Genomic DNA, 115343 nt, shown 5'->3' on the forward strand with positions numbered 1-115343 from the left:
GCGCAGGCGTTCGCGGGCGGCGGTGCCCAGGGTGTGGACGGGGACGCTGTTGAACCACACCTCGCCCTGCTCGGGCAGCAGCTGCCCGGCCAGACAGCGCAGCAGGGTGCTCTTCCCGCAGCCGCGCGGGCCGGTCACGGCGAGGATCTCGCCCTGGCGGACTCCGGCGCAGACCCCGATCAGGCCGGGGGTACCTCCGTGGGAGTAGTGCAGGGACCGGGCCCAGAGCAGGTCGTCCTGCGGTGGGGCCTGGTCGGGCCGGGCCGTGTCCGGGGGAGCCACCATGACGTACACCTCCGTCCGGGGGAACGAAGCGGAGCCCTTTCGGTCACTGGCACCGCAAGGAGATGTAAGGAGATGAACGTCGTGAAAGCGGACAGCACACGGCCCGGACCCCCGCGTTCTACTCGAACGGAGGATCCGGGCCGTGTGTTCGGGCTAGTGCGTCCCCGGGCCGGTTACAGCTTGGTCCACGCCTCGGTGAGCACCGAGCGCAGGATGCCTTCGATCTCGTCGAAGGTGCCCTGGTCGGCGATCAGCGGCGGGGCCAGCTGGATGACCGGGTCGCCACGGTCGTCGGCGCGGCAGTACAGGCCGTTGTCGAAGAGCGCCTTGGAGAGGAAGCCGTAGAGCACGCGCTCGGTCTCCTCGTCCGTGAAGGACTCCTTGGTGACCTTGTCCTTGACGAGCTCGATGCCGTAGAAGAAGCCGTTGCCGCGGACGTCGCCGACGATCGGGAGGTCGTGCAGCTTCTTCAGGGTGTTGAAGAAGTTGCCCTCCTGGTCCAGCACGTGCTGGTTCAGGCCTTCCTTGTCGAAGATGTCGAGGTTGGCGATGGCCACGGCGGAGGACACCGGGTGTCCGCCGAAGGTGTAGCCGTGCAGGAAGGTGTTGTCGCCCTTGTAGAAGGGCTCCGCGATGCGGTCCGAGACGATGCAGGCACCGATCGGGGAGTAGCCCGAGGTCATGCCCTTGGCGCAGGTGATCATGTCCGGCACGTAGCCGAACTTGTCACAGGCGAACATCGTGCCGAGGCGGCCGAACGCGCAGATGGTCTCGTCGGAGACGAGCAGCACGTCGTAGGTGTCGCAGATCTCGCGGACCCGCTGGAAGTACCCGGGCGGGGGCGGGAAGCAGCCGCCGGCGTTCTGCACGGGCTCCAGGAAGACGGCCGCGACGGTGTCGGGGCCCTCGAAGAGGATCTGCTGCTCGATCTGGTCGGCGGCCCAGCGGCCGAAGGCCTCGGGGTCGTCGCCGTGGATCGGGGCGCGGTAGATGTTGGTGTTGGGCACCTTGTGCGCGCCGGGGACCAGCGGCTCGAAGGGGGCCTTCAGGGCCGGCAGACCGGTGATGGACAGGGCGCCCTGCGGGGTGCCGTGGTAGGCGACCGCACGCGAGATGACCTTGTACTTGGTGTGCTTGCCCTGCAGCTTGAAGTACTGCTTGGCGAGCTTCCAGGCGGTCTCGACGGCCTCGCCGCCACCGGTGGTGAAGAAGACCTTGTTCAGGTCGCCCGGGGCGTAGTCGGCGAGGCGCTCGGCGAGCTCGACCGCCTTGGGGTGCGCGTACGACCACACGGGGAAGAACGCGAGCTCCTGGGCCTGCTTGTAGGCGACCTCGGCCAGCTCCTTGCGGCCGTGACCGGCGTTGACCACGAACAGTCCGGCGAGACCGTCCAGGTAGCGCTTGCCCTTGTCGTCGAAGATGTAGGTGCCCTCACCCCGCACGATGGTGGGGACGGGCGCGTTCTCGTACGACGACATGCGGGTGAAGTGCATCCACAGGTGGTCGTACGCGGTTTTGGAGAGGTCCTGGCTCACGGGCTATCGAGTTCCCCACATGTAGGTCTGCTTCTTCAGCTTCAGGTAAACGAAGCTTTCGGTTGATCGCACGCCGGGGAGCGTGCGGATCTTCTTGTTGATCGTTTCGAGCAGGTGGTCGTCGTCCTCGCAGACGATCTCCACCATCAGGTCGAACGACCCCGCGGTCATCACGACGTATTCGCACTCGGCCATGGCGGTCAGTGCGTCCGCCACCGGGTCGAGGTCTCCCTCGACGTTGATGCCGACCATCGCCTGGCGCCGCAGCCCCACGGTGAGCGGGTCGGTGACGGCGACGATCTGCATGACGCCCTGGTCGAGCAGCTTCTGCACGCGCTGGCGCACCGCCGCTTCGGACAGGCCCACGGCCTTGCCGATCGATGCATACGGACGGCGACCGTCCTCTTGCAGTTGCTCGATGATCGCCAGGGACACAGCATCGACCGAAGGGGACGGTTGTCTGTTCCTGGAATCTGCGCTTCGACTGACCACGACCTCACTGTGCACGAGGAGTCGTCCGTTCCGCAACCCGTAATCGATGAAATCCGTTGTGAGGGGTCTCTGATTTCACGGATTTCGTAGTTGGTCAGGTCCGGCTCTGTCGAAAGCGTCACCGGAGGAGCTAGGCTTGGCAGGTCGTCTCAATCATTGGACATGTGATCAGGAGAGTGGCTGTAGTGACCACCGAACTGCGTCGTCTGCGCAACTACATCGGCGGGGAGTTCAAGGACGCCGCCGACGGGCGGACCACCGACGTGGTCAACCCCGCGACCGGCGAGGTGTACGCCACCGCCCCGCTCTCGGGCCAGGCCGACGTCGACGCCGCCATGGCCGCCGCCGCGGCGGCCTTCCCGGGCTGGCGTGACACCACGCCCTCGGAGCGCCAGAAGGCCCTGCTGAAGATCGCGGACGCCTTCGAGGCGCGCGCCGACGAGCTCGTCGCCGCCGAGTCGGAGAACACCGGCAAGCCGCTGGGCCTGACGGCCAGCGAGGAGCTCCCGCCGATGGTGGACCAGATCCGCTTCTTCGCGGGCGCCGCGCGCCTGCTGGAGGGTCGCTCGGCCGGCGAGTACATGGACGGGATGACCTCGATCATCCGCCGCGAGCCGGTCGGCGTCTGCGCCCAGGTGGCGCCGTGGAACTACCCGATGATGATGGCCGTGTGGAAGTTCGCCCCGGCGATCGCCGCGGGCAACACCGTCGTCCTCAAGCCCTCGGACACCACCCCGGCCTCCACCGTCCTGATGGCGGAGATCATCGACTCGATCCTGCCCAAGGGCGTCTTCAACGTCGTCTGCGGCGACCGCGAGACCGGCAAGGCCATGGTCGAGCACTCCACCCCGGCGATGGCCTCCATCACCGGCTCGGTGCGCGCGGGCATGCAGGTCGCCGAGAGCGCCTCCAAGGACGTCAAGCGCGTCCACCTGGAGCTCGGCGGCAAGGCCCCCGTCGTGGTCTTCCAGGACGCCGACCTGGCCAAGGCCGTCGAGGACATCGCGGTCGCCGGCTACTTCAACGCCGGCCAGGACTGTACGGCCGCCACCCGGGTGCTCGTGCACGAGTCGATCCACGACGAGTTCGTGGCCGCGCTGGCCAAGGCCGCCGCGGACACCAAGACCGGTCAGCCGGACGACGAGGACGTGCTCTACGGCCCGCTGAACAACCCGAACCAGCTGGCGCAGGTCGCGGGCTTCGTCGACCGCCTCCCGGCCCACGCCAAGGTCGAGGCCGGCGGCCACCGGGTCGGCGAGAAGGGCTACTTCTACGCCCCGACCGTCGTCTCCGGCCTGAAGCAGGACGACGAGATCATCCAGAACGAGGTCTTCGGCCCCGTCATCACCGTCCAGTCCTTCACCGACGAGGCCCAGGCCCTGGAGTTCGCGAACGGCGTCGAGTTCGCCCTCGCGTCCTCCGTGTGGACCAAGGACCACGCCCGCGCGATGCGCATGTCCAAGAACCTCGACTTCGGCTGCGTGTGGATCAACACCCACATCCCGCTCGTCGCCGAGATGCCGCACGGCGGCTTCAAGAAGTCCGGCTACGGCAAGGACCTCTCCGCCTACGGCTTCGAGGACTACACCCGCATCAAGCACGTGATGACCTCGCTCGACGCCTGATCCGCGGCCGCCGCCCGGGCGGCGGCGCACTGATCACCGAAGAGCCCTGACGGGGCGGGCAGTAGACATCTTGTCTATTGCCCGCCCCTTCGCGTTGTCCGAGGCTTTGGCCATGCCTGAACTCCCCTCCCGTCGCGCGGCGCTGCGCGGCCTCGGTGCCGCGGGCCTGCTCGCCGCCCTCGCCGGCTGCGGCGTGCCCGCCGCGTACGTCCCGGAGGACCGGCGGCGGGCCCCGGACCTCTCGGACCGCGACCGTGCTCTCGCCTTCTCCAACTGGCCGCTCTACATCGACACCGACGACGAGGACGAGGAGAGCCGTCCGACCCTGGAGGCCTTCACCCGCAAGACCGGCATCCAGGTCCGCTACACCGAGGAGATCAACGACAACGACGAGTTCTTCGGCAAGGTCAGCCCGGCCCTGATGAACCACCAGGCGACCGGCCACGACCTCGTCGTGGTCAGCGACTGGATGGCCGCCCGCTTCGTCCACCTGGGATGGGCCCAGAAGATGGACCGCTCGGCGCAGTCCAACGTCGCCAGGCACCTCGACCCGCAGCTGCGCTCGCCCGCCTTCGACGAGGGCCGGCTGCACACCGTCCCCTGGCAGTCGGGGATCACCGGCATCGCCTACAACCGCAGGGCCCTGGGCCGGGAGATCAAGTCCGTCAAGGACCTCTGGCACCCCGACCTGGCGGGCAAGGTGACCCTCTTCTCGGGCCTGGACGAGTCCTTCTCCCTGCTGATGCAGGGCAACGGCACCGACGTCACCCGCTGGACCGCATCCGACTTCCACCGGATGTGCGACCAGGTCGAGGACATGGTCCGCAGGAAGCACATCCGCCGCTTCACCGGCAACGACTACACCTCCGACCTCGGCAAGGGCGACGTCCTCGCCTGCCAGGCCTACTCGGGTGACGCCATCCAGCTCCGGGCCGACAACCCCGACATCGAGTTCGTGGTCCCCGAGGAGGGCGGCGAACTGTGGGCCGAAAGCCTGCTCGTCCCCAACCTCGCCCGGCACAAGGCCAACGCGGAGGCCCTCGTCGACCACTACTACGACCCGGTGGTGGCAGCGGAGCTCGCGGCCGCGGTCAACTACGTCTGCCCGGTGCCCGCCGCCCGCGAGGTACTGGCCGCCTCGCCGGACCGGGAGACGGCCCGACTGGCGGAGAACCCGCTGATCTTCCCCGACGACGCCATGCGCCGCCGCCTCGCCGTGGCCCGGGACATCTCCTCCGCCGAACGCCCCGCCCTCGCCAAGCGCTGGAACGCCATCGTCGGACTGTGATCATGGCCTTCGGGGTCTTCGGCATCCTCCCGCTGATCGCGCTGCGCCGCCTGATCAAGCGGCTGGAGGCGCTCGAGGCGGCGGAGGGCGCCGGCTACCTGGCGAAGGCCGCGCCGATGATGCCGTAGGCCACCGGGTTCATGTCCCGCCCCTTGGCGTCGGTGGAGTTGACCGAGTAGACCAGGGTGCGGGACAGGTCGCGGGTGCCGCCGATGACCGTGCTGTAGCCGTGCCGCGAGCCCGTCTTGCCGTACAGCTTCGTGCCGTCCGGCAGCACGAACTCCTTCAGGCCCGCCGTCTGTACCGCGTGCGCGCCGGTCTCGCTCGCGGCGTCCGGGACGTCGGGCACCGTGAACATCTCCTCCAGCTGCGCCCTCGGGACGACCCTGCCGGCGAACAGCGCCACCGTGAAGCGCTCCAGGTCCGCCGTGGTCGACATCAAGTCCCCCGCGGCCCAGTTGGACGAGGAGTTCCACTCCGACACGTCCACCAGCGAGCGGCTCCCGTCGGCCGCCGCCACCGCCTGGTAGCCGTGGTTGTACGGGCCCGGTATGCGGTTCTGGGTGCGCGACGGGAACGAGGTGTGGCGCAGGCCGAGCGGCTTGAGGACCCGGTCCCCGACGGCCCTCTCGTACGCCGTCCCCGTCACCTTCTCGATCAGCACGCCCAGCACGGTGTAGTGGATGTTGCTGTAACGCTGCTTCTCGCCCGGCCTGAACTCCGGACCCTTCGCGACCGCGTCGGCGATCAGCGCGTGCGGATCGACCACGTCGAAGCGGTGGGCGTACTCGTCCGCGAAGGTGTCCCCCGGACCGTCGGCGGACCGCAGACCGCTCGTGTAGTTCAGCAGCTGCCGCACCTTCACCGGCTCGAAGCCCGGCAGCAGCCCCGGCAGGTAGTCCTGCACCGGCCGGTCCAGGTCCACCTTCCCCTCGGCCGCCAGCTGGAGCACCACCGCCGCGGTGAAGGCCTTCGTCACCGAACCGGCCCGGAAGCGGGCCTCCTCCAGCGCCGCGCGCCCGCTGCGGACGTCCGCGACACCCGCGCTGCCGCGCCAGGCGCCGCTCGTACCGCCCACCCGGACCAGCGCGGCGGTCGCGTCCTTGTTCCCCGCACCGACGCCCGCGATCGCCTTCGCCAGCGCCGCCGCGTTCGGCGGCGTGGAGAAGACGGGCGCGGAGACCCCCGCCGAGACGGGCGCCGGCACCGGAGCGGCCTCGGCGGCCGCCACCGGACCGGCGGCCACCCCCAGGACCAGGGCGGCGGCGATGAGCGTGCGCGTACGTGCCTTCATGACGGTTCCCCCGTGTGTGAGCCGGCGGGCCCGCTGCCCCCCGATGACCTCAATGCTCCAGGTCACAGGGGTGGTTGCGGATCACCAACAAGAGGGGTCTTCAGCGGTACGACAACTCACCGGCGCGGGGGAGCCGGCACGCCGCCCCTCACCCTCCAGAGGGAGAAACCCCAGATGGACCCGCCGAGCCCGTCACCGCCGAGCCCGCCGCGATCAGGCCCGTCTCGTACGCACAGATCACCGCCTGGATCCGGTCCCGCAGCCCCAGCTTCGACAGCACGTTCCCCACGTGCGACTTCACCGTGTGCTCGCTCACCACCAGCGCCGCCGCGATCTCCGCGTTCGACAACCCCCGCCCCAGGTGCAGCAGCGTCTCCCGCTCCCGGGCCGTCAGCACCCCCAGCCGCTGCGCCGCCGACGGGTCCGGCACGGCCGGCCGGGCCGCCGTCGCCGCCGTGTACTCCTCGATCAGCCGCCGCGCCACCGAGGGCGCCAGCAGCGACTCGCCCGCCGCCACCACCCGCACCGCGTGCACCAGGTCGTCCCGCCGCACGTCCTTCAGCAGGAACCCGCTCGCTCCCGCGTGCAGCGCCTCGTACACGTACTCGTCCGAGTCGAAGGTCGTCAGCATCACCGTCCGGCACGCGCTCCGCGCCGAGATCGCCCGACAGGCCTCGATCCCGTCCAGCACGGGCATCCGGATGTCCAGCAGCGCCACGTCCGGGGCCAGCCGCCCGACCGCCTCGACGGCCGCCGCCCCGTCCCCGACCTCCGCCACGACCTCGATGTCCTCCTGCGCGTCCAGGATCATCGCGAAGCCGCTGCGCACGAGCTCCTGGTCGTCGGCCACCACCACACGGATCGTCAATTCCCCACCTCCAGCGGCGAGGTTACAAGCACCGTGAACCCGCGGCCGTCCGCACCCGGCCCGGTCCACGCCGTCCCGCCGTGCGCCGCCGCCCGCTCCCGGATCCCGATCAGCCCGTGCCCGCCCGGAACGCGGCCGGCCGCTGCCCGCCCGGGTCCGCGCCCGTCGTCCGTGACCCGCACCGCGAGCTCCCGGGGCCCGTACTCCAGGCGCACGTCCACCGCCGAGGCCCCCGCGTGCTTCACCACGTTGGTCAGCGCCTCCTGCACCACCCGGTGCACCGTCGCCTCCAGCGCCGCCGGCAGCTCGCGCACCTCGCCCGTCCGCTCGTACGACACCGCGAGCCCGCTCGCCCGCACCCGCTCCACCAGCGCCGGCAGCGCCCCGATCCCCGGCTGCGGGGCACGCGGCGCCGCCGCCTCCTCCGCCCGCAGCACCCCCAGCATCGTCCGCAGCTGCGCCATCGCGTCGCGGCCCGTCTCGGCGATCGCCTCGAAGGCCGCCTCCGCACGCTCCGGAGCCCGGCGCACCGCCACCGGACCGGCCTCCGCCTGCACGATCATGATGCTGACGGCGTGCGAGAGGATGTCGTGCATCTCCCGCGCGATGCGGGCCCGTTCACGCGCCGCCGCCTGCTCCGCCTCGATCCGGTTCGCGCGCTCCAGCTGCTCCGCCCGGTCCTCCACGGCCGCCGTGTACGCCTGCCGCGTGGCCTGCAGCCGGCCGAGGGCGAACGCCGCCCCGAACACGAACAGCGCGAACAACAGCTCCCTGGCCGTGCCGCTGTTGAGCGCCACGGACACGGGGATCAACACGGCCAGGGCCGTTCCGACGGCCAGCCGCACCCGCGACGCCCCCAGGAGCGCGATCGAGTAGACGCAGATCAGCGCGGCGTACGGCAGCGGCTGCCCCGGCCCGTCCAGGGCCAGCTGGTAGGCCGAACCGGCCGCCACCACCCCGAGCAGCGCCGCCACCGGCGCCCGGCGCCGCCACACCAGCGGCGCGTTGCCCAGGGTCGTCACCAGGTACGCCGTCCAGGTGGCCGGCGGGTACGCCGGGTCGCGGGGCACCACGAAGGGGATGGTCGTCGCCACCTGCACCAGCAGCGTCAGCCCCACGTCCCGCCAGCGCGGATCGGCCCGCAGGACCAGCGCGCGCAGGCGTTCGGCCGGCCCCCGCGTCACCGCCCCAGCCCGGCCCGCACGGCGGCCAGCGCGTCCAGCCTGTTGGTGGTGACGGAGTCCACCCCGGCCCGGACGACGGCGCGCATCGACCGCCTGGTGTCCGGCGTCCAGGCCGACACCAGCAGCCCGTCCCGGTGCAGGGCGTCCGTCAGCTCCCGGCTGACCAGCCCGAAGCGGTAGTTGAGCCAGCGCGGCCTGACCGCGTCGATCAGCACCCGGCGCGGCGGCGAGAGGGTGGTCCAGGTCAGGGAGATCTCCGCGCCCGGGTCGGCGGCGCGGACCGCGAGCATGGTGTTCGGCCCGGCGCAGTAGTAGGCGCGGTCGCGCGCCCCGCACTCGCGCACCAGGTCGACGACGGTCTTCACGGCCTCGTAGGAGGCGCCGGGCAGGTCGATCATCAGCCGGCCGGCCCCGGCCTCCATCAGGGCTTCGCGCAGGCTCGGGACCCGGCCCTCGGTCAGCTCCTTCAACTGCGGGGCGGTGACGGCGTCGAGCCGTACGTCGTACCCCCACAGCCGCTCCAGCGTCTCGTCGTGGAGCAGGACCGGCACCCCGTCGCGGGTCAGCCGTACGTCGATCTCCACCGCGTCCGCTCCGCGCGCGAAGGCGGAGCGGACGGAGGCGAGGGTGTTCTCACGGAACCGGTAGGGATCGCCGCGGTGGCCGACGGCAGTCAGATCGCTCATGCACCCATTCTCGGGGGCGCCGGCGATCAAGGGGAGTCAGCGCGCGAGCCATTCGGCGGTGTACGCGTCGATCTCGGCCGTGAGCCGCGCCTTGCCGGCCTCGTCCAGGAAGGAGGCCTCGACGGCGTTCTTGGCGAGCTGGGCCAGGCCCCGCTCGTCGAGGTCGAGGAGCCGGGCGGCGACCGCGTATTCGTTGTTGAGGTCGGTGCCGAACATCGGCGGGTCGTCGCTGTTGATGGTGACGAGCACGCCCGCCGCGACCATCTCCTTGACGGGGTGCCGGTCGAGGTCGGTCACCGCGCGGGTGGCGATGTTGGAGGTCGGGCAGACCTCCAGCGCGATCCGGTGCTCCGCGAGGTACTTCAGCAGTTCCGGGTCCTGGGTGGAGCTGGTGCCGTGGCCGATGCGTTCGGCGCCCAGCTCGCGGACGGCGTCCCAGACGGTCTCCGGGCCGGTGGTCTCGCCGGCGTGCGGGACGCTGTGCAGGCCGGCGGCGCGGGCGGCGTCGAAGTACGGCTTGAACTGCGGGCGCGGCACGCCGATCTCGGGACCGCCGAGGCCGAAGGAGACCAGGCCCTCGGGGCGCAGGTCGACGGCGAGCCGCGCGGTCTCGGCGGCGGCCTCCAGGCCGGCCTCGCCGGGGATGTCGAAGCACCAGCGCAGGATGACGCCCAGCTCGGTCTCGGCGTCCTTGCGGGCGTCCTCGATGGCCTCCATGAAGGCGTTCTCGTCGATGCCGCGGCGGGTGGAGGAGTAGGGGGTGATGGTCAGTTCGGCGTAGCGGATGTTCTGCCGGGCCATGTCGCGGGCGACTTCGAAGGTGAGGGTGCGCACGTCGTCCGGGGTGCGCACCAGGTCGACGACCGACAGGTAGACCTCGATGAAGTGGGCGAAGTCGGTGAAGGTGAAGTAGTCGGCCAGCGCGTCGGGGTCGGTGGGGACCTTCGAGTCGGGGTGGCGGGAGGCCAGTTCGGCCACGATGCGGGGGGACGCCGAGCCGACGTGGTGGACGTGCAGTTCGGCCTTGGGCAGCCCCGCGATGAAGGGGTGCAGGTCGGGCATGGGGGCCTCCGGGAGGACACGGGTGCGGGCGGGTCGGCCTCATCGTAGGCAGGCCCCGGCCGTGTCGGTGGCAGCGCTTAGCATGGCCGTACGAGAGAAGGGGGGCGCCGCATGACCGACCACAGCCCTGAGCCGAGGGATCCGTGGGCGCCGCCCGAGCGGCAGGCGCCGGACCAGGCGAAGCCGCAGGGCGCCCAGCCGGCCCCGCCGGTGCACGAGCAGCCGACGATGGTGGGCCTGCCCGGCGTGCCCCCCGCGCCCGCGCCGTCCGGTTACCCGCCGCCGCAGCAGCCGGGCCCGCCGGCCGCCGCGCCGTACCCGCAGCCCCCGGCCCCCGGGTCCGCGTACGGGTACCCCGCGCAGCCCGCTCCCGGCGCGTACGCCTATCCCGGCCCGCCCGGAGCCCCGGGGCAGCCCGGGTACCCCGGCCAGCCCGGCCCTGCCGGTTACCCGGGCCAGGCCGGCTATCCCGGCTACCCCGGCTATCCCGGCTACCCCGGCCAGCCGGGGTACCCGTACCCGTACGCGACGCCGCCCGCGAGCAACGGCTTCGGGGTCACCGCCCTCGTGCTCGGCATCCTGTCGGTGTTGGCCTGCGCCACCCTGTTCGGGGCCATCGCCCTCGGCATCGCCGCCGTCGTCTTCGGGGCGCTGGGCCGGGGCAAGGCCGCCCGGGGCGAGGCCACCAACGGCGGGGTGGCCCTGGCCGGCATCATCCTCGGCGCGGTCGGCCTGGTGCTGGGCATAGGCATGACCCTGCTCATCTTCCTCGCCCCCGACTTCGCCGACCCGGACGGCGGCTCGGACTCCCCGTCCTCCGTGTCCCAGGTCGACGGCCCGCGCGAGCGGGCCTGAGCGACCCCCCGCCCCCGTCGGGGTGCTCAGAGCGGGGCGGCCGACAGGAGGGTGGGGACCATCCAGGGCCCGTCCGGTTCCGTGCGGGGGACCGGGACCCAGGTCAGCCCCACCCTCCGGGGGCACGCGCAGTCCAGGTCCCCGTCCACCCCCAGCACCGGCTCGCCGGGCGCGACCTCCACCCGGAAGCAGGTGGTCCACCCGGAGGGGTACGGCGCCTCGTACGCGTACCGCACCTCCAGGGGGGTCAGCCCCGTCTCCTCGGCCACCTCCCGACGGACCGCCGCCTCCAGGTCCTCCCCGGGCTCCACCCCGTCGCCCGGCAGCGTCCAGTACTCCGCCCCGTCGTGGCGGCCGGACGGCCCCCGGTGCCGCTCGCCCACCATCAGGACGCCGCCGCCGCGCACGATGACGGCCGCCACCCGGCGCCGCTCCGTCACTCGGCCTCCCCGCGCAGCCGCTCCCGGGCCTCCATCAGGGCGAAGCCCAGCAGGTTCAGGCCGCGCCACCGGTCCGGCCGCAGCGCGCGCTCGTCGTCCGCGGCCAGCCCGATGCCCCAGATCCGGTCCACGGGGCTCGCCTCGACCAGCACCCGCGACCCCGTGCCCAGCAGGTAGGAGCGCAGCGCCGGATCGGAGCCGAACTTGTGCACGCTGCCCTCGACGACCAGCGCGAACCGCTCCCGCCGCCAGACCTCCTCGTCGAACCGGCGCACCAGCCGCCCGGCCTTCTTGGCCGCCGCCGGACTCCCGGGCTCCAGGGCGGCGCGCTCGGCCTCGGCGTCCCCGAACAGGCGTGCTTTTCCGGCCATCATCCAGTGCTCCGCGGTGGCGTAGCGGACGTCACCCACAGTGAAGGGGGAGGGCCACCACTGGCTGAGGCAGCTCGGTCCGAGTCTTCCGTCGGGCAGCGGCCGGTGTCCCCAGAAGGGCAGGTACTTCACCCGCTCACCCCGGCTGACCTGCTCGATCAACGTGTCGATCATCTCCATGCACGCGAGTGTCGCAGTCACCACGGACACTTCGTACGGGATTTCGGGGTTGCCTCGACATATGGTCGACCGATTCCGTCGCGTAATCAAAAGGCAACAACGGAATCCCTTGGCGGGGGAGAACGCCTCTGCCAGGATCGGCACTCAATTCGAGCTGTAGCTACGGAGAGCGTGAGAGCGATGGGTAACCGCTTCCAGGTCAAGGACCGCTTCGCAGACGGCGCGCAGTACATCGACGGCCGGCTCCGGCCGGGCACCTCGGGCCGGTCGCACACCGTCGTCGACCCCGCCACCGGCGAGGAGGTGCTCACCTACGAGCTGGCCGGAACGGCGGACGTGGACGAGGCCGTGGCCGCCGCCAAGCGGGCCTTCCCCGGCTGGTCGGCCGCCACTCCGGGTGAGCGTTCGGACGCCCTGCACCGGCTGGCCGCCGTACTGGCCGAGCAGGCCGCGGACTTCGCGTACGCCGAGTCCCTCCAGTGCGGCAAGCCCCTCAAGCTGTCGACCGAGTTCGACGTGCCGGGGACCATCGACAACACCGCGTTCTTCGCCGGCGCGGCCCGCCACCTCCAGGGCCAGGCGGCCGGCGAGTACTCGGGGGACCACACCTCCTACGTGCGCCGCGAGGCGATCGGCGTCGTCGGCTCCATCGCACCCTGGAACTACCCCCTCCAGATGGCCGCCTGGAAGATCCTCCCGGCCATCGCCGCGGGCAACACGATCGTCCTCAAGCCCGCCGAGCTCACCCCGCTGACCTCCCTGATGTTCGCCCAGGCGGCCAAGGAGGCGGGCATCCCGGACGGCGTGGTCAACATCGTCACGGGCGCCGGACGGGACGCCGGGGAGCACCTCGTCGGTCACCCCGACGTGGTCATGACCTCCTTCACCGGCTCCACCGCCGTCGGCAAGCGGGTCGCCGAGATCGCGACCGCCACCGTCAAGCGGCTCCACCTGGAGCTCGGCGGCAAGGCGCCCTTCGTCGTCTTCGACGACGCCGACGTCGAGGCCGCCGCCCACGGCGCGGTCGCCGCCTCGCTCATCAACACCGGCCAGGACTGCACCGCCGCCACCCGCGCCTACGTGCAGCGCCCGCTGCACGACGCGTTCACCGCCCGGGTCGCGGAGCTGATGGAGACCGTCCGCCTGGGCGACCCCTTCGCGCCCGCCACCGACCTCGGCCCGCTCGTCTCGCACGCCCAGCGCGACCGGGTCGCCGCGTTCGTCGAGCGCGCCCGCTCGTACGCCACCGTCGTCACCGGCGGCGAGATCCCCGGCGCCCGGGAGGAGGAGAGCGGTCTCGCCGAGGGCGCCTACTACCGGCCCACCCTGATCTCCGGCGCCGCGCAGGACAGCGAGATCGTCCAGTCCGAGATCTTCGGCCCGGTCCTGGTCGTGCTGCCCTTCGACACCGACGACGAGGGCCTGGCCCTGGCCAACGACACCCCGTACGGGCTCGCGGCCTCCGCCTGGACCCGCGACCTCTACCGGGCGAACCGCGCCACCCGCGAACTCAAGGCGGGCTGCGTCTGGGTCAACGACCACATCCCGATCATCAGCGAGATGCCGCACGGCGGATACAAGGCGAGCGGCTTCGGCAAGGACATGAGCGCCTACTCGTTCGAGGAGTACACACAGGTCAAGCACGTGATGTTCGACAATACTGCGGTGGCCGCGAAGGACTGGCACCGCACGATCTTCGGGGACCGATAAGAACCGGCCGCCTGACCAGCGGCCATCCCTCCCGAAAGGGCAACGCGCATGGAGCAGTTCGAGCCCGACCGCCTCTCGGCGGCGCAGACCGCAGCGATGCGGCGCAGCCTCACCAGCGGGCGCGGCGCCCTCACCCGCCGCTCGCTGCTGCGCGCCTCCGGAGTCGGGGCGCTCACCCTGGGCGGTCTCTCCGCCCTCACCGCCTGCGGCATCCCGCCCGCCAAGCGCGAGGGCGGGGCCGTGGCCTCCGACGACCACTCGGACCAGGAGAAGGAGATCGACTTCTCCAACTGGACCGAGTACATGGACACCGGCGACGACGAGAAGAGCCGTCCCACGCTGGAGGAGTTCACCAAGCGGACCGGGATCCAGGTCAAGTACACCGAGGACATCAACGACAACGTCGAGTTCTTCGGCAAGATACGCCCGCAGCTCGCCGCCGGCCAGGAGACCGGCCGCGACCTGATCGTCGTCACCGACTGGCTCGCCGCCCGCATCATCCGCCTCGGGTGGGCGCAGAAGCTCGACCCCTCCCACCTCCCGCACGCCTACGCCAACCTGATCCCGCAGTTCCGCAACCCCGACTGGGACCCGGGCCGCGCCCACAGCTACCCGTGGACCGGCATCGACACCGTCATCGCCTACAACTCCAAGGCCACCGGCGGCAAGAAGGTCGACTCCGTCACGCAGCTCCTCGACGACCCCTCCCTCAAGGGCCGCGTCGGCTTCCTCACCGAGATGCGCGACTCCGTCGGCATGACCCTCCTCGACCAGGGCAAGAACCCGGCGGCCTTCACCACCGCGGACTACGACGCGGCGATCGGCCGGCTCCAGAAGGGCGTGGACACCAAGCAGATCCGCCGCTTCACCGGCAACGACTACACCGCCGACCTCGACAAGGGCGACCTGGCGGCCTGTCTCGCCTGGGCGGGCGACGTCATCCAGCTCCAGGCCGGCAACCCGGACATCAAGTACGCGATCCCGGCCGCCGGATACATCACCTCCAGCGACAACCTGCTCGTCCCCGCCAGGGCCCGGCACAAGGCCAACGCCGAGAAGCTCATCGACTACTACTACGAGCCCGAGGTCGCGGCCCGGCTCGCCGCGTTCATCAGCTACGTCTGCCCCGTCGACGGCGTGAAGGAAGAGCTCGCCAAGATCGACCCGGCCCTCGCGGACAACCCGCTGATCGTGCCGGACAAGGAGATGGCCGCCAAGGCCCACGCCTTCCGCTCCCTCACCAGCGAGGAAGAGACGGCGTACGAGGAGAAGTTCGCCAAGCTCATCGGCGCCTGACCGGACCGCACCCGCCGGCATCCCCCACCCGCGCCCCGTCCCCTTCCACGACACACCACCGAAGGCCCAGGCCCATGACCGACAAGACCGCGAGCGGCGACGTCCGCCTCGCCGGGATCAGCAAGCACTACGGCTCCTTCACCGCCGTGCAGCCGCTGGACCTCACCATCCCCCAGGGCTCCTTCTTCGCCCTGCTCGGCGCCTCGGGCTGCGGGAAGACCACCACCCTGCGCATGATCGCCGGCCTGGAGGAGCCCTCCACCGGCAGGGTCAGCCTCGGCGACCGCGAGGTCACCCACCTCCCGCCGTACAAGCGCCCGGTGAACACCGTCTTCCAGAGCTACGCGCTGTTCCCGCACATGGACATCTTCGAGAACATAGCCTTCGGCCTGCGCCGCCGCGGCATCAAGTCCGTCAAGAAGCAGGTCGACGAGATGATCGACCTGGTGCAGCTCGGCGAGCACGCCCGCAAGAAGCCCCACCAGCTCTCCGGCGGCCAGCAGCAGCGCGTGGCCGTCGCCCGCGCCCTCATCAACCACCCCCAGGTACTGCTGCTCGACGAGCCGCTCGGCGCCCTCGACCTCAAGCTGCGCCGCCAGATGCAGCTGGAGCTCAAGCGCATCCAGACCGAGGTGGGCATCACCTTCGTGCACGTCACGCACGACCAGGAGGAGGCCATGACCATGGCCGACACGGTCGCGGTGATGAACGGCGGCCGCGTCGAGCAGCTGGGTGCCCCCGCCGAGCTGTACGAGAACCCGCGCACCACCTTCGTCGCCAACTTCCTCGGCACCTCGAACCTCATCGAGGCCTCCGTCGAGTCCACCGGCTCCGACGTGATCGTCTCCGCCTCCGGCACCACCCTGCGGCTGCCCACCGCCCGATGTTCGACCACGCCCCGCGCGGGCGGAAAGCTCCTCGTCGGCGTGCGGCCGGAGAAGATCTCCCTGGTCCCGGCGGCCGACGAGGACACCGTCGCGGCCGGCCGCAACAAGATCACCGGGAAGATCGCCGACTCCTCCTTCATCGGCGTCTCCACGCAGTTCGTCATCGACAGCCCGGTCTGCCCTGAGCTGGAGGTGTACGTCCAGAACATCGAGCGCGACGCCCGCCTCGTCCCCGGCGCCGACGTGGTCCTGCACTGGAACCCGGAACACACCTTCGGCCTGGACGCCGCCCAGTCCGTGCTCGCGGGGACGACGGGCTCGGCCGGCGTCGAGACGGCCGAGGAGAGCGCGTGACCGCCACCGCCGCGCCCCCCGAGGCCACCGCCCCCGCCGAGCCCCCGGTGCACAAGGCGTCCCTGAAGAAGCGCCTGGTCCCGTACTGGCTGCTGCTCCCCGGGATCGTCTGGCTGCTCGTCTTCTTCGTGCTGCCGATGGTCTACCAGGCCTCCACCTCGGTGCAGACCGGATCGCTCGAAGAGGGCTTCGAGGTCACCTGGCACTTCCAGACCTACTGGGACGCCCTGACCGAGTACTTCCCGCAGTTCCTGCGCTCCCTGCTCTACGCGGGCACCGCGACCGCGCTGTGCCTGCTGCTCGGCTACCCGCTGGCCTACCTGATCGCCTTCAAGGCGGGCCGCTGGCGCAACCTGCTGCTGGTCCTCGTCATCGCCCCCTTCTTCACCAGCTTCCTCATCCGCACGCTGGCCTGGAAGACGATCCTGGCCGACGGCGGCCCGGTGGTCGGCGCCCTCGACGCCGTCGGCTTCCTCGACGTCACCAGCTGGCTCGGGATGACCGAGGGGGACCGCGTCCTGGCCACGCCGCTCGCCGTGGTCTGCGGCCTGACGTACAACTTCCTCCCCTTCATGATCCTGCCGCTCTACACCTCGCTGGAGCGCATCGACACCCGCCTCCACGAGGCCGCCGGCGACCTCTACGCCACCCCCGCCACCGTGTTCCGCAAGGTGACCTTCCCGCTCTCGATGCCGGGCGTGGTCTCCGGGACCCTGCTCACCTTCATCCCGGCGAGCGGCGACTACGTCAACGCCGAACTGCTCGGCTCCACGGACACCCGGATGATCGGCAACGTCATCCAGTCGCAGTACCTGCGGATCCTCGACTACCCGACAGCGGCCGCGCTGTCCTTCATCCTCATGGCCATCGTGCTGATCATGGTCACCATCTACATCCGCCGAGCGGGGACGGAGGACCTGGTCTGATGCGTTGGCTCCGCCGCAATCTCGTGGTCATCGCGGGCCTCACCACGCTCGCGTACCTGATGCTGCCGAACGTCGTCGTGACGGTGTTCTCGTTCAACAACCCCACCGGGCGGTTCAACTACGCCTGGCAGGAGTTCTCCCTCGACGCCTGGAAGGACCCCTGTGGGGTCGCCGACCTGTGCGGCTCCCTCGCCCTGTCCCTCCAGATCGCCCTGTGGGCCACCATCGGCGCCACGGTCCTCGGCACCGCCATCGCCTTCGCGCTGGTCCGGTACCGGTTCCGGGCGCGCGGCGCGGTGAACTCGCTGATCTTCCTGCCGATGGCCATGCCCGAGATCGTGATGGCGGCCTCGCTGCTCGCCCTCTTCCTCAACATGGGCATCCAGCTGGGCTTCTGGACGATCCTCATCGCCCACGTGATGTTCTGCCTCAGCTTCGTCGTCGCCGCCGTCAAGGCACGCGTCCTGTCCATGGACCCGCGCCTGGAGGAGGCCGCCCGCGACCTCTACGCCGGACCGGTGCAGACCTTCCTCAGGGTCACCCTGCCGATCGCGGCCCCCGGTATCGCGGCGGGCGCGCTGCTGTCCTTCGCGCTCTCCTTCGACGACTTCATCATCACCAACTTCAACTCGGGCAACACCGTCACCTTCCCCATGTTCGTGTGGGGATCGGCCCAGCGCGGTACGCCCGTCCAGATCAACGTCATCGGCACGGCGATGTTCGCCATCGCGGTGCTGGTGGTCCTCGCCGGCCAGTGGGCCGGCAACCGCCGCAAGAAGGCACAACCGCAGTAGAAACCCCGTAGGGAGTTGGAAGCCATGGCCCCAGTCGCCATGCGTAGTGTTGCGAAATCCCTTTCCGAGGCCAAGCCGGTCTCGTACTGGCTGGACGACCCCGGCCGCCCGGCGCCACAGCCGGCCCTCACCTCCGACGAGCGCTGCGACCTGCTGGTCGTGGGCGGCGGTTACAGCGGCCTGTGGACCGCGCTGATCGCCAAGGAGCGCGACCCCGGCCGGGACGTCGTACTGATCGAGAGCAAGGAGGCGGGCTGGGCCGCCTCCGGGCGCAACGGCGGGTTCTGCGCGGCCTCCCTCACCCACGGCCTGGCCAACGGCATGGCCCGCTGGCCGGGCGAGCTGGCCAAGCTGGAGGAGCTGGGCGCGCGCAACCTCGACGCCATCGAGGAGGCCGTCGCCCGCTACGGCATCGACTGCGACTTCGAGCGCACCGGCGAGATCGACGTGGCCACCGAGCCGCACCAGGTCGAGGAACTGCGGGAGCTGCACGAGGAGGCCGTCAAGCTCGGCCTCGGGGCGGGCTCCGAGTGGCTGGAGGGCGAGGCCCTGCGCGCGGAGGTCGACTCGCCGACCTTCCTCGCGGGCCTGTGGGACCGCGACGGCGTCGCCATGCTCAACCCCGCCAGGCTGGCCTGGGGGCTCAAGCGGGCCTGCCTGGAGCAGGGCGTGCGGATCTACGAGAACACCCGCGGCCTGAAGATGGCGCAGGCCGGCGCCGGGATGACCGTGGAGACCCCCTACGGGACGATCCTCGCCCGCCGGGTCGCCCTGGGCACCAACATCTTCCCCTCGCTGGTCCGCCGGATCCGGCCCTTCACCGTCCCCGTCTACGACTACGCCCTGATGACGGAGCCGCTGGACGAGGAGCAGCTCGCCTCGATCGGCTGGAAGAACCGCCAGGGGCTCGGCGACAGCGCCAACCAGTTCCACTACTTCCGGATCACCAGGGACAACCGGATCCTCTGGGGCGGCTACGACGCGATCTACCCCTACCGGGGGAAGCTCGACTCGGAGTACGACCACCGCCCCGAGACCTACCTCAAGCTCGCCGAGCACTTCTTCACCGCCTTCCCGCAGCTGGAGGGGGTGCGCTTCAGCCACGCCTGGGGCGGGGCCATCGACACCTGCTCCCGCTTCTCCGCCTTCTTCGGCACCGCGCACCGGGGCAGGGTGGCCTACGCCGCCGGGTACACCGGGCTCGGCGTGGGCGCCACCCGCTTCGGTGCCGAGGTGATGCTGGACCTGCTCGACGGCCTGTCCACCGAGCGCACCCGGCTGGAGATGGTGAAGTCCAAGCCCATGCCGTTCCCGCCCGAGCCGTTCGCCTGGACCGGGATCGCGCTGACCAAGTGGTCGCTGGCCCGCGCCGACGCCCGGGGCGGCCACCGCAACCTGTGGCTCAAGACGCTGGACCGCCTCGGACTCGGCTTCGACAGCTGAGGCCCGTACGCCCGTACGCCCGTACGCCCCGGCGCACGCCCGCGGTTCGCCCCGTGACCCGCTTCACCCCCACGGAGCAGCGCAACCCGCGTCATAGCCCGGCCCGGCCCCGCTCTCTCCCGGTGAGGACCCCTCACCGCGACGAGACGAACGGAGGCCGGGCGATGACGCTCCCGGGAGCGAGGACCGCAGTGGAATGGCTGGCGGCGGCGGCGCCGGATCCGGACGCCTGCCGGTGGGAGTGGGAGCGCAGCCCCCTCGGGGTGGCCCTGCTGCCCGCCGGCCGGCACTGGGACGTGCTGGTCGTGCCCGGGGAGCTGGGACGGGCCGCCCACGGCGTGCTGCGGCTGCTGCCCGCCCCGCCCGGCCCCGTGCTGGCGGACTCCGGCGGCGTACGGGTGGGCTTCTTCGTGCCCCCGGGCACGGCCTCCCGCTGGATCGGCACGGGCGTACGGGGAGCGGGGCGCGGGAGCTGGATCGCGGTCCCGTACCCCGGCCGGGCCGAGGGCGGCCCGCACTGGCTCGAACTCCCGGACGGCCGGGGCACCCTCACCGACCCGGCGCTGCTGGAGCTCGCACTGCACGAGGCCGCGGCGAGGGCCCTGACGGGAGAGGGGCGGGGGACCCGCGCGAAGCCTTGACCCGGGGACCGGTCTCCGGCTCCGGTTACGGCCGCCGACGACCGCCGGCCACCCGGCGCACCCCCAGCAGCAGCGGTACGCACAGCAGGACGCTGGCCAGCACGTCGAGCGGCCAGTGGAAGCCGCGCAGCACCAGGCCCGTGGCCGTCGCCGCCGACAGCACCAGGGCGGCGGCCATCGGCCAGCGGCGGCGGGTGTGCGGGGCGAGCAGCAGGGCCGCGCCCACGTACGCGGTCAGGGCCGTCGCCGTGTGGCCCGAGGGGAAGTAGCCGGCCGCCCAGGGCTCCAGCGGGCCGGGGCGGGCGGTCCACGCCTTCAGCGGCACGATCAGCGCCGGCACCAGGGCCATCGCCAGGCCGGCCGCGAGCGCCGCGAGGCGCCGCCCGCGCCAGGCGGCGTACGCCATGGCCAGCGCGAGGACGGGTACGGCGACCGGGATGTCGCCCAGGTCCGCCAGGCGCTCGGTGACGGCGTCGGGAACGGTGCGCACCGCGGCGCGGCTGAGGGCGTGGTCCGGGACCAGGAGCGGCCCCGACACCAGGACCTGCCAGGTGATCAGGGCGAAGAGGCCGAGGCACAGGGCCGTCGGGAGGATGGCCGGCCGTCCCGGAACAGGGGGGATGGTTCCGGGGCGGCCGCCCGGACCGGGTTGCCGTGCGCCCCGGGGGGTTTGGGGCGGACGGCCGTCCGATCTGAGAGGAGTGTGCGCGAACGCATGACCAGTACGGCGCTGGGGAAGCCCGGTACCGGTGTCGCCCCCGGTGGCCCGGGAGCGGTCTGTCTCACTCATCTGCAGAAACCGTACGCCAGCGAAAGGGGGACCGACAGCGGGAACGTGCTCCCGCCATCGGCCCCCCACAGCTTCTTCACAGCGCCCGACCGTTACCGGTGGTAGAGGGCGGCCGCCGCGAGCAAGCGTTCCAGTCCTTCGAACTGGACGTTCGGTCAGATGCCCGCGAACGCGGCCTCGATGACGTCCAGACCCTCGTTCAGCAGGTCCTCGCCGATGACGATCGGCGGGAGGAAACGGAGCACGTTGCCGTAGGTGCCACAGGTGAGGACGATGACGCCCTCGGCGTGGCAGGCCTTGGCCAGGGCGCCGGCCGCCTCCGGGTTCGGGGTCTTCGACTCCGGGTCCTTGACCAGCTCGATGGCGATCATGGCGCCGCGGCCGCGGATGTCGCCGATGATCTCGTACTTCTCCTGCATCGCGGACAGGCGCGACTTCATGAGGGACTCGATCTTCTTCGCCTTGGCGTTGAGGTCGAGCTCCTTCATCGTCTCGATGGAGCCCAGCGCACCGGCGCAGGCCACCGGGTTGCCGCCGTAGGTGCCGCCCAGGCCGCCCGCGTGCGGGGCGTCCATGATCTCGGCGCGGCCGGTCACGGCGGCCAGCGGCAGACCGCCGGCGATGCCCTTGGCGGTGGTGATCAGGTCCGGGACGATGCCCTCGTCCTCGCACGCGAACCACTGGCCGGTGCGGCAGAAGCCGGACTGGATCTCGTCCGCGACGAAGACGATGCCGTTGTCGTTGGCGAACTTCACGATCGCGGGCAGGAAGCCCTTGGCCGGCTCGATGAAGCCGCCCTCGCCGAGGACCGGCTCGATGATGATCGCGGCGACGTTCTCGGCGCCGATCTGCTTGGTGATCTGGTCGATCGCCTGGGCGGCGGCCTCGGGGCCGCAGTTCTCGGCACCGGTGGGCCAGCGGTAGCCGTAGGCGACCGGGACGCGGTAGACCTCGGGGGCGAACGGGCCGAAGCCGTGCTTGTACGGCATGTTCTTCGCCGTCAGCGCCATCGTGAGGTTGGTGCGGCCGTGGTAGCCGTGGTCGAAGACCACGACGGCCTGGCGCTTGGTGTACGCACGGGCGATCTTGACGGCGTTCTCGACGGCCTCGGCGCCCGAGTTGAACAGGGCCGACTTCTTGGCGTGGTCACCCGGGGTCAGCTCGGCCAGCGCCTCGCAGACCTCGACGTAGCCCTCGTACGGCGTGACCATGAAACAGGTGTGGGTGAAGTCGGCCAGCTGCGCGGTGGCGCGGCGCACGACCGCCTCGGCGGAACCGCCGACCGAGGTCACGGCGATGCCGGAACCGAAGTCGATCAGGCGGTTGCCGTCGACGTCCTCCAGGATGCCGCCGTCCAGACGCTTGGTGAAGACGGGCAGCACGGAGCCCACGCCGCCGGCCACCGTGCCGAGACGGCGGGCCTGCAGCTCCTGCGACTTGGGGCCGGGGATCGCGGTGACGAGCTTGCGCTCCTGCGGGACAGCGGTCATGGAGGGCTCCTGGGGGGTGTTTTCGGACGCACTTGTGTCTTTGTCCGCAGGCTAGGCCCGGGGGAGGGGGTAAGGCATGCTCCGTTCGGGAGTGGTGCCCGCGTGTCCTTGTCCGCGACGGCCATAGGAAGGAACCGGCGCGTGTCCCGCGGATCGCCAGGCCGGGCACTAGATTGAGCGCCGCGGCGCGTTGGAACGGGCAGGGGGCAGGGGTTTCATGAACACCGAGGGCACGCACGACGGACAGTCGACCCGCGAGGGCCACGTCCCCCGGCCGGCGGGCCCGCCGCCACCGCTGGGCACCCCGCCGAAGCCGCGGCACGCACCGGCGGTCGGAACCCCGTTCACGGACTGGCTCCGCACCCCGCGGCCGACGGCCGACCCGGGCATCTGGCGGTTCGGGCACGTGCCGCGTGCCGGGAGCGAGGAGGACGCCGCCACCGACCGGTCGCTGCTCAGCGGGGTGGCCATCTCCTTCCTCGCCTGCGTCCTGCTGTGGTCCCTGATCACCGACAACTACATCCCGTACACCGACCTGCCGGCCAGGCTGCTCACCCCGTCCGACTGGTGGGAGAAGTACGGCGGGCCGCCCAGGACCGGGGCGGGTGTCGCCGCCCTCCAGACGTACATGCTGCTCGTCACCGGCGTACTGGTGTGGTGGTTCAGCCGTCTCGGATCGTGGGGCCTCGCCTTCGAGCGGCTGGTGGCCGCCCGGGGGCCCCGCGCCCGGGCGGCCGGCGCGGCGGTGCTGGCGCTCCTCACCGTGGTGATCATCTGGACGGGGACCGTCCCGCTCCTCCCGCTGCTCGGCGGTCACCTGCCCCTCGCTGAGATGACCGAGGGGCAGCAGCGACTGGTCACCTATCTCGTGGCCGCGGTGGCCCTGGCACCGTTCCTCGTCTTCTTCACCCGGCTCGCCCTCAAGCCGGCCCCCGGCCGGCGCGCCCAGGCGGCCCCCGCGGCGGCTCCCGGCGCCGATCCCGCCGACTGGTCCGAGGTGCGTGCGGCGGGGCTGGTCGGGGCGGCTGAGCGGCTTGGGGGGGAGGCTGGGGGTGGGCGGATGAATGATGTGGACTTCGCCCGGATCCGGCGGGCGTGGGAGTCCGTGCGCGCCGACCCGACTCGGCTGCGGGCCTTCGACGACGCCGTGAGGGACAAGGGCGCGGGCGCCTGCGTGCACCCCTCCGGCGACCGCGACCTGCCGGTCCGCGCGGCCCGGCACGACCTCCTCACCCGCCAGGTGCTCCTCGGCACCGTCGAGGACGGCGAACGCAACCCCTACGCCCGCCGCGGCACCGGCCTCGCCCTCGACCCCGGCGTGCTCGGGACCTCCCTGCTCGCCGTCGGCCCCTCCGGCACCGGCAAGACCGCCCGCCTCGTGCGGCCCGTCGTCGAGTCGCTCGCGCTCCAGGCACTGGCCGGGCAGGCCGCCGTCGTCGCCGTCGGCGCGGCCGGCTCCCGGCTCGGCCCCGACGAGGCCTACGACATCATCGTGCGCGTCGGCGACCCCGCCTCCGTCCACGACCTCGACCTCTACGGCGGCACCGCCGACCCCGACGAGGCCGCCGGCCTCCTCGCCGAGGCCTTCGTCGGAGACGTCCCCGGCATCGACGTACGCCGCGCCGCGACCACCCTCGCCCAGCTGATCGGCCCCTTCCGCGAGGCCTACGGCCGCTTCCCCGCCGTACCCGAACTGCGCGAGCTCCTCGACGGCGTGCCCTCCGCCCTCACCGCGCTCCGCCAGGCACTGGAGGGCACCGGACGGCAGGCCATGCTCCGCGAGCTCGACGCGCGCCTGCGCCAGCAGGGGGCCCCCGGCGACCCCGGCCCGGCCCTCGCCGACCGCGCCGCCCTGCTCGACCGGCCGGCGTTCAGCGGCTTCTTCGACGTCGGGGCCGTCGTCGGCGGCTCCGAGCGGCGCGGGCGCCCCTTCTCCCTGCGCGCCCTCGAACACCCCGTCCGGGTCCGCGTCGATCTCCCCGAACGCGCGCACGCCGACGCCTCCCGGATGCTGGCCCGGCTCCTGCTCGCCCAGTTCAACGCCGCCGCCGCGGCCCGCGCCGACCGCTCGCTGTTCGCCTTCCTCGCCCTGGACGACGCCTCGCACACCCTGACCCCGGAGACCGTCCGCGGCGTACAGCGGCTGCGTTCGGCCAACGCCGGCGTGCTGCTGACCCTGCGCACCCTGGACGACGTACCGGAACCCCTGCGCACGCCGCTGCTGGGCGCGGTCGGCTGCCGGATGGCCTTCTCCGGCGTCACCACCTGGGACGGGCAGCGCTTCGCCGAGGCCTGGGGCACCGAGTGGGTCGAGACCCGCGACGTCACCCACCGGACGGTCTTCGCCGACCAGCCGCTCACCCGGGCCATCCACGCCTTCCGCAAGCTGGTCACCGGCAAGGCCGTGACCACCGACGCCGTCACCGTGCGCCAGGTCGAGCGCGAGCGCTGGTCCGCCTCCGAGCTGGCGCACGCCGTTCCGCCGGGCTGCGCGGTGCTGTCCCTGACCTCCGTCCGGGGGGAACGGGCCGCTCCGCTGCTGCTCCGGCTGTCGGGAACCGGCTGAGGACCGGCCGAGGACGGGCTGAGGGGACCCGTACGGGGTGGCAGAATCGAAGGGGGCCGTTCATACGGCATGGCGAAAACCCGCGCCGGTCCCCCTCTCCCTCCCTCCCCGTCTGGAAACCGATGCCGCTCACCCTCGCCTCGCTCGTCCAGCACTCGGCCCTGAAACTCACCGTCCGGGCCGGGGAGGACCGCCTGGACACCCCCGTGCGGTGGGCGCACGTCAGCGAGCTCGCCGACCCCGTCCCGTACATGGAGGGCGGCGAGCTGCTGCTCGTCACCGCGATGAAGCTGGACGCGGACGACCGCGAGGAGATGCGCCGCTACGTACGCCGGCTGGCCGCGGCCGGGGTCGTCGGCATCGGCTTCGCCGTCGGGGTCAACTACGAGGCCATCCCCGAAGCGCTGCTCGAGGCCGCCCGCGAGGAGGACCTGCCGCTGCTGGAGGTGCCCCGGCGGACCCCGTTCCTCGCCATCAGCAAGGCCGTGTCCGCCGCCCTGGCCGCCGACCAGTACCGGGCCGTCACCGCCGGTTTCGAGGCGCAGCGGGAGCTGACCCGGGCCGCGCTCTCCGCCGACGGTCCGGCGGACCTGCTGGCGAAGCTGGCGGCCCACGTGCACGGCTGGGCCGCGCTGTACGACACCTCCGGCGCCGTCGTCGCCGCCGCCCCCGACTGGGCGGCGCGCCGGGCGGCCCGGCTCACCCCCGACGTGGAGCGGCTGCGGGAGCGGCCCGCGCCGGCGAGCGCGGTGGTGGGCGGCGCGGAGGACCGGGTCGAGCTCCAGTCCCTCGGCACCGGCCGGCGGGCCCGGGGCGCCCTCGCGGTCGGCACGGCGGCCCCGCTGGGCACCGCCGAGCGGTACGCGGTGCACTCCGCCGTCGCCCTGCTGACCCTGACCACCGAGCGCTCCCGGTCGCTGCACGACGCGGAGTCCCGGCTGGGCGCGGCGGTGCTGCGGATGCTGCTGGAGGGGGAGCCCGAGCACGCCCGGGCCGTGGCCGGGGACCTGTACGGGGCGCTGCTGGAGTCGCCGTTCCGGATCGTCGTCGCCGAGCCGGCGCTGCCGGGGACGGCCCAGCCGGAGGGGCTGGCGCTGCTGGCCGACGCGGTGGAGTCGGCGGCGGCGCGGACCGGGGAGCCACTGCTGGTGGTCCCGGAGCCGGGCCGGCTGGTGGTGCTGGCCGCCGACGGGGGCTCGGCGGTGCAGGCGTGCGCGGACCACGCGGAGGCCCTGGAGTCCCGGCGCGGCCGGGAGGCGGCCGGGCCGGAGCCCGACGAACTGGTGGTCGGCCTGTCGGCGGCGGCCGGCCCGGCGGGGGTGGCGGCCGCCCTGAAGCAGGCCGACCAGGCCCTGGCCGTGGCCCGGCGGCGGGGGCGGCCCCTGGTCGAGCACGAGGACCTCGCGGCGGGGTCGGTCCTGCCGCTGCTCGCCGACGACGCCGTACGCGCCTTCGCGGACGGCACCCTGCGGGCCCTGCGGGAGCACGACGCGACCGGCCGGGGCGACCTGGTGGCCTCCCTCCAGGCGTGGCTCTCCCGCCACGGGCAGTGGGACGCCGCCGCCGCCGACCTCGGCGTGCACCGGCACACCCTCCGGTACCGGATGAAGCGCGTCGAGGAGATCCTCGGCCGCTCCCTGGACGACCCGGACGTCCGCATGGAGCTCTGGCTCGCCCTCAAGGCCAGCCCGGCCGTTTCCTGAGGCGCCGCACCGGACTCCGTCCGGCGGCTGCCGGGGCCGGGCCGGTCCCGGTGGGCCGGCTGCGGCTGGTGCGTGCCGCTGCGTGCCGCTGCGCGGAGCAGGGTCCCCTACCCTCCCCCAGACTCCGTCCGGCGGGACCCTCACTTCGCCCGTTCCCCGGGGCTTCGGCCCGGACCCCCTGGGGCTCCGCCCCCAGACCCCCCCCGGCGCGGACGCGCGAGTGCCGCGGCACGGGCGGGACAGTGACAAAGCGGCGCAGCCCCGGGCGGAGGTTCTCCAACGCGGCTAAACGACGACGGCCCGGCGGCCGCCTACCTTGGTGGAGACAAGGACCACCGCACACACCGAAGGGCCGGGATTCGCATGACTTCCACCCACGCCTTCTGGCTCGCCGGCCGCCAGGCCACCGGCGAGGACAGCTTCGACGTCCACAACCCGTGGGACGGCCGGCTGGTCGCCGCCGTCAGCGTGCCCACCGACGCCCAGGTCGAAGAGGCCGTGGCCGCGGCGTACGCCGTGACGGCGGAGTTCTCCGCGACCCCCGCCCACGTACGTGCCGCCGCCCTGGACCACGTGTCCAAGCGGCTCGTCGAGCGCACCGAGGAGATCGCCCAGCTGATCTCCGCCGAGAACGGCAAGCCCATCAAGTGGGCGCGCGGTGAGGTCGGCCGTGCGGTGTCCGTGTTCCGTTTCGCCGCCGAAGAGGCCCGCCGCTTCAACGGCGGAGAGGCCCAGCGCCTGGACACCGACGCCGGTGGCGTCGGCCGCCTGGCCCTGACCCGCCGCTTCGTCAAGGGCCCGGTCCTCGGCATCGCGCCGTTCAACTTCCCGCTGAACCTGTGCGCCCACAAGGTGGCCCCGGCCATCGCCGTCGGCGCGCCGATCATCCTGAAGCCGGCCCCGGCCACCCCGCTCTCCGGCCTGATCCTCGGCGAGCTGCTCGCCGAGACCGACCTGCCGGCCGGTTCCTGGTCCGTGCTGCCCGTCGCCAACGACAAGATGCCGGCCCTGGTCAAGGACGACCGCCTGCCGGTCATCTCCTTCACCGGCTCCGACACCGTCGGCTACGCCATCCAGCAGTCGGTGCCCCACAAGCACTGCACCCTGGAGCTCGGCGGCAACGCCGCGGCCGTGGTCCTCGCCGACTGGTCCTCCGACGCCGACCTCGACTGGGCCGCGACCCGTATCGCGACCTTCTCGAACTACCAGGCCGGCCAGTCCTGCATCTCCGTGCAGCGCGTCATCGCCGACGCCTCCGTCTACGACCGCCTCGTCGAGAAGGTCGTCGCCAAGGTCCAGGCCCAGGTCACCGGCGACCCCGGCGACGACGCCACCGACGTCGGCCCGCTGGTCTCCGAGGACGCCGCCAAGCGCGTCGAGTCCTGGGTGGACGAGGCCGTCTCCGCCGGTGCCAAGCTGCTCACGGGCGGCAAGCGCGACGGCGCCACCGTCGAGCCGACCGTCCTCGCCGAGGTCCCGGCCGGCGTGAAGCTGGCCACCGAGGAGGTCTTCGGCCCGGTCCTGACGATCACCAAGGTCGAGAACACCGACGAGGCCTTCGCCGCCGTCAACGACTCGAAGTTCGGCCTGCAGACCGGCGTCTTCACCCGCGACGTCCAGGTCGCCTTCCGCGCCCACCGCGAGCTCGAGGTCGGCGGTGTGATCATCGGCGACGCGCCGTCCTACCGCGCCGACCAGATGCCGTACGGCGGCGTCAAGCAGTCCGGCGTGGGCCGCGAGGGCGTCCGCTACGCGATGGACGACTACACGTACGAGCGCGTCCTGGTCCTCACGGGCCTCGACATCTGACCGACTCGTACGGTCACAGACCGACGGCCGGAGCCTACTGTGCGGGGGCTCCGGCCGTCCCCCTTTTTCCGGACGCCTCCGCGGGCGTCCCCCTTTTGCAGGCGCCCGTATTTTCCCGGGCGCCCGCAGCGGGTACGACTGACAGGTAGCACCGATCGGTAGGTCCCCCGATGCGGCGAGGTGAGTACCCGGATGTCGGCAACACGGCCCGTACAGCCCAAGGTGACCGAGCGCGAGGCGCGGCAGGTCGCGGAAGCGGCCCGCGAGCAGGACTGGCGCAAACCCAGTTTCGCCAAGGAGCTCTTCCTCGGCCGCTTCCGGCTCGACCTGATCCACCCCCACCCGTCCCCCGCCGACGAGGACGTCCGGCGCGGCGAGGCCTTCCTGGCCCGCCTGCGGGACTTCTGCGAGCGCGAGATCGACGGGCAGCGCATCGAGCGCGAGGCCAGGATCCCCGACGAGACCGTGCGCGGGCTCAAGAAACTCGGCGCCCTCGGCATGAAGATCGGCACCGAGTACGGGGGCCTCGGCCTCACCCAGGTCTACTACAACAAGGCGCTGGCCCTCGTCGGCTCCGTCAGCCCCGCCATCGGCGCCCTGCTCTCCGCCCACCAGTCGATCGGCGTGCCGCAGCCGCTGAAGATGTTCGGCACCAAGGAGCAGAAGGACGCCTACCTGCCGCGCTGCGCCACCACCGCGATCAGCGCCTTCCTGCTCACCGAGCCGGACGTGGGCTCCGACCCGGCGCGGCTGGCCACCACCGCCGTCCCCGACCCGGAGGACGACGGCACGTACGTCCTCGACGGGGTCAAGCTGTGGACCACCAACGGGGTCGTCGCCGACCTGCTCGTGGTCATGGCCCGGGTACCGAAGTCCGAGGGCCACCGCGGCGGGATCACCGCCTTCGTCGTCGAGGCGGACTCACCCGGCATCACCGTCGAGCACCGCAACGCCTTCATGGGCCTGCGCGGCCTGGAGAACGGGGTCACCCGCTTCCACCGGGTGCGGGTGCCCGCCGCGCAGCGGATCGGCGCCGAGGGAGCCGGCCTCAAGATCGCGCTGACCACCCTGAACACCGGCCGGCTGTCCCTGCCCGCCATGTGCGTCGGCGCCGGCAAGTGGTGCCTGAAGATCGCCCGCGAATGGTCCGGGGTGCGCGAGCAGTGGGGCCGCCCCGTCGCCCGGCACGAGGCCGTCGGCGCGAAGATCTCCTTCATCGCCGCCACCACGTTCGCCCTGGAGGCCGTGGTCGACCTCGCCTCCCAGATGGCCGACGAGGACCGCAACGACATCCGCATCGAAGCCGCGCTCGCCAAGCTCTACGGCTCCGAGATGGCCTGCCTGATGGCCGACGAACTCGTCCAGATCCGCGGCGGACGCGGCTTCGAGACCGCCGAGTCCCTCGCCGCCCGCGGCGAACGCGCCGTTCCCGCCGAGCAGCTCCTGCGCGACCTGCGCATCAACCGCATCTTCGAGGGCTCCACCGAGATCATGCACCTGCTGATCGCCCGCGAGGCCGTCGACGCCCACCTCTCCGTCGCCGGCGACCTCATCGACCCCGAGAAGGCCCTCGGCGACAAGGCGAAGGCCGGAGCCCGCGCCGCCGGCTTCTACGCCCGCTGGCTGCCCAAGCTCGCCACCGGACCCGGCCAGCTCCCCGGCACCTACCGCGAGTTCCACCCGGCCGGCCACCCCGACCTCGCCACCCACCTGCGCTACGTCGAGCGCGGCGCCCGCAAACTCGCCCGCTCGACCTTCTACGCCATGTCCCGCTGGCAGGGCCGCATGGAGACCAAGCAGGGCTTCCTCGGCCGGATCGTGGACATCGGCGCCGAGCTCTTCGCGATGAGCGCGGCCTGCGTGCGCGCCGAGCACCTGCGCGAGAGCGGCGACCACGGCCGCGAGGCCTACCAGCTCGCCGACGCCTTCTGCCGGCAGTCCCGGCTGCGCGTCGAGGAGCTCTTCGGCCGCCTCTGGGCCAACACCGACGACCTCGACCGCACGGTCGTCCAAGGGGTCCTCGGCGGCACCTACACCTGGCTGGAGGAAGGCGTCCTCGACCCCTCCGGGGACGGTCCCTGGATCGCGGACGCCGCCCCCGGCCCCTCCACCCGCAAAAACGTTCACCGTCCCCTGCGCTGACCTGCCATCATCGGCAGCAGATCGGACGGATGTACGAGGACGGACGTACGGGCACCAGCCCCGGCGGTACCGGCACGAGCGCGAGGCGGGCGAGGACGATGGCGACGGCCGAGGAGGACCGGGCCTGCCGGCGGCTGGCCTGGTGCGTGGCGCACCTGCTGCGCCACGCACCGCACCACGTGGTGGCCGACCTGATCGACCGCCTCGACGGGCCCACCCGCAGGTACCTGTGCCGCGACCAGTGGCTGCCCGCCGCCGCCGTCACCCTCCTGCTGCGCCACGGCACCGACGCCGACCGCCACTACATCGCCCGCAACCCGCACGTGGTCGGCCGCCCGCTGCCCGGTCTGCCCGGCCCCGCCCGTTACGCCGCCCGGCCCGGGCCCTCCCCCGAACTGCTCGCCGAGACCGGCCCCGGCCCCCTCACCACCGACGAGCTGATCCGCCTGCTGCGCCGGCACGGCCGCCGCCCCCGCATCCCGCTCACCCTGCTCCGCATGCCGCACCTCCTCGACCTCCACGACCCCGAACCGCTGCTGCGCGCCCACGCCCGCGCCCCGCTGCCGGCCGGCGCCGTCGAGGCACTGCTGCTGGCGGGGGGACTGCCCCGGCACGCGTGCCGCGCGCTGCTCGACGCGCGCACGGGGGACACGTACGGCCGCCACTGGTACCGGCCCGCCGTCCGAGCCGTCCGGATGGGCCTGCTGACCTGCGACGAACTCGTCGCGTACGTGGCCCCCGCGGCCCGCACCCTGCTCCTGGGCCACCTCCCCGCCACCCGCGGGCTGCGCTGGACCCTGCCCGAACAGGCCGAGATGCAGTCGGCCGTGCACCGCGCCCTGCGCCCCGCGCTCGGCGACGACCCCCGGCTGTGGGCCGAACTGGGCCGCCGCGCCCCCGCCTTCCGCGGCACCCTGCCCGAACTGGCGGCCGCGCTGGCCGCGGGCACCCCGGCCGCGCCCGGCGAGGTGCGCCACGACCCGGCGCTCGCCCGCGCCGTCCGCCACCTCGCCCCGGACCCGGCCCCCGCCGACCCGGCCGGTGCGTGGGAGCGCGAGCTGGCCCTGGTGAGCCTGGCCGTGCCGATGGACACGGCGGCCGAGGACGTCCGCTGGGTCCGCGACTGCCTGGACCGGGGCCTGCTGACCGGCGCCGACGTCATCCGGCACAAGGTCCCCGCGTGCTGGGCGCTCGACGAGGACCAGTGGCTCGGCGACACCGGCCACCCCGACCGCCACGACCGCCCCGCCGCCGTGCTCGCCGCCCGCGCCGAGGCCGACCGGCTCTTCGACGAGGCCCTCGGCGACGACCCCCGGGCCTGGTGGCGCGCCGCCCGGGCGCTCCCCGACTTCGCCGGAACCCTGCCCGAACTCCTGGCCCGGGTCACGGACGGGGACTCCGTGTCCAAGCGCCCCTGAGTTGCGGCAACAATGGGGGGCATGAGCGACAGTCCAGCCCCCCTCGCCGACCCGCACCTCCTCTTCGACGCCGCGGCCGGCCGCCGGGACATCGTCATCCTCGGGTCGACCGGGTCCATCGGCACCCAGGCCATCGACCTCGCCCTGCGCAACCCGGACCGCTTCCGGGTCACCGCGCTGTCCGCGGCCGGCGGGCGCGTCGACCTGCTCGCCGAGCAGGCCCACAGGCTCCGGGTCCGGGCCGTGGCCGTCGCCCGCGAGGACGCCGTACCGGCCCTGAAGGAAGCGCTGGGCGAGCGGTACGGAGCCGGCGAGCCGCTGCCCGAGGTCCTGGCCGGGCCCGACGCGGCCGCCGAACTCGCCGCCTCCGACTGCCACACCGTCCTGAACGGCATCACCGGCTCCATCGGCCTCGCCCCCACCCTCGCGGCACTGCGTGCGGGCCGCACCCTGGCCCTGGCCAACAAGGAGTCGCTGATCGTCGGCGGCCCGCTGGTCAAGGCCCTCGCGCGGCCCGGCCAGATCATCCCGGTGGACTCCGAGCACGCGGCCCTGTTCCAGGCGCTCGCCGCCGGCACCCGCGCCGACGTCCGCAAGCTGGTGGTCACCGCGTCCGGCGGCCCCTTCCGCGGCCGCACCCGCGCCGAGCTGGCCTCCGTCACCGTCGAGGACGCCCTCGCGCACCCCACCTGGGCCATGGGCCCGGTCATCACCGTCAACTCGGCGACCCTGGTCAACAAGGGGCTGGAGGTCATCGAGGCGCACCTGCTCTACGACATCCCCTTCGACCGCATCGAGGTCGTCGTCCACCCGCAGTCCTACGTGCACTCCATGGTCGAGTTCACGGACGGCTCCACCCTCGCCCAGGCCACCCCTCCGGACATGCGCGGCCCCATCGCGATCGGCCTCGGCTGGCCCCAGCGGGTCCCGGACGCCTCCCGCTCCTTCGACTGGACCAAGGCCTCCACCTGGGAGTTCTTCCCGCTCGACACCGAGGCCTTCCCCTCGGTCGGCCTCGCCCGGCACGTCGGCACCCTGGGCGGCACCGCCCCCGCCGTCTTCAACGCGGCGAACGAGGAGTGCGTGGACGCCTTCCTGGCCGGCCGGATGCCGTTCACAGGAATCATGGATACGGTCTCCGCAGTGGTCGACGAGCACGGAACGCCCACGTCGGGAACCTCCCTGACGGTGGCGGACGTCCTCGAAGCGGAGACCTGGGCCAGGGCCCGGGCACGGGAGATGGCGGCGCGGGCCGCCGTGGAGGCGGGCGCATGACCTTGCTGCTGACCCTGACGGGCGTGCTCGTCTTCGTCGTCGGGCTGCTCTTCTCGATCGCCTGGCACGAGCTCGGCCACCTCTCCACGGCCAAGCTCTTCGGCATCCGCGTGCCCCAGTACATGGTCGGCTTCGGCAAGACCATCTGGTCCCGCAGGAAGGGCGAGACCGAGTACGGGATCAAGGCCATCCCGATGGGCGGCTACATCCGCATGATCGGGATGTTCCCGCCCGGCGAGGACGGCAAGGTCACCGCCCGCTCCACCTCGCCCTTCCGGTCGATGATCGAGGACGCCCGTTCGGCGGCCTACGAGGAGCTCCAGCCCGGCGACGAGACGCGGCTCTTCTACACGCGCAAGCCCTGGAAGCGCGTGATCGTGATGTTCGCGGGCCCCTTCATGAACCTGGTGCTCGCCCTCGCGATCTTCTTCGGCGTCTGGATGACCTTCGGCATCAACCGGACCACCACCCAGATCGCCAGCGTCTCGCCCTGCGTCATCCAGCAGAGCGAGAAGCGCGACGTCTGCAAGGACGGCGACCCGGTGGCCCCCGCGAAGAAGGCGGGCCTGCGGGCCGACGACCGGATCGTCGCCTTCAACGGCAAGAAGGTGGCCGACTGGTCCGCCCTCCAGAAGCGGATCCGCGACACCGTCGGCCCCGCCACCGTCACCGTCGTGCGCGACGGGCAGCAGCTCGCCGTCCCCGTCGACCTGATCGCGAACCAGGTCGCCAAGACCGACGGCCACGGCGGCTACGTCAAGGGCCAGTACGTCACCGCCGGCTGGCTCGGCTTCAGCCCCAAGAGCGAGATCGCCGCCCTGTCGTTCGGCGAGTCCGTCGACCACATGGCCGAGATCGTCGACAGCAGCGTCCAGGGCCTCCTCAAGCTCCCCGCCAAGATCCCCGCCCTGTGGAACGCGGCCTTCGGCGGCGCCGAGCGCGAGGCCGACTCCCCGATGGGCATCGTCGGAGCGGCCCGGATGAGCGGCGACATCGCCGCCCTGGACCTGCCCGGCGAGCAGAAGATGTCGATCCTGCTCAACGTGCTCGGCATGTTCAACCTGTCGCTGTTCCTGTTCAACATGCTGCCCCTGCTGCCCCTGGACGGCGGGCACATCGCCGGCGCCCTGTGGGAGTCCCTGCGCCGCACCGTGGCCAAGGTCTTCCGGCGCGCCGACCCCGGCCCCTTCGACGTGGCGAAGCTGATGCCCGCCGCGTACGTGGTCGCCGGCGTCTTCGTCTGCTTCACGCTGCTGGTGCTCGTCGCGGACGTGGTCAACCCGATCAAGATCACCTAGCCGTACGGGCAGCACCCCGACGGCGACCGGAGCCGGGCACGCACCGTGCCCGGCTCCCTACGTTCGGGTGGCGCGACCCCCTCGGATGCAAGGGGCGCGCGCTACTTGGCGTAACCTCGAAGGCTGGAGCCCGCCGATCTCGGGACCTCGATCCACACCTTGGGGTTGCACAGCAGATGACTGCCATCTCTCTCGGAATGCCGTCCGTGCCGACGAAGCTTGCCGACCGCCGGGTCAGCCGCAAGATCCAGGTCGGTTCCGTGGCCGTCGGCGGCGACGCGCCCGTCTCGGTGCAGTCGATGACCACGACCCGCACCTCCGACATCGGCGCCACCCTCCAGCAGATCGCCGAGCTGACGGCCTCCGGCTGCCAGATCGTCCGCGTCGCCTGCCCCACGCAGGACGACGCCGACGCGCTGGCCGTCATCGCGAAGAAGTCGCAGATCCCGGTCATCGCCGACATCCACTTCCAGCCCAAGTACGTGTTCGCCGCGATCGACGCCGGCTGCGCCGCCGTCCGCGTCAACCCGGGCAACATCAAGCAGTTCGACGACAAGGTCAAGGAGATCGCGCACGCCGCCAAGGACGCGGGCACGCCGATCCGCATCGGCGTCAACGCCGGCTCCCTCGACGCCCGCCTGCTGAAGAAGTACGGCAAGGCCACCCCCGAGGCGCTCGTCGAGTCCGCGCTGTGGGAGGCCTCCCTCTTCGAGGAGCACGGCTTCGGCGACATCAAGATCTCGGTCAAGCACAACGACCCGGTCGTCATGGTCAACGCCTACCGCCAGCTCGCCGCCCAGTGCGACTACCCGCTGCACCTCGGCGTCACCGAGGCCGGCCCCGCCTTCCAGGGCACCATCAAGTCCGCCGTCGCCTTCGGCGCGCTGCTCTCCGAGGGCATCGGCGACACCATCCGCGTGTCCCTCTCCGCCCCGCCGGTCGAGGAGGTCAAGGTCGGCAACCAGATCCTGGAGTCGCTGAACCTCAAGCCGCGCCGCCTGGAGATCGTCTCCTGCCCCTCCTGCGGCCGCGCCCAGGTCGACGTCTACAAGCTGGCCGAGGAGGTCACCGCCGGCCTCGACGGCATGACCGTCCCGCTGCGCGTCGCCGTCATGGGCTGCGTCGTCAACGGCCCGGGCGAGGCCCGCGAGGCCGACCTCGGCGTCGCCTCCGGCAACGGCAAGGGCCAGATCTTCGTCAAGGGCGAGGTCATCAAGACCGTCCCCGAGTCCAAGATCGTGGAGACCCTCATCGAAGAGGCGCTGAAGATCGCCGAGCAGATGGAGAAGGACGGCGTCGCCTCCGGCGAGCCCAGCGTCGCCATCGGGGTCTGAGTCCGGGGACCGGTCCCGGCCCGTCCCGCACGCAGAGCCCTCCAGGGGCTCCCCGAGGTGCCTCCCCGGCCCCGTCCGCGCAGCTCGCGGCCGGGGCCGGGCCCTTTTCGTGACCTGCGGGACCGGGCGTGCGCAGGTCGCGCCGGGTACAGTGCGGAGATCAGCAGACTTGCACGGTGAGGCCCCAGTGTTGACGCAGACCACGACCAGGGTCCTTGAACCCAGTGATCTCGACGCCGCGCTCGCCATCCTCGGACGCGAGCCCGTCGAGAACGCCTTCGTCACCTCCCGGGTCCAGGTCGCCGGACTCGATCCGTGGCGCCTGGGCGGAGAGATGTGGGGCTGGTACGCCGGCGGAGAGCTCCGCGCCCTCTGCTACGCCGGCGCCAACCTGGTCCCCGTCTGCGCCGGACCCGACGCCGTACGCGCCTTCGCCGACCGCGCCCGCCGCACCGGCCGCCGCTGCTCCTCCATCGTCGGCCCCGCCGAGGCCACCCGGCTGCTGTGGCAGCTCCTGGAGCCCAGCTGGGGCCCCGCCCGCGACGTCCGCGCCCACCAGCCGCTCATGGTCACCGAGCAGCCGTCCGCCGACATCGCCGCCGACCCCCTGGTCCGCCGGATCCGCAAGGACGAGATGGACCTGATCATGCCCGCCTGCGTGGCCATGTTCACCGAGGAGGTCGGCATCTCGCCGCTCGCCGGGGACGGCGGGCTGCTCTACCAGGCCCGCGTCGCCGAGCTCGTCGGCAGCGGCCGCTCCTTCGCCCGCGTCGAGAACGGCAAGGTCGTCTTCAAGGCCGAGATCGGCGCCGCCACCGCCGCCGCCTGCCAGATCCAGGGCGTCTGGGTGGCCCCCGAGTTCCGCGGCCGCGGGCACTCCGAGACCGGCATGGCCGCCGTCGTCGCGTACGCGCTGCGCGACGTGGCCCCCGTGGTCAGCCTCTACGTCAACGACTTCAACACCGCCGCCCGCGCCGCCTACACCCGGGTGGGCTTCCGCGAGGTGGGCGCGTTCATGAGCGTCCTGTTCTGACCCACGGAGAAGGGCGGCCGGTTTCGTGCGGGAAGCCGTACCGGAGCGGCCCTACCCCGAAGTAAGGTCGCCGCATGCTGCCTACCTCCCCGGGCGACGACGCCGTACGGCCCGCCGGACTCCGCATCGGGCGCCTCGACCTGGCCGGCCGGGTGGACGAAGCCCTGCGCGTCCAGGCCGTCGCCTTCGGGCTCAGCGAGGAGGAGGTCGGCATCCGGCGCTACATCGTCCAGCGCCACATGACGTGCCCCGGCGCCCGCGCGCTCGGCGCGTTCACCGACGACGGGGCGCTGGCCGGCTTCGTCTACGGCATGCCCAACGACCGCGGCCACTGGTGGTCCACCATCGTCGAGCCCTACCTGCGGGCCGGCGGCACCGAACACTGGCTCGACCACTCCTTCGTCATCACCGAGCTGCACGTCCACCCCGGCTTCCAGGGCCGCGGCGTCGGCCGCGCCCTCATCACCCGGATCACCGACGGCGCCGCCGAGCCCCGCTCGATCCTCTCCGCCATCGACACCGACAGCCCGGCCCGCGGGCTCTACGCCGCCCTCGGCTACCGGGACCTGGCCCGGAAGGTCCACTTCCCCAGCGCGAGCCTGCCGTACGCCGTCATGGGCGCCCCGCTTCCGCTGCTCAGGGCCCCGCGCGCCGACTGAAAACGGGTTTCCGGGGGCGGTGGGGTTGTCGGTAGCCTCCCGGCATGTCCACTCATCACGTGTCCGCTCCCCACGTACAGCGCATGTCCCGCCTGATGGCCAAGACCCTCCGTGAGGACCCCGCCGACGCCGAGACCCTCAGCCACCGCCTCCTGGTCCGGGCCGGCTACGTCCGGCGCAGCTCCGCGGGGGTGTGGACCTGGCTGCCGCTCGGCAAGAAGGTCCTGGACAACGTCTCGCGCATCGTCCGCGAGGAGATGGACGCCATCGGCGCGCAGGAGGTGCTGCTGCCGGCGCTGCTGCCCAAGGAGCCGTACGAGGTCAGCGGCCGCTGGTCGGAGTACGGGGACCTGCTGTTCCGGCTGAAGGACCGCAAGGGCGCCGACTACCTCCTCGGCCCCACCCACGAGGAGATCTTCACCCTCGTGGTGAAGGACCAGTGCACGTCCTACAAGGACCTGCCGGTCATGCTGTACCAGATCCAGACCAAGTACCGGGACGAGGCCCGGCCCCGGTCCGGGGTCCTGCGGGGGCGCGAGTTCCAGATGAAGGACTCGTACTCCTTCGACGTGTCGGACGAGGGGCTCGCCGAGTCCTACCGGCTGCACCGCGAGGCGTACGTGCGCATCTTCGAGCGCCTCGGCCTGGACCACCGCATCGTGTCGGCGGTGTCCGGCGCGATGGGCGGCTCGGCGTCGGAGGAGTTCCTCGCGCCGGCCGGCGCGGGCGAGGACACCTTCGCGGACTGCCCGAGCTGCGACTACGCGGCGAACACGGAGGCGGTCACGTTCGCGTTGGAGGCGGTGACCGGCGAGCACGGCCCGCTGGAGGAGATCCCCACCCCCGACACCCCGACCATCGAGACCCTGGCCGCGCACCTCGGCGTGCCGGCCTCCGCGACGCTGAAGAACCTGCTGGTCAAGGTGGACGGCGAGATCACGGCCGTCGGCGTGCCCGGAGACCGCGAGGTGGACCTCGGCAAGCTCGGGGAGCACCTGGCCCCGGCGGTGGTGGAGCTGGTCACGGCCGAGGACTTCGCGGACCGGCCCGACCTGGTACGCGGCTACGTGGGCCCGCAGGGGCTGGAGAAGGTCCGCTACCTCGCCGACCCGCGGGTCGCGCCGGGGACGGCGTGGGTGACCGGTGCCAACAAGGCCGACACGCACGCCCGGAACGTGGTCTGCGGCCGCGACTTCGAGGTGGACCGGTACCTGGACGTGGTCGTCGTCGAGCCGGGCGACCCCTGCCCGGCGTGTGGTGCGGGGCTGAGGCTGGACCGGGCCATCGAGATCGGGCACATCTTCCAGCTGGGCCGCAAGTACGCCGACGCCTTCGGGCTGGACGTCCTCGGCAAGGAGGGCAAGCCGGTCCGGGTCACCATGGGCTCCTACGGCATCGGCGTCTCCCGCGCGGTCGCCGCGCTGGCCGAGCAGACGGCCGACGAGCGGGGCCTGCGCTGGCCCGCGGCGGTGGCACCGGCCGACGTGCACGTGGTGGCGGCGGGCAAGGCGGTGCCGCTCGCGCTGGCGGAGGAAGCGGCGGCCGCCCTGGCCGCGGCGGGCCGGCGGGTCCTGCTGGACGACCGCCCGGGGCTGTCGCCGGGCGTCAAGCTGACGGACGCGGAGCTGATCGGCGTGCCGTGGATCCTGGTGGCGGGCCGCCGCTCCGCCGAGGGCGTCGTCGAACTCCAGGACCGCGCCGCGGGGACCCGCGAGGAACTCCCGCTGACGCAGGCGCTGGCCCGGCTGGGCTAAGGACCGTAGGGCTCAGCGGGCGGCGGCTCGGGCGCGGGTGTCGCGGGCGCGGGAGGGGCGGGCGCGGGAGGGGCGGGGGCGGCGCGTTCCAGGAAGCGGAGCAGCTCCACCGGGAAGGGGAGGACCAGGGTGGAGTTCTTCTCCGCCGCCACCGCGATCACCGTCTGGAGGAGGCGGAGCTGGAGGGCCGCCGGCTGGTCCGACATGACGGCGGCGGCCTCGGCCAGCTTGTGCGAGGCCTGGAGTTCGGCGTCCGCGTTGATGAGGCGGGCGCGGCGCTCGCGGTCGGCCTCCGCCTGGCGGGCCATCGAGCGCTTCATCGTCTCCGGGAGGGAGACGTCCTTGATCTCCACGCGGTCGATCTGGACGCCCCAGCCCATCGCCGGGCTGTCGATCATGAGCTCCAGGCCCTGGTTGAGCTTCTCCCGGTTGGAGAGCAGGTCGTCCAGGTCGCTCTTGCCGATGATCGAGCGCAGCGAGGTCTGCGCCATCTGGGAGACCGCGAAACGGTAGTCCTCCACCGCGATGATCGCGCTCGCAGGGTCGATCACCTTGAAGTAGACGACCGCGTCCACGCGGACCGTGACGTTGTCGCGGGTGATGCCCTCCTGCGCGGGGACGGGGAGGGTGACGATCTGGAGGTTGACCTTGCGGAGGCGGTCGGCCACCGGAAGGATCATCGTGAACCCGGGCGGGCGGACGCCCTGACGGAGGCGGCCGAAGCGGAAGACGATGCCCCGCTCGTACTGCTTCACCACCCGGGCGGCCGCACCCAGGTAGACCGCGACGCCCGTGGCGGCGGCGATTCCCGCTGTCAGCAGTTCCTCGACCATGACGGCCCCCTGCCGGACATGTGCCCTTTACAGGGTTATGCCCTTACAGCCAGGCCGCGAACTCCAGGAGCAGCTCCGCGTCGCGCCGCCGGCCGGCGGCCAGCGCGCGGACGCCGGACTCCACCGCCCGGAACACCGTCCAGGCCCGCAGCCGCTCCCGGTCCACCTCCAGCGAGTCGGCGAGCTTGTTCACCCGCCGCCGGGCCCCGGCCGCCCCCGCCGAGGCGGCCATCTGGTCCTCCAGCCGGTCCCGGACCAGCCGGGCCAGGTCGTAGGCCCGCTCACCGACCAGCGGGTCCGGGCCCACCGTCAGCCACGGGGCGCGTTCGGCCGCCAGCACCTTGCCCTGCCGGAAGTTCCCGTGCAGGAGGAGCGCTTCGGATGACGTGGAGGTCAGGTCGTCGCGGAGGGCGAGGGCCGTCTCCGCGAGGGAGCGCGCCTGCGGCGGGGCCGAGCGCAGGAGCTCGGACTGGGCCGCCGTGCGGGCGGCCACCGTCTCGAAGGGGTGGTCCAGCGGCGGGCCCACCCACAGCCGGCGCAGCGTGCCGCAGGCCTCCAGCAGGGCCTTGGCGTCCGGAAGCGAACGCAGCGACACGTCGGGGTGCAGCCGCTCCAGCAGCAGCGCCCCGTCCTCCTCGTGGTGCCGCGAGTCGAGGACCCGTACGGCACCGAAGCCGCCCCAGTGGGCGAGCGCGGCCAGCTCCAGGTCGGGAGCGGCCCCCGGCGGGGCCAGCTTCAGGGCGGCCGGGGTGCCGTCGGCGTAGCGGACCAGCAGCACCAGGCTGCTGCGGCCGCCCGGGGCCTGCGTCCGCTGGGCCGTGACGTCCCGTCGCTTCAGCGCCTCCTCGGCCAGCTCGGGCAGACGTCCCAGCCACTCCGTGTCCCGCTCGGTCGGCGGGAGCTCGCCGAGCGCCCGTACGAGCCGCTGCGGCGGTTCGAAAGCCATGCGTGCCTGGTCCCTTTCAGCTGGTACGGGCCGCCTGTGCGCGTTCCGTGAGCCCAGGGAAGGCTACGCCGACACCGCGCCAGCGCGCCGCCCGCACGGCCGCCGCGCTCAGCGCGTCAGCCGCCTCCCGGCGCAACTGGCCGTCCGCCGCCCGCACCAGGTCGGAGTACGCGCCCGCCACCCGGTCCTCGATCACCGCGGCCAGCCGCTCGGAGTCGGCCGGGGTGCGCACGTCGAAGGGCAGGGCGTACGCGGCCTCGGCGGGCTGCGGTGCGCCGCCCAGCTCCCGGACGGTCCGGGTCAGCCGGTCGCGGCGGGCCAGGTGGGCGCCGTACGCCTCCCGGGCCTCGTTCGCGCGGGCCTGCGCGACGCGCGCGCCGATCACCCCGTACGCGTACGTGGCGGCGTGCTCGGCGGCCAGCGCGGCCTGGGCGGCCGGGAGCGGACCGCGGGCGGGGGAGGGCGAGGGCTTCACGAGGCGGCTCCCGGGGTCGAGGTGAGCAGGAAGGCGTGGACGGCCCCGCAGGCCGCCACCGAGGCGAGCATCCGGGCCAGCTCGCCGGGGGCGCCCGCCAGGGTGATGGTCCGGGCCTCCGACAGGTCCCGCTCCGCGTCCGCGAGCGCGCTCAGGGCCTCGGCGGCCTGCGCCGGGACCGGCTCCCTGCGCGCCGCCGGAGCACCGGCGGCCGGCGCGGCGGCGCCGGACGCGGACGCGGAGGGCGCCCCCGGGCGGGGCGAGGGCCTGCCGTGCGCGGGCTCGGCGGGGGCCAGGGCCGTCGTGTGCGCCGCGACGGCCTCGCGCAGCGGGCCGAGGCGCTCGGCGAGCCCGGGATGCGCCTTCAGGGTGGCGTCGTAACGTTCCAGCAACTGCCGGCTGTCCCGGACGGCGCTCTCCCGCATCCGCCGGTCGAGCGCGGCCCCGCTGTCCGCACCCGGGGCGGCACCGCCGCCGGAGCAGCCGGTCAGCAGCACGGCACCGGTCGCGCCGGCGGCTCCGGCGAGCAGGCTCCTTCGGGAGGGCGAGCGCCTCGAAGGCGTGGTCAAGGGCACGGCGGCCTCCTCGGGGGTGGTTGCGGGACAGGGTGTGATCACGGTACCCGGGGGTCCCGTCCGCAGCGCGGACGGCAACACCCTCCGCGACCGGATACCCTTTGACCTGACACGACGGAAAACCACAACAGCACACGCGGCCGAGGAGTCACCCGGATGAGCACCACCCAGAGCGACAGGCTGCGCGGACTGCTGGAGCCGCTCGTCGCCGCCAAGGGCCTGGACCTCGAGGACATCGAGCTTTCCAAGGCGGGCAAGCGCCGGATGCTGCGCATCATCGTGGATTCCGATGAGGGTGTCGACCTGGACGAATGCGCCGAGCTGAGCCGTGAGATCTCCGACCGGCTCGACGAGTCCGACGTGATGGGCGAGGACGAGTACAACCTCGAAGTCAGCTCCCCGGGCGCGGACCGTCCGCTCAGCGAGCACCGTCACTACGTTCGGGCGACCGGCCGCCTCGTCAAGTTTCAGCTCTCCGCCGAAGGTGAAAAGGGTGCCGGTGAACTGATCGCCCGCATCCTCGGCGTCGACGACGAGGGCATGGACCTCGAAGTGCCGGGTGTGAAGGGCCGCAAGGCGACCACCCGTCGTATCGCATTCACGGACGTCGCCAAGGCGCGCGTCGAGATCGAGTTCAGCCGCAAGGACAAGAAGGAAGAGGAGGCGTAGCCGTGGACATCGACATGAGTGCCCTGCGGGGTCTGGTCCGGGAGAAGGAGATCTCCTTCGACCTGCTCGTCGAGGCGATCGAGTCGGCCCTCCTCATCGCGTACCACCGCACCGAGGGCAGCTTCCGGCGCGCCCGTGTCGTGCTCGACCGCACCAACGGTCACGTGGTCGTGTGGGCGACCGAGGACCCGAGGGACCTCGAAGAGGGACAGGAGCCCAAGGAGTTCGACGACACGCCGTCGGACTTCGGGCGCATCGCCGCGACGACCGCCAAGCAGGTGATCCTCCAGCGTCTGCGCGACGCCGAGGACGACCTGACCTTCGGTGAGTTCGCCGGCCGCGAGGGCGACGTCATCACCGGCGTCGTCCAGCAGGGCAAGGACCCCAAGAACGTCCTCGTCGACATCGGCAAGCTCGAGGCCATCCTGCCGGTGCAGGAGCAGGTCCCCGGCGAGGAGTACACGCACGGCCTCCGTCTGAAGACGTACGTCGTGCGGGTGGCGAAGGGTGTCCGCGGTCCGTCCGTGACCCTGTCGCGCACCCACCCCAACCTGGTGAAGAAGCTCTTCGCGCTGGAGGTCCCGGAGATCGCCGACGGCAGCGTCGAGATCTCCGCGATCGCCCGTGAGGCCGGTCACCGCACCAAGATCGCCGTCCGGTCCACCCGCTCGGGCCTCAACCCGAAGGGTGCCTGCATCGGCCCGATGGGCGCCCGCGTGCGCAACGTGATGGCGGAGTTGCACGGCGAGAAGATCGACATCGTCGACTGGTCGGACGACCCGGCGGAGATGGTGGCGAACGCGCTGTCCCCCGCCCGGGTGAGCAAGGTCGAGGTCGTGGACTGGGACACCCGCTCCGCACGGGTGACCGTGCCCGACTACCAGCTGTCGCTGGCCATCGGCAAGGAGGGGCAGAACGCCCGCCTCGCCGCCCGCCTCACCGGCTGGCGCATCGACATCCGGCCCGACACCGAGGTGCCCGCAGACGCGGACGCCGGTGCCTGACCGGGAATAAACCGCTACCGGACGGGGGTTCCCGGCCGGTAGACAGGTACTCCGGCACCGCCGGAGCACCGCGGAAGCAACGACGACATCCGTTCGATTTTTCACCTGAAGGGGTGAGGTCGGTACGGGGAGGTAGACTTAGGCGTGTCTGGCCGGACGCAAGCCCGCGCATGCCCCGAACGCACCTGTGTGGGGTGCCGGGAGCGAGCGGCCAAGAGCGATCTGTTGCGGATCGTGGCGATCGAGGACCAATGCGTCCCCGATCCTCGCGGTACGCTGCCCGGCCGGGGTGCCTACGTGCACCCCGCCGTGGTCTGCCTCGACCAGGCGGTCCGCCGCCGGGCGTTCCCCCGGGCCCTCAGGTCCGCCGGAGCGCTCGACACGGAGGGACTGCGCAAGACCCTGGCCGCACCGGCCGAGGCGACACCGTAAGAAGAAGTACGGCACGGACACCCCGTGCGGTCAGGTACCTCGCGAGTTGGAAGTAGGTCGAGATTGCGATGAGCACTCGATGAGTACGCGATGAGTACGCCCATGAAGTAGCGACGGTCCGGCGTAACCCGGACCTAAAAGGAGCGAAGTGGCTAAGGTCCGGGTATACGAACTCGCCAAGGAGTTCGGGGTTGAGAGCAAGGTCGTCATGGCCAAGCTCCAAGAACTCGGTGAATTCGTCCGTTCGGCGTCCTCGACGATCGAGGCGCCGGTTGTACGCAAGTTGACTGACGCACTGCAGGGGCCCGGCGGCAACGCCGGCAAGTCCGCTGCGAAGCCCGGCGCGCCCCGCAAGGCCGCGCCCGCCAAGCCCGCGGCGCCCTCCCCGGCGACCGCGGCACGTCCTGCCCCCAAGCCCGGCGCACCGGCCCCCAAGCCGGCCGCTGCCGAGGCTCCGGCGGCTCCCGCCCCGGTGACTCCGGCCGCTCCCGGCCCGCGTCCCGGCCCCAAGGCTCCGGCCGCCCCGAAGCCCGCTCCGGCGGCTCCCGTGGCGACCGAGTTCTCCGCGCCTCCGGCGGCCCCGGCCGCTCCGGCGCGTCCCGCCGCCTCCCCCGGCCCCCGTCCGGCGCAGCAGCGCCCGGCCGGCCCGGGTCAGGGTGCCCGTCCCGGCGCCCCGCGTCCGGCCGGCGCCACCCCCGGTGGCCAGGCCCCGCGTCCCGGTGGCCAGACCCCGCGTCCGCAGGGCGCCCGTCCGGCCGGTCCCCGTCCGGGCAACAACCCCTTCACGTCCGGCGGCTCGACCGGCATGGCGCGCCCGCAGGCGCCCCGTCCGGCCGGCGCCCCGCGTCCCGGTGCCCCCGGCGCCGGCGGCCAGGGTGCCCCGCGTCCGCAGGCCGGTCCCGGCGGCGCCCCGCGTCCGCAGGGTCCCGGCGGCGCCCGTCCCACCCCGGGCGGCATGCCCCGCCCGCAGGGCGGCGCTCCGCGTCCCGGCCCGGGCGGCAACCGTCCGAACCCGGGCATGATGCCGCAGCGTCCCGCTGCCGGCGGTCCCGGCCCGCGTCCCGGCGGCGGCCCCGGCCGTCCCGGTGCGGGTGGTCCGCGTCCCGGCGGCGGCGCCGGTCGTCCCGGCGGCGGCTTCGCCGGCCGTCCGGCCGGTCCGGGCTCCCGCCCGGCGGGCGGCGGCTTCGGCGGCCCGCGTCCGGGTGGCGGCGGCTTCGGCGGCGGCCCGGCCGGCGCCGGTGGCGGCGGTCGTCCCGGCTTCGGTGGCCGTCCCGGCGGTCCCGGTGCCCGTGGTGGCACGCAGGGTGCCTTCGGCCGTCCCGGCGGGCCCGCCCGTCGCGGTCGCAAGTCGAAGCGTCAGAGGCGCCAGGAGTACGAGGCCATGCAGGCCCCGTCCGTGGGCGGCGTGATGCTGCCCCGCGGCAACGGCGAGACCGTTCGCCTGTCGCGCGGTGCCTCCCTCACCGACTTCGCGGAGAAGATCAACGCCAACCCGGCGTCGCTGGTCGCGGTCATGATGAACCTCGGCGAGATGGTCACTGCCACGCAGTCCGTCTCCGACGAGACCCTCCAGCTCCTCGCGGGCGAGATGAACTACACCGTTCAGATCGTCAGCCCGGAGGAGGAGGACCGCGAGCTGCTCGAGGGCTTCGACATCGAGTTCGGCGAGGACGAGGGCGGCGAGGAGTTCCTGCTCCCGCGTCCGCCGGTCGTCACCGTCATGGGTCACGTCGACCACGGTAAGACCCGCCTGCTCGACGCGATCCGCAAGACGAACGTCGTCGCGGGCGAGGCCGGTGGCATCACCCAGGGCATCGGTGCCTACCAGGTGTCCACCGAGGTCAACGACGAGCAGCGTCGCATCACCTTCATCGACACCCCGGGTCACGAGGCGTTCACCGCCATGCGTGCCCGTGGTGCGAAGTCGACCGACATCGCGATCCTCGTGGTCGCGGCCAACGACGGCGTCATGCCGCAGACGATCGAGGCGCTCAACCACGCCAAGGCCGCCGGCGTCCCGATCGTCGTCGCGGTCAACAAGATCGACGTCGAGGGTGCCGACCCGGTCAAGGTGCGCGGTCAGCTCACCGAGTTCGGTCTGGTCGCCGAGGAGTACGGCGGCGACACGATGTTCGTCGACATCTCCGCCAAGCAGGGTCTGCACATCGACTCCCTGCTGGAGGCCGTCGTCCTCACCGCCGACGCCTCGCTCGACCTGCGTGCCAACCCCGAGCAGGACGCTCAGGGTATTGCGATCGAGTCCCACCTCGACCGCGGCCGCGGTGCCGTCGCCACCGTCCTCGTCCAGCGCGGTACCCTCCGCGTCGGCGACACGATGGTCGTGGGCGACGCCTACGGCCGCGTGCGCGCCATGCTCGACGACAAGGGCAACAACATCGAGGAAGCGGGTCCCGCGACCCCCGTCCTGGTCCTGGGTCTCACCAACGTCCCCGGCGCCGGCGACAACTTCCTCGTCGTCGACGAGGACCGCACCGCCCGTCAGATCGCCGAGAAGCGTGCTGCGCGCGAGCGCAACGCCAACTTCGCCAAGCGCGTCCGTCGCGTGTCCCTCGAGGACCTCGACTCCGTGCTCAAGGCCGGTCTGGTCCAGGAACTCAACCTCATCATCAAGGGCGACTCGTCCGGTGCGGTCGAGGCCCTGGAGTCCTCGCTGCTCCAGCTCGACGTCGGCGAAGAGGTCGACATCCGCGTCCTGCACCGCGGTGTGGGTGCGGTCACCGAGTCCGACATCTCGCTGGCGATGGGCTCCGACGCCATCGTCATCGGCTACAACGTCCGCGCTGTCGGCCGTGCCGCGCAGATGGCGGACCGCGAGGGCGTCGACGTCCGGTACTACTCGGTGATCTACCAGGCCATCGAGGAGATCGAGGCGGCCCTGAAGGGTCTGCTCAAGCCGGAGTACGAAGAGGTCGAGCTCGGCACGGCGGAGATCCGCGAGATCTTCCGCTCGTCCAAGCTGGGCAACATCGCCGGTGTCCTGGTCCGCTCGGGCGAGGTCAAGCGCAACACCAAGGCGCGGCTCCTGCGCGATGGCAAGGTCATCGCCGAGAACCTCACCATCTCCGGTCTGCGCCGCTTCAAGGACGACGTCACCGAGATCCGCGAGGGCTTCGAGGGTGGTATCAACCTCGGTTCCTTCAACGACATCAAGATCGACGACGTCATCGCGACGTACGAGATGCGCGAGAAGCCCCGCGCGTAAGCGCGAGGCGGTTCGCACCGTGTCGTAACCCCGGGGCCGGTCGGCGGAATATCCGTCGATCGGCCCCGGCCGTTGCGTGTACGGTTCTGGTGACCCTGCCGAGCGTCGGCCGGCAGGCCACCGAACCCGAACCGGCGGGACATCCGGAACTGCATGTACGTGGGGACTCTGTCCTTCGACCTGCTCCTCGGCGACGTCCACTCGCTGAAGGAGAAACGCTCCGTCGTCCGGCCCATCGTCGCCGAGCTCCAGCGCAAGTTCTCCGTGAGCGCGGCCGAGGTGGGAGACCAGGACCTGCACCGCAGGGCCCGCATAGGGGTCGCCCTGGTGAGCGGGGACGCGGGGTTCGTGTCGGACGTGCTCGACCGCTGTGAGCGGCTGGTCGCGGCGCGTCCGGAAGTGGAACTGCTGTCCGTGAGGCGGCGGTACCACGGTGATGAAGACTGATTGCTTGTCTGCAACAAAGAAGGAGACGGACCAGTGGCCGACAATGCGCGGGCGAAGAAGCTGGCGGACCTCATCCGGGAGGTGGTGGCCGAGAAGCTGCAGCGCGGAGTCAAGGACCCCCGCCTCGGTACGCACGTGACCATCACGGACACCCGGGTCACCGGCGACCTGCGGGAGGCCACGGTCTTCTACACGGTCTACGGCGACGACGAGGACCGGGCCAGCGCGGCAGCGGGTCTGGAGAGCGCCAAGGGCGTACTGCGCTCCGCGGTCGGCCGGGCGGCGGGAACCAAGTTCACGCCCACCCTGACCTTCGTCGCGGACGCCCTCCCGGAGAACGCCCGGACCATCGAGGACCTCCTCGACAAGGCGCGGGCCTCCGACGCCCACGTCCGCGAGGTGTCCTCCGGCGCCAAGTACGCCGGCGAGGCCGACCCGTACAAGAAGCCGGGCGACGAGGACGACGAGGACGCAGCCGCGGAATGAGCACCAACGCAGGGAAGACTCCGGACGGCTTGGTCATCGTCGACAAGCCGTCCGGCTTCACTTCGCACGACGTGGTCGCCAAGATGCGCGGGATCGCCAAGACCCGCCGCGTCGGCCACGCCGGCACCCTCGACCCGATGGCGACGGGCGTCCTCGTCCTCGGCGTGGAGAAGGCCACCAAGCTCCTCGGCCACCTCGCGCTGACCGAGAAGGAGTACCTCGGCACCATCCGGCTCGGGCAGAACACCCTCACGGACGACGCCGAGGGCGAGATCACCTCGTCCGCCGACGCCTCCGGGGTGACCCGCGAGGCCGTGGACGCGGGCATCGCCAAGCTGACCGGCGACATCATGCAGGTCCCGTCCAAGGTCAGCGCCATCAAGATCAAGGGCGTGCGCTCCTACAAGCGCGCCCGCGACGGCGAGGACTTCGAGATCCCGGCCCGCCCGGTCACCGTCTCGTCGTTCCAGGTGTACGACATGCGCGAGGCCGAGGCTGAGGACGGCACCAAGGTCGTCGACCTCGTCGTCTCCGTCGTCTGCTCCAGCGGTACGTACATCCGCGCCCTCGCCCGCGACCTGGGCGCCGGCCTGGGCGTCGGCGGCCACCTCACCGCGCTGCGGCGCACCCGGGTGGGCCCCTACAAGATCGACAAGGCGCGCACGCTCGACCAGCTCCAGGAGGAGCTGACCGTCATGCCGATCGGCGAGGCGGCCGCGGCCGCGTTCGCGCGCTGGGACCTGGACGCCCGCCGGGCCTCGCTGCTCGCCAACGGCGTGCGGATCGAGATGCCGGACGAGTACCGGGACGGCCGGACCGTCGCCGTCTACGGGCCCGAGGGCAGGCTGCTCGGCCTCGTGGAGAGCAAGGGCGGCAAGGCGAAGTCCCTCGCGGTCTTCGCCTGAGGACTCCCGCCGGGCGGCGCCGCCCGGTTGATGTGGAGCGGTGAGCGCACACGGACTGCTGCTCACCGCTCCACAACCCCCCTCGGGTAGGTCTCTATCCATCCGGAGCACCGTATTCACCCTTCCGAGCAGGCGCTCGGAGTGAATGCGGGGAGCGTAAGGGGGCGCTTTCGGGCCGCGTGCTTTTGCCGCTGATCTTCACTTGCCTACCGTCGTGAACACGGGTCCCGCGGCAGGGGAGTGGTGCGGCGATGACGGACGAGGTCACGGACGGTACGAGGGGCGCGGGCCGCGGCGCCTTCGCGGCTTCCGAGGAGCCGGCCGCGGGGCCGGTCGCGGGGTCTGCCGCGCGGCCGGTCGCCGGGGCTGCCACGGGGGCGGCCGCGGGACTGGTGGTGATCCGGGACCGGGACGGGATCCCGCGCGGGAGCGGCTTCGTCGCCGACGACCGCGGCACGGTGATCACCAGCCACGACGCCGTCGAGGGCCTGGCCGGAATGGTCCTGCTCGCGTCCGGCGACGGGGGCCCCGGCCGGCCGGTATCGGCCGATGACGTGACCGCGCTGCCGGAGCTCGGCCTGGCCCTCGTGCGCGGCGCCGGACTGGACGTGCCGCCGCTGCCCGTGGCGATGCGCGAGGTGATCCCTCCCGGGACGTACGTACGCCTGCCCGCGCGGGGCTGGCGCCAGGCGCGGGTCCTCGCGGCGGGAGCGGAGGTCACCCACACCGCGGCCGGCCGCCGCCACGTAATCCCCGCAGCCGTCGGGCTGGCCATCGGAACCGCCGGCCGGGACGCCCTGCGGCTCGGCGGCGAGGTCCGCGGGGGACCGGTCCTGGACGCGGCGACCGGAGCGGTGCTCGCGGTACTGGGCACCGCTCTCGAAGCGGAGCACCGGCCCGGGAGCTTCGCCGTACCCCTGCGCGCGGCGGCCGCCGCCGCACCGGGAAGCCCCCTGGCCGCGCTGCTGGAGCGGAACTCCGCCACCGTGCCGGCCTACGGCGCGGACCTCAACCTGGCCGGCGCCCTGGAGCTGACCGCCACCACCCTCGGCGCGGCCTTCCCCCCGGCCGGCGCCGCCGAGCCCGCCCCCGACCCCGTGCCACGGCCCGGGATCACCGCCGGGCTCACCGCCTTCACCGCCGGGCCGGACCTCGTGCTCGGCCTGGTCGGGGCCCCCGGCACCGGCCGCACCACCGCCCTGGCCGCCCTGGCCGCCGACCGGGCCCGCGGACCCCGGCCCGCACCGACGCTCTGGCTCCGCGGAGCCGACCTGCGCGGCCGGGACACCTCGCTCGCCGACGCCGTGGCCCGCGCCCTGACGGCGGCGGCCCGCATCCTCACCGCCGCCGCCCCCACCCCGCCCGCCCACACCGACCGGCCCGCCGCCGCCCCGGCGACGCCCACCGCCCCGGGCGGGCCCGGCCGCGCGGGGTCGGGCCCGGCGGGGTTCGGGTGGGGCGGGGCCGGGGGCGGGGTGGTCGCGGCGGGCGCGGGCTTCGCCGGAGAGGGCGTCGGGGAACGCGTGGCGCGGCTCGCGGCGGCCGCCGGGCGGCCGTTGCTGGTGGTGCTGGACGCCCCCGAGGAGATGCCGCCGCGGCTCGCGCACCACCTGGAGGCGTGGACCGGGGCCACCGCCGACTGGCTGCGCGGCACCGGGGCCCGGCTCGTGGTCGCGGCCCGGCCCGAGTACTGGGAGCGGGCCGGGGACCTCTACCCGCCGGAGCTGCTGCACACCCCGGCCCGCGCCGCCCGGCGGCTGCCGCCCGCGCTGCCCGTCGGCGACCTGACCCCGCAGGAGGCGCGCGAGGCCCGCGCCCGGCTGGGCATCCCGGACGACGCGGTGCGCGAGGCCGACGCCCGGCACCCGCTGACCCTGCGCCTGCTCTCCGGGATCCGCGCCGCCGGGGTCACCGCCGGCCGCCCGGGCCGTGACGAGGTCTTCGCCGCGCACCTGGACCTGCTGGCCCTGCGCGTCGCCGTCCGGATCGCGGCGGCGGCCGGCGCGGGGGCGGCCGGCCCGGGGGCGGGCCACGGGGCCGGGGTGCACGCTCCCGGGGTGCGGCGGCTGGCGGCCCGGGTGGCGGGGCGGGTGCACGAGGCCGCCCGGCGGTGCCTCGGACCCGGGCAGGGCCAGCTGGACCGGGCCGCCTTCGAGGAACTGTTCCCCTGGCGCACCGGCTGGGCCTCCGCCGTCCTCACCGAGGGCCTGCTGGTCCCCGCCGGACCCGGCTACCGCTTCGCCCACGAGGAACTGTCCGACTGGCTCCAGGCCGGGCACCTCGACGTCCCGGGCGCCCTGGACGGCCTCGTGCACCACGGCCCCGCCGACACAGGCCCGCCCGTACCCCGGCACCGCATCGGGCCCGTACTGGAGGCCCTGCGCAGGCTCCCGCCCGCCGAGGCGCGCCTGCGGCTCGACGCCCTGGTGGCCGCCCTGAACACCTTCGCCGAGCAGGCGACCGCCGCCGCATCCCCGGGACCCGTCCACCCCGACCGCGTCTGGTGGGCCTCCCGCCTGCTGCGCGGCACCCTGCTCGGCGCCGACGACGCCACCGGGCACCTGCCCGTCCTGCACGCCCTCGCCGAGCACGTGGCGCGGTCCGGCACCGGCGAGTTCGGCGGCTGGTTCTGGAACCGGCTCCGGCTGCCCGAATGCGACCGGATCGACCTGCTGCGCCGGCTGCTGCCCTGCGACCACCGCTACCTGGAGGCCGCAGCCCGCCGCCTGGCCCGCGCCCCGCACCTCGTCCTGCCCCTGGTCTGCGCCTGGTTCACGGACGAACGCCGGCTGCGCGGCCGCCCCGGAGCCACCGTCGCCACCGCGGCGCAGGCCCTGCTGCACACGCACCGCGGCCTCGCGGTGGACGACCTCACCGAAGCCCTGGTGCGCTCCGCGCACCCGCGCGCCGACGAACTCCTCGCCGTCCTCGCGGAGGACGAGCCGTCCGCCCTCTGCCGGGCCGTCGAGCGCTGGGCGCGCGACGAGCGGCCCGAACGCCGCGTGGCCGCCGCCGCGTACGGCCTCGCCACCGCCCCGCACGTCCGCACCCCCGCCGACCGGGAGCTGCTGCGCCACGCCGCCCGGGCGCTCCTGGACCGCCCCGGCGACACCGCCCTGCACGGCCCCGCCCTCGCCGTCCTGCTCCGCGACCCGCAGGCGCGGGCCCGCTACCTGCCCGACGCCCTCGACTGCTTCCGCGACCCCGCGGGCGGCTCCCGGCTCCCGGCCTCCGCGCTGGTCGCGGCGCTCCCCGTACTGCCCGACCCGGACGCGGTGTTCGCCGCGCTGCGGGCCCGGGCCGACGGGGAGGTGATCCGCGCCCTGGCCGCGCTCACCACGCCCGGCCTGGCCCGCCGCGCGGGCGACCTCGTACGCGACCACCTCGCCCGCCGCCCCGAGGACGCCCCGCACGCCGCCGCCTTCGTGGACCGGCGCCTGGACCAGGGGCCGGCGGCCGGGCCCGTACTGCGCCCGCTGGTCCTGGGCCTGCTGCGGGGCGCCCCGCGGCCGGTCCGGGCCGAGCTGGCCGGCGTACTGGCCGCGCCCGGGGCGGAGGCCTCGTACCCGCTGCGGGCCGAGCTGGCGGACGTACTGCTGCGCGAGGAGTCGGATCCGGCGGTGCTCGGCGCCTTCCTGGCGGGGCTCGCCGCGGGGAGCTGCCGGCGCCCCGAGGTCCGTACCCGCGAGCTGCTGCGGCGCACCGGACGGCAGCTGCTGAGGGTGCCCGGCGGGCCGGCGGTCTTCGAGCACCGCACGGTGGAGCTGGCCCGGGCCGATCCGGCGTTCGGGGCGCTGGTCTCCCGCTGGCTCACGGACGCCGCGACGGAGGCGGCGGCCCTGCTGGGGCCGGGCGCCCGGCGTACCGTGGAGACTCTTCGTAGGGCCGCCCCGGACATTACCTGAGGCGGGGAACGATTCCGGCCAGAGCCGATGCGGGGCCCCGGCCGAGGGCATGGCAGTCTTAGACCTGCAATCGGCAATCAGTACAGGGACTACACGGGTTCGGGCGAGGAGCGGTCACAGTGCAGCGCTGGCGTGGCTTGGAGGACATCCCCCAGGACTGGGGACGCAGCGTCGTCACCATCGGCTCCTACGACGGCGTGCACCGGGGACACCAGCTGATCATCGGACGGGCCGTGGCGAAGGCCCGCGAGCTGGGCGTCCCGGCGGTCGTCGTCACCTTCAGCCCGCACCCGAGCGAGGTCGTGCGGCCGGGCAGCCACCCGCCGATCCTGGCCCCGTACGACCGCCGTGCCGAGCTGATGGCCGGCCTCGGGGTGGACGCGCTGCTGATCCTGCCGTTCACGGCGGAGTTCTCGCAGCTGTCCCCGGCCGACTTCATCGTGAAGGTGCTGGTCGACAAGCTGCACGCGCGCGCCGTCATCGAGGGCCCGAACTTCCGTTTCGGCCACCGGGCCGCCGGGAACGTCGACTTCCTGCGCGAGCTGGGCTCCACCTACGACTACGAGGTCGACGTCGTGGACCTGGTCGAGCGCGGAGAGGCGGGCGGCGGCGTGCCGTTCTCCTCCACGCTGGCCCGCCGGCTGGTCGCCGAGGGGGACATGGACGGCGCCGCCGAGATCCTGGGCCGCCCGCACCGGGTCGAGGGCATCGTGGTGCGCGGTGCGCAGCGCGGGCGCGAGCTCGGCTACCCCACGGCCAACGTCGAGACGCAGCCGCACACCGCGATCCCGGCCGACGGGGTGTACGCGGGCTGGCTGACGGCCGACGGCGAGCGGATGCCGGCGGCGATCTCGGTGGGTACGAACGTGCAGTTCGACGCCACCGAACGGACCGTGGAGGCGTACGCGATCGACCGCGTCGGCCTGGACCTGTACGGCAAGCAGGTGTGCGTCGACTTCCTCGCGTACGTGCGGGGGATGGCGAGGTTCGAGTCGCTCGACGGGCTGCTGGAGGCCATCGCGGACGACGTGAAGCGGGCGCGGGTCCTGACGGACGCCTTCGACACCACGCGTCGCTGACCTGCGCGAAAGGGCCCGTACCGTCCCCGGGGACGGTACGGGCCCTTTCGCGTTCTCGCGGCCGGCCGGCCTGCCGTCAGCCGAGGCGCGGGTCGCGCGGCGGGGCCTGGTACGGGCCGGGCTGCTGCTGCGGCTGCCAGGGCTGTCCGGGCTGCGGGTACGGCTGCTGCCCGTACGGCGAGGGCCCCTGCGGGGTCTGAGCCGGCGGCTGCTGGTACGGGCCGGGCTGCTGCGGCTGTGCCTGCGGCGGCTGGTGGGCCTGGGGGGCGCCCCAGTGGGCCTGGGCGGCCTGCTGCTGGGCGCGCGTGAAGTCCTCGGCGACCAGGGCGGACAGGTTGAAGTACGCCTCGCGGGTCTTGGGCCGCATCAGGTCGAGGTCGACCTCCGCGCCGGCCGCGAGGTGCTCGTCGAACGGCACGACGACGACCCCGCGGCAGCGGGTCTCGAAGTGCTGCACGATGTCCTCGACCTTGATCATCTTGGCGGTCTCGCGGACCCCGGAGATGACGGTGATCGAGCGGGAGACGAGGTCGGCGTACCCGTGGGCGGAGAGCCAGTCGAGCGTGGTGCTCGCGCTGCTCGCGCCGTCCACGGACGGGGTGGAGATGATGATCAGCTGATCGGCCAGGTCCAGGACGCCGCGCATGGCGGAGTAGAGCAGTCCGGTGCCGGAGTCGGTCAGGATGATCGGGTACTGGCGGCCGAGCGTGTCTATGACGCGCCGGTAGTCCTCGTCGTTGAAGGTCGTCGAGACGGCCGGGTCCACGTCGTTGGCGATGATCTCCAGGCCGGAGGGGGCCTGGGAGGTGAACCGCCGGATGTCCATGTACGAGTTCAGGTACGGGATCGCCTGCACCAGGTCGCGGATCGTCGCACCGGTCTCGCGGCGGACGCGGCGGCCGAGGGTGCCGGCGTCGGGGTTGGCGTCGATGGCCAGGATCTTGTCCTGGCGCTCGGTGGCGAGGGTGGCGCCGAGGGCGGTGGTCGTCGTGGTCTTGCCGACGCCGCCCTTCAGGCTGATGACGGCGATGCGGTAGCAGGACATCACCGGCGTACGGATCAGCTCCAGCTTGCGCTGCCGGTCGGCCTCGGCGGCCTTGCCGCCGAAGCGGAAGCCGGAACGGGTGGGCTTGGGCTTCTGCTTGGCGCGGATCAGCCGCTCGGAGGACAGCTCCACGGCGGCGGTGTAGCCGAGCGGAGCGCCGGGGCCCTGGCCGGGCCCCGACTGCTGCCAGTGCGCCTGCGGCGGCTGGGGGGCCGGGTACCCCTGCTGCGCCGGCTGCTGCGGCTGGTGGGGCGGGAACCCGTACCCCTGCGGGTCCGGCTGCTGCGCCTGCTGGGGCGGCACGGGCGGGAACCCGTACCCGTGCGGCGGCTGCGGTTGTGCCCCGGGCGTCCCCTGGGGTGCCGGTGCCTCCGGCGTGCCGTAGCCCTGCGGGGGGCGCGGTGCCTCGGGTGCCGGTGCGTCCGGGGCGCCGGGCGGGAAGCCGTAGCCCTGCGGGGGCTGCGGGTGTGCCTCGGCGGTGCCGGGGGTGTGCTGGGGTGCCGGGGCTTCGGGGCCCTTGGGCGGGAACCCGTAGCCCTGCGGGGGCTGCGCCTGTGCCTCGGCGGTGCCGGGGGTGCCCTGGGGCGCCGGTGCGTCCGGGGCGCCGGGCGGGAACCCGTAGCCCTGCGGGGGCTGCGCCTGTGCCTCGGCGGTGCCGGGGGTGCCCTGGGGCGCCGGTGCCTCGGGGGTGCCGGGCGGGAAGCCGTAGCCGTGCGGGGGCTGCGGGTGTGCTTCGGGTGCGCCGGGGGTCTGCTGGGGTGCCGGTGCCTCGGGGGTGCTGGGCGGGAACCCGTACCCCTGCGGCTGGGCCTTGGCGGTGGCGGGCGTGTCCTGCGGTGCCGGTGCCTCGGGGCCCTGGGGCGGGGCGGGCGGGAAGCCGGGGCCCTGGGGTGCGCCCGTGGAGGCGAACGCGGGCGGGAGAGGCGGCAGTTCGGAGCCGGATCCCCCGAACGGAGTATCCGTGGGCCCCGCGACCGGAGTTCCCCCGGCCGGAGTGGGCGTCCGCCCGGGTGCGGCAGCCGCCGCCTCCTCGGGGGCCTGCGCGAACCCCGGAGGTACGGCGTCGGCGAAGGAGGGCACGGCGAGGGGCGCCACGGTGGGGACCGCGAACGGCGCCCCCGGCTCCGCCTGCGCGGACGCGGCGGCGAACCCCGCAGGGGTCCCGCTGGGCAGGGCCGGCAACGCCTCGGCCTCCCGGCCGGGTACGTCACCCCCCGCTGCGGAACCCTCAGTCCCGGGTGCCTCCGGGCCCGGGCTCCCGGCACTCGACGCCGTGGCCTCGAACCCCTGCGCGGCGGCGGGGCCTTCGCCCCGGGCCGCCGGGGCGCTGTCCTGCCCGCCCGGGCCCTCGGCCCCCGATACGGCGGCGCCGTCCCGGCCCTCGGCGCCCCCCACGGGCGCACCCGCGGCCGGCAGGGCCGGAGCGGAGGGGAACGAGGGCCCCTGGCCCGAGGCCTCGCCGTGAGCGGCGTGACCGCCCGGGCCGTCGGCCCCCGACGCGGAGAACGCGGCGGCGGCCGGAGCTTCGCCCTGGGCCGGGAGGGCCGGAGCGCCGGGGAACCCGGGCCCCTGGCCCGAAACTTCGTCCTGGGTGGGGAACGCGTGCCTCTGACCCGCGGCTTCGCCCTGGGCGGGGAACGCGTGCCCCTGACCCGGGGTCGCGGCCGGAGCCGGAGCGGGGACCGCGGCCGGGACCGCAGCCGGAGCCGGGACCGCTGCCGGCGGAGTGGCCGGAGCCGGGACCGCTGCCGGCGGAGTGGCAGGGGCTTCGGACGGGCGGGCCTGCGCCGGGGCGATCCGCATCGTCGGCGGCGAGACCACGTCCGCCGGGCGATGGGGCTCGAAACCGCTGCCCTCGGGCAGCCCGGGCAGCCCCGGTACCGGCGCGGCCTGCGCGGGCGCGCCCTGGGTGTACCAGGCCGGCGGGGTGTAGTCGATGGTGAACTCGCCCGTCACATCGGGCTCCGCGTCGGACTGATCGTCCGTCGGGACGTCCCACGTCCCGCCGCGCCTCTCGTTCCGATCGCCGCTCACTGGTCCTCCTGGTCTGTCGAACACCGGTCGGCGCCCACCTCGACGCCGCGCCCGCGCTCAGCCTAATCGCGCCCCGCGCCCGAAAGCCCCCGAGGTCGCGCCCCCGTACTCCTGCCTACAGGCCGCCCCGGCCCTGAGCAACCGTCATCCCGCACGTCCCGCGGACCGGCCGTCAGTCGATGCGCCGGGCCGCCCCCAGCAGCGCGGTCTCCGCTTCCGTCCCCTGCGTCATCACGAACTTCCGGTCCCGCGGCGTGCACCACAGCGTCACCCCGTCCCCCAGGGTCGGCAGCGACTCGACCGCCGCCCGCGGCAGCCGCATCAGCGCGCCCACCTGTTCCGCCTCGTCCGGGGACACCCGCTGCACCCCGGCCAGCGCCGAGTTCCGCAGCAGCCGGGGCGCGGACGGGCTCAGGTACGGCAGCAGGGTCAGCACCGACTGCCACGGCCCCGCCACCACCCGCCCGCGCGGCGGCCGCATCCCGCAGTCCCGGATCACCAGCACCGGGCTGCCGGCCGAGGCGCCCTGCGGCGGGACCCGGCCCACGTCGTGCAGGGTCACGCACTGCTGCCCGCCGCCGGCCGCCTGGGCCAGCCCGGACCACACCGGCGCGCGCCCGGTCTCCACCGCGACCCGGGCCCCGGTCGCGGCCGTGCGCAGGGCCAGTACCTGGGCCGTCCACAGGCCGCCGATCAGGGTGACCTCGTACGGCGTGGGACGGTTCACGCCGAGCACCGCCGGCCGCCCCTCGGCGTCCACGCCGATGACGACCCCGTCGTCCCCGACGGGCAGCGCCAGCGCGTCCAGGTCAGCCGCCTGCACCACGTGCCGCTCCCGGCGGGGCCCGATCAGCCCGAAACCGCCCCGGACCGGAGCCGGACCCCTCATCGCGCCCCTCCCAGCGGCAGCGAGGCCAGCAGCCCCGGCACCTGTTCCCGGTCGAGCCGTACCAGCCCGGCCCCTACGCCCCGCGCGGTCCGCTCCAGCTCCCGCCGGGCCGCCACGAGCTCCTCGTCGCTGCGCCCGGTGACCCGCACGTACCCGGTCAGGGTCACGCCCTGCCGCTCCGCAGGGGCCACCGTCAGGCTGAAGTTGGTCGCCAGGGCCGGCAACGACGTGAGCAGCGCCACGAACTGCGGCAGCCCGGCCCCCGCCCCGCCCAGCCGGGGCCAGCGGCCTATCCAGTAGGTGGTGTGGCGCCGGTCGTCGCAGCGCCAGGTGCGGGCGGTCTCCTCCGTGCGCCGGCCGGTGCTCGCCGACCGCCCGGCCTGGGTGATCGCCATCGGGTTGGCGCAGGAGGAGGTGGCCAGCGCGCCCGTCAGCTCCTGCTCGGTGAGCACGGTGGCCCGGAACCCGGCCCCGGTCAGCCGGCCGGCCAGCTGGTCCGCCACCCGCACCACGCAGCGCTGCGCCCCCACGAGGCCGCCGCCGCGCGCGGCGACCGCCTCCGGGCACAGCTCGGGGTCGAGCTTGAGCGCGATCCACGTCAGCCGCACCGCCGGGGTGCCCGTACGGGCTTGCAGGGGAGCGTAGTTGAGCGCGGCCGTCGATCGGGCGGGCAGGTGCGGGGCGGGCGCGGGCTGGGTGTGCTGCACCAGCTGCGCCGACTCCAGCCGGATGCCGTCCACTTCGAGGGCGTCCCGGATCAGGGACAGCGGCAGCGGCCGCTCCGCGCGGTCGGGGCGCAGCGCGGTGGCGCCCGCGTCCACCTGGACCACCGCCGTCAGGAACGTCCCGTCGCCGACCAGCCCGACGGGCCGCCGGTCGCGGTCGCCGAAGGCCGTGGTGCGCAGCGCCGGCTCGGCCTCGACCAGCGGCGCGAGCCCAGGCTCGGTGCCCGCCGGCACGGTGAAGGCGGCGGCCCTGCGCCGCCTGGAGCGCAGGGCGAGCACTCCGCCGATCCACTCGGGCAGGGAGCGCTGGTGGCGGCGGACGAGGGCCAGCAGGGCGAGCACCAGCGCCAGGACGCCCGCGGGCACCAGCAGCAGCGGTTCCACCACCCAGGCCACGAGCAGCGCGGCGGCCGCGAGCTGGAGGAGCACGAGCTGTTGCAGTCGGAACGGGCCGAACCGGCCCGGGCCCGACCTCGGATGCGGCGTGACCCCGCCGCGTGCGGGTGCGGCCGCGGCAGCCCGCGGCGCCGTCGCACTGGCACTCACTCGCGCACCTCCCCAACTCGCCTGCGGGGCGGGGGAGTCCCGATGCCGTCCGGCCGCGGCCGCACCACACCGGAATCTCCCCGTCCACCCCAGCAGCCTGAACACCCCGGTCCGCAGGGGCCCGGCGGGCGCGGGACCGCCGCCCCGGGCACCCGGCACCAGCCGACCCTCCGTCAAGAGGCATAGTAGGTCCCCGGTCCGACAACCAAGGCCCGGGGAGCGGCCCCACCGGCCGGGCCGTGCGGGGAGAAGCAGGCGGTATGGCGTCACGACGTGATGAGCTCAACGCGTACACCTTCGCGAAGCGGCGCACCGTGGCCGCGTTCCTCCAGCCCTCCGCCACCGGGACGGAGGAGGGCGCGCCCCGCCCGCTGCGCGCGGTCCTGCCCTCCGTGGTGGCCGGCGCGCTGATCGTCGTGGGCTTCGGCGCCTGGGGGATGTTCCGGCCGCAGGCCCCGAAGGGGTGGGACGAGCCCGGGGCCATGGTCGTCGTCGGCAAGCAGTCGACGACCCGGTACGTGGTCCTGACCACGAAGGTGAACGGCAAGGACCAGACCCGGCTGCACCCCGTGCTGAACCTGGCCTCGGCGCGGCTGCTGCTGGACCCGCGCAAGTCGAAGGTGGTCCAGGTCGAGGACAAGGTGCTTGACGCGGGCAAGCCCCCGCGCGGCCCCATCATCGGGATCCCCTACGCCCCCGACCGGCTCCCCGCCAAGGCCGACGCCGCCAAGGCCAAGCGCTGGGCCGTCTGCCAGCAGCCCGGCGGCAACAACCGGGGCGTGCAGACGGCGGCCTTCGTCCTCGCCGACCGGGAGGCGGGCCTGCTGGACGACGGGAACCGCACCACCGACACCCAGGTGCTGTACGTGCAGAGCACCGGCGGCGCCAAGGAGCGCTTCCTCGTCGACTCGGCCGGCACGAAGTACCGGTTCCCCGAGGGGCGCCCGGACTCCGGGACGCTGACGACGGCCCTGGTCGGCACTGGGGCCACCCCGCAGCCGGTGACCGAGGAGTGGCTGGCCACCCTCAACGCCGGCGACGACCTGGCCTTCCCGCAGCTGCCCGGCACCCCCGGGGCGAGCACCGCCGTCCCGGGCGGTGCCGACGGCAAGGTGGGCATGGTGCTGACCGCGCAGACCGGCTCCGGCACGCAGTACTACGTCGTACTGCCCGACCGGGTCGCCCCCGTCTCGGAGTTCACGGCCTGGCTGCTGATCCACTCGCCCGCCGCCGAGGGCCTCGGCATGCGCGGCAGGGCCCGCGAGACCGGCCTGAAGTCCCTGGACCCCAACGCCCCTCCCTTCAAGGAGGACGCCAAGTGGCCCCGCAAGCGCGGCATGCAGGTCAACCGGGTCGCGGACACCCCGGGCGCCGCGAACGGCGGTGAACGCCGCGACACCGTGTGCAGCGTCCTGCGCTCCGTCGACGGCCAGGGCGGGCAGACGCTGAGCACCTGGGCCGGCACCGGGTTCCCCGTCGACATCACCGCCAGCGGCACCAGCTCCTACGTCACCCCCGGCACGGGCCTGCTCTACACCCAGGTCCAGGGGCGCCAGACCGGCGGGGCCGGCGCCCTCTTCCTGGTGACCGACACCGGCCTGCGGTACGCGGTCCAGGCCAACGGCGACAGCGACGCCGAGCAGTCGGGGATCGGCGCCGCCGGGAAGCAGGCGCAGGACGCCGCCGCCGGCGACGGCCGGCCCGAGCCCAGCCAGGCGCAGGTGCGGCTCGGCTACGGCGGGATCGTCCCCGCCCCGGTGCCGATCGCGTGGTCGGAGTTCCTCTCCAAGGGGCCCCGCCTGGACACCAACTCGGCCCGTCAGCCGCAGGGCTCGTGAGGACGCCGGCCGTGTCCCGGCCCTTCCGCGCGGCCCTGGCGGCCGCCGCCCTCGCGCTGGCCGCGCCCGGCGGCGCGGCGCCCGCGCCGCAGTCCCCGTACGCCTTCGTCCTGGACGGGGCGGGGGAGTGCACCTTCCCCATGAAGAAGCAGATCGCCGACCGGCCCTGGGCCCTCCAGCGGGTCATGCTGGACGCGCTGTGGGCGCGCACGAAGGGCAAGGGGGTACGGGTCGCCGTCATCGACACCGGAGTGGACCGCGCCAACCCGCAGCTCGCCGGCGCCCTCGACACCGGCGCCGGACGCGACTTCATCGACCCCAAGGGCGGTGACGGCACCAACGACACCGTCGGGCACGGCACCAAGGTCGCCGGGCTGATCGCGGCCCGCCCCCAGCAGGGCACCGGCTTCGTCGGCCTCGCCCCCGAGGCCACGGTGATCCCCATCCGGCAGAACGACGGACAGGCCACCGGCAACGCGGTGGCCACCCTCGCCCAGGCCGTCGACCACGCCGTCGCCAAGGGCGCCCGCGTCATCAACATCTCCCAGGACACCGACGCACCGCTGACCCCGGACTCCGAACTGGGCAAGGCCGTCCAGCGGGCGCTGGCCGCCAAGGCCGTCGTCGTGGCCTCGGCCGGCAACGACGGACTGAGCGGGCACAAGCACCGCACCTACCCGGCGGCCTTCCCCGGGGTCCTCGCCGTGGCCTCCTCCGACCGCAACAACGAACGGGCCGCCTTCTCCCAGCCCGGGGACTTCATCGGGGTCGCCGCCCCCGGCGTCGACATGGTCTCCACCGTCCCCGGCTTCGGCCAGTGCATCGACAACGGCACCAGCTTCTCCGCGCCCTACATCGCCGGGGTCGCCGCCCTGCTGGTCGCCGAGCATCCGCAGTGGACCCCGCAGGAGGTGGTCTGGCAGATCCAGAACACCGCCGAGCGCTCCGTCAAGGGCCGTGACGACTATGTCGGATGGGGCGTGGTGGACCCGGTGCGGGCGGTCACCCAGGACGACGCGCCGCCCACGCCCCCCGTCCCGGACCCGGGCCCGCCCCCGGCGGCCGCGCCGCGGGCGGCGGCCGTCCCGATGTCGGAGACCGCGCAGGAGCGCGACCAGCGGATCGGCACGTACGCGCTCGGGATCGCGGGTGTGCTCATCGCCGTCGTCGCCGGGACCGCGACCGTCGTCCGCGACGCCCGCCGGGGCCGCCGGACCCGTTCGCAGTGAACGCCCACGGTACGTCCGCGGGACCCGACGACCGGTGTTGGGCGGGTCGACCGAACTGACTAGAGTGACGCCAGGCTTCACGACTGTGATCGGGGATCCGTGTGAAGCGGAGGGGGAAGTCCGGTGCGCGTGGCCTGAATTGCTGCGGCCGGGAGCCGCTCCGCCCTGCAATCCACCGGCCCTGCCGGGGAATTGAGAAGTGAGGAGCTTCGGATGACGAACAATTTCGGACTCGCGGACGATCCGGTCGTCAAGGCGGCCAACAAGATCTCCGAGACGGCCGGCGCCGTCAGCACCCAGGCCCGTGAGCTGGCCGACATCCTCGAGACCGTGCACGCGGGCTGGACCGGCGTCGGCGCCGACGGCTTCAAGAAGGCCCAGTCGGACCTCAACCTCGACCACGACGAGATCCGCCGCCTGCTCAAGGTCCTGCACAACGCCGTGGCGCAGACGAAGAACCTCACCAACGCCCAGGACGCGGACGTGCACGCGGCGTTCGGCGCGATCAACCGCGGCTCCGGCGCGGCCCCCGCCGCCGGTGCCCGCTCGGGCCTCGAATCCCTCTGACGTCCGCGTCCGCCCAGCACGCCCCAGCCCCGAAGGAGAAGGACATGGCAGACAACCAGGACGGCCACACCCGGGTACGGTACGAGAGCGTCCAGCAGATGGCGGACCGCATCCGCGTCGTCTCCCGGAACATCCTCAAGGACCTGGAGGAGATGGAGGCGGCCGTGAAGGTCGTCACCGACACCTGGGACGGCGAGGCGCACCTCGCGTACGTCGACCTCCAGAAGAAGTACCACGGCCGCGCCGACCACATGCAGAAGCAGCTGGAGGGCGTCGCCCGGCTCATCGAGCGCGGCAAGGGCGACTACCGCGTCACCGACGTGAAGGCCTCGCGCCTGTTCACCGAGGCCTTCTGAGCCCGCCCGGCATGCCGAAGGGGGCGCGCCCGCACAGGGCGCGCCCCCTTCGCCGTACCCGGGCCCGCGGGCAGCCTCAGGTGAGGTCGAACTCCCCGTCCCGGGCCCCGAGCACGAACGCCTCCCACTCGGCCGCCGTGTAGCGCAGCACCGTGTCGCGGTCCAGGGAGGACCGCATCGCCACCGCGCCCTCGGGCAGCTTGGCGATCTCCACCCGCTCCTCGTCCGGGCTGGTCCCGGGCGGCCCCTGCCACTCGACGTCGCTGATGTCGAGCGCGTACAGCTCGTCCTTCTCCTGCTGGGTGCCCATGCGCGGCCCTTCCCGTCGGTCGTGCGGTGCTGCTCGGTCTTCGCTGCCGATTATCGGCGGAACGCGGCCACCGGGGGACCCGTTTCCCCCGATGGCCGCCGCGGCCGCCCCCGGACCCGGCTCGCGGACCCGGCCCCCTACAGGCCCGGCATCCGGCCCAGCTGGACCAGCGAGGTACCGCGCCGGCGCGACACGTAGTGCCCGCGGCCCGGGGGCATCGGCCGGGAGCGTACGGTGCCGAGCAGGTCGCCCTCGGAGGGGTCGCCCGACAGGACGACGCCCTGCGCGCCCAGCTCCTTGATCCGCTGCATGAACGGCTCGTACATCGCCCGCGAGGCGCCCGCCGAGCTCCGCGCGATGACGAAGCGGACCCCGGTGTCCCGGGCGAACGGCAGGAACTCCACCAGCTGCGCCAACGGGTTGCCCTGGCTCGTGGCGACCAGGTCGTAGTCGTCGATCACGATGAACACGTCCGGTCCCGTCCACCAGCTGCGGTCCCGCAGCTGCTGCGGGGTCACGTCCGTCGGCGGCTGCCTGCGCGAGAACACCCCGACCAGCGCCTCCATGTGCATCTGCAGGGAGCTCGCCATCGGCGCGTACTCCAGCAGGTGCTCCTCCGGCAGCGCCCCCAGCAGCCCGCGCCGGTAGTCGCCGACGACCAGCTTGGCCTGGTCCGGACGGTAGCGCTGGGCGATCTGCTGCGCGATCAGCCGCAGCAGGTTCGTCTTGCCCGACTCGCTCTCGCCGAACACCAGGAAGAAGGGGTCGCTCTCGAAGTCCACGAACACCGGCTCCAGGGCCGTCTCGTCGATGCCGATCGCGATCCCCCGCTCCGGGAACTCCCCGCCCTTGGGCAGCCGGTCCGCGTGCAGCAGCCGCGGCAGCAGCCGCACCCCGGGAGCGGACGGGCCCGACCAGCCCGAACGCGCCGCCGCCACGAACGCGCGGGTCCCCTCCGAGAGGCTCTCCGCGTCGTGCGACCCGTCGGTCCGCGGCAGCGCCCCCAGGAAGTGCAGCTTCTCCGGCACCTGGCCGCGCCCCGGCATCCCCGTCGGCACGTTCGCCGCCACCCGCCGGTCGAACTCGGAGTCCATCACGTCCCCGAGGCGCAGCTCCAGCCGGCTCAGCAGCTGGTCCTTCAGCGCCGACCGCACCTCCATGTAGCGGGCCGCCGTGACCACCACGTGGATGCCGTAGCCGAGCCCGCGGGCCGCGATGTCGGTCACCACCGGCTCCAGGCCCTCGTACTCGCCGCGGAACCCGCCCCAGCCGTCGACGACCAGGAACACGTCGCCCCACGCCTCGCCCGGCAGCTCGCCCGCCGCCCGCCTGCGCCGGTACGTGCCGATGGAGTCGATGCCGTTCGCCCGGAAGAACTCCTCGCGCCGGGCCAGGATCCCCGCCACCTCCGCGACCGTGCGCCGCACCCGCTCCGGATCCAGCCGGGAGGCGATCGAGCCCACGTGCGGCAGCTCCGCCACCGAGGACAGCGCCCCGCCGCCGAAGTCCAGCCCGTAGAACTGCACCTCGCGCGGGGTGTGCGTCAGCGCGAACGCGCAGATCAGCGTCCGCACCAGCGTGGACTTGCCCGACTGCGGACCGCCCACCACCATCATGTGCCCCGCCGCACCCGAGAAGTCCCGGTAGAGCACCTCGCGCCGCTGCTCGAAGGGCTTGTCGATCAGCCCGAGCGGCACCACCAGCCCGCCCGGCCGCGTGTACCCCTGCGCGTGCAGCCCGCGCTCCGCCGACGGCGCCAGGGCCGGCAGCAGCTGGTCCAGGGAAGGCGCCCGGTCCAGCGGCGGCAGCCACACCTGGTGCGCCGGAACGCCCTGCCCCTCCAGCCGCCCCACGATCACGTCGAGCACCGTGTCGGCGAACGCGTCGTCCTCCCGCTGCGCCCGCGCCGCCCGCTCCGCCCGCTCCGCCGCGAGCGCCGGGTCCGGCGCCGCGTACACCACCGGCACCGGGGCCGCCGTGAACAGCGCCGGGCGGCGCTCCACCGGGAACGGCCCCGCCGACGGGTCCGGCCCGCCCGAGCGGTAGACGCCCGACACGTACGCCGCCTTGAAGCGCACCATCTCGTCCGTACCGAACTTCAGGTAGCCCGAACCGGGCACCGACGGCAGGTGGTACGCGTCCGGCACGCCGAGCGCCGTCCGCGACTCCGACGCCGAGAAGGTGCGCAGACCGATCCGGTACGACAGGTACGTGTCCAGGCCGCGTAGCTTGCCCTCCTCCAGCCGCTGCGAGGCCAGCAGCAGGTGCACGCCCAGCGAGCGGCCGATCCGGCCGATCTGGATGAACATGTCGATGAAGTCGGGCTTGGCGGTCAGCAGCTCCGAGAACTCGTCGATGACCAGCACCAGCGAGGCCAGCGGCTCCAGCGGGGCGCCCGCCGCGCGCGCCTTCTCGTAGTCGTGGATGTTCGCGTAGTTGCCCGCGGAACGCAGCAGCTCCTGCCGGCGCTGGAGCTCGCCGCGGATCGAGTCGCCCATCCGGTCCACGAGCGTCAGGTCGTCCGCCAGGTTGGTGATCACCGCCGCGACGTGCGGCATCCGGCCCATGCCGGTGAAGGTGGCACCGCCCTTGAAGTCGGCGAGGACGAAGTTCAGCGTCTCCGAGGTGTGCGTCACCGCCAGCCCCAGCACCAGCGTGCGCAGCAGCTCCGACTTGCCCGAACCCGTCGCACCCACGCACAGCCCGTGCGGGCCCATGCCCTCGTGCGCGGCCTCCTTCAGGTCCAGCATCACCGGCGCGCCGTCCTCGCCCACCCCGATCGGCACCCGCAGCCGCTCGCCGGCCGACCGCGGCCGCCAGGTGCGGGACACGTCGACCGAAGCCGCGTCGCCCAGGTTCAGCAGGTCGGTGAAGTCCAGGTTCGCCAGCAGCGGCTCGTCGTCGTCCCCGCCCCCCGTGCGCAGCGGCGCCAGCTGCCGGGCCAGCGCCTCCGCCGCCGGCAGCGACAAGCCGTCCGGGACGCCCTCGTACGCGACCCCCGCGCCCGACTCCAGCCGCAGCCGGCCCGGCTCCACCACCACCGACAGCCCGCCGCGCCGCGGGCCCTCCCCGGCGAAGCGAGCGGACTCGTCCAGGCCGCCCGCGACCACCTCGACGACGGTGACGCCCTGCAGCCCCTCGGCCGCCGCGAACACCGAGTCCGGCGGCACCAGCCCGCCGTCCAGCACCACCACCAGGTGCGGCTGGTCCAGCACCGGCGACACCTCCCGGCTGAACCGCGGCCGCCCCTCCAGCCGGGACCCCAGCAGCCCCTCCAGCTCACCCAGGTCGTCGCCGAACAGCCGCTTCGTACCGGCCCCGTCGACCTGTCCCGGCACCTGCGTGTGCGGCAGCCACTTCACCCAGTCCCACGAAGGCACCGCCCCCGGCGCGGCCACCACCGCCACCACCAGGTCCTCGGGGGAGTGCAGCGTCACCAGCTGCGCCACCATCGCCCGCGCCGCACCCCGCGCCGACTCCGCCTCCCCGGACACCGTCACGTGGTAGAACGCCCGGATCGACACCGCCACCGGCAGCCCCTCCAGCGAGGAGTGCACCTTCAGGAACCGCTGCATCGCCCCCGCCGCCAGCGGCTCCAGCTCGTCCACCGGGGCCGTGTCCGGAGCCACCAGCGCCGTCGCGAGCCGCTGCGCGCCCAGCCCCAGCCGGGCCTGCCCGAAGTCCGCGTCGCCGACCCGCCGCTCCCACAGTCGCGAACCCTCCGCCACCACCGACCACAGCTGGTCGGGCGCCGGGTGCAGGTACAGCTGCGCGTCGCGCTGCGCCCGCGCGGTGCGCCGCACCTGGCGGCGCGTCTGCGCGAGGTACTTGAGGTAGTCCCGCCGCACGTCGGCCATCTGCCCCTGCGTACCGCGCCGGTGGCGCACCAGCTGGGCGATGACCATGCCCACCGTCGACGCCAGCATCAGCACGCCCATGATCCGCATGAACGGCGCCGAGCCCGGCATGAAGAAGAAGACCACCGAGGAGCCCATGCCCAGCATCGGCAGGAGCTGCATCAGCATGCCCTCCTGCTGCCCCCGCGGGAGTTCCGGCGGTGCCTCCAGCCTCAGCTCGTCCGAAGGGACCTCGGGCGGCAGGGACCGCGGCGGGCGTTTGACGACGATCTGGCTCACCGGAGCATCAATCCCTCGAAAACTGGCGGGACGTCGCGGCCGGCGCCCCCAAGTCCCGGGCACCGGGGGCCACTCCCGCCCCCGCGCCCGACGCGAACGGCGATCCTACTTGCCGGGGGCCGTCCCCCCTCCGGGTAGGGTGACGCCCGCGCCATGCGCGTCCGCGAACCGACCGCCGCCGCGGCGGTTCGGTGCCAACCAGGGGGTCACACAGGTGAGTACGGCCGAGGCGACCGGTTTCTGCAGGGTCACCGTCGTGGCGCCGGACAGCCGCATCGACGTAGCCCTCCCCGAGGACATCGCCGTCGCCGACGTCTACCCCGAACTGCTGCGCCTCACCGGCCAGACCCAGCCCGTCGGCGCCCCCACCGGCTTCCACCTGGTCCGCCGCTCCGGCACCGTCCTCGACGGAGCCCGCACCCTCGCCGCCCAGCAGGTCCTGGACGGTGAGGTGCTCAGCCTGCGGCCCTTCGCCGAGTCCCTGCCGCCGGCCGTCTTCGACGACGTCTCCGACGCCGTCGCCTCCGCCGTCGTCCGCGACCGGCACCGCTGGAGCGACGACATGCTGCGCGGGGCGGGCCTGTCCGGCGCGGCGGTGCTGCTCGTCCTGCTCGGCTTCCTCCTCTGGTTCGCGGACCCCGTCCGGCACGACATGCACGGCCTCCCCGGGATCATCGCCGGGGCCGTCGGCCTGCTGCTCACCGCCGCCGCCGGAGTGCGCGCCCGCGTCTACCGCGACCGCGGCTCCGCCGTCGCCCTCGGCCTCGCCGCCCTGCCGCACCTGCTGATCGCCGGCTCCGGGACCGTCGCCGCCGGCGCCGGCCAGGGACCCGGCCGCCTCCAGTTCCTGCTCGGCTGCGCCTGCGTCCTGGTCGCCTCCGTCGCGCTGGTCGCGCTCACCCCGGACGGGGACGCCCCCTTCGTCGCCGCCACCTTCCTGGCCGCCACCGGGACCCTGGCCGCCTTCGGCGCCATCGCCGCCGACGCCTCCGCCACGGCCGCCGCCGCCGTGTGCGCCCCCGTCGCCATCGGGCTCGTCGCCTTCCTCCCCGCCCTGTCCGCCCGCTTCGCCCGGCTGCCCATCGGGTACGCCGCCCCGCAGAGCGCGGCCCCCGGATACGAGGCCCCGGACCACTACGACGCCGACCCGTACGCCGACCAGGGCGGCGCCGGCCAGCAGGCCGCCCCGCTCGACGCCGAGGCCATCGCCGCCCAGGCCCGGCGGGGGCACGAGATGCTGCTCGGCCTCGTCGGGGGGTGCGCCGCGGTCGCCGTCGCGGCCGCCGCCGTCCTCGGCTTCTCCGACAGCACCTGGGGCCGCCTGCTGGCCCTGGCCACCGGCCTGGCGATGCTGCTGCGCGCCCGCCTCTTCCGCTACACCTCCCAGGTGGTCTGCGCCCTGGCCGCCGGGCTGGCCGCGGTCGGCCTGCTGGTCCTGGGGCTGGCCCTGCGCACGCCGGTCGACCAGGTGTTCGAACGTACGGTCTGGCTCTCGGCCGCCGTCGCCGCCGGAGCCGCCCTCCTCGCGGGAATCTCGCTTGTCATCCCCCGCAAGGGCCTGTCACCCTTCTGGGGAAGGCTGCTCGACCTCACCGAGGCCGCGGTCCTGCTCAGCCTGGTCCCGCTGGCCCTGGCAGTGCTCGACGTGTACGGCCGCGCCCGCTCTCTCACCAGCTGAGACGTCGCGACCCGGCAGCCTGGTACGCTGTGTGACGGCCGTTTGTGTACGCGTTCCCGGAGACCTCTGGGGACAGCGCCCAGCGGACCTCGCCTCCCGAGTTACGGAAGCTCCCCAGCGAATTCGACCTGGGGCACTCGGTGGCCACGAAGACCAAACGAGGAGTAAGCGTGCCGCTCGACGCCGCTACGAAGAAGCAGATCATCGCCGAATTCGGTGCCAAGGAGGGCGACACCGGCTCTCCCGAGGTCCAGGTCGCGATGCTGTCCCGCCGCATCTCGGACCTGACCGAGCACCTCAAGACCCACAAGCACGACCACCACTCCCGTCGTGGTCTGCTGATCCTGGTCGGCCAGCGCCGCCGCCTGCTGCAGTACCTGGCCAAGAAGGACATCCAGCGCTTCCGTACGCTGGTCGAGCGCCTCGGCATCCGCCGCGGTGCGGCCGGCGCCAAGTAAGCACGCTGTGAAGGGAGCGGTTCCCACACCGATGGGGCCGCTCCCTTTGCTGTACGTGCGCGACGTACCGGACGCTTTGTAGTCTGGGACACAGCGCACAACTGAAGAGGAGGAGCGCCCTCCCTACGCCGCCGGTCCTCGGTAGTGGCATCCGGAAGGCCCCGTCGGAGGGGCCGGGAACCGGGTGCTTCGATCGAAGACCGGCCCGCACGCCAGGAGCGCTTCTCCGCAACCGTCCACCACCACACGGGTGGCGGACGGAGACGACGAAAATGGAGAAAACGCTAGTGGAGAACGAGACCCACTACGCCGAGGCCGTCATCGACAACGGCTCCTTCGGCACCCGCACCATCCGCTTCGAGACGGGCCGCCTCGCCCGCCAGGCCGCCGGCTCCGCCGTTGCCTACCTGGACGACGACACGATGGTCCTCTCCGCGACCACCGCGTCGAAGAAGCCCAAGGACCAGCTCGACTTCTTCCCCCTGACGGTGGACGTCGAGGAGCGCCAGTACGCCGCCGGCAAGATCCCCGGCTCCTTCTTCCGCCGCGAGGGCCGCCCCTCCGAGGACGCGATCCTCACCTGCCGCCTGATCGACCGCCCGCTGCGCCCCTCCTTCAAGAAGGGCCTGCGCAACGAGATCCAGGTCGTCGCCACCGTCATGGCGCTCAACCCGGACCACCTGTACGACGTCATCGCGATCAACGCCGCGTCCGCGTCCACCCAGCTGGCCGGCCTGCCCTTCTCCGGCCCGATCGGCGGCGTCCGCGTCGCGCTGATCAAGGGCCAGTGGGTCGCCTTCCCGACGCACACCGAGCTCGAGGACGCCGTCTTCGACATGGTCGTCGCGGGCCGCGCCCTGGAGGACGGCGACGTCGCGATCATGATGGTCGAGGCCGAGGCCACCGAGCGGACCATCGCCCTGGTCAAGGGCGGCGCCGAGGCGCCGACCGAGGAGATCGTGGCCGCCGGCCTCGAGGCCGCGAAGCCCTTCATCAAGGTCCTGTGCAAGGCCCAGGCCGACCTGGCCGCCAAGGCCGCCAAGCCCGAGGGCGAGTTCCCGGTCTTCCTCGACTACGAGCAGGACGTCTACGCCGCCCTGGAGCAGGCCGTCCGCGGCGAGCTGGCCCAGGCGCTGACCATCGCGGGCAAGCAGGACCGCGAGGCCGAGCTGGACCGCGTCAAGGAGATCGCCGCCGAGAAGCTCCTCCCGGCCTTCGAGGGCCGCGAGAAGGAGATCTCCGCCGCCTACCGCAGCCTGACCAAGGCCCTGGTGCGCGAGCGCGTCATCAAGGACAAGGTCCGCATCGACGGCCGTGGCCTGACCGACATCCGCACCCTGGCCGCCGAGGTCGAGGCCATCCCGCGCGTGCACGGCTCGGCGCTGTTCGAGCGTGGCGAGACCCAGATCCTGGGCGTCACCACCCTCAACATGCTCCGCATGGAGCAGCAGCTGGACACCCTCTCCCCGGTGACCCGCAAGCGCTACATGCACAACTACAACTTCCCGCCGTACTCCGTCGGCGAGACCGGCCGCGTCGGCTCCCCGAAGCGCCGCGAGATCGGCCACGGCGCGCTCGCCGAGCGCGCGATCGTGCCGGTCCTGCCGACGCGCGAGGAGTTCCCCTACGCGATCCGCCAGGTGTCCGAGGCCCTCGGCTCCAACGGTTCGACGTCCATGGGCTCGGTCTGCGCCTCCACCATGTCGCTGCTGAACGCCGGTGTGCCCCTCAAGGCCCCCGTCGCCGGCATCGCCATGGGCCTGATCTCCCAGGAGATCGACGGCAAGACGCACTACGTCGCCCTCACCGACATCCTCGGTGCGGAGGACGCCTTCGGCGACATGGACTTCAAGGTCGCCGGCACCAAGGAGTTCGTCACCGCCCTCCAGCTCGACACCAAGCTGGACGGCATCCCGGCCTCCGTCCTGGCCGCGGCCCTGACCCAGGCCCGCGACGCCCGCCTCCACATCCTCGACGTGATGATGGAAGCGATCGACACGCCGGACGAGATGTCCCCCAACGCCCCGCGGATCATCACCGTCAAGATCCCCGTGGACAAGATCGGCGAGGTCATCGGCCCCAAGGGCAAGATGATCAACCAGATCCAGGAGGACACCGGCGCCGAGATCACGATCGAGGACGACGGCACCATCTACATCGGTGCCGCCGACGGCCCGGCCGCCGAGGCCGCCCGCTCCACGATCAACGCGATCGCCAACCCGACCATGCCGGAGGTCGGCGAGCGCTACCTGGGTACGGTCGTCAAGACCACCACCTTCGGTGCCTTCGTCTCCCTCATGCCCGGCAAGGACGGCCTGCTGCATATCTCGCAGATCCGCAAGCTCGCCGGCGGCAAGCGCGTGGAGAACGTCGAGGACGTGCTCGCGGTCGGCACCAAGGTGCAGGTCGAGATCGCCGAGATCGACCAGCGCGGCAAGCTCTCCCTCGTCCCCGTGGTCGAGGGCGAGACCGAGTCCGCCGGCGGCTCCGACGCTGACAAGGACGACTCCGACAAGTGACGTCGCGTAGTTCCCGTGTGACGGCCCGCCCCTCTTCGGAGGGGCGGGCCGTCGCCCGTACCCAAACCCTCCTCAAGGGCGAGAACGGCATCGGCACCGTCCGGCGCACCGTCCTCCCCGGCGGGCTGCGCGTCGTCACCGAGACGCTGCCGTCCGTGCGCTCCGCCACCTTCGGCATCTGGGCGGGCGTCGGCTCCCGCGACGAGACGCCCTCCCTGAACGGCGCCACCCACTACCTGGAGCACCTCCTCTTCAAGGGCACCGCCCAGCGCAGCGCCCTCGACATCTCCTCCGCGATCGACGCGGTCGGCGGCGAGATGAACGCCTTCACGGCGAAGGAGTACACCTGCTACTACGCCCGGGTGCTCGACACGGACCTGCCGCTGGCCATCGACGTGGTCTGCGACATGCTCACCGGCTCGCTGATCCGCGAGGAGGACGTCGACGCCGAGCGCGGTGTCATCCTCGAAGAGATCGCGATGACCGAGGACGACCCGGGCGACGTGGTCCACGACCTGTTCGCCCAGACCATGTACGGGGACTCGCCGCTCGGCCGCCCCGTCCTCGGCACCGTCGACACGATCAACGCCCTCGGCGCCGACCGGATCCGCCGCTTCTGGAAGAAGCACTACGACCCGACCCGCCTGGTCGTCGCCGCCGCCGGCAACGTCGACCACAACAAGGTCGTACGCCAGGTCCGCGCGGCCTTCGAGAAGGCCGGCGCCCTGAAGCACACCGACGCCGTGCCGGTCGGCCCGCGCACCGGCACCAAGCGCATCCGCACCGCCGGCCGCGTCGAGCTGGTGGGCCGCAAGACCGAGCAGGCCCACGTGGTCCTCGGCATGCCGGGCCTGGCCCGCACCGACGAGCGCCGCTGGGCCCTCGGCGTGCTGAACACCGCCCTCGGCGGCGGCATGTCCTCCCGGCTCTTCCAGGAGGTCCGCGAGAAGCGCGGCCTGGCCTACAGCGTGTACTCGTACACCTCCGGCTTCGCCGACACAGGCCTCTTCGGCGTCTACGCCGGCTGCCGGCCCAGCCAGGTCCACGACGTCCTGCGGATCTGCCGCCAGGAGCTCGACACCGTCGCCTCCGAGGGCCTCACCGACGAGGAGATCAGGCGCGCCATCGGCCAGCTCTCCGGCTCCACCGTCCTCGGCCTGGAGGACACCGGCGCGATCATGAACCGCATCGGCAAGAGCGAGCTGTGCTGGGGCGACCAGATGTCCGTCGACGACATGCTGGCCCGCATCGCCTCGGTGACCCCGGACGACGTCCGCGCGGTCGCCCAGGATGTACTGGCACAGCGGCCCTCGCTGGCGGTGATCGGCCCGCTCAAGGAGAAGCAGGCCGCCCGGCTCGACGAAGCGGTCGCCTAGACCCGTACGCACGCACCCTTAAGGAAGCAACAATGAGCAAGCTGCGCGTGGCAGTCCTCGGCGCCCGGGGCCGCATCGGCTCCGAGGCGGTCAAGGCGGTCGAGGCCGCCGAGGACATGGAGCTGGTGGCGGCCCTCGGACGGGGCGACAAGCTGGAGCAGGTGGCCGAGGCGGGAGCCCAGGTCGCCGTCGAGCTGACCACCCCCGACTCGGTCATGGGGAACCTGGACTTCCTCGTGGGCCACGGCATCCACGCCGTGGTCGGCACCACCGGCTGGAACGAGGGCCGCCTCGCCCAGCTCGGCACCTGGCTCGCCGCCTCCCCGGAGACCGGCGTGCTCATCGCCCCGAACTTCTCCATCGGCGCCGTCCTCACCATGAAGTTCGCGGCCCAGGCCGCCCGCTACTTCGAGTCCGTCGAGGTCGTGGAGCTGCACCACCCGTCGAAGGTCGACGCCCCCTCGGGCACCGCGACCCGCACGGCCCAGCTCATCGCGGCCGCCCGCGCCGAGGCCGGCCTCGGCGCCCAGCCCGACGCCACCGCCACGGCCCTCGACGGTGCCCGCGGCGCCGACGTCGACGGCGTCCCCGTGCACGCCATCCGCCTGCGCGGCCTGCTGGCCCACCAGGAGGTGCTGCTCGGCGGCGACGGCGAGACCCTGACCATCCGTCACGACTCCCTGCACCACAGCAGCTTCATGCCGGGCATCCTGCTCGGCGCCCGCCGCGTGACGCAGACCCCGGGCCTCACCTTCGGCCTGGAAAACTTCCTCGACCTCGGCTGATGAGGCAGTAACACCATGCGCGCGAAGATCACCTACCTCGTCACGGCCGCCGTCCTGGTCGTCTACTTCGTCCTGGTCGGCAGCCGGGGCCTGCTGTTGATCCGGCAGGGCACCTGGCTCACCGTCACCTTCGGTGCGGCGGTGCTCATCCTGCCCGCCATCGGCATCTGGTTCCTCTGGATGAACACCCGCTTCGTCACCCGGGCCAACCAGCTCGCGTCGGAGCTGGAGGCCGAGGGCGGCCTGCCCGTCGACGAGCTGGAACGGGACCAGTACGGCCGGATCCTGCGGGACTCCGCCGACGAGGTCTTCGCACGCCGCAAGGCGGAGACCGAGGACGCGCCGGGGGACTGGCGCACCTGGTTCCGCCTCGCCGTCGCCTACCACGACGCCCGCGACACCCCGCGGGCCCGCAAGGCCATGCAGCGGGCCATCGCCCTGCACCAGGCACGCGCCTGACGCACGGCAGGCAAACGGAAGGGCCCGTACAGGACGATCCCCGTACGGGCCCTCGTGTCGTCGCGCCGCCGTCAGGCGGGCACGCCCCGGTACTCCTCGGCCCACGCCTCCACCCGGCCGACGGCCCGGTCGAAGGCCTCGCCGCGCGCCAGGAAGTCGGCGCTGTGGTCGGTCAGCAGCACCTGCACCTCCTTGCCGCGGGCGGAAACCGTCAGCGCCTGCCCCTGCACGGTCCGGGGCAGTCCCAGCCAGCGCACCGGCTGCTGGACCGTGCGCACCTTCTCGACCTGGCTCCAGGAGACCGAGCGGGTCCCGAGGAAGCCGACCCGGCGCAGCCCTGAGGGGCTCACCCATACGCCCGAGCGCAGGATCCGCAGCGCGGAGCCGACGACGGCGAGCGAGGCGGCCAGGGCGACGCCCGCGCCCGTCCAGGTGCCCGCGAAGGCGATGATCACGGTGGCCAGCAGCATGAAGGCGGCGAGCAGCAGCAGCACCGACGCGCCGGCGACCCGCCAGGGGCCGGGCCGGTAGGGGCGCCGCCAGCGCTCGGGGTTCACATGGGGGAGGGCTTCGTCCTCGTGTGCGTCGAAGACGCCGTCGGCCGTCAGGAAGGGCAGGGGCACGGCAGGACCTCACTCACGTGCATGTTCGGTTGGGCTGTGCCCGAGAGGCTACCGCCCCCCGGACTCCCCCGATTGCTGCGCCGTCCCCGCGGGCCGGTCGGACGCCTGGTACGGCTGCAGTGCGGGTATGCCGAAGAGCAGCGAGCCCACGAGTCCCGCCACCACGGTCAGTCCGACCAGACTACGGGCGGTGATCTGGGCGACGCTCAGACTCTCGCGCGGCGGCGGAGTGACGTTGCTTCGGAAACGGTCGGCCTCGGCGACGAAGGCGAAGGGGACGGGTTCGCGCCGGCGAAACACGGTGGCGGCTCTCCTCACGGTCGGGGCCCTGGGCCCGGGTTCTGACGGATGGTGTGCTCTCTCCTGGAGAGACGAACGAACGGCGCCATCGGTGCCGGAATTCGGGACATTAAGCAAAATTCATGGCGCCCGCCCGCGCCGGGCCCGTCGGCACCCGGCTCAGGCCGGGAGGGCCGACGGGAGGATGGAGCAGCGACGGGCGGGGCCCGTGCCGCCGCCGCCCGCGTTGCCCCGTAAGGGCTGATGCACGCGTGGCGTACGCATGTACGGAGGTAAGTCCCAAGTGTCCGTATTGCGACGTTTCGTAAAGTTCATCTAGGCTGATCAAACGGACCCGGCACTGCTTGAACCCCCGAGCAGGCAGTGCCGGGATCCAACACCCCCGGCTCCCGCCGGGCGGCACCGCCTGTTGACGTCCCCCGAGGGGACACCGCGAGCATGGCAGCGAGTAGCGTGTTCCCCATGGCTCCGATCTCGACTCCGCAGACCCCCTTCGGGCGGGTCCTCACCGCCATGATCACGCCGTTCACGGCTGATGGCGCACTTGACCTCGACGGCGCGCAGCGTCTCGCCGTCCACCTGGTGGACGCAGGCAACGACGGCCTGATCATCAACGGCACCACCGGTGAGTCGCCCACCACCACCGACGCGGAGAAAAACGACCTCGTACGAGCCGTACTCGAAGCGGTCGGCGACCGCGCCCACGTCGTCGCCGGCATCGGGACCAACGACACCCGGCACACCCTGGAGCTGGCCCGCCAGGCCGAGCGCACCGGAGCCCACGGCCTCCTGGCGGTGACGCCGTACTACAGCAAGCCGCCGCAGGAAGGCCTCTTCCAGCACTTCACGGCCATCGCCGACGCCACCGAGCTGCCGGTCATGCTCTACGACATCCCCGGCCGCAGCGGCGTCCCGATCAACACGGAGACCCTGGTCAGGCTGGCGGAGCACCCCCGCATCGTGGCCAACAAGGACGCCAAGGGCGACCTCGGCCGCGCCAGCTGGGCCATCGCCCAGAGCGGCCTGGCCTGGTACTCCGGCGACGACATGCTGAACCTGCCGCTCCTGTCGGTCGGCGCCGTCGGCTTCGTCTCCGTCGTCAGCCACGTCGTCACCCCCGAGCTGCGGGCGATGCTGGAGGCCCACGTCGGCGGCGACGTCCAGAAGGCCACCGAGATCCACCAGAAGCTGCTCCCGGTCTTCACGGGCATGTTCCGCACCCAGGGCGTCATGACCACCAAGAAGGCCCTGTCCCTCCAGGGCCTGCCCGCCGGCCCGCTGCGCCTGCCCCTCGTCGGCCTGACCGACGAAGAGACGGCACAGCTCAAGATCGATCTTGCCGCGGGCGGGGTACAGCTCTGACAACGGACTTCACAACTGAATAAGCAAGAACGAAACAGACGAAAGCAAGTGCACGAATGACATGCGCGCCACGTGCCTGAGGGGCACGTGGCGCGCGTGGTGAAGGAGAACCTTTGAGCCATCCGCACCCTGAACTCGGCCCGCCGCCGAAGCTCCCCAAGGGCGGCCTCCGGGTCACCCCGCTGGGCGGCCTCGGCGAAATCGGCCGCAACATGACCGTCTTCGAGTTCGACGGCCGTCTTCTGATCGTCGACTGCGGCGTGCTCTTCCCCGAGGAGGAGCAGCCGGGCATCGACCTGATCCTGCCGGACTTCACGTCCATCCGGGACCGCCTCGACGACATCGAGGGCATCGTCCTGACGCACGGCCACGAGGACCACATCGGCGCCGTCCCGTACCTCCTCCGGGAGAAGCCGGACATCCCGCTGATCGGCTCCAAGCTGACCCTCGCCCTCATCGAGGCGAAGCTCCAGGAGCACCGCATCCGCCCCTACACCCTGGAGGTGAAGGAGGGCGAGCGCGAGAACCTGGGCCCCTTCGACTGCGAGTTCATCGCGGTCAACCACTCCATCCCGGACGCCCTGGCCGTCGCCATCCGCACGGACGCGGGTCTCGTCGTCGCCACCGGCGACTTCAAGATGGACCAGCTCCCGATGGACAACCGCCTCACGGACCTGCACGCCTTCGCGCGTCTGAGCGAGGAGGGCATCGACCTCCTCCTCTCGGACTCGACGAACGCCGAGGTCCCGGGCTTCGTCCCGCCGGAGCGCGACATCTCCAACGTGATCCGCGGCGTCTTCGCGGGCGCGCAGAAGCGGATCATCGTGGCCTCCTTCGCGAGCCACGTGCACCGCATCCAGCAGGTCCTGGACGCCGCGCACGAGTACGGCCGCCGCGTCGCCTTCGTGGGCCGCTCCATGGTCCGCAACATGGGCATCGCCCGTGACCTGGGCTACCTGCGGGTGCCGGCCGGCCTCGTCGTCGACGTCAAGACCCTCGACGACCTGCCGGACGACGAGGTCGTGCTCGTCTGCACGGGCTCCCAGGGCGAGCCGATGGCGGCGCTGTCCCGCATGGCGAACCGCGACCACCAGATCCGGATCGTCCCCGGCGACACCGTGATCCTGGCGTCGTCCCTGATCCCGGGCAACGAGAACGCGGTCTACCGCGTGATCAACGGCCTGACTCGCTGGGGCGCCAACGTCGTGCACAAGGGCAACGCCAAGGTGCACGTCTCGGGCCACGCGTCCGCCGGCGAGCTGCTGTACTTCTACAACATCTGCAAGCCGAAGAACCTGATGCCGGTCCACGGCGAATGGCGCCACCTGCGCGCCAACGCCGAGCTCGGCGCGATGACGGGCGTCCCGAAGGACCGCATCGTCATCGCCGAGGACGGCGTCGTCGTCGACCTGATCGACGGCAAGGCCCGGATCTCCGGCAAGGTCCAGGCCGGCTACGTGTACGTGGACGGCCTGTCGGTCGGCGACGTCACCGAGGCCTCCCTCAAGGACCGCCGCATCCTCGGAGACGAGGGCATCATCTCGGTCTACGTCGTGGTCGACAGCACCACGGGCAAGGTCGTCACGGGCCCGAACATCCAGGCCCGCGGCTCCGGCATCGAGGACTCGGCCTTCGGGCCGGTCACCGCGAAGATCGAGGAAGCCATCGCCCGCGCCGCCGCCGACGGCGTCGCGGAACCGCACCAGATCCAGCAGCTCATCCGCCGGACCATGGGCAAGTGGGTGTCGGACAGCTATCGCCGCCGCCCGATGATCCTCCCGGTCGTGGTCGAGGTCTGACCTCGGCGTACGCCCCGGCGTACGTAGCGACCTCACTGGAGCGGGGCAACCGGATTTGCGTCCGGGGGCCCCGCTCCAGTACGTTTGCGTCTCCACCTCGCAAGGAACCGGGCACACACGTGTGCCCGTTGCCGTGTGCGAGCGGGTGGCAATCAGCACTCAGGGAGACCTGATAAAGTCTGATCCACCCGAAAGGGAAAGGCCCCCCGAAGGCCATCGGAATTCAAAACCGAGTCGGAAACGACAAGGAAAAGAATCTGATAGAGTCGGAACCGCCGGAAAGGGAAAGCGCGAAAGCGCAGAACTTGGAAAGCGAGCGAGAAAGACTCTGATAGAGTCTGAATCGCAAGAACGAAAGCCCGGAGGAAAGCCCGAGAGGGTGAGTACAAAGGAAGCGTCCGTTCCTTGAGAACTCAACAGCGTGCCAAAAATCAACGCCAGAAGTTGATACCCCGTCCACTCCGGTGGATGAGGTTCCTTTGAAAAAGTCCTGTCGGGCCCTCGGGCACTGGCAGGCAACGAACACAGCGAGGACGTTGTGGTCAGTCGGTCTTATTCCGACCGTGACTGGCCCGCTCTTTCGTGGTGTGGACCGGATTACCGGTAAACATTCATGGAGAGTTTGATCCTGGCTCAGGACGAACGCTGGCGGCGTGCTTAACACATGCAAGTCGAACGATGAAGCCCTTCGGGGTGGATTAGTGGCGAACGGGTGAGTAACACGTGGGCAATCTGCCCTTCACTCTGGGACAAGCCCTGGAAACGGGGTCTAATACCGGATACGACTGCGGGAGGCATCTCCTGTGGTGGAAAGCTCCGGCGGTGAAGGATGAGCCCGCGGCCTATCAGCTTGTTGGTGGGGTAATGGCCCACCAAGGCGACGACGGGTAGCCGGCCTGAGAGGGCGACCGGCCACACTGGGACTGAGACACGGCCCAGACTCCTACGGGAGGCAGCAGTGGGGAATATTGCACAATGGGCGAAAGCCTGATGCAGCGACGCCGCGTGAGGGATGACGGCCTTCGGGTTGTAAACCTCTTTCAGCAGGGAAGAAGCGAAAGTGACGGTACCTGCAGAAGAAGCGCCGGCTAACTACGTGCCAGCAGCCGCGGTAATACGTAGGGCGCAAGCGTTGTCCGGAATTATTGGGCGTAAAGAGCTCGTAGGCGGCTTGTCACGTCGGATGTGAAAGCCCGAGGCTTAACCTCGGGTCTGCATTCGATACGGGCTAGCTAGAGTGTGGTAGGGGAGATCGGAATTCCTGGTGTAGCGGTGAAATGCGCAGATATCAGGAGGAACACCGGTGGCGAAGGCGGATCTCTGGGCCATTACTGACGCTGAGGAGCGAAAGCGTGGGGAGCGAACAGGATTAGATACCCTGGTAGTCCACGCCGTAAACGTTGGGAACTAGGTGTTGGCGACATTCCACGTCGTCGGTGCCGCAGCTAACGCATTAAGTTCCCCGCCTGGGGAGTACGGCCGCAAGGCTAAAACTCAAAGGAATTGACGGGGGCCCGCACAAGCGGCGGAGCATGTGGCTTAATTCGACGCAACGCGAAGAACCTTACCAAGGCTTGACATATACCGGAAAGCATTAGAGATAGTGCCCCCCTTGTGGTCGGTATACAGGTGGTGCATGGCTGTCGTCAGCTCGTGTCGTGAGATGTTGGGTTAAGTCCCGCAACGAGCGCAACCCTTGTCCTGTGTTGCCAGCATGCCCTTCGGGGTGATGGGGACTCACAGGAGACCGCCGGGGTCAACTCGGAGGAAGGTGGGGACGACGTCAAGTCATCATGCCCCTTATGTCTTGGGCTGCACACGTGCTACAATGGCCGGTACAATGAGCTGCGATACCGTGAGGTGGAGCGAATCTCAAAAAGCCGGTCTCAGTTCGGATTGGGGTCTGCAACTCGACCCCATGAAGTCGGAGTCGCTAGTAATCGCAGATCAGCATTGCTGCGGTGAATACGTTCCCGGGCCTTGTACACACCGCCCGTCACGTCACGAAAGTCGGTAACACCCGAAGCCGGTGGCCCAACCCTTGTGGAGGGAGCTGTCGAAGGTGGGACTGGCGATTGGGACGAAGTCGTAACAAGGTAGCCGTACCGGAAGGTGCGGCTGGATCACCTCCTTTCTAAGGAGCACAGTACCGATTGCAGACAAACGTTCTGCACGGTCAGCTCATGGGTGGAACGTTGATTATTTGGCACGGTCTTCTGGATGGATCACGAGTACTGCTTCGGCGTGGAAAGTGAGTCACTGAAAGAGATCGTGCCTGGCACGTTGTTGGGTCCTGAAGGCACGGCCGTCTGGTCAGTCTTCAGTGCCGGCCCCGGTAAAGCTCTGTTTCGGCAGGGTGTGACGGGTGGCTGGTCGTTATTTGAGAACTACACAGTGGACGCGAGCATCTGTGGCCAAGTTTTTAAGGGCGCACGGTGGATGCCTTGGCACCAGGAACCGATGAAGGACGTGAGAGGCCGCGATAGGCCCCGGGGAGCTGCCAACTGAGCTTTGATCCGGGGGTGTCCGAATGGGGAAACCCGGCAGTCGTCATGGGCTGTCACCCACTGCTGAACACATAGGCAGTGTGGAGGGAACGAGGGGAAGTGAAACATCTCAGTACCCTCAGGAAGAGAAAACAACCGTGATTCCGGGAGTAGTGGCGAGCGAAACCGGATGAGGCCAAACCGTATGCGTGTGAGACCCGGCAGGGGTTGCGCATGCGGGGTTGTGGGAATGAGCTTTCACAGTCTGCCGGCTGTGAGGCGAGTCAGAAACCGTATGGATAGGCGAAGGACATGCGAAAGGTCCGGCGTAGAGGGTAAGACCCCCGTAGCTGAAATCTGTACGGCTTGCTTGCTCATCTCCCAAGTAGCACGGGGCCCGAGAAATCCCGTGTGAATCTGGCGGGACCACCCGCTAAGCCTAAATATTCCCTGGTGACCGATAGCGGATAGTACCGTGAGGGAATGGTGAAAAGTACCGCGGGAGCGGAGTGAAATAGTACCTGAAACCGTGTGCCTACAAGCCGTGGGAGCGTCGGGATCTTCGGATCCTCGTGACTGCGTGCCTTTTGAAGAATGAGCCTGCGAGTTAGCGGTGTGTAGCGAGGTTAACCCGTGTGGGGAAGCCGTAGCGAAAGCGAGTCCGAATAGGGCGATTGAGTTGCACGCTCTAGACCCGAAGCGGAGTGATCTAGCCATGGGCAGGTTGAAGCGGAGGTAAGACTTCGTGGAGGACCGAACCCACCAGGGTTGAAAACCTGGGGGATGACCTGTGGTTAGGGGTGAAAGGCCAATCAAACTCCGTGATAGCTGGTTCTCCCCGAAATGCATTTAGGTGCAGCGTCGTGTGTTTCTTGCCGGAGGTAGAGCACTGGATAGGCGATGGGCCCTACCGGGTTACTGACCTTAGCCAAACTCCGAATGCCGGTAAGTGAGAGCACGGCAGTGAGACTGTGGGGGATAAGCTCCATGGTCGAGAGGGAAACAGCCCAGAGCATCGACTAAGGCCCCTAAGCGTACGCTAAGTGGGAAAGGATGTGGAGTCGCAGAGACAACCAGGAGGTTGGCTTAGAAGCAGCCACCCTTGAAAGAGTGCGTAATAGCTCACTGGTCAAGTGATTCCGCGCCGACAATGTAGCGGGGCTCAAGCGTACCGCCGAAGTCGTGTCATTGCAGCAATAGGGCCAACGCCCGCTGTGATGGGTAGGGGAGCGTCGTGTGCCGGGTGAAGCAGCAGCGGAAGCTAGTTGTGGACGGTTCACGAGTGAGAATGCAGGCATGAGTAGCGATACACACGTGAGAAACGTGTGCGCCGATTGACTAAGGGTTCCTGGGTCAAGCTGATCTGCCCAGGGTAAGTCGGGACCTAAGGCGAGGCCGACAGGCGTAGTCGATGGACAACCGGTTGATATTCCGGTACCCGCTTTGAAACGCCCAATATCGAATCCTCTGATGCTAAGCCCGTGAAGCCGTTCCGGACCCTTCGGGGAATGGAAAGTGGTGGAGCCGGCGATCCAAGGTGGTAGTAGGTAAGCGATGGGGTGACGCAGGAAGGTAGTCCAGCCCGGGCGGTGGTTGTCCCGGGGTAAGGGTGTAGGCCGTGTGGTAGGCAAATCCGTCACACGTTAAGGCTGAGACCTGATGCCGAGCCGATTGTGGTGAAGTGGATGATCCTATGCTGTCGAGAAAAGCCTCTAGCGAGTTTCATGGCGGCCCGTACCCTAAACCGACTCAGGTGGTCAGGTAGAGAATACCGAGGCGTTCGGGTGAACTATGGTTAAGGAACTCGGCAAAATGCCCCCGTAACTTCGGGAGAAGGGGGGCCATTCCTGGTGATGAGACTTGCTCTCTGAGCTGGGGGTGGCCGCAGAGACCAGCGAGAAGCGACTGTTTACTAAAAACACAGGTCCGTGCGAAGCCGTAAGGCGATGTATACGGACTGACGCCTGCCCGGTGCTGGAACGTTAAGGGGACCGGTTAGTGACCTTTCGGGGTTGCGAAGCTGAGAACTTAAGCGCCAGTAAACGGCGGTGGTAACTATAACCATCCTAAGGTAGCGAAATTCCTTGTCGGGTAAGTTCCGACCTGCACGAATGGCGTAACGACTTCTCGACTGTCTCAACCATAGGCCCGGTGAAATTGCACTACGAGTAAAGATGCTCGTTTCGCGCAGCAGGACGGAAAGACCCCGGGACCTTTACTACAGTTTGATATTGGTGTTCGGTTCGGCTTGTGTAGGATAGGTGGGAGACTTTGAAGCAGCCACGCCAGTGGTTGTGGAGTCGCCGTTGAAATACCACTCTGGTCGTGCTGGATGTCTAACCTCGGTCCGTGATCCGGATCAGGGACAGTGTCTGATGGGTAGTTTAACTGGGGCGGTTGCCTCCCAAAGGGTAACGGAGGCGCCCAAAGGTTCCCTCAGCCTGGTTGGCAATCAGGTGTTGAGTGTAAGTGCACAAGGGAGCTTGACTGTGAGACCGACGGGTCGAGCAGGGACGAAAGTCGGGACTAGTGATCCGGCGGTGGCTTGTGGAAGCGCCGTCGCTCAACGGATAAAAGGTACCCCGGGGATAACAGGCTGATCTTCCCCAAGAGTCCATATCGACGGGATGGTTTGGCACCTCGATGTCGGCTCGTCGCATCCTGGGGCTGGAGTCGGTCCCAAGGGTTGGGCTGTTCGCCCATTAAAGCGGTACGCGAGCTGGGTTTAGAACGTCGTGAGACAGTTCGGTCCCTATCCGCTGTGCGCGTAGGAATATTGAGAAGGGCTGTCCCTAGTACGAGAGGACCGGGACGGACGAACCTCTGGTGTGCCAGTTGTCCTGCCAAGGGCATGGCTGGTTGGCTACGTTCGGGAGGGATAACCGCTGAAAGCATCTAAGCGGGAAGCCTGCTTCAAGATGAGTATTCCCACCTCCTTGAGAGGGTAAGGCTCCCAGTAGACGACTGGGTTGATAGGCCAGATGTGGAAGCCCGGTAACGGGTGGAGCTGACTGGTACTAATAGGCCGAGGGCTTGTCCTCAGTTGCTCGCGTCCACTGTGTTAGTTCTGAAGTAACGAACTCGCCTTGCCGGCTGGAGTTCAAACTTCATAGTGTTTCGGTGGTCATAGCGTTAGGGAAACGCCCGGTTACATTCCGAACCCGGAAGCTAAGCCTTTCAGCGCCGATGGTACTGCAGGGGGGACCCTGTGGGAGAGTAGGACGCCGCCGAACAACCCGCCCTTTTAGCTCAGTCGGTAGAGCGTCTCCATGGTAAGGAGAAGGTCAACGGTTCGATTCCGTTAAAGGGCTCCAAAGAAAAGGCCCCCGCCATCTGGCGGGGGCCTTTTTGCGTTTCAGGCTCACGAGGCCCAGCTACCCCTTCTCCCCGCCTCCCCGGGCGCCTGGCCGGCGGCCCGGGGAGGAGAGAGCGGCGTGCGGGTCAGGAGGCTCCGCGCTGCTGGGGGACGCGGAAGGCCAGGATGGCCATGTCGTCCGAGGCCGGTTCCGCGGCGAAGCGTTCGACCGCGCGCAGGACGCGGGAGGCGACCGCGCCCGCCGTGAGGCCGGTGCAGGTGGTGAGGACCTCCGCGAGGCCGTCGTCGCCGAGCATCCTGGTGCCCTCGCGGCGCTCGGTGACGCCGTCTGTGACGCACAGCAGGACGTCGCCCGGGTCGAGGGTCATGGTCTGTTCGTAGAGGTCGAGGTCGTCGATCACACCGAGCAGCGGCTGCGGCTCCGCGGCCGGGGTGACCTCGCCGTCCGGCCGGAGCCGCAGCGGGAGGGGGTGGCCGGCGCAGACGACCTTCATCAGGGCGCCGCCGTCGGGCTGCGGGTGCAGTTCCCCGTACAGGAGGGTGAGGAAGCGGCTGCGGGCGCCCTCGTCGAGGATCGCCGCGTTGAGGCGTTCCAGGACCGCCGGGCCGCCGAGGCCCTCGCGGGCCAGGAGGCGCAGGGCGTGGCGGGCCAGGCCGGTGACGGCGGCCGCCTCGGGGCCCGTACCGCAGACGTCGCCGATGGCGAAGCCGTACGCGCCGTCGCGGATCGGGAAGACGTCGTAGAAGTCGCCGCCGACCTCGTTGCCCTCGCCGGCGGCGCGGTAGATGACCTCGACCTCCATGCCGGGGATGGCGGGAGAGCCGGGCGGCAGGAGGCTGCGCTGGAGGGAGCGGCTGATGGCGGTGCGCTCGGAGTAGAGGCGTGCGTTGTCCAGGGCCAGGGCCGCGCGGCGGGAGAGGTCCTCGGCGAGTTCGAGGATCTCCTGGCGGAAGTGCTCCTCGCTGGGCTTGCCGAGGGTCAGCAGGCCGATCACCCGGTTGCGGGCGAGCAGCGGCAGGACGACCGTCTCGCCGCCGACCGCGGCGGCCGTCGCCGGCCAGGGGCGGGCGCCGGCCTCACGGACCGGTTCGGGCGGGTCCACGCGGGACAGCAGGGCCTTCAGGCCGTCGATGCGCTCCTCGTCCTCGTGCAGGACGTAGGCGAGGTAGGGGTCCGAGGTCTGGTCGGCGATGGTGTAGACGGCGCACCAGGTGGCGAGCGTCGGGACGGTCATCTGGGCCATGAGGGCCAGGGTCTGGTCCCGGTCGAGGGTGCCGGCGAGCAGGTCGGAGGCCTCGACGAGGAAGGACAGGGAGCCGCGGCGCAGGCGTTCCAGCTCGCCGAGGCGGGCGGACTCGACGGCGAGGGCGATGCGGTCGGCGGCGAACTGGAGGCGCAGGGCGTCCTCGTTCGTATAGCGGCCGGGGCCCTCGGCGGCGACCCCGAGGGAGCCGGTGAGGCGGCCCTCGACCTTGAGGGGGACGGTGACGACGGAGCGCATGCCGGTGGACTCCAGGAGCGGTACGGCTCCGGGGACGACGGCGAGGTCGTCGTGCACGGCGGGGAGGCGGGCCGATCCGTAGCGGCTGGTGCCGGCCTCGACGGGGACGCGGGCGAAGCGCTGGCGGGTCGAGGGCAGGCCGGTGGTCGAGCGGACCTCCAGCTCGGTCTCGTCGTCGGTGGCCAGCAGCAGGAAGGCGGCGTCGGCGTCGAGCATGTCGCGGGCCCGTTCGACGGTGCGTTGCAGCAGTCCGTCGAGGTCGTCGGGGGCGGGCGAGCCGATGAAGACCTCGAAGGGGTCGGTGGGGCGGGGCTCGCTGTGCTGGCCGTCGGAGGAGGGGAGGCGTACGGGGGTCTGGAGCAGGGCCCGCTCGTCGTCGTGGACGAGGAGGCAGACGATGGAGGGCTCGCCGTGGGCGTCGCGGACCCGCAGGTGGGAGGCGTAGACGGGGATGACGCGGCCGTCGGCGCCGCGGATGCCGTAACTGCCCTCCCAGCGGGACAGGCGCAGGGCCTCGGCGACGCCGGTGCCGGTGCCCGGGGTCTGGGGCCAGGCGGCGATCTCGGCGAGGGGGCGGCCGACGGCCTTCTCGGCGGGGTGGCCGAAGATGTGCTCGGCGTCGTCGTTCCAGGCGGAGATGACGTCGTCGGCGTCGACCTGGAGGACGGCGACGCGGACCCGGCTCTCGGCCAGGGGAAGGAACTGGTCCGGTACGACGGGGCCCGCGGAGCGGGTACCGACCGGCCGGTCCGGGAGGTCGAGGCGGAACCACACGTGTTTGTGGGTGGCGGTGTACTCGACGCCCCAGCGGGTGGCGAGGGCGGCGCAGAGCATCAGCCCGCGGCCGCTCTCGCGGTCGGGGTCGGCGTACGGGCGCTCGCCGGGGTGCCGCAGGGGCAGCTCGCGCTCGGGGTACCGGTCGGCGACCTCGACGCGTACGCCGTCCTCGGCGCGCAGGCACAGGACCTCGGCCCTGGTTCCGGCGTGGACCACGGCGTTGGTGACGAGCTCACTGGTCAGTACGACCGCGTCGTCGACGATGTCCGCGAAGCCCCAGCCCTGCAGCGTGTCGCGGACGAACCCGCGGGCGGCGGCGACCGACCGCCCTTGAGGGTCGAAACTGGCAGCCGCCCGAGCCGTGATCACGAGTCTCCTTCGACGCGGTTGGACATCGGATGCCAGGTTACTTACCTTCGCGGTCGCCATGAGGCCGTCGTACCGGATTCCACCCGCGGGGTGCGGCCGGTGTGCGATGGTGCCGAAGTGTTATCGCCGGGTTCGGCCAGGGTGAAACACTGGGCAGGCTTGGAGAGCCGGCTCTTGGACAGCCGGTGTCCGGTGGAACAGAGGTCGACCCTTTCGGGAGGGACACGGTGGAGTCTGGCGCAGCGGTGCGGCGTACGGGAACGCGGCTCAAGGGCGGGCGGTCCCGGCGGAACGGGACGACGGAAGTCGACTCCGCCGCTCTGAACCGCCTGCTCACGGCCCTGGTGTCGATGCGGGACGGGAACTTCCGCAAGCGGCTGACGGTGTCCGGCGAAGGCGTGATGGCGGAGATCGCCGCCGTTTACAACGAGGTCGCCGACCGCAATCTGCACCTGACCGGTGAGTTGTCCCGGGTCCGGCGGATGGTGGGCCGTGAGGGCAAGCTGAGCGAGCGGCTGGAGACGGGGGCCTGCGAGGGTTCCTGGGCGGCCGCGATCGACGCCTCGAACCAGCTGGTGGACGATCTCGCGCGGCCGGTGTCCGAGGTGGGCCGGGTGCTGTCGGCGGTGGCCGAGGGTGATCTGGACCAGCGGATGGACCTGCGGACGCCGGCCCCGGACGGGGTGGGGCATCCGCTGCGCGGGGAGTTCCTGAAGGTCGGGCGCACGGTCAACAACCTGGTCGACCAGCTGTCGGCGTTCACCGACGAGGTGACGCGGGTGGCGCTGGAGGTCGGTACCGAGGGCAAGCTGGGCGGTCAGGCCCAGGTGCGCGGAATGTCCGGTTCTTGGAAGGACCTGACCGACTCCGTCAACACGATGGCGTACCGGCTCACCGCTCAGGTGCGTGACATCGCCCTCGTCACGACGGCGGTCGCCAAGGGCGATCTGTCGCGCAAGGTCACGGTGCACGTGGCCGGCGAGATGCTCCAGCTGAAGAACACCGTGAACACGATGGTGGACCAGCTGTCCTCGTTCTCCTCCGAGGTGACGCGCGTCGCCCGCGAGGTGGGTACGGAGGGCGAGCTGGGCGGCCAGGCGAAGGTGCCCGGCGTCGCCGGCGTGTGGAAGGACCTGACCGACTCCGTCAACACGATGGCGGGGAACCTGACGGCGCAGGTGCGCGGGATCGCGCAGGTCACGACGGCCGTCGCCAACGGTGACCTGTCGCAGAAGGTGCGGGTCAGCGCGCGGGGCGAGGTCGCCCAGCTGGCCGAAACGATCAACCAGATGACGGAGACGCTGCGGACCTTCGCTGACGAGGTCACGCGGGTGGCCAGCGAGGTGGGCGCCAAAGGCCTCCTCGGCGGCCAGGCGCAGGTGCCGGGGGCGGCGGGTACGTGGAAGGACCTCACCGACTCGGTGAACACGGTCTTCCGGAACCTGACCACGCAGGTGCGGGACATCGCGCAGGTGACGACCGCCGTGGCCAACGGTGATCTCTCGCAGAAGGTCACGGTCGACGTGGCCGGCGAGATGCTGGAGCTGAAGAACACCGTCAACACGATGGTGGACCAGCTCCAGTCCTTCGGTTCCGAGGTGACGCGGGTGGCCCGTGAGGTCGGCGTCGAGGGCGAGCTGGGCGGTCAGGCGCAGGTGCCGGGGGCGGCGGGTACGTGGAAGGACCTCACCGACTCGGTGAACACCGCCTTCCGGAACCTGACCGGGCAGGTCCGCAACATCGCCCAGGTGACCACGGCGGTGGCCAACGGCGACCTGTCGCAGAAGGTCACGGTGGACGTCTCCGGTGAGATGCTCCAGCTGAAGAACACCGTGAACACGATGGTGGACCAGCTGTCCTCGTTCGCCGACCAGGTCACGCGGATGGCGCGGGACGTGGGTACGGAGGGCCGGCTCGGCGGGCAGGCCCGGGTGGAGGGGGTTTCCGGCACCTGGAAGGAGCTCACCGACTCCGTCAACTTCATGGCGGGGAACCTGACTTCGCAGGTGCGCCAGATCGCCCAGGTGACGACGGCGGTGGCGCGGGGCGACCTGTCGCAGAAGATCGACGTGGACGCCCGGGGCGAGATCCTGGAGCTGAAGAACACCATCAACACGATGGTCGACCAGCTCTCCGCCTTCGCGGAGCAGGTCACCCGGGTGGCGCGGGACGTGGGTACCGAGGGCCGCCTCGGCGGTCAGGCGCAGGTGCCCGGTGTGGCCGGTGTGTGGCGGGACCTGACGGATTCGGTGAACGGCATGGCCGGGAACCTGACTTCGCAGGTGCGCAACATCGCGCAGGTCGCGACGGCGGTGGCGCGGGGCGACCTGTCGCAGAAGATCGACGTGGACGCCCGGGGCGAGATCCTGGAGCTGAAGAACACCCTCAACACGATGGTCGACCAGCTGTCGAACTTCGCGGAGCAGGTGACCCGGGTGGCCCGCGAGGTGGGCACCGAGGGCATCCTCGGCGGGCAGGCGGAGGTCAAGGGGGTCTCCGGGACCTGGAAGGACCTCACCCAGTCCGTCAACTTCATGGCGAACAACCTGACCTCGCAGGTCCGCAACATCGCCGAGGTGACCACGGCCGTGGCCATGGGCGACCTCTCGAAGAAGATCACGGTGGACGCCAAGGGCGAGATCCTCGAACTGGTCACCACCGTGAACACGATGGTCGACCAGCTGTCGTCCTTCGCGGAGCAGGTGACGCGGGTGGCGCGCGAGGTGGGCACCGAGGGCATCCTGGGGGGTCAGGCCCGGGTGCGCGGGGTCACCGGCATCTGGAAGGACCTCAGCGACAACGTCAACACGATGGCGGGGAACCTGACGGCGCAGGTGCGCGGGATCGCGCAGGTCTCGGCGGCCGTCGCCAACGGCGACCTGACGAAGAAGGTCACCGTCGAGGCGCGCGGCGAGGTCGCGCAGCTGGCCGACACGGTCAACACGATGGTCAAGACGCTGTCCTCGTTCGCGGACGAGGTCACGCGCGTGGCCCGCGAGGTGGGCACGGAGGGCCGCCTCGGCGGCCAGGCGCACGTGCCGGGCGTCTCGGGGACGTGGAAGGACCTCACCGACTCGGTGAACTTCATGGCGTCCAACCTGACCGGGCAGGTGCGGCAGATCGCCATGGTGACGACCGCCATCGCCAAGGGCGACATGACCAAGAAGATCGACATCGATGCCCGCGGGGAGATCCTGGAGCTGAAGACGACCATCAACACGATGGTCGACCAGCTGTCCTCCTTCGCCGACCAGGTGACGCGGGTGGCGCGTGAGGTGGGTACCGAGGGCATCCTGGGCGGTCAGGCCCGGGTGCGGGACGTGGACGGCACCTGGCGGGACCTGACCGAGTCCGTGAACGAGATGGCCGGCAACCTCACCCGGCAGGTCCGTGCCATCGCGGCCGTGGCCACGGCGGTGACCCGCGGCGACCTGAGCCTGAAGGTCGACGTGGACGCGGCGGGCGAGATCCAGGTGCTCCAGGACAACATCAACACGATGATCGTGAACCTGCGCGACACCACGTTGGCCAACAAGGAGCAGGACTGGCTCAAGGGCAACCTCGCCAGGATCTCGGCCCTGATGCAGGGCCGCCGGGACCTGGACGACGTGGCCTCGCTGATCATGAGCGAGCTGACCCCGGTGGTCTCCGCGCAGCACGGGGCCTTCTTCCTCGCCGTCCCGGCCGGGGGAACGCCCGAGATCGGGGCGGACGGCGGCGCGGAGGGTTCGTACGAGCTGCGGATGCGCGGGAGTTACGCGTACGCGGGCGGCCAGATGCCCATCTCCTTCCGGCCCGGTGAGGGGCTGATCGGCACGGTCGCCGAGGAGAAGCGGACGATCCTGGTGGAGAACACCCCGCCCGGCTACCTGAAGATCTCCTCGGGGCTGGGCGAGGCGCGGCCGGCGCACGTGATCGTGCTGCCGGTGCTGTTCGAGGGCAAGGTGCTCGGTGTCATCGAGCTGGCGTCGTTCACGCCGTTCACGCAGATCCAGAAGGACTTCCTGAGCCAGATCGCCGAGATGATCGGTACGAGCGTCAACACCATCTCCGTGAACTCCAAGACGGAGATGCTGCTCAAGCAGTCGCAGGAGATGACCGAGCAGCTGCGCGAGCGTTCCGACGAGCTGGAGAACCGGCAGAAGGCGCTCCAGGCGGCCAACGCCGAGCTGGAGGAGAAGGCCGAGCTGCTGGCCCGGCAGAACCGGGACATCGAGGTGAAGAACACCGAGATCGAGGAGGCCCGGCAGGTCCTGGAGGAGCGCGCCGAGCAGCTCGCGGTCTCGATGCGGTACAAGAGCGAGTTCCTGGCGAACATGTCGCACGAGCTGCGGACGCCGCTGAACTCGCTGCTGATCCTGGCGAAGCTGCTCGCCGACAACGCGGACGAGAACCTGTCGCCGAAGCAGGTGGAGTTCGCCGAGACCATCCACGGCGCGGGCTCGGACCTGCTCCAGCTGATCAACGACATCCTGGACCTGTCGAAGGTCGAGGCGGGCAAGATGGACGTCTCGCCGACGCGGATCGCGCTGGTGCAGTTGGTGGACTACGTGGAGGCGACCTTCCGGCCGCTGACGGCGGAGAAGGGCCTCGACTTCTCGGTGCGGGTCTCGCCGGAGCTTCCGGCGACCCTGCACACGGACGAGCAGCGGCTGCTGCAGGTGCTGCGGAACCTGCTGTCGAACGCGGTGAAGTTCACCGACAACGGGGCCGTGGAGCTGGTGATCCGGCCCGCCGGGGCGGACGTGCCGACGGCCATCCGGGAGCAGCTGCTGGAGGCGGGGTCGCTGCGGGACGCGGACGCCGACCTGATCGCCTTCTCCGTGACGGACACGGGGATCGGGATCGCGGCGAGCAAGATGCGGGTGATCTTCGAGGCGTTCAAGCAGGCCGACGGCACGACCAGCCGCAAGTACGGGGGCACGGGCCTCGGGCTGTCGATCAGCCGGGAGATCGCCCGGCTGCTGGGCGGTGAGATCCACGCGGCGAGCGAGCCCGGCCGGGGGTCGACGTTCACGCTGTACCTGCCGCTGCACCCGAGCGAGCTGCCGCCGCAGGGGTACGCGCCGCCGGCGCCCGGCGGGGCGCGCGGGGAGTACCGCAGGGCGGCCGAGGAGCCGGAGGCGATGGAGCCGCTCCCGGTGCCGCAGCCCGCGCCGCTGGGGGCGGCGCCGCCGCGGCAGGCGCTGCCGGCGGCCGAGGCGCCCGGGCAGGGCTCCTCGGCGCTGTTCCGGCGCCGGCGCAAGCAGCAGGCGGCCGGTCCGCTGCCGCGCACGGAGGTGCCGGGGCAGCCGGAGGGCGGCGACGCGTGGGGGGTGGAGGAGCCGCTTCCGGCGCCGCCGCGGACGTACGACTTCCACGGGGAGCGGGTGCTGATCGTGGACGACGACGTGCGGAACGTGTTCGCGCTGACGAGCGTGCTGGAGCAGCACGGGCTGGCGGTGCTGTACGCGGAGAACGGCCGGGAGGGCATCGAGGTCCTGGAGCAGAACGACGACGTGTCGGTCGTGCTGATGGACATCATGATGCCGGAGATGGACGGGTACGCGACGACCTCCGCGATCCGGCGGATGCCGCAGTTCGCGGGGCTGCCGATCATCGCGCTGACGGCGAAGGCGATGAAGGGCGACCGGGAGAAGGCCATCGACTCGGGTGCCTCGGACTACGTCACCAAGCCGGTCGAGCCCGACTACCTGCTGACGGTCATGGAACAGCACATGCGAGGAATCTGATCGGAGGGCGGGCCGCGGGCGCGGACCCGGAGGGGAACCTTCGGGCCTCCCCCCGCGTTTCCGCTTCGGGCACAGTGACATCTTGGTGACAGGGTGTGGCGATCTCGGGACTGGGGCTACGATGACCGGCACAAGGACGGACGGCTCAAGGATGCCGTCCTCTGGGGCGGGGCCCGGCGCGCATGCCGGAGCCAGGAGCCGGGGAGGCCCCATGCCGGGGCGAGGAGGACAGGGCATGGTGCAGAAGGCCAAGATCCTCCTGGTCGACGACCGGCCGGAGAATCTGCTGGCGCTGGAGGCCATCCTCTCCGCGCTCGATCAGACACTGGTCCGGGCGTCGTCGGGGGAGGAAGCGCTCAAAGCGCTGCTTACGGACGATTTCGCGGTCATCCTGCTGGATGTCCAGATGCCGGGCATGGACGGATTCGAAACGGCCGCGCACATCAAGCGGCGCGAACGGACCCGGGACATCCCGATCATCTTCCTGACCGCGATCAACCACGGTCCCCACCACACCTTCCGTGGTTACGCGGCGGGCGCGGTGGACTACATCTCGAAGCCGTTCGACCCGTGGGTGCTGCGCGCCAAGGTCTCGGTGTTCGTCGAGCTGTACACGAAGAACTGCCAGCTGCGGGAGCAGGCGTCCCTGCTGCGCCTCCAGCTGGAGGGCGGCGGTACCAACGGCGACGGCGGCCGGGAGACGGCCGGGCTGCTGGCCGAGCTGTCCGCGCGGCTGGCCGCGGTCGAGGAACAGGCCGAGGCGCTGACCAAGCAGCTCGGCGAGGACTCGGCGGACGCCGGGGTGGTCGCCACGGCCGCCCACCTGGAGCGGAAGCTGACCGGGCTGCGGCGGGCGCTCGACGCGCTGGAGCCGGGCGCCAGCGGGGGAGCCGCCGTCCTGCCCGCGCAGGGCTGAGACCGCCGGGCCGCCTCGCCGCGCGACGGCGGAGCGGCCCGCCCGGCAACCCGGCTGGGGACCCGTCAGTTCTGTCGCGGCGTCAAAGCGCTTGCGGGCGCGGCGACACGAACGGGTGAAGGGGTGGGCACGCGTGTCCACCGGCGTGCGCACAGGTAACCTCGGCCCCATGGCCTCAAGTACGTCCGGCAAGGGTTCCCAGAGCACGGCGGGCACCGCGAAGGGCCGCACCGGCCGTACGACGGCCCCGACGAAGAAGGCGGCCCCGCGCAAGCCCCCCGCGAAGAGGGCCGCCGCGGCGGCCAGGCGCCCCGCGGCGAAGAAGGCCGCCGCGAAGCCGGCGCCGTCGCCGAGCGGGGGAGTGGTGCGGCTGGTCCGCTGGTGCTGGCTCGGTCTCGCGCACGCCGTCGGCGGGCTGTTCCGCGGGATCGGCAGGGGCGCCAGGAACCTGGACCCGGCCCACCGCAAGGACGGCGTGGCGCTGCTGCTGCTCGCCCTCGCGCTGATCGTCGCGGCCGGAACCTGGTCGAACCTGAGCGGGCCCGTCGGCGACCTGGTCACGATGCTGGTCACGGGGGCCTTCGGGCGTCTGGACCTGCTCGTGCCGGTCCTGCTGGGGGTCATGGCGGCACGTTTCATCCGCCACCCCGAGCAGACCGACGCCAACGGGCGCATCGGCATCGGCCTGTCCGCCCTGGTCATCGGCGTCCTCGGGCTGGTGCACATCGCCTGCGGGGCACCCGGCCGGGACGAGGGCACCACCGCCATGCAGAACGCGGGCGGGCTGATCGGCTGGGCCGCCTCCAAGCCGCTGATCTTCACCATGGGGGCGCCGCTGGCCGTGCCCATGCTGGTGCTGCTGACGGTCTTCGGGCTGCTGGTGGTCACCGCCACCCCGGTCGCGGCGATCCCGCAGCGGCTGCGCAGCGCCGGGATCCGGCTCGGGGTGATCCAGCCCAACCCGTACGACGAGGAGTACGGGGACCGGCACGAGGGTTCCGAACGGCCCGGCCGTAACGACCGTCATGACGCCGAGCAGTGGCAGGCCCGCACCGGCGGGCCGGTGGACGAGGCCGAGGAAGCGGCCCTGGCCCGGCGGCGCCGGCCGCGGCGGAGCGCCGCGCGGCCCGGCGGGCGCGAGCCGGACGCCGTCGACGTCGCTGCGGCGGCAGCGGCCGCGCTGGACGGGGTGGTCTACGGGGGGCTGCCGCCGAACCCGCTGGTCGCCGATCTGACCCAGGGGATCTCCGGCCGGGAGGAGGGGGTGGAGATCACCGCTCCGGTGCCGCCCGCTCCGGTGCCGCCCGCTCCGGTGCCGCCCGCGCGGGAGGAGCGGCCCGTCGCCGCCGCCCCGGCTCCGGCCGACGGTCTCGGGGACGCCCCGCACGAGCGGACCGCCGCGGTCTCCGGGACGCTGTCGGTGCCGGACCTGACGAAGACCCCGGCGCCGGCCCAGCCGCTGCCGCCCCGGGCCGAGCAGCTCCAGCTGCGTGGGGACATCACGTACGCGCTGCCGTCGCTGGAGCTGCTGGAGAAGGGCGGGCCGGGCAAGACCCGCAGCGCCGCCAACGACACGGTGGTGGCGGCGCTGACGAACGTGTTCACCGAGTTCAAGGTGGACGCGCAGGTCACCGGCTTCACCCGGGGTCCGACGGTCACCCGGTACGAGGTCACGCTCGGCGCCGCGGTGAAGGTCGAGCGGATCACGGCGCTGGCGAAGAACATCGCGTACGCCGTCGCCTCGCCCGACGTGCGGATCATCAGCCCGATCCCGGGCAAGTCGGCCGTCGGCATCGAGATCCCGAACACCGACCGCGAGATGGTCAACCTGGGCGACGTGCTGCGCCTCGCGGACGCCGCCGAGGACGACCACCCGATGCTGGTCGCGCTGGGCAAGGACGTCGAGGGCGGCTACGTCATGGCCAACCTCGCCAAGATGCCGCACGTGCTGGTCGCCGGCGCCACCGGCTCCGGCAAGTCCTCGTGCATCAACTGCCTGATCACCTCGATCATGGTGCGGGCCACCCCGGAGGACGTCCGGATGGTGCTCGTCGACCCCAAGCGGGTCGAGCTGACCGCCTACGAGGGCATCCCGCACCTGATCACCCCGATCATCACCAACCCCAAGCGGGCGGCCGAGGCCCTCCAGTGGGTCGTGCGCGAGATGGACCTGCGCTACGACGACCTGGCGGCGTTCGGCTACCGGCACATCGACGACTTCAACCAGGCGATCCGGGACGGCAAGATCAAGCTGCCGCCGGGCAGCGAGCGCGAGCTCAGCCCGTACCCGTACCTGCTGGTGATCGTCGACGAGCTGGCGGACCTGATGATGGTGGCCCCGCGCGACGTGGAGGACTCGATCGTCCGCATCACCCAGCTGGCCCGGGCGGCCGGCATCCACCTGGTGCTCGCCACCCAGCGGCCCTCGGTGGACGTGGTGACCGGTCTGATCAAGGCGAACGTGCCCTCGCGGCTGGCGTTCGCGACCTCCTCCCTGGCCGACAGCCGGGTCATCCTGGACCAGCCGGGCGCGGAGAAGCTGATCGGCAAGGGTGACGGACTGTTCCTGCCGATGGGCGCGAACAAGCCGGTCCGCCTCCAGGGCGCCTTCGTCACGGAGGAGGAGATCGCCGGGATCGTCCAGCACTGCAAGGACCAGATGGCCCCGGTCTTCCGGGACGACGTCACGGTCGGGCAGAAGCAGAAGAAGGAGATCGACGAGGAGATCGGCGACGACCTGGACCTGCTGTGCCAGGCGGCGGAGCTGGTGGTCTCCACCCAGTTCGGCTCCACCTCGATGCTCCAGCGCAAGCTGCGGGTCGGCTTCGCCAAGGCGGGCCGGCTCATGGACCTGATGGAGTCCCGCGGGGTGGTCGGGCCGAGCGAGGGGTCCAAGGCGCGCGACGTGCTGGTCAAGCCCGACGAGCTCGACGGGGTGCTCGCAGTGATCCGCGGCGAGGAGGCCCCGTAGGGGGTGTCCGCGAGGGCTCCGGGAGCCCCGGCGAGCACCCGGGTCCCGGGCGAAGCGGAATCCCCGGGGGCCCCGGGCGGCCCGCTAGAACGGGGGTCCGGCCGCCTCACTCGACCGAATGGGATCGTGGCCGGATCGTCACCGGATCCGGCGGCAACCGTTTCCCCTGGGCGTGCGTCAAGTTGAGGGAGGCACCGGCGGCCGTTCCCCTCGCCATTCGTATGGCGTAGGAAGCGGACCCTCCGGTTGCCCCACCCTTTCGTCACCCCCCTAGACTGGACATCCAGCAGGTGGCTACACGCTCGAAAGGCGCCCTTGTGTCCATCGGCAACTCCAACTCCCCCGAAGAAGAGCGGCCTTCGACCGACGTCCGGTCCGAGGACCGGTCCGAGGACCGCATCGTCGAGCGCTCCGTCGAAGAGCCGTCCATCGGGACGACCCTGAAGAAGGCCCGGATCGCCGCCGGGCTCACCGTCGACGAGGTCAGTTCCACCACCCGGGTGCGCATCCCGATCGTGCACGGGATCGAAGAGGACGACTTCACGCGGTGCGGCGGCGACGTGTACGCCCGCGGCCACATCCGCACCCTCGCCCGCGCCGTCGACCTCGACCCGGTACCCCTGGTCGAGCGCTACGACGCGGCGCACGGCGGCCGGCCGGCGCCCACCCCCGCCGCGCCGATGTTCGAGGCCGAGCGGCTCCGCCCCGAGCGGCAGCGGCCCAACTGGACCGCCGCCATGGTCGCCGCCATCGTCGCGGTGATCGGCTTCGTCGGCTTCACCGCCTTCGGCGGCGGCGACGAGCAGTCCAAGCGGCCGGTGGCGGAAGGTTCCGTCTCGCCGAAGCCCGCGCCCAAGCAGACCGCGGGCAAGCAGCCCGCCGCCCCGACACCGCAGGCACCCAAGGCCCCCAAGCCCGAGCCCTCGGACAGCGCCATCGCCGCGGCCCCCAAGGACCTCGTCACCGTGGTCCTGACGGCCGACTCCGGCGAGAGCTGGATCTCCGCGAAGGACCACAGCGGCCGGCTCCTCTTCGACGGCACCCTCGAACAGGGCCAGTCGAAGACCTTCACGGACAAGGAGTCCGTGGACCTCGTCCTGGGCGACGCCGGAGCCGTCAAGCTGTTCGTGAACGGCAAGGAGATCAAGGAGCGGTTCGAGTCGGGACAGGTCGAACGTCTCACCTACACCAGGGACGACCCGGGCCAGGGCCAGGCCCAGGCGGGCTGACCAGCACGGAATAAGAAATTCCAGATCCCCGGGATCCCGCGCGGCGGCCGCCGCCGGCCCCGGGGATCTTGCCGTGGGGGGACTTGGGGCGGGGGCGGGCGCCGGGACGAAGTAGTCTTGAGTCCATGCCCGAACGCCGTACCGTCGCCCTTGTCACTCTTGGCTGCGCCCGTAACGAGGTGGACTCGGAGGAGCTCGCAGGCCGCTTGGCGGCGGATGGCTGGGAGCTCGTCGAGGACGCCGCCGACGCGGACGTAGCCGTCGTCAACACCTGTGGCTTCGTCGAAGCCGCCAAGAAGGACTCCGTAGACGCCCTGCTGGAAGCCAACGATCTCAAGGATCACGGCAAGACCCAGGCCGTCGTCGCCGTCGGCTGTATGGCCGAGCGCTACGGCAAGGAACTCGCCGAAGCGCTCCCCGAGGCCGACGGAGTCCTCGGTTTCGACGACTACGCCGACATCTCCAACCGCCTCCAGACCATCCTCAGCGGCGGCAGCGTCGAGGCGCACACCCCGCGCGACCGCCGCCAGCTGCTGCCGATCAGCCCGGCCGAGCGGCAGAGCGCCGACGTGGCGCTCCCCGGCCACGCCCAGGCCGCCGAGGAGCCCGCCCCGGCCCCCGCCGACCTGCCGGAGGGGCTCGCGCCCGCCTCCGGGCCGCGCGCGCCGCTGCGCCGCCGCCTGGACAAGAGCCCGGTCGCCTCGGTGAAGCTCGCCTCCGGCTGTGACCGCCGCTGCTCCTTCTGCGCCATCCCGTCCTTCCGCGGCTCCTTCATCTCCCGCCGCCCCAGCGACGTGCTGGGCGAGACGCGCTGGCTCGCCGAGCAGGGCGTCAAGGAGATCATGCTGGTCTCCGAGAACAACACCTCGTACGGCAAGGACCTGGGCGACATCCGCCTGCTGGAGACCCTGCTGCCCGAGCTGGCCGCCGTCGACGGCATCGAGCGCGTCCGCGTCAGCTACCTGCAGCCCGCCGAGATGCGGCCCGGGCTGATCGACGTGCTCACCTCGACCCCCAAGGTCGTGCCGTACTTCGACCTGTCCTTCCAGCACTCGGCCCCCGACGTGCTGCGCGCCATGCGCCGCTTCGGCGACACCGACCGCTTCCTGGAGCTGCTGGACACCATCCGCTCCAAGGCCCCGCAGGCCGGCGTCCGGTCCAACTTCATCGTCGGCTTCCCCGGCGAGAAGGAGTCGGACTTCGCCGAGCTGGAGCGTTTCCTCACGCACGCCCGCCTCGACGCCATCGGCGTCTTCGGCTACTCCGACGAGGACGGCACCGAGGCCGCCGGCTACGAGGGCAAGCTCGACGAGGACACCATCGCCGAGCGGCTCGCGCACATGCAGCGGCTCGCCGAGGAGCTGACCTCGCAGCGCGCGGAGGAGCGGATCGGCGAGACCCTGGAGGTGCTCGTCGAGACGGTCGTCCCGCTCGACGAGGCGGAGGAGGGCGAGGGCGCCTACGGGCGTGCCGCCCACCAGGCCCCCGAGACCGACGGCCAGGTCGTCTTCACCGACGGCGCGGGCCTGGTACCCGGGCGCATCGTCACCGCCAAGGTGGTCGGGACCCTGGGCGTCGACCTCGTCGCCGAGCCGCTGGGCGTGGAACTCGAGGAGGCGGCCGGATGACCGGAGTCCCGGCATCGGCGGCGGGCGGGACCGGCCGCCGGCCCACGCCCGGCGCGAAGCTCGGGACTGCGGCCGTCAACCAGGCCAGCCTCTGGAACATCGCCAACATCCTGACGATGATCCGGCTGGTCCTCGTGCCGGGATTCGTCCTGCTGCTGCTCGCCGACGGGGGCTACGACCCCGTCTGGCGGGCGCTGGCCTGGGCCGCCTTCGCCGTCGCCATGATCACGGACGTGTTCGACGGCCACCTGGCCAGGACGTACAACCTGGTCACCGACTTCGGGAAGATCGCCGACCCCATCGCCGACAAGGCGATCATGGGGTCGGCGCTCGTGTGTCTCTCCTGGCTCGGCGACCTGCCCTGGTGGGTGACCGGCGTGATCCTCGGGCGTGAGCTCGGCATCACGCTGATGCGGTTCTGGGTGATCCGGTACGGGGTGATCCCGGCCAGCCGGGGCGGCAAGCTGAAGACCCTGGCCCAGGGCACGGCGGTGGGCATGTACGTCCTCGCGCTGACCGGGCCACTGGCGACCCTGCGGTTCTGGGTGATGGCCGTCGCCGTCGTGCTGACCGTGGTCACCGGTTTGGATTACATCCGGCAGGCCGTGGTGCTGCGCCGGGCCGGTCTTGCGGGGGAGCGGGCCGCGAAGTGACACACGGGGCGGGGGATGCGCCGGAGGCCGCGGAAGCGGCGGAGGGTGCCGCGGGGGCGGCAAGGGCGGCCGAAGACGTACTGCGGATGCTTGCGGAGAGTGACCAGACGCTGGCGGTCGCGGAATCGCTGACCGGCGGGATGGTGGCCGCCGAGTTGACGGCCGTGCCGGGGGCCTCGCGGGCCTTCCGCGGCTCGGTCACCGCGTACGCCACCGAACTCAAGCACCGCGTCCTCGGGGTGGACGCGGAGCTGCTGGCGGCCGAGGGCGCGGTGAACGCGCAGGTCGCCGAGGAGATGGCCGCCGGTGTGCGGCGGGTGCTGGGCGCGTCGTGGGGGATCGCGACGACCGGGGTGGCCGGCCCGGACCCCCAGGACGGGCAGCCCGTGGGCACCGTTTTCGTCGCCGTGGCGGGCCCGGGGGCCAGGAAAACGGCCCGGCTGAGGTTGAACGGCTCCCGGGCGGAAATCCGTAGGGAGAGTGTACGGACAGTGCTCGAACTCCTCTCGAGCGAACTCCGCGAGAATCTGCGGGGGCAGGATACGGAACAGAACGGGGGGATTTGATGTTTGCAGCCCTGAGTGAACACGACATCGCTCCCCGCACGGCCGCGGCGCGAGGCGGTACGGTGGGGCGTGAAGGTTACGGCTACACGGTCAGAGGAGGGAGCCACCGATGATTCTGCTCCGTCGCCTGCTGGGTGACGTGCTGCGTCGGCAGCGCCAGCGCCAGGGCCGTACTCTGCGCGAAGTCTCCTCGTCCGCCCGAGTTTCGCTCGGCTATCTCTCCGAGGTGGAGCGGGGGCAGAAGGAGGCATCCTCCGAGCTGCTCTCCGCGATCTGCGACGCGCTGGACGTACGGATGTCCGAGCTGATGCGCGAAGTCAGTGACGAGCTGTCGCTGGCGGAGCTCGCGCAGTCGGCCGCCGCAAGCGAACCGGTGCCGGCACCGGTGCGCCCGATGCTCAATTCGGTCTCCGTGGCCTCGGTCACGGGCGGACCCGAGCGGGTGACCATCAAGGCGCCCGTGGAAGCGGTGAACGTCGTAGCCGCTTGAGCATCGCCGTTGGGCATGTGAGCGTGGCAGGAGCCCCGCCCGGTGTGTGAGCACCGGGCGGGGCTCCTCGCCGTTCCGGGGGCTCCACGGGGCCGCCGCCCGGCGTTCTGGGTGCGGCGGCGCGGAGGGTGCGGGAGGATGGGCCCGTCCGGGAACCGGCCCTCCGGAGGTCGCCGTGCGGCGGTTGCAGTGCATACCTGTGACGGTGCCCTTCGCCCTGGCCGTGGCGGCGCTGTGGTGGTGGGCCGTGCTGCGGCTGGCGCTGGCGCCGTCCGGAGCGGGCCCGGTGGAGGGCGCGCTCGCGCTCGGCGGCTGGGGCCTGGGGCTGCTGCCGGTGCACTGCGTGCCGGAGCCCGTGCGCGGGGCCGGCCGGGAGCGGTCCCGGGGCGGCGCTACCAGGGCATCGACACTCCGCCGTTCGGGCGCAGGATCTGGCCCGTCATGAAGGACGAGGCGTCCGAGGCCAGGTAGAGCACGGCCTCGGCGATGTCCTCCGGCTCGCCGACCCGGCCCAGCGGGGACATGCGGACCATGGCGGCCTCCGTCCGCTGCTGGACCTCGGGGCCGTGGCGGCCGGTCATGGGGGTGCGGATCCATCCGGGGGCGACGGCGTTGACGCGTATCCCGTGCGGGCCGCTCTCGGTGGCGAGGGTCTTGGTCAGCTGGACCACGGCGGCCTTGGAGGCGCTGTAGCAGAGCAGGCCTGGCTGGGCGGCGTCCACGGCGCCGGAGGCCATGGTGACGACCGAGCCGGGGCGGCCTGCGGAGATCATCGCGCGGACGGCTTCCTGGCAGGTGCGCAGCACGCCCTTGAAGTTGACGTCGAGGATCCGGTCGAGGTCCTCGTCGGTGGTGTCCAGGACGCTGCTGGTGTGCATGATCCCGGCGATGGCGGCCGCGATGTCGAGCGGTCCGGCGGCGGTGACGGCGGCCCGCAGGGCGGCCCGGTCGGTGACGTCGAGGGGGTGGGCGGTGGCGGAGCCGCCGTCCGCGGAGATCAGGGAGGCGGTCTCGGCGAGGCCCCGTTCGTCGCGGTCCGCGCAGTGGACGGCGGCTCCGGCCCGGGCGAGGAGGAGGGCGGTGGCGCGGCCTATGCCGCCGGCGGCTCCGGTGACGAGCGCGGTGCGGCCGGTGAGGTCGTACGAGGCGATCGGTGTGGGCATGCCAGGACCGTACGAGCGGATCTGACGGGGCGTCAACTGTCGGGGTGCTCCGGGACCGGGCCGGACTGGCAGCCAGGGCACCAGTACGTGGGCCGGCCGTCCTGCGGGGCCTCGCGGACGGGGGTGCCGCAGCGCAGGCAGGGGCGGTGGGCGCGGCCGTAGACGAAGAGCCCCCGGCCGGGGCGGTGGCTGCCGGTGGTGTTGCGGGCGCCGCCGTGGCCGGTGTTCGCCGCCAGCAGGCGCTGGGCGGCGGCCGCGATGCGGGGGAGGGTGGCGGCGGGGTCGGGGAGCGCGCCGACCGGCGTCCAGGGGGTGACCTGGGCGAGGAAGCAGAGCTCGCACTTGTAGATGTTGCCGATGCCCGCGAGGTTGCGCTGGTCGAGGAGGGCCTCGCCGAGGGGCCGGCCGGGGTCGGCCAGGAGGTTGGCGGCCGCCCGGGCCTCGTCCCAGTCGGGGCCCAGCAGGTCGGGGCCCAGGTGGCCCACGGCCCGGGCCTCGTCGGCGGTGCGCAGCAGTTCCAGCACGGGGAGCCGGTAGCCGACGGCGGTGGTGGCGGCGGTGGACAGGACGGCCCGGATCTCGTAGGAGGGTCCGCCGCGCCATTTCTCGCCGGGGGCGAAGAGCCTCCAGGTGCCGTCCATGCCGAGGTGGCTGTGGAGGGTGAGGCCGCCTTCGAGGCGGGTGAGGAGGTGCTTGCCGCGCGGGGTGACGTCGAGGACGGTGCGGCCGGTGAGGTCGGCGGTGGCGAAGCGGGGCACGCGCAGGTCGGCGTGGGTGAGCGGGCTGCCCGCGAGGGCGGCGTGCAGCCGGGCCGCCGCGCGGTGGACGCTGTCTCCTTCGGGCATGCTGCCATTGTCCGGCCCGGGGGGTGCCGGTCCCCGCGGACACCGCCCGGGGACGCGCGGAACCCCCCGGGCGGGGTGGCCGCCACAGGGGGTTCGCGGATCAGCGGGGGCGAGGGCCGGGTGGGCCGCCCGTCACTTCCAGGTGAGGCCCTTCTGCGGCGGGGAGGCCAGGTTGTTGTACGGGTCGCCCCAGTACAGGGCGCCGGAGACCTTGGTGCCGGTCGGGGCCAGGGCCACGGCGCAGGAGTTCTGCGACTGGCCGTTGGTGAAGCCCTTCGGCAGCGACTCGCTCGGGCACTTCTCGAACTTGCCCGCGATCAGCACGACGTCGGACTCGCTGCCGCCGTCGAGCAGGCCCTTCATGTGGCCGACGGAGGCGAAGGACAGGTCCGTGTTGCCGGTGTTCTTGACCGTGTAGCGGATGTAGAAGGGGGTCTTGCCCTTCACCTTGTCCGCGATGTTCAGCGAGGCCAGGTCGGACGGGTTGCCCGCGTCGATGCCGGTGACGGTGATGGCGAGCTGGCCGCCCTTGTTGCTGCCGTAGCTGAACGGGACGGTGGCCGCCTCGCCGATCTTGAAGGACTGGCCGGACTTGGCCACCGCGCCGCCGGCGGCGGCGCCGCCCGGGGCGGGGGAGGCGCTCGCCGAGCCGTCGTAGCCGCCCGCCGAGGAGCTGGGCGCGGCCGGGGAGACCGGCTGGGCGGAGGAGCCGGCGGACGCTGCGGCGGAGGGCGCGGCGGGAGCCGCCGGGGTCTCCTCGATGCCGTCCTTGCAGCCGGTCAGGACGAGGGTTCCGGCGACGGCCAGGCCGGCCGCGGCGAGGGTGGTCCTGCGCATGCTGTTGGTGCTCACTGTTCTTGTCCCCCATGACGGGGCACCGCCGAGCGCGGTGCCTGTGATCACCTTTGATAAGCCACGGATAAGCGTCCGGGCCAGCCCGGGAGCCCCTGTGGAGCGGCTGGCAGCAGTTTCGTGACATGCCCAAGACATACGTGTCCGGTCCGAGACCGGACCGGATCCCCGGTCCGGCACGTCAGCTGCGCAGCCGCAGTCCCCTCGGGGTGGCGTGGAAGCCCGCCGCCTCCAGGGCCGGACCCAGCGGGGAGGTCAGGGCCGCCGCCGCGTTGATCCGCTCCACCGTCAGCGCCGGCAGGGTGCCCGCGCGGGAGCCGGCGGCCAGCGCCGCCACGGCCGCCTCCAGCCGCGGATCACCCGGCTCCGGCCAGGCCAGCAGGGTCTTGCCGCCGCGCTCCACGTACAGGGTCAGCTCCCCGTCGACCAGCACCACCAGCGAGCCCGCCTTGCGGCCCGGCTTGTGCGAGGCACCCGCCGGGGGCTCCGGCCAGGGCAGGGCCGCCCCGTACGCGTTCGCCGGATCCGCCGCGGCCAGGACCACCGCGGCCAGCGGCGGCGGGTTCTTCTCGGCGGCCCGGAGCCGGTCCACGGCACCGTCCATCGCGAACTGGGCCGCGCCCAGGCCCTCCACCACGTACCCCCGGCGGGCCTGCCCGCTGTCCTCGAACGCCGACAGCACCCGGTAGACGGCACTGAACCCGCCCTCGACGCCCTCCGCCGCCACCGCCCCCCGGGTGACCACCCCGTGCCGGTCCAGCAGCGTCCGGGCCAGGGCGTGCGCCCGCTGGGTCGGATCGGGGGCCCGCTCGGGCAGCAGCGACCAGCGGCCCGAGACCGTCGGCGGCCCGTTGCGGGACGCCGTCGCGGCGAGGCCGCCGTACCGGCCGCGCGGCACCGTCCGCCGGGCGCGGTGCGCGGTGGCGCCCGCCGTACGGCCCGAACCCAGCAGGGAGCGCAGCGGGGCCAGGGTGTCGTTCGTCAGCCGGCCCGACCAGGCCAGGTCCCACAGCACCTCGGAGAGCTCCAGGTCGGAGGCCTCCGGGTGGCGGGCCCGGACGGACTGGGTGATCTGCCGGAAGAACAGGCCGTACCCGCCGGACAGGCTCTCCAGGACCGCCTGGTGCAGCGGGCCCGCCTCCAGCGGATGCGGCTCGGGCAGCAGCAGCGGAGCGGCGTCCGCCAGGTACAGGGAGATCCAGCCGTCCTTGCCCGGCAGGGCCCCCGCACCCGCCCACACCACCTCCCCGGTGCTGGTCAGCTCGTCCAGCAGCGTCGGCGCGTACCCCGCCACCCGCGACGGCAGGACCAGCCGCTCCAGCGCCGAGGCCGGCACCGGCGCCCCCTGCAACTGCTCCACGGCCCGGGCCAGGCCGTCGATCCCGCGCAGCGCCCCGCCCAGGTGCTGCCACTGGGGCAGGAAGGTGGCCAGCGAGGGCGGCGGGACCGGCTCCAGCTCCTGGCGCAGCGCCGCCAGCGAACGCCGCCGCAGCCTGCGCAGCACCGTCGCGTCGCACCACTCCTGGCCGATCCCCGCGGGATGGAACTCGCCCTGCACCACCCGGCCCGCCGCCGCGAGCCGGTGCAGCGCGCCCTCCGTCACCGCCGCGCCCAGACCCAGGCGGGCGGCCACCGCCGCCGTGGTGAACGGCCCGTGGGTGCGCGCGTACCGGGCCAGGAGATCACCCAGGGGGTCCTTGACCGGCTCGGTGAACGCCTCCGGCACCCCGACCGGCAGGGCCGTGCCCAGCGCGTCCCGCAGGCGGCCCGCGTCCTCGATCGCCGCCCAGTGGTCCGCGCCGCCGATCCGCACCCGGATCGCCCGCCGGGCCGCCTCCAGCTCCCGCGCCCAGGCCGGTTCGGCGCCACGCGCCACCAGCTCGGCGTCCGTCAGCGGGCCCAGCAGCCGCAGCAGGTCCGCCACCGACTCGGCGTCCTTGGCGCGCCGGTCCTCCGTCAGCCACTGGAGCTCCCGCTCCAGCTCCTCCAGCACCTCCGCGTCCAGCAGCTCCCGCAGCTCCGCCTGGCCCAGCAGCTCGGCCAGCAGCCGGGAGTCCAGCGACAGCGCCGCCGCCCGCCGCTCGGCCAGCGGCGAGTCCCCCTCGTACAGGAACTGCGCCACGTACCCGAAGAGGAGGGAACGGGCGAACGGCGAGGGCTCAGGGGTCGTGACCTCGACCAGCCGGACCCTGCGCGCCTCGATGTCCCCCATCAGCTCCGACAGGCCCGGCACGTCGAACACGTCCTGGAGGCACTCGCGTACGGCTTCCAGCACGATCGGGAAGGAGCCGAACTCGGAGGCCACCTGGAGCAGCTGCGAGGCCCGCTGGCGCTGCTGCCACAGCGGGGTGCGCTTGCCGGGACTGCGGCGGGGCAGCAGCAGGGCGCGCGCCGCGCACTCGCGGAACCGGGACGCGAACAGGGCGGATCCGCCGACCTGGTCGGTGACGAGCCCCGAGACCTCGCCCTGGTCGAAGGCAACGTCGGCCGCGCCCAGCGGAGCCTGTTCGTCGTCGAACTCGAACGGCGCGGGCCGCGCCGGGTCGTGGTCGAGGAGGTCCATGGAGAGCAGGTCGGCATCGGGCAGGCGCAGCACGATCCCGTCGTCGGCGTGCATCACCTGGGCGTCCATGCCGTACTTCTCGGCGAGGCGGGCGCCCAGCGCCAGCGCCCAGGGGGCGTGCACCTGGGCGCCGAAGGGGGAGTGGACGACGACGCGCCAGTCACCGAGCTCGTCCCGGAACCGCTCGACCAGGATGGTCCGGTCGTCCGGCACGTGCCCGCAGGCCTCCCGCTGCTCCGCCAGGTAGGCGAGGACGTTGTCGGCGGCCCAGCCGTCCAGGCCCGCCGCCAGCAGCCGCAGCCGGGCGTCCTCGTCGCTGAGCGCGCCCAGCTCCCGCAGGAACGCGCCGACCGCGCGGCCCAGTTCCAGCGGGCGGCCCAGCTGGTCGCCCTTCCAGAACGGCAGCCGGCCCGGCACCCCGGGGGCCGGGGTGACCAGGACCCGGTCACGGGTGATGTCCTCGATCCGCCAGGAGGTGGTGCCCAGGGTGAACACGTCGCCCACGCGGGACTCGTACACCATCTCCTCGTCCAGCTCGCCGACCCGGCCCCCGCCCTTCTTCGGGTCGGCGCCGGCCAGGAACACCCCGAACAGACCCCGGTCCGGGATGGTGCCGCCGGAGGTGACCGCCAGGCGCTGCGCACCGGGCCGCCCCGTGATCGTCCCGGCGACCCGGTCCCACACCACGCGCGGTCTGAGCTCCGCGAACGCGTCCGACGGATAGCGGCCCGCCAGCATGTCCAGCACCGAGGTGAACGCCGACTCGGGCAGCGCCGCGAAGGGCGCGGCCCGGCGCACCAGGGCCAGCAGCTCGTCCAGCTGCCAGGTGTCCATGGCGGTCATGGCCACCAGCTGCTGGGCGAGCACGTCCAGCGGGTTGGAGGGGATCCGCAGCGACTCGATCGCCCCGGTCCGCATCCGCTCGGTGACCACGGCCGCCTGCACCAGGTCCCCCCGGTACTTGGGGAAGACCACACCCGTGGAGACCGCGCCCACCTGGTGCCCGGCACGGCCCACCCGCTGGAGCCCCGACGCCACCGACGGCGGCGACTCCACCTGCACCACCAGGTCCACCGCGCCCATGTCGATGCCCAGCTCCAGGCTGGACGTGGCGACCACGGCGGGCAGCCGGCCCGCCTTCAGGTCCTCCTCGACCAGCGCCCGCTGCTCCTTGGACACCGAACCGTGGTGCGCGCGGGCCAGCAGCGGCGCGGCACCCAGGGCGGCACCCGACTGGGCCATGATCTCCGCCGGGGGCGGGGCGCCCTCGGCGAGGGCCTCGCCCGTGGCCCGCTCGTGGGCGATCTCGTTGAGCCGGTTGCACAGCCGCTCCGCGAGGCGGCGGGAGTTGGCGAACACGATCGTGGAGCGGTGGGCCTGGACCAGGTCCGCGATCCGCTCCTCCACATGGGGCCAGATCGACGGCTTGTCACCGCCCTCCCGGCCCTCGGTCGCAGGGGAGCCCCCCAACTCGCCCATGTCCTCGACCGGGACGACCACCGACAGGTCGAACTCCTTGTCCGAGGGCGGCTGCACGATCTCCACCCGGCCGCGCGGCGCCAGGAAGCGGGCGACCTCCTCCACCGGCCGGACCGTCGCCGACAGCCCGATCCGGCGGGCCGGCCGCGGCAGCAGCTCGTCCAGCCGTTCCAGGGACAGCGCCAGGTGGGCGCCGCGCTTGGTCCCGGCGACCGCGTGCACCTCGTCCAGGATCACCGTCTCCACCCCCGACAGCGCCTCCCGCGCGGCCGAGGTCAGCATCAGGAACAGCGACTCCGGCGTGGTGATCAGGATGTCCGGCGGGCGCGTCGCCAGCGCCCGGCGCTCGGCGGCCGGGGTGTCGCCCGAGCGGATCCCCACCCGGACGTCCGGCTCGGGCAGCCCCAGCCGGGCCGACTCCTGCCGGATCCCCGTCAGCGGACTGCGCAGGTTGCGCTCCACGTCCACCGCCAGGGCCTTCAGCGGCGACACGTACAGCACCCGGCACCGCTTGCGCGCCTCGGCCGGCGGCGGCTGGGAGGCGAGCCGGTCCAGGGCGGCGAGGAAGGCGGCCAGGGTCTTGCCGGAACCCGTCGGCGCCACCACCAGCACGTCCGAGCCCTCCCCGATGGCCCGCCAGGCGCCCTCCTGCGCGGGGGTGGGCGTACGGAAGGCCCCCGTGAACCACGAGCGGGTCGCGGGGGAGAACGAGTCGAGCGCAGCGCCTGCCATGCCCCCATCGTGCACCCCGCCTCTGACAACGGGGCCCGACCTGGGCAAACGCCCCGCCGGGCCGGGGCGCAGAATGAGGACATGGGGAAGGACGACGGGCGCGGGCGCGGCGAATGGGCACGGCACTGGCAGTACGAACAACTGCCCGGTCTGGACCTGCTGCGCGCCCACTACGTGCGCCACACCTTCCCGCGCCACGCCCACGACGGGTACGTCATCGCCGCCGTCACCGGCGGCATCGAGGAGATCGGCCTGCCCGGCGGCACCGTACGGGCCGGACCCGGCAGCGTGGTGCTGATCAACCCGGAGGTCGCGCACACCGCCCGAGCCGGGGTCCCCGAGGGCTGGGCGTACGCCACCCTCTACTCCCCGCGCGAGCTGATCGCCGAGGTCGCCGCCGAGATCGCCACCCCGCGCGGCACCCCCGGCTTCACCACCGACATGGTCGCCGACGCGCAGGGCGCACGGGCCATCACCGAGGTCCACCGGGCCGCCGAGGCCGGGAACGCGCTGGCCGCCGACACCCTGCTGCGGAGCGTGGTGGCCCGCATGCTCAGCCGGCACGCGGGCCCGCTGCCGGCCCGCCCCGTGCGCGGCGCGGGCGCCGCCGACGCCGAACGGGCCCGGGCCGTGCTGGAGGAGCGGATGGCCGCGCCGCCCTCGCTGGAGCAGCTCGCGGCCGAGCTCGGCGCCAGTCCGTTCGCGCTGCTGCGGGCCTTCCGGGAGCGGTACGGGATGCCCCCGCACACCTGGCTGACGGACGCCCGCGTGCGCAGGGCGCGCCGCCTGCTCGACGCGGGGACCCCGCCCGCCGAGGCAGCCGTCGCCGTCGGCTTCACCGACCAGCCGCACCTGAACCGGCACTTCACCCGCATCGTCGGAGTCCCGCCGGGCGCCTACCGCAGGGAGCGCGCCGGTTAGGCCCCGCCCCCCACCACGGCACCCACGGCACCCACGGAACCGTCGGCCACCCGCACCGCGCCGCCGGGAGGGCGCGCAAGAACGTACAAGACCCGGCCGGTCCTCCCCGCCTACGTTCGGGGCGTGGGAGAACATCAGATGGTGATACAAGAGGCCTCCGACGGGGCCCCCGGCAGGTCCCCCGGCGCGGTCGACGGCCGGCCGCGGGCCGCCGTCGTACGGGACTCGCTCGGGGTGGGCGTGGCCGTCGGACTGTCGGGGTTCGCGTTCGGGGTGACCGCCGCCGGGGCCGGGATCAGCGTGCTCCAGGCCTGCGTGCTGAGCCTGCTCGTCTTCACCGGCGCCTCGCAGTTCGCGCTGGTCGGAGCGCTCGCGGCGGGCGGCAACCCGTTCACCGCCGCCGCCGGGGCCTTCTTCCTCGGCACCCGCAACGCCTTCTACGGGCTGCGGCTGTCCCAGCTGCTGGCCCTCCCCAGGGCCGTCCGGCCCCTCGCCGCGCACTGGGTCATCGACGAGACCACCGCCGTGGCCCTGGCCCAGCCCGACCGCAGGTCGGCCCGGCTCGGCTTCACCGTGACCGGGCTCGCCCTCTACGTGCTGTGGAACCTCACCACCCTGCTGGGCGCCCTCGGCGCCGAGGCCATCGGCGACACCGCCGCCTGGGGGCTGGACGCCGCCGGACCGGCCGTGTTCCTCGCCCTGCTCGCGCCGATGCTGCGGAGCACCACCGAGCGGGCCGTCGCCGCGCTCGCCCTGGTGCTGGGGCTGGGCTTCCTGCCGGTACTGCCGGCCGGGGTGCCCGTACTGATCGCCGCGCTGGCCGCGCCCGCGGTGCTGTGGATGAAGGGCCGGCGGTCGCCGGAGGGAGAGCGCTCGTGAACGTCTGGATCGCCATCGGGCTCACCGTCGTCGGCTGCTACGCCGTCAAGCTCGCCGGACTGCTCGTGCCCGCCGGGGCCCTGGAACGCCCCGTCGTGCGCCGGCTCTCCGCCCTGCTGCCCGTCGCCCTGCTCGCCGCGCTCACCGCCCAGCAGACCTTCAGCACCGGCCACGAGCTGGTCCTCGACGCCCGCGCCGCGGGGCTGGCCGCCGCCGGGGTCGCGCTGCTGCTGCGCGCCCCGTTCCTGCTGGTCGTCGGCGCCGCCGTGGTCGTCACCGCGGCCGTCCGGGCCCTGGGAGGCTGACCCCGCCGGCCCCGGCCGGAGCCCCGATCGGGCGCCCGTACGCCCGCAGGGTCAGCAGGGCCTCCAGGGTGGCGATCGGCCGCCGCTCCAGCGAGCTGCCCGGCGCCCAGGCCCGGCGGTGCACCGGCCAGCCGCCGTCGGGCTGCTGCTCCGCCGCGAGGAAGTCCAGCGAGCGCCGCATCTCCTCGTCGGTGAACCAGCCGCGGGCCAGCGACTCCGGCCGCCGCGCGTAGTCGTACGGGAACAGCTGCTCGCCGGGGGCGTAGCCGGGGGCGGTCGGGTACTCCGCGCGCCGGTCCGGTTCGAGCACCGCCAGCCGCCGCTCGCGCACCAGCCGGCCCAGCCGGTCCGCGGCCGCCGCGGCGCGGGCCCGGTCGGGGGCGCCGTCGAGGAAGGCCACCGCGCTCTGGACCTCGTAGGGGTGGGTCTGGCGCAGCGTCTCGACCCGCTCCCAGCAGAAGTCCGTGGCCCGGAACAGCCAGGCGTGCCAGATCCGGTTGCGGTGCAGGATCCCGACGACGGGGCCCGTGGTCAGCAGCGTCCCCGGCGGGTCGTCGCACACCGGGTGGTACGGGGCGGCGGGATAGTCCCGGGGGCCGGCCAGGACCAGCGGGAGCGCGCCCTCCGGGGTGGAGACCCGGGTCAGGTGGCGGCAGAGCCGCTCGATGCGCTGCCCGGAGCACCGGCCGAGGGCGTCGAGGATCCGCAGGGCGTGCGCGGTGTGCAGGGGCTGGCTCAGCGGGCCGCGCAGGTCGGGATCGAGCGCGTGCCCGTAGCCCCCGTCGTCGCCGAGGTAGGAGCCGAGGGCGGCGTCGACCGGGTCGGGATCCCCGCCGAGGAAGTGGAACGCGAACCGCCGCTGCTCCAGCACCCGGGCCGTGAGCCAGGTGAACCGCTCGGCGCGGGCCAGCGGGCAGGCCGCGGGGGAGGAGGGGGCGGAGGTGGCCGTCGGGGCCGCCGGGCTCGGTGGGGCCGGGGCGGGAGCTTCGTCTCCAGGCATGCGTGACACCGTAGGGCGCGCGCACGGGGGCGCACGGGAGCAACGGGGCTGGTGCACTCTCCGGGGCGGGATACTGGAGGCATGCGGTTGACGATTTTCTGGGAGCGGATGGCCGAGCACTTCGGCGCGGGCTACGCGGACTCCTTCGCCCGGGACCACGTGATGGCCGAACTGGGCGGACGCACGGTCCACCAGGCGCTGGACGAGGGCTGGGAGACCAAGGACGTGTGGCGCGCGGTGTGTTCGGCGATGGACGTGCCGGCCTCGCTGCGCTGAGGCGGCTCCGCCGCGCGGGCGAGGTCCCGGACCGGCGCGCGGCGGCGGGACGCGGGCCGGCCGGGCGCTGTGCGGCTTCGTGGTCCGGGGCGCGGTTGGGACAGACTGGACGGCGTGGCAGCGACAGAAGAGACGAACGGCCGGACGACGGGCGCGACGGGTGAACGCGCGGCGGCCGGTGGACCCGCGGAGGCCGGTGGACCGACGGGCCACGCGAGCCCGGCGGACCCGGCAGACCCGGCGGACCCGGCAGACCCGGCGGACCCGGCGGACCCGGCGAATGGTCCGGCGGACGGCGCCCCCGCGGCGCCCGCGGGTGCGGGAGCCGTCCCGCCCGGGACCGCCCCGGCCGCGGGAGACGCGCGGATGCCCCGCTGGCTGCCGCGCGCGGTGGTCCTCGTACTGGCCCTGGTGGCCTGCTTCCAGCTCGGCAGCTGGGCCTTCCACCAGCTGATCGGGCTGCTGGTCAACATCCTGATCGCCTTCTTCCTCGCGCTCGCCATCGAACCGGCCGTGGCCAGGATGGCGGCCCGCGGCATGCGCCGCGGGCTCGCCGCCTTCCTGGTCTTCGTGGCCGTGTTCGTCGCGTGCGCGGGCTTCCTCGCGATGCTCGGCTCGATGCTCGCCGGCCAGATCATCGACATGGTCGAGGGCTTCCCGGGATACCTCGACTCGGTGATCGGCTCGATCAACCGGACCTTCCACACCGATTTCTCCCGGCTGGAGATCCAGGACAGCCTGCTGCACTCCCAGTGGCTCCAGAAGTACGTGCAGAACAGCGCCACCGGTGTGCTCGACGTGTCCACCACGGTGCTCGGCGGACTCTTCAAGCTCCTGACGATCTTCCTGTTCTCCTTCTACTTCGCCGCCGACGGGCCCAGGCTGCGGCGCGCGCTGTGCTCCGTGCTGCCGCCCGCCAAGCAGCGCGAGGTGCTCCGGGCCTGGGAGATCGCCGTGGCGAAGACCGGCGGCTACCTGTACTCGCGCGGACTGATGGCGCTGATCTCCGGCATCGCGCACTACGTCCTGTTCGTGGTGCTCGGCGTGCCGTACGCGCCCGCCCTCGCCGTGTGGGTGGGGCTGGTCTCCCAGTTCATCCCCACCATCGGCACCTACCTGGCGGGCGCGCTGCCGATGCTGATCGCCTTCGCCGCCGATCCCTGGGACGCGCTGTACGTCCTCGGATTCGTGGTGATCTACCAGCAGTTCGAGAACTACGTCCTGCAGCCGAAGCTGACCTCCAGGACCGTGGACATCCACCCCGCGGTGGCCTTCGGCTCGGTCATCGCGGGCACCGCCCTGCTGGGCGCGGTCGGGGCGCTCATCGCGATCCCGGCCGTCGCCACCCTGCAGGCCTTCCTCGGCGCGTACGTGAAGCGGTACGAGCTGACGGGCGCGGCGGCCGACGAGGCTACTGCGCCGCGTCCCCGCCGAGTACGCCTGCGAGGACTTCGGTGACGGTCGCCTCGGCGGCCGCCTTGTCGAGGCCGGCGGCGCTGAGCGGACCCTCGCCGTTCTCCTGCTCCAGGAGCGCGAGCAGGACGTGCTCGGTGCCGACGTAGCCGTGGCCCAGGCGCAGGGCCTCGCGGAAGGTGAGCTCCAGGACCTTCTTGGCGTTCGCGTCGAAGGGGACGAGCTCGGGGACCTCCGCCTGCGCCGGGGGCAGGGTGGCGGCCGCGGCGGTGCGCAGGTCGTGCGGGGCGACGCCCTGGGCGGTGAGGACGTGCGCGGCCAGGCCCTCGGTCTCGCCGAGCAGGCCGAGCAGCAGGTGCTCGGTGCGGATCTCGGCGTTCCCGGCGGCGCGGGCCTCGTTCTGCGCGGAGATGACGACGTTGCGGGCGCGGGGGGTGAAGCGGCCGAAGCCCGCGTTCGGGTCGAGGCCGGCGTCTCCGTCCTTGTCCGCCTTGGGGACGAAGCGCTTCTGGGCCGCCTGGCGGGTGACGCCCATGCTGCGGCCGATGTCGGTCCAGGAGGCGCCGGAGCGGCGGGCCTGGTCCACGAAGTGGCCGATGAGGTGGTCGGCCACGTCGCCGAGGTGCTCGGCGGCGACGACGGCGTCGCTGAGCTGGTCGAGGGTGTCGGAGTGGACCTTCTTGATGGCCTCGATCAGGTCGTCGAGGCGTACCGGATTGGTCATGCGAACGGGTTCCACCGAAGGGTTCGTCATGAGTGCAACCCTAGGTTGACAGCCGG

At 72.3% G+C, this 115343-nt stretch carries 86 protein-coding genes, 1 tRNA gene, 3 rRNA genes and 1 pseudogene (1 of these 91 running past the window's edge); 60 read left to right on the forward strand and 31 right to left on the reverse strand.

Annotated features, from left to right (window positions below; translation table 11 throughout):
* The 3 genes from D1J60_RS25955 to D1J60_RS25965 form a co-directional block, all read right to left on the reverse strand.
* Positions 1 to 285, reverse strand: the 5' portion of a protein-coding gene (locus tag D1J60_RS25955; protein ID WP_125822714.1) for an ATP-binding cassette domain-containing protein. The gene continues 483 nt to the left of window position 1, outside the view; the window shows 285 of its 768 coding nt (coding positions 1-285); its start codon is at positions 283 to 285; its stop codon lies off the left edge, out of view.
* A gap of 173 nt (positions 286 to 458) precedes the next feature.
* A complete protein-coding gene (locus D1J60_RS25960; protein ID WP_007266858.1) occupies positions 459 to 1820 on the reverse strand; it encodes an aspartate aminotransferase family protein in 1362 nt (453 codons plus the stop codon).
* 3 nt (positions 1821 to 1823) lie between these two features.
* A complete protein-coding gene (locus D1J60_RS25965) occupies positions 1824 to 2327 on the reverse strand; it encodes an Lrp/AsnC family transcriptional regulator (protein WP_007266859.1) in 504 nt (167 codons plus the stop codon).
* Positions 2328 to 2497: 170 nt separating this feature from the next.
* On the opposite strand from D1J60_RS25965, the gene D1J60_RS25970 reads away from it, so the two are divergent.
* From D1J60_RS25970 to D1J60_RS38715, 3 genes are all read left to right on the forward strand, one after another.
* On the forward strand, positions 2498 to 3937 hold the full coding sequence (locus tag D1J60_RS25970) for a gamma-aminobutyraldehyde dehydrogenase (protein ID WP_125598257.1): 1440 nt from the start codon (positions 2498 to 2500) through the stop codon (positions 3935 to 3937).
* 112 nt (positions 3938 to 4049) lie between these two features.
* Entirely contained in the window at positions 4050 to 5225 is a 1176-nt protein-coding gene (locus D1J60_RS25975) for a spermidine/putrescine ABC transporter substrate-binding protein (RefSeq protein ID WP_125822715.1), read from the forward strand.
* Positions 5222 to 5353 carry a hypothetical protein gene (locus tag D1J60_RS38715; protein WP_277607514.1) on the forward strand — a complete coding sequence of 44 codons (132 nt, stop codon included), beginning with the start codon at positions 5222 to 5224 and terminating at the stop codon, positions 5351 to 5353. The genes D1J60_RS25975 and D1J60_RS38715 overlap by 4 nt, the downstream gene beginning before the upstream one ends.
* Here the strand turns inward: D1J60_RS38715 and D1J60_RS25980 are convergent.
* The 5 genes from D1J60_RS25980 to D1J60_RS26000 form a co-directional block, all read right to left on the reverse strand.
* Complete coding sequence (locus tag D1J60_RS25980; protein ID WP_164720972.1) at positions 5320 to 6519, reverse strand: serine hydrolase domain-containing protein; 1200 nt, start codon at positions 6517 to 6519, stop codon at positions 5320 to 5322. The two genes, D1J60_RS38715 and D1J60_RS25980, sit on opposite strands and share 34 nt — an antisense overlap.
* A gap of 148 nt (positions 6520 to 6667) precedes the next feature.
* Complete coding sequence (locus D1J60_RS25985) at positions 6668 to 7387, reverse strand: response regulator transcription factor (protein ID WP_125822716.1); 720 nt, start codon at positions 7385 to 7387, stop codon at positions 6668 to 6670.
* Complete coding sequence (locus D1J60_RS25990; protein WP_206436570.1) at positions 7384 to 8571, reverse strand: histidine kinase; 1188 nt, start codon at positions 8569 to 8571, stop codon at positions 7384 to 7386. Before D1J60_RS25990 ends, D1J60_RS25985 begins: the two co-directional genes overlap by 4 nt.
* On the reverse strand, positions 8568 to 9257 hold the full coding sequence (locus tag D1J60_RS25995) for a glycerophosphodiester phosphodiesterase (protein ID WP_125598245.1): 690 nt from the start codon (positions 9255 to 9257) through the stop codon (positions 8568 to 8570). The genes D1J60_RS25990 and D1J60_RS25995 overlap by 4 nt, the downstream gene beginning before the upstream one ends.
* Before the next feature lie 36 nt (positions 9258 to 9293).
* Complete coding sequence (locus D1J60_RS26000) at positions 9294 to 10319, reverse strand: adenosine deaminase (protein ID WP_125598242.1); 1026 nt, start codon at positions 10317 to 10319, stop codon at positions 9294 to 9296.
* Between the two features lie 111 nt (positions 10320 to 10430).
* On the opposite strand from D1J60_RS26000, the gene D1J60_RS37435 reads away from it, so the two are divergent.
* Positions 10431 to 11174: a DUF4190 domain-containing protein gene (locus D1J60_RS37435; RefSeq protein WP_164720973.1), complete on the forward strand. Its 744-nt coding sequence runs from the start codon at positions 10431 to 10433 to the stop codon at positions 11172 to 11174.
* Between the two features lie 26 nt (positions 11175 to 11200).
* Here D1J60_RS37435 and D1J60_RS26015 read toward each other — a convergent pair whose 3' ends face one another.
* Entirely contained in the window at positions 11201 to 11614 is a 414-nt protein-coding gene (locus D1J60_RS26015; RefSeq protein WP_241253398.1) for an NUDIX domain-containing protein, read from the reverse strand.
* The gene (locus D1J60_RS26020) at positions 11611 to 12165 is read right to left on the reverse strand and encodes an NADAR family protein (protein WP_125822718.1); all 555 of its coding nucleotides are present in this window, start codon (positions 12163 to 12165) and stop codon (positions 11611 to 11613) included. The genes D1J60_RS26015 and D1J60_RS26020 overlap by 4 nt, the downstream gene beginning before the upstream one ends.
* Positions 12166 to 12345: 180 nt before the next feature.
* On the opposite strand from D1J60_RS26020, the gene D1J60_RS26025 reads away from it, so the two are divergent.
* The 7 genes from D1J60_RS26025 (at position 12346) to D1J60_RS26055 (ending at position 20216) form a co-directional block, all read left to right on the forward strand.
* The gene (locus D1J60_RS26025; RefSeq protein WP_125822719.1) at positions 12346 to 13875 is read left to right on the forward strand and encodes a gamma-aminobutyraldehyde dehydrogenase; all 1530 of its coding nucleotides are present in this window, start codon (positions 12346 to 12348) and stop codon (positions 13873 to 13875) included.
* Positions 13876 to 13923: 48 nt separating this feature from the next.
* Positions 13924 to 15171 (forward strand): spermidine/putrescine ABC transporter substrate-binding protein, encoded by a 1248-nt coding sequence (locus D1J60_RS26030; RefSeq protein ID WP_125822720.1) that lies wholly within the window; start codon positions 13924 to 13926, stop codon positions 15169 to 15171.
* 74 nt (positions 15172 to 15245) lie between these two features.
* Positions 15246 to 16412, forward strand: a complete 1167-nt coding sequence (locus D1J60_RS26035; protein WP_125822721.1) for an ABC transporter ATP-binding protein — start codon at positions 15246 to 15248, stop codon at positions 16410 to 16412.
* Positions 16409 to 17338: an ABC transporter permease gene (locus tag D1J60_RS26040; RefSeq protein ID WP_125822722.1), complete on the forward strand. Its 930-nt coding sequence runs from the start codon at positions 16409 to 16411 to the stop codon at positions 17336 to 17338. Before D1J60_RS26035 ends, D1J60_RS26040 begins: the two co-directional genes overlap by 4 nt.
* Positions 17338 to 18132, forward strand: coding sequence for an ABC transporter permease (locus tag D1J60_RS26045; RefSeq protein ID WP_125822723.1), 795 nt, complete (start codon positions 17338 to 17340; stop codon positions 18130 to 18132). The genes D1J60_RS26040 and D1J60_RS26045 overlap by 1 nt, the downstream gene beginning before the upstream one ends.
* A 24-nt stretch (positions 18133 to 18156) precedes the next feature.
* Positions 18157 to 19575, forward strand: a complete 1419-nt coding sequence (locus D1J60_RS26050; protein WP_125603653.1) for an FAD-dependent oxidoreductase — start codon at positions 18157 to 18159, stop codon at positions 19573 to 19575.
* Positions 19576 to 19739: 164 nt separating this feature from the next.
* Complete coding sequence (locus tag D1J60_RS26055) at positions 19740 to 20216, forward strand: hypothetical protein (protein WP_125822724.1); 477 nt, start codon at positions 19740 to 19742, stop codon at positions 20214 to 20216.
* A 25-nt stretch (positions 20217 to 20241) separates the two neighbouring features.
* Here the strand turns inward: D1J60_RS26055 and D1J60_RS26060 are convergent, their stop codons facing one another.
* Both D1J60_RS26060 and gabT read right to left on the reverse strand, forming a co-directional pair.
* Positions 20242 to 20754 carry a phosphatase PAP2 family protein gene (locus D1J60_RS26060; RefSeq protein ID WP_347147196.1) on the reverse strand — a complete coding sequence of 171 codons (513 nt, stop codon included), beginning with the start codon at positions 20752 to 20754 and terminating at the stop codon, positions 20242 to 20244.
* 407 nt (positions 20755 to 21161) lie between these two features.
* Entirely contained in the window at positions 21162 to 22496 is a 1335-nt protein-coding gene (gene gabT, locus D1J60_RS26065; protein WP_007266879.1) for a 4-aminobutyrate--2-oxoglutarate transaminase, read from the reverse strand.
* 217 nt (positions 22497 to 22713) lie between these two features.
* Between gabT and D1J60_RS26070 the strand changes: the two genes are divergently transcribed.
* From D1J60_RS26070 to D1J60_RS26120, 11 genes are all read left to right on the forward strand, one after another.
* On the forward strand, positions 22714 to 25062 hold the full coding sequence (locus D1J60_RS26070; RefSeq protein ID WP_125822726.1) for an ATP/GTP-binding protein: 2349 nt from the start codon (positions 22714 to 22716) through the stop codon (positions 25060 to 25062).
* A gap of 122 nt (positions 25063 to 25184) precedes the next feature.
* Positions 25185 to 26765, forward strand: coding sequence for a PucR family transcriptional regulator (locus D1J60_RS26075; protein WP_125605125.1), 1581 nt, complete (start codon positions 25185 to 25187; stop codon positions 26763 to 26765).
* Between the two features lie 363 nt (positions 26766 to 27128).
* Positions 27129 to 28574: an aldehyde dehydrogenase family protein gene (locus D1J60_RS26080; protein ID WP_125822727.1), complete on the forward strand. Its 1446-nt coding sequence runs from the start codon at positions 27129 to 27131 to the stop codon at positions 28572 to 28574.
* Between the two features lie 192 nt (positions 28575 to 28766).
* The gene (locus D1J60_RS26085) at positions 28767 to 30716 is read left to right on the forward strand and encodes an acyl-CoA dehydrogenase family protein (protein ID WP_125822728.1); all 1950 of its coding nucleotides are present in this window, start codon (positions 28767 to 28769) and stop codon (positions 30714 to 30716) included.
* Between the two features lie 98 nt (positions 30717 to 30814).
* Positions 30815 to 32134, forward strand: a complete 1320-nt coding sequence (locus D1J60_RS38720) for a hypothetical protein (RefSeq protein ID WP_125822729.1) — start codon at positions 30815 to 30817, stop codon at positions 32132 to 32134.
* Positions 32135 to 32155: 21 nt separating this feature from the next.
* Positions 32156 to 33409 carry a 1-deoxy-D-xylulose-5-phosphate reductoisomerase gene (gene dxr / locus D1J60_RS26095; RefSeq protein ID WP_125598279.1) on the forward strand — a complete coding sequence of 418 codons (1254 nt, stop codon included), beginning with the start codon at positions 32156 to 32158 and terminating at the stop codon, positions 33407 to 33409.
* Positions 33406 to 34707: a site-2 protease family protein gene (locus tag D1J60_RS26100; RefSeq protein ID WP_125822730.1), complete on the forward strand. Its 1302-nt coding sequence runs from the start codon at positions 33406 to 33408 to the stop codon at positions 34705 to 34707. Before dxr ends, D1J60_RS26100 begins: the two co-directional genes overlap by 4 nt.
* A gap of 176 nt (positions 34708 to 34883) precedes the next feature.
* Positions 34884 to 36041, forward strand: coding sequence for a flavodoxin-dependent (E)-4-hydroxy-3-methylbut-2-enyl-diphosphate synthase (gene ispG / locus D1J60_RS26105; protein ID WP_007266888.1), 1158 nt, complete (start codon positions 34884 to 34886; stop codon positions 36039 to 36041).
* A gap of 187 nt (positions 36042 to 36228) precedes the next feature.
* Positions 36229 to 37074 (forward strand): GNAT family N-acetyltransferase, encoded by an 846-nt coding sequence (locus D1J60_RS26110; protein ID WP_185899497.1) that lies wholly within the window; start codon positions 36229 to 36231, stop codon positions 37072 to 37074.
* A gap of 74 nt (positions 37075 to 37148) precedes the next feature.
* Positions 37149 to 37733 (forward strand): GNAT family N-acetyltransferase, encoded by a 585-nt coding sequence (locus D1J60_RS26115; RefSeq protein ID WP_125598285.1) that lies wholly within the window; start codon positions 37149 to 37151, stop codon positions 37731 to 37733.
* 44 nt (positions 37734 to 37777) lie between these two features.
* On the forward strand, positions 37778 to 39487 hold the full coding sequence (locus D1J60_RS26120; protein ID WP_125822731.1) for a proline--tRNA ligase: 1710 nt from the start codon (positions 37778 to 37780) through the stop codon (positions 39485 to 39487).
* On the opposite strand, the gene D1J60_RS26125 is transcribed toward D1J60_RS26120, so the two are convergent.
* The 4 genes from D1J60_RS26125 to D1J60_RS26140 are packed head-to-tail and all read right to left on the reverse strand — an operon-like array spanning position 39484 to position 42316.
* The gene (locus tag D1J60_RS26125; protein WP_125822732.1) at positions 39484 to 40320 is read right to left on the reverse strand and encodes a slipin family protein; all 837 of its coding nucleotides are present in this window, start codon (positions 40318 to 40320) and stop codon (positions 39484 to 39486) included. The two genes, D1J60_RS26120 and D1J60_RS26125, sit on opposite strands and share 4 nt — an antisense overlap.
* A gap of 43 nt (positions 40321 to 40363) precedes the next feature.
* Positions 40364 to 41266, reverse strand: a complete 903-nt coding sequence (locus D1J60_RS26130; RefSeq protein ID WP_125822733.1) for an aminoglycoside phosphotransferase family protein — start codon at positions 41264 to 41266, stop codon at positions 40364 to 40366.
* Between the two features lie 16 nt (positions 41267 to 41282).
* Positions 41283 to 41741 (reverse strand): ferritin-like domain-containing protein, encoded by a 459-nt coding sequence (locus tag D1J60_RS26135; RefSeq protein ID WP_125822734.1) that lies wholly within the window; start codon positions 41739 to 41741, stop codon positions 41283 to 41285.
* Complete coding sequence (locus D1J60_RS26140; RefSeq protein WP_125822735.1) at positions 41738 to 42316, reverse strand: hypothetical protein; 579 nt, start codon at positions 42314 to 42316, stop codon at positions 41738 to 41740. The genes D1J60_RS26135 and D1J60_RS26140 overlap by 4 nt, the downstream gene beginning before the upstream one ends.
* Before the next feature lie 156 nt (positions 42317 to 42472).
* Between D1J60_RS26140 and rimP the strand changes: the two genes are divergently transcribed.
* The 9 genes from rimP (at position 42473) to D1J60_RS26185 (ending at position 54466) form a co-directional block, all read left to right on the forward strand.
* Positions 42473 to 42985, forward strand: a complete 513-nt coding sequence (gene rimP, locus D1J60_RS26145; protein ID WP_125598308.1) for a ribosome maturation factor RimP — start codon at positions 42473 to 42475, stop codon at positions 42983 to 42985.
* Between the two features lie 2 nt (positions 42986 to 42987).
* Entirely contained in the window at positions 42988 to 43989 is a 1002-nt protein-coding gene (gene nusA, locus D1J60_RS26150) for a transcription termination factor NusA (protein ID WP_007266897.1), read from the forward strand.
* 144 nt (positions 43990 to 44133) lie between these two features.
* Entirely contained in the window at positions 44134 to 44421 is a 288-nt protein-coding gene (locus D1J60_RS26155; protein ID WP_125822736.1) for a YlxR family protein, read from the forward strand.
* A 148-nt stretch (positions 44422 to 44569) separates the two neighbouring features.
* The gene (gene infB, locus D1J60_RS26160) at positions 44570 to 47644 is read left to right on the forward strand and encodes a translation initiation factor IF-2 (RefSeq protein ID WP_125822737.1); all 3075 of its coding nucleotides are present in this window, start codon (positions 44570 to 44572) and stop codon (positions 47642 to 47644) included.
* Between the two features lie 153 nt (positions 47645 to 47797).
* Entirely contained in the window at positions 47798 to 48091 is a 294-nt protein-coding gene (locus tag D1J60_RS26165) for a DUF503 domain-containing protein (protein WP_007266901.1), read from the forward strand.
* Between the two features lie 33 nt (positions 48092 to 48124).
* Complete coding sequence (gene rbfA / locus D1J60_RS26170) at positions 48125 to 48577, forward strand: 30S ribosome-binding factor RbfA (protein ID WP_125604374.1); 453 nt, start codon at positions 48125 to 48127, stop codon at positions 48575 to 48577.
* Positions 48574 to 49482 carry a tRNA pseudouridine(55) synthase TruB gene (gene truB, locus D1J60_RS26175; RefSeq protein WP_125822738.1) on the forward strand — a complete coding sequence of 303 codons (909 nt, stop codon included), beginning with the start codon at positions 48574 to 48576 and terminating at the stop codon, positions 49480 to 49482. The genes rbfA and truB overlap by 4 nt, the downstream gene beginning before the upstream one ends.
* Positions 49483 to 49733: 251 nt before the next feature.
* Entirely contained in the window at positions 49734 to 53387 is a 3654-nt protein-coding gene (locus tag D1J60_RS26180) for a serine protease (RefSeq protein ID WP_347147197.1), read from the forward strand.
* A gap of 119 nt (positions 53388 to 53506) precedes the next feature.
* A complete protein-coding gene (locus tag D1J60_RS26185) occupies positions 53507 to 54466 on the forward strand; it encodes a bifunctional riboflavin kinase/FAD synthetase (RefSeq protein ID WP_125822739.1) in 960 nt (319 codons plus the stop codon).
* 76 nt (positions 54467 to 54542) lie between these two features.
* Here D1J60_RS26185 and D1J60_RS38875 read toward each other — a convergent pair whose 3' ends face one another.
* From D1J60_RS38875 to eccE, 4 genes and pseudogenes are all read right to left on the reverse strand, one after another.
* Positions 54543 to 55814 carry a MinD/ParA family protein gene (locus D1J60_RS38875; RefSeq protein ID WP_347147207.1) on the reverse strand — a complete coding sequence of 424 codons (1272 nt, stop codon included), beginning with the start codon at positions 55812 to 55814 and terminating at the stop codon, positions 54543 to 54545.
* A 1605-nt stretch (positions 55815 to 57419) separates the two neighbouring features.
* Positions 57420 to 57569 (reverse strand): annotated as a pseudogene (locus tag D1J60_RS38880) (SCO5717 family growth-regulating ATPase); the annotation flags it as partial.
* A 148-nt stretch (positions 57570 to 57717) separates the two neighbouring features.
* Complete coding sequence (locus D1J60_RS26195) at positions 57718 to 58434, reverse strand: hypothetical protein (protein ID WP_125822741.1); 717 nt, start codon at positions 58432 to 58434, stop codon at positions 57718 to 57720.
* Positions 58431 to 59705: a type VII secretion protein EccE gene (gene eccE, locus D1J60_RS26200; protein WP_125822742.1), complete on the reverse strand. Its 1275-nt coding sequence runs from the start codon at positions 59703 to 59705 to the stop codon at positions 58431 to 58433. Before eccE ends, D1J60_RS26195 begins: the two co-directional genes overlap by 4 nt.
* Before the next feature lie 260 nt (positions 59706 to 59965).
* On the opposite strand from eccE, the gene eccB reads away from it, so the two are divergent.
* The 4 genes from eccB to D1J60_RS26220 all read left to right on the forward strand — a co-directional run bounded on the left by eccB (position 59966) and on the right by D1J60_RS26220 (position 63695).
* On the forward strand, positions 59966 to 61543 hold the full coding sequence (gene eccB, locus D1J60_RS26205) for a type VII secretion protein EccB (protein WP_125822743.1): 1578 nt from the start codon (positions 59966 to 59968) through the stop codon (positions 61541 to 61543).
* 11 nt (positions 61544 to 61554) lie between these two features.
* Positions 61555 to 62772: a type VII secretion-associated serine protease mycosin gene (gene mycP, locus D1J60_RS26210; RefSeq protein WP_125822744.1), complete on the forward strand. Its 1218-nt coding sequence runs from the start codon at positions 61555 to 61557 to the stop codon at positions 62770 to 62772.
* Between the two features lie 213 nt (positions 62773 to 62985).
* Complete coding sequence (locus tag D1J60_RS26215) at positions 62986 to 63339, forward strand: WXG100 family type VII secretion target (protein ID WP_125822745.1); 354 nt, start codon at positions 62986 to 62988, stop codon at positions 63337 to 63339.
* Positions 63340 to 63383: 44 nt separating this feature from the next.
* Positions 63384 to 63695 carry a WXG100 family type VII secretion target gene (locus D1J60_RS26220; RefSeq protein WP_125595917.1) on the forward strand — a complete coding sequence of 104 codons (312 nt, stop codon included), beginning with the start codon at positions 63384 to 63386 and terminating at the stop codon, positions 63693 to 63695.
* Positions 63696 to 63771: 76 nt separating this feature from the next.
* Here D1J60_RS26220 and D1J60_RS26225 read toward each other — a convergent pair whose 3' ends face one another.
* Positions 63772 to 64005 (reverse strand): DUF397 domain-containing protein, encoded by a 234-nt coding sequence (locus D1J60_RS26225; RefSeq protein ID WP_007266914.1) that lies wholly within the window; start codon positions 64003 to 64005, stop codon positions 63772 to 63774.
* 137 nt (positions 64006 to 64142) lie between these two features.
* On the reverse strand, positions 64143 to 68141 hold the full coding sequence (eccCa, locus tag D1J60_RS26230; RefSeq protein WP_125822746.1) for a type VII secretion protein EccCa: 3999 nt from the start codon (positions 68139 to 68141) through the stop codon (positions 64143 to 64145).
* A 214-nt stretch (positions 68142 to 68355) separates the two neighbouring features.
* Between eccCa and eccD the strand changes: the two genes are divergently transcribed.
* From eccD to D1J60_RS26260, 6 genes are all read left to right on the forward strand, one after another.
* Positions 68356 to 69819, forward strand: a complete 1464-nt coding sequence (eccD, locus tag D1J60_RS26235; RefSeq protein WP_125822747.1) for a type VII secretion integral membrane protein EccD — start codon at positions 68356 to 68358, stop codon at positions 69817 to 69819.
* A 170-nt stretch (positions 69820 to 69989) separates the two neighbouring features.
* Entirely contained in the window at positions 69990 to 70277 is a 288-nt protein-coding gene (gene rpsO / locus D1J60_RS26240) for a 30S ribosomal protein S15 (protein ID WP_007266917.1), read from the forward strand.
* 287 nt (positions 70278 to 70564) lie between these two features.
* The gene (locus D1J60_RS26245) at positions 70565 to 72796 is read left to right on the forward strand and encodes a polyribonucleotide nucleotidyltransferase (RefSeq protein WP_125595936.1); all 2232 of its coding nucleotides are present in this window, start codon (positions 70565 to 70567) and stop codon (positions 72794 to 72796) included.
* Complete coding sequence (locus D1J60_RS26250; RefSeq protein ID WP_125595908.1) at positions 72793 to 74172, forward strand: pitrilysin family protein; 1380 nt, start codon at positions 72793 to 72795, stop codon at positions 74170 to 74172. Before D1J60_RS26245 ends, D1J60_RS26250 begins: the two co-directional genes overlap by 4 nt.
* A 32-nt stretch (positions 74173 to 74204) precedes the next feature.
* Complete coding sequence (dapB, locus tag D1J60_RS26255; RefSeq protein WP_125822748.1) at positions 74205 to 74957, forward strand: 4-hydroxy-tetrahydrodipicolinate reductase; 753 nt, start codon at positions 74205 to 74207, stop codon at positions 74955 to 74957.
* Between the two features lie 15 nt (positions 74958 to 74972).
* Complete coding sequence (locus D1J60_RS26260; protein WP_125822749.1) at positions 74973 to 75416, forward strand: hypothetical protein; 444 nt, start codon at positions 74973 to 74975, stop codon at positions 75414 to 75416.
* Positions 75417 to 75487: 71 nt separating this feature from the next.
* Here the strand turns inward: D1J60_RS26260 and D1J60_RS26265 are convergent, their stop codons facing one another.
* Positions 75488 to 76039 (reverse strand): PH domain-containing protein, encoded by a 552-nt coding sequence (locus D1J60_RS26265; RefSeq protein ID WP_125595899.1) that lies wholly within the window; start codon positions 76037 to 76039, stop codon positions 75488 to 75490.
* 48 nt (positions 76040 to 76087) lie between these two features.
* Positions 76088 to 76339 carry a hypothetical protein gene (locus tag D1J60_RS26270; RefSeq protein WP_042801947.1) on the reverse strand — a complete coding sequence of 84 codons (252 nt, stop codon included), beginning with the start codon at positions 76337 to 76339 and terminating at the stop codon, positions 76088 to 76090.
* A gap of 462 nt (positions 76340 to 76801) precedes the next feature.
* Here D1J60_RS26270 and dapA point away from each other — a divergent pair, with 462 nt between their 5' ends.
* From dapA to D1J60_RS26305, 6 genes are all read left to right on the forward strand, one after another.
* Positions 76802 to 77701 carry a 4-hydroxy-tetrahydrodipicolinate synthase gene (gene dapA / locus D1J60_RS26275; protein ID WP_125822750.1) on the forward strand — a complete coding sequence of 300 codons (900 nt, stop codon included), beginning with the start codon at positions 76802 to 76804 and terminating at the stop codon, positions 77699 to 77701.
* 113 nt (positions 77702 to 77814) lie between these two features.
* A complete protein-coding gene (locus D1J60_RS26280) occupies positions 77815 to 79500 on the forward strand; it encodes a ribonuclease J (protein WP_125595895.1) in 1686 nt (561 codons plus the stop codon).
* Between the two features lie 610 nt (positions 79501 to 80110).
* Positions 80111 to 81634, forward strand: a 16S ribosomal RNA gene (locus D1J60_RS26290).
* A 278-nt stretch (positions 81635 to 81912) separates the two neighbouring features.
* A 23S ribosomal RNA gene (locus tag D1J60_RS26295) occupies positions 81913 to 85027 on the forward strand.
* 75 nt (positions 85028 to 85102) lie between these two features.
* A 5S ribosomal RNA gene (rrf, locus tag D1J60_RS26300) occupies positions 85103 to 85219 on the forward strand.
* Together the 16S, 23S and 5S rRNA genes with 1 tRNA gene alongside form the textbook arrangement of a ribosomal RNA operon.
* A 5-nt stretch (positions 85220 to 85224) precedes the next feature.
* Positions 85225 to 85300, forward strand: a tRNA-Thr gene (locus D1J60_RS26305).
* Between the two features lie 127 nt (positions 85301 to 85427).
* On the opposite strand, the gene D1J60_RS26310 is transcribed toward D1J60_RS26305, so the two are convergent.
* Complete coding sequence (locus D1J60_RS26310; RefSeq protein WP_241253400.1) at positions 85428 to 88010, reverse strand: SpoIIE family protein phosphatase; 2583 nt, start codon at positions 88008 to 88010, stop codon at positions 85428 to 85430.
* Positions 88011 to 88177: 167 nt separating this feature from the next.
* Between D1J60_RS26310 and D1J60_RS26315 the strand changes: the two genes are divergently transcribed.
* From D1J60_RS26315 to D1J60_RS26350, 8 genes are all read left to right on the forward strand, one after another.
* A complete protein-coding gene (locus tag D1J60_RS26315; RefSeq protein ID WP_206436571.1) occupies positions 88178 to 93682 on the forward strand; it encodes a HAMP domain-containing protein in 5505 nt (1834 codons plus the stop codon).
* A 235-nt stretch (positions 93683 to 93917) separates the two neighbouring features.
* Positions 93918 to 94598 carry a response regulator gene (locus D1J60_RS26320; RefSeq protein ID WP_125600830.1) on the forward strand — a complete coding sequence of 227 codons (681 nt, stop codon included), beginning with the start codon at positions 93918 to 93920 and terminating at the stop codon, positions 94596 to 94598.
* A 169-nt stretch (positions 94599 to 94767) separates the two neighbouring features.
* Positions 94768 to 97569: a DNA translocase FtsK gene (locus D1J60_RS26325; RefSeq protein ID WP_125822752.1), complete on the forward strand. Its 2802-nt coding sequence runs from the start codon at positions 94768 to 94770 to the stop codon at positions 97567 to 97569.
* 317 nt (positions 97570 to 97886) lie between these two features.
* Positions 97887 to 98798, forward strand: a complete 912-nt coding sequence (locus D1J60_RS26330) for a RodZ domain-containing protein (RefSeq protein ID WP_125600824.1) — start codon at positions 97887 to 97889, stop codon at positions 98796 to 98798.
* A 125-nt stretch (positions 98799 to 98923) separates the two neighbouring features.
* Positions 98924 to 100426: a 30S ribosomal protein S12 methylthiotransferase RimO gene (rimO, locus tag D1J60_RS26335; RefSeq protein ID WP_125822753.1), complete on the forward strand. Its 1503-nt coding sequence runs from the start codon at positions 98924 to 98926 to the stop codon at positions 100424 to 100426.
* Entirely contained in the window at positions 100423 to 101079 is a 657-nt protein-coding gene (gene pgsA, locus D1J60_RS26340) for a CDP-diacylglycerol--glycerol-3-phosphate 3-phosphatidyltransferase (RefSeq protein ID WP_125822754.1), read from the forward strand. Before rimO ends, pgsA begins: the two co-directional genes overlap by 4 nt.
* An 86-nt stretch (positions 101080 to 101165) precedes the next feature.
* Complete coding sequence (locus D1J60_RS26345; RefSeq protein ID WP_125605470.1) at positions 101166 to 101645, forward strand: CinA family protein; 480 nt, start codon at positions 101166 to 101168, stop codon at positions 101643 to 101645.
* 109 nt (positions 101646 to 101754) lie between these two features.
* Positions 101755 to 102135: a helix-turn-helix transcriptional regulator gene (locus D1J60_RS26350; RefSeq protein ID WP_007266936.1), complete on the forward strand. Its 381-nt coding sequence runs from the start codon at positions 101755 to 101757 to the stop codon at positions 102133 to 102135.
* Positions 102136 to 102527: 392 nt separating this feature from the next.
* Here the strand turns inward: D1J60_RS26350 and D1J60_RS26360 are convergent, their stop codons facing one another.
* The 4 genes from D1J60_RS26360 to D1J60_RS26375 all read right to left on the reverse strand — a co-directional run bounded on the left by D1J60_RS26360 (position 102528) and on the right by D1J60_RS26375 (position 109769).
* Positions 102528 to 103298: an SDR family NAD(P)-dependent oxidoreductase gene (locus D1J60_RS26360; protein ID WP_125822755.1), complete on the reverse strand. Its 771-nt coding sequence runs from the start codon at positions 103296 to 103298 to the stop codon at positions 102528 to 102530.
* A gap of 32 nt (positions 103299 to 103330) precedes the next feature.
* Positions 103331 to 104143: a DNA-formamidopyrimidine glycosylase family protein gene (locus tag D1J60_RS26365; protein WP_125822756.1), complete on the reverse strand. Its 813-nt coding sequence runs from the start codon at positions 104141 to 104143 to the stop codon at positions 103331 to 103333.
* A 132-nt stretch (positions 104144 to 104275) separates the two neighbouring features.
* Positions 104276 to 104995 (reverse strand): hypothetical protein, encoded by a 720-nt coding sequence (locus tag D1J60_RS26370; protein WP_125603167.1) that lies wholly within the window; start codon positions 104993 to 104995, stop codon positions 104276 to 104278.
* Between the two features lie 181 nt (positions 104996 to 105176).
* The gene (locus D1J60_RS26375; protein WP_125822757.1) at positions 105177 to 109769 is read right to left on the reverse strand and encodes an ATP-dependent helicase; all 4593 of its coding nucleotides are present in this window, start codon (positions 109767 to 109769) and stop codon (positions 105177 to 105179) included.
* Between the two features lie 81 nt (positions 109770 to 109850).
* On the opposite strand from D1J60_RS26375, the gene D1J60_RS26380 reads away from it, so the two are divergent.
* The 3 genes from D1J60_RS26380 (at position 109851) to D1J60_RS26390 (ending at position 111874) form a co-directional block, all read left to right on the forward strand.
* Entirely contained in the window at positions 109851 to 110690 is an 840-nt protein-coding gene (locus tag D1J60_RS26380; protein WP_125603165.1) for an AraC family transcriptional regulator, read from the forward strand.
* 138 nt (positions 110691 to 110828) lie between these two features.
* Complete coding sequence (locus D1J60_RS26385; RefSeq protein ID WP_125824193.1) at positions 110829 to 111569, forward strand: AzlC family ABC transporter permease; 741 nt, start codon at positions 110829 to 110831, stop codon at positions 111567 to 111569.
* A complete protein-coding gene (locus tag D1J60_RS26390) occupies positions 111566 to 111874 on the forward strand; it encodes an AzlD domain-containing protein (protein ID WP_125603163.1) in 309 nt (102 codons plus the stop codon). Before D1J60_RS26385 ends, D1J60_RS26390 begins: the two co-directional genes overlap by 4 nt.
* On the opposite strand, the gene D1J60_RS26395 is transcribed toward D1J60_RS26390, so the two are convergent.
* The gene (locus tag D1J60_RS26395) at positions 111843 to 112874 is read right to left on the reverse strand and encodes a hypothetical protein (RefSeq protein ID WP_164720974.1); all 1032 of its coding nucleotides are present in this window, start codon (positions 112872 to 112874) and stop codon (positions 111843 to 111845) included. The two genes, D1J60_RS26390 and D1J60_RS26395, sit on opposite strands and share 32 nt — an antisense overlap.
* An 81-nt stretch (positions 112875 to 112955) precedes the next feature.
* Here D1J60_RS26395 and D1J60_RS26400 point away from each other — a divergent pair, with 81 nt between their 5' ends.
* Entirely contained in the window at positions 112956 to 113150 is a 195-nt protein-coding gene (locus D1J60_RS26400) for a DUF3046 domain-containing protein (RefSeq protein WP_125605242.1), read from the forward strand.
* Between the two features lie 366 nt (positions 113151 to 113516).
* Positions 113517 to 114608, forward strand: a complete 1092-nt coding sequence (locus tag D1J60_RS26405) for an AI-2E family transporter (protein WP_241253607.1) — start codon at positions 113517 to 113519, stop codon at positions 114606 to 114608.
* Here the strand turns inward: D1J60_RS26405 and D1J60_RS26410 are convergent.
* The gene (locus D1J60_RS26410) at positions 114562 to 115317 is read right to left on the reverse strand and encodes a Clp protease N-terminal domain-containing protein (RefSeq protein WP_125822759.1); all 756 of its coding nucleotides are present in this window, start codon (positions 115315 to 115317) and stop codon (positions 114562 to 114564) included. The two genes, D1J60_RS26405 and D1J60_RS26410, sit on opposite strands and share 47 nt — an antisense overlap.
* Positions 115318 to 115343 lie beyond the last annotated feature (26 nt).

This window comes from Streptomyces sp. W1SF4 (genome assembly GCF_003950035.1).
In the GTDB taxonomy this organism is placed as follows: domain Bacteria; phylum Actinomycetota; class Actinomycetes; order Streptomycetales; family Streptomycetaceae; genus Streptomyces; species Streptomyces racemochromogenes.

Excerpts from the sequence above, each read along its gene's own strand:
- D1J60_RS26045 (WP_125822723.1), top strand. The coding sequence starts at position 17,338 with ATGCGTTGGCTCCGCCGCAATCTCGTGGTCATCGCGGGCCTCACCACG.
- D1J60_RS26050 (WP_125603653.1), top strand. The coding sequence starts at position 18,157 with ATGGCCCCAGTCGCCATGCGTAGTGTTGCGAAATCCCTTTCCGAGGCC.
- D1J60_RS26260 (WP_125822749.1), top strand. The coding sequence starts at position 74,973 with ATGCGCGCGAAGATCACCTACCTCGTCACGGCCGCCGTCCTGGTCGTC.
- rimO (WP_125822753.1), top strand. The coding sequence starts at position 98,924 with ATGCCCGAACGCCGTACCGTCGCCCTTGTCACTCTTGGCTGCGCCCGT.
- D1J60_RS26350 (WP_007266936.1), top strand. The coding sequence starts at position 101,755 with ATGATTCTGCTCCGTCGCCTGCTGGGTGACGTGCTGCGTCGGCAGCGC.
- D1J60_RS26385 (WP_125824193.1), top strand. The coding sequence starts at position 110,829 with ATGGTGATACAAGAGGCCTCCGACGGGGCCCCCGGCAGGTCCCCCGGC.
- D1J60_RS26325 (WP_125822752.1), top strand. The coding sequence starts at position 94,768 with ATGGCCTCAAGTACGTCCGGCAAGGGTTCCCAGAGCACGGCGGGCACC.
- D1J60_RS26310 (WP_241253400.1), bottom strand. The coding sequence starts at position 88,010 with ATGGCGACCGCGAAGGTAAGTAACCTGGCATCCGATGTCCAACCGCGT.
- D1J60_RS26410 (WP_125822759.1), bottom strand. The coding sequence starts at position 115,317 with ATGACGAACCCTTCGGTGGAACCCGTTCGCATGACCAATCCGGTACGC.
- D1J60_RS26180 (WP_347147197.1), top strand. The coding sequence starts at position 49,734 with ATGACGGACGAGGTCACGGACGGTACGAGGGGCGCGGGCCGCGGCGCC.
- D1J60_RS26030 (WP_125822720.1), top strand. The coding sequence starts at position 13,924 with ATGGAGCAGTTCGAGCCCGACCGCCTCTCGGCGGCGCAGACCGCAGCG.
- gabT (WP_007266879.1), bottom strand. The coding sequence starts at position 22,496 with ATGACCGCTGTCCCGCAGGAGCGCAAGCTCGTCACCGCGATCCCCGGC.
- D1J60_RS26395 (WP_164720974.1), bottom strand. The coding sequence starts at position 112,874 with ATGCCTGGAGACGAAGCTCCCGCCCCGGCCCCACCGAGCCCGGCGGCC.
- D1J60_RS26000 (WP_125598242.1), bottom strand. The coding sequence starts at position 10,319 with ATGCCCGACCTGCACCCCTTCATCGCGGGGCTGCCCAAGGCCGAACTG.
- rimP (WP_125598308.1), top strand. The coding sequence starts at position 42,473 with ATGAGCACCACCCAGAGCGACAGGCTGCGCGGACTGCTGGAGCCGCTC.
- D1J60_RS26115 (WP_125598285.1), top strand. The coding sequence starts at position 37,149 with ATGCTGCCTACCTCCCCGGGCGACGACGCCGTACGGCCCGCCGGACTC.
- D1J60_RS26070 (WP_125822726.1), top strand. The coding sequence starts at position 22,714 with ATGAACACCGAGGGCACGCACGACGGACAGTCGACCCGCGAGGGCCAC.
- D1J60_RS26025 (WP_125822719.1), top strand. The coding sequence starts at position 12,346 with ATGGGTAACCGCTTCCAGGTCAAGGACCGCTTCGCAGACGGCGCGCAG.
- D1J60_RS26055 (WP_125822724.1), top strand. The coding sequence starts at position 19,740 with ATGACGCTCCCGGGAGCGAGGACCGCAGTGGAATGGCTGGCGGCGGCG.
- D1J60_RS25995 (WP_125598245.1), bottom strand. The coding sequence starts at position 9,257 with ATGAGCGATCTGACTGCCGTCGGCCACCGCGGCGATCCCTACCGGTTC.
- D1J60_RS37435 (WP_164720973.1), top strand. The coding sequence starts at position 10,431 with ATGACCGACCACAGCCCTGAGCCGAGGGATCCGTGGGCGCCGCCCGAG.
- truB (WP_125822738.1), top strand. The coding sequence starts at position 48,574 with ATGAGCACCAACGCAGGGAAGACTCCGGACGGCTTGGTCATCGTCGAC.
- eccB (WP_125822743.1), top strand. The coding sequence starts at position 59,966 with ATGGCGTCACGACGTGATGAGCTCAACGCGTACACCTTCGCGAAGCGG.
- pgsA (WP_125822754.1), top strand. The coding sequence starts at position 100,423 with ATGACCGGAGTCCCGGCATCGGCGGCGGGCGGGACCGGCCGCCGGCCC.
- D1J60_RS26100 (WP_125822730.1), top strand. The coding sequence starts at position 33,406 with ATGACCTTGCTGCTGACCCTGACGGGCGTGCTCGTCTTCGTCGTCGGG.
- D1J60_RS26365 (WP_125822756.1), bottom strand. The coding sequence starts at position 104,143 with ATGCCCGAAGGAGACAGCGTCCACCGCGCGGCGGCCCGGCTGCACGCC.
- D1J60_RS26195 (WP_125822741.1), bottom strand. The coding sequence starts at position 58,434 with ATGAGGGGTCCGGCTCCGGTCCGGGGCGGTTTCGGGCTGATCGGGCCC.
- D1J60_RS25980 (WP_164720972.1), bottom strand. The coding sequence starts at position 6,519 with ATGAAGGCACGTACGCGCACGCTCATCGCCGCCGCCCTGGTCCTGGGG.
- D1J60_RS26085 (WP_125822728.1), top strand. The coding sequence starts at position 28,767 with ATGTCGGCAACACGGCCCGTACAGCCCAAGGTGACCGAGCGCGAGGCG.
- dxr (WP_125598279.1), top strand. The coding sequence starts at position 32,156 with ATGAGCGACAGTCCAGCCCCCCTCGCCGACCCGCACCTCCTCTTCGAC.
- D1J60_RS26120 (WP_125822731.1), top strand. The coding sequence starts at position 37,778 with ATGTCCACTCATCACGTGTCCGCTCCCCACGTACAGCGCATGTCCCGC.
- dapB (WP_125822748.1), top strand. The coding sequence starts at position 74,205 with ATGAGCAAGCTGCGCGTGGCAGTCCTCGGCGCCCGGGGCCGCATCGGC.
- D1J60_RS26405 (WP_241253607.1), top strand. The coding sequence starts at position 113,517 with ATGCCCCGCTGGCTGCCGCGCGCGGTGGTCCTCGTACTGGCCCTGGTG.
- D1J60_RS26165 (WP_007266901.1), top strand. The coding sequence starts at position 47,798 with ATGTACGTGGGGACTCTGTCCTTCGACCTGCTCCTCGGCGACGTCCAC.
- D1J60_RS26320 (WP_125600830.1), top strand. The coding sequence starts at position 93,918 with ATGGTGCAGAAGGCCAAGATCCTCCTGGTCGACGACCGGCCGGAGAAT.
- D1J60_RS26380 (WP_125603165.1), top strand. The coding sequence starts at position 109,851 with ATGGGGAAGGACGACGGGCGCGGGCGCGGCGAATGGGCACGGCACTGG.
- D1J60_RS26020 (WP_125822718.1), bottom strand. The coding sequence starts at position 12,165 with ATGGAGATGATCGACACGTTGATCGAGCAGGTCAGCCGGGGTGAGCGG.
- D1J60_RS25975 (WP_125822715.1), top strand. The coding sequence starts at position 4,050 with ATGCCTGAACTCCCCTCCCGTCGCGCGGCGCTGCGCGGCCTCGGTGCC.
- D1J60_RS26125 (WP_125822732.1), bottom strand. The coding sequence starts at position 40,320 with ATGGTCGAGGAACTGCTGACAGCGGGAATCGCCGCCGCCACGGGCGTC.
- D1J60_RS26220 (WP_125595917.1), top strand. The coding sequence starts at position 63,384 with ATGGCAGACAACCAGGACGGCCACACCCGGGTACGGTACGAGAGCGTC.
- D1J60_RS26080 (WP_125822727.1), top strand. The coding sequence starts at position 27,129 with ATGACTTCCACCCACGCCTTCTGGCTCGCCGGCCGCCAGGCCACCGGC.
- D1J60_RS26215 (WP_125822745.1), top strand. The coding sequence starts at position 62,986 with ATGACGAACAATTTCGGACTCGCGGACGATCCGGTCGTCAAGGCGGCC.
- D1J60_RS26345 (WP_125605470.1), top strand. The coding sequence starts at position 101,166 with ATGCTTGCGGAGAGTGACCAGACGCTGGCGGTCGCGGAATCGCTGACC.
- ispG (WP_007266888.1), top strand. The coding sequence starts at position 34,884 with ATGACTGCCATCTCTCTCGGAATGCCGTCCGTGCCGACGAAGCTTGCC.
- D1J60_RS26130 (WP_125822733.1), bottom strand. The coding sequence starts at position 41,266 with ATGGCTTTCGAACCGCCGCAGCGGCTCGTACGGGCGCTCGGCGAGCTC.
- D1J60_RS26400 (WP_125605242.1), top strand. The coding sequence starts at position 112,956 with ATGCGGTTGACGATTTTCTGGGAGCGGATGGCCGAGCACTTCGGCGCG.
- D1J60_RS38720 (WP_125822729.1), top strand. The coding sequence starts at position 30,815 with ATGGCGACGGCCGAGGAGGACCGGGCCTGCCGGCGGCTGGCCTGGTGC.
- D1J60_RS26375 (WP_125822757.1), bottom strand. The coding sequence starts at position 109,769 with ATGGCAGGCGCTGCGCTCGACTCGTTCTCCCCCGCGACCCGCTCGTGG.
- D1J60_RS26075 (WP_125605125.1), top strand. The coding sequence starts at position 25,185 with ATGCCGCTCACCCTCGCCTCGCTCGTCCAGCACTCGGCCCTGAAACTC.
- dapA (WP_125822750.1), top strand. The coding sequence starts at position 76,802 with ATGGCTCCGATCTCGACTCCGCAGACCCCCTTCGGGCGGGTCCTCACC.
- D1J60_RS26035 (WP_125822721.1), top strand. The coding sequence starts at position 15,246 with ATGACCGACAAGACCGCGAGCGGCGACGTCCGCCTCGCCGGGATCAGC.
- D1J60_RS26225 (WP_007266914.1), bottom strand. The coding sequence starts at position 64,005 with ATGGGCACCCAGCAGGAGAAGGACGAGCTGTACGCGCTCGACATCAGC.
- D1J60_RS26360 (WP_125822755.1), bottom strand. The coding sequence starts at position 103,298 with ATGCCCACACCGATCGCCTCGTACGACCTCACCGGCCGCACCGCGCTC.